Source organism: Maribacter sp. MS6 (assembly GCF_056839185.1).
On record NZ_CM166389.1, the window covers coordinates 3,420,687 to 3,536,029 of the forward strand.

Genomic DNA, 115,343 nt, shown 5'->3' on the forward strand with positions numbered 1-115,343 from the left:
CATTTGCGTTGTAGTTAGCCGTGTAAGTACAAAAGCTTTGTCCGTACTTTCCAATTCTACTATAGAGGCAGAATCAATTGAATTTGGGTTTTGACCAATTTTCACCTGCGCCTGTAGAGACAATGAAGCGAATATTATAAAAAGAACTAAAATTTTTCTTAAAACCATTGGGGTATAGCTAAGTAGGTTAATGTCCACAAAAATAGGGTAGGATTATGGGGCATCGTACTTTATGTTGTATAACCCTTAAAATCTGTTGGGAAGTGAGGGGTGTAATCTATTCAGCGGTTTTTTTTGCTTTTTAACTATCAGGAAATAGCGCGAATTGACCGTAAGGACAATTAAAGTGTGAAAATTAAGTCAAGATGGTTTAGACCTTTCCGAGAAAATGCGGACGAAAAGATTACCGTGCCAAATAGAGAAAGCCTTGGTAGTTTAAATTTGCCTCCACCATAAAAAGGGTATAAAAATAGACACCACTCGGGAGACCTATTTCTTTGTTAAAGGGCACATTGTTTAGGTTGGAAAAGCCACTGAATTCATTTGTATAGTTTTGCATTTCAAAAACTTTTAATCCATAACGGTCATAGATTTGCAGGAAGTTATTTGGAGATTCTTCTAATTCGGGGATAAATAAAAAGTCATTTACCCCATCTCCGTTCGGGGAGACAAAGTAATTTTCTAGACTTAGGACTTCTTTGGCCAAGGGTTCGAAAGGTATTTTTGACACGCCAAGGCCTATGATTTCATAGTCGTTGGGCACAAATGCAAGCGATGTCAAAAAACCTTCTTCCAAGTTGCCTACGACCGAACTTGCGCCTAAGTTCTCCCAACGATTGTTGGCCTTGCTCCAGCCGGCCAGCACAATGGTGGTGCTATCATCGGTTAAAATGCCCATGTTGCTCCTACCATTCCAGCTGAGATTTACGGTTGAAACCACATCGCTTTCCAATTCCCAAAACTCCACCGCACTTACACGCTCCAATTCACGTCCCAATTCGTTGGTGTCAAAGGAATCGTTAAAGGAAAGTGGGGAGCTAGGGTCCTCAAAGAAATAGGCGCATTTCGCAAAAAGGGTAGTGCTTTCGGAACTTAGGGTAACCGGTCTCAAATAGGTGTCATCTCCTACGGGAAAAACAAAATTCTGCTGGTTGGATATCGCTGCAAAGCCATTGACCTTGGTAAGGTCGCCTTCCCCAATATAAAAGCCGTCCGAATCTAAAAAGTTGTAGTAGATGTCGTCTTCATTTTTTGGTGTGATGATATCCCCTAGAATAAAGGTGGTGTTGTTCGTATTATCGATTCCTAGGCTTAAGTTTAGACCGTTTTCCAGCATAATTTCAACATCATAGAATAGGGGAACCACCGAGCCCGAAACGGTAAGTGCATCCATACTGTAGAACCCCGCCAAGCCCAAATTGGTATCGAAAGGAGCCTCGTTGATCAGATTGGTGTGAAAGCCCAAATTACCGTTTTCGTGAATGCTCAGGTTGCCGGTATTGTATAGGGCGGTTTGGGCAGCTGTACCGACTGCCAAAAGCATAAAAAGTATGTAGAGCAATTTTTGCATTAGTTTTTGTTGGTCGCTAGCACCATTTTTTTGATTTCTTCCAGTTGCGTTTTGAGCAGCTCTATTTCGGTAGCCATGGTTTCGTTAGTTTGCTTTAGCGCGCTAATTTTCTTTTCCTGTTCTATGGTATGTAGGAATAGTTCTTCTATTTTTTCGAGGTTGATTCTTGAGGCTTCGCCTAAATTCCAGTACCCCTGTTTTTTTATCGCAGCGGCAGATTGCACTCCCGGTAAATGTTGGTTTTGTTTTACGAATTGTTCGATTTCCTTTAGGCTTTGGAAATTATAGTTGTCATTTAGTGTTGAGGTTCCTGTAAAGTATTTTTGGAAGACGTAGTCGGGAATAAGCGCTATACCATTTAAATTTATCGCGCCAGTGCTATTTATACCTCCTGCAGCATTTATTATTCCTGCGGCATTGAAGATAGCGCCGGTTATATTTCCCGTAGTAATAATATCTTGAGCGACAAAATTTGGAATTATTTTTGAACCAGCTATTCCAAAGCCAATATCATCATTAAGTACCGTTCCATCTTCAATTTCATCAGAAGAAACAGCATCTGACTGAATTTCGCTGGGGCCAATAGCGCCGGGGCCAATATCTCCTTGCGTTAAGCTATTTGCTGCAATTAGACCAGAAGGTCCACCAGAAATCGTTCCTATAGAAATTGCAAAGTCATTGACTCCAGCAGGAGAAACGGTAATCGATCCATCTGGCGAAGTAATGGACTGTATTTCGTTGTTCGGGTCAAAATCGGCATCGTTAACGGACAGTGCTGTGAGTTCTGCATCGGTAGCGAATGTTGCGTCAAGGTCCACTGCGCCGTTGAACCCCCCGTTAGCTCCCGTTACGTCAAACCCTGTTGCCGAGGGTGTTATGGTAGAGACGACTCCGTCCGCAGCTCCTGCTGGAATTGTAACGTCGCCGCCGCCGTTCGAGAGTGAAATGGTGTTTCCTACGTTTGATAGTACTTGGATTTCGTTACCTGCGTCTTGGTCAAGATCGAGGGCAGCGGAAGCTGCGATTGCACCGGTTACCTGAAGGTCGGTAGCGAATGTTGCGTCAAGGTCCACTGCGCCGTTGAACCCCCCGTTAGCTCCCGTTACGTCAAACCCTGTTGCCGAGGGTGTTATGGTAGAGACGACTCCGTCCGCAGCTCCTGCTGGAATTGTAACGTCGCCGCCGCCGTTCGAGAGTGAAATGGTGTTTCCTACGTTTGATAGTACTTGGATTTCGTTACCTGCGTCTTGGTCAAGATCGAGGGCAGCGGAAGCTGCGATTGCACCGGTTACCTGAAGGTCGGTAGCGAATGTTGCGTCAAGGTCCACTGCGCCGTTGAACCCCCCGTTAGCTCCCGTTACGTCAAACCCTGTTGCCGAGGGTGTTATGGTAGAGACGACTCCGTCCGCAGCTCCTGCTGGAATTGTAACGTCGCCGCCGCCGTTCGAGAGTGAAATAGTGTTTCCTACGTTTGATAGTACTTGGATTTCGTTACCTGCGTCTTGGTCAAGATCGAGGGCAGCGGAAGCTGCGATTGCACCGGTTACCTGAAGGTCGGTAGCGAATGTTGCGTCAAGGTCCACTGCGCCGTTGAACCCCCCGTTAGCTCCCGTTACGTCAAACCCTGTTGCCGAGGGTGTTATGGTAGAGACGACTCCGTCCGCAGCTCCTGCTGGAATTGTAACGTCGCCGCCGCCGTTCGAGAGTGAAATGGTGTTTCCTACGTTTGATAGTACTTGGATTTCGTTACCTGCGTCTTGGTCAAGATCGAGGGCAGCGGAAGCTGCGATTGCACCGGTTACCTGAAGGTCGGTAGCGAATGTTGCGTCAAGGTCCACTGCGCCGTTGAACCCCCCGTTAGCTCCCGTTACGTCAAACCCTGTTGCCGAGGGTGTTATGGTAGAGACGACTCCGTCAACACCTCCCGAAGCTAAAATCGTTGCGATTCTCGTCTCTACGTAATTTTGGGTCGCTGCATCTTGAGGTAAGGTAGGATCTGCAACCTCATTGATTTGAAGATTTCCAGCGCTAGCACCTTCTGTTAATACGCTAATCAAGTTTTGAGTACCTGCTCCCACTAGCGGATTTAAATCAACAGTAGTTGAGTTTCCATTTTGGATGTCAATTTGTAGAATGTTTGTAGGGCTTAAAGTGGCACCAGTTAAATTCTGACTGTCCGTGCCAGCTGCAATTAGCGCGGATATATCAATTGTTCCAGAGACACCGTCTTCTATATCAATACGTAAATCGTTTCCAACAATGGCCCCTCCTAGAATACTTTGGTTATCGGTGCCGGTAACTGTTAATGAAGATATGTCGATTAATCCAGATGTGCCATCTTCTATGTCAATACGTAAATCGTTACCAACAACTGCTCCACCAGTAATACTTTGATTATCGGTGTCTACAGTACCCGCAGGTAAGTCCACAAAACCACCATCGGTTAAGGAAATTCTTGTTCCTGCTGGATTAATACTTAGTTGTTGATTATCTGTATTTACGGTGCCAGCAGGTAAATCTACAAATCCACCATTGGTCAACGAAATTCTAGTGCCTGCTGGGTTTATGCTTATAACTTGTTCATCTGTATTATCTAGATAACCTGCCAAATTCACATCGTTTCCTCCAGTGATAGCCAAGGTATTTCCAATTAAACCCAAGGTCTGATTATCCGTCCCCGCATTGTTCAATCCTCCTAAATCAACGGTAGTTCCTACATCTGATCTTGTAAGACTCAGCGTATTGGTTGCAGCATCATAGGACAAATCCGTAAGCTCATTCCTGTCATCGGTATCCATGTCGGTTCCAATATGTTCGGCAATGTTTAAAGCATTTACTGAAATAGCATTCTGCACCGCATCAGAAATGGCAAGTTCATCCCCGGCAATTCCGGTGCCCGTAATCGTGGTAACATCGGTAACTACGCCACTTATATCGCTTGCGTTTACCCAATTAACGAGTCCGGTTGCATCGGTCGTTAGCACCTGGTTTGGACCAGAATTGGCAATATCTGCCGGTGTAATACTTCCATCTATGACCTCGGTAGAACCTACAGAATTATCTCTAAGTTCATTCGCGCTAACGGAATCTGCCCCCAGCTTACTTTCCCCTATGGAGTTGTCCTGAATATCATCCCCATTAATGCCACCATCTACTATATTTTCGCTACGTATGCTATTTGGTGCAACCTCTAGGTTTATCGTGCCACCGTTATCTACGATGCTTATAGTACGTGTTATATTTTCAATAGGGTCATTGGTAAGGCTAAAACTAACCGCGTCGCAGAGGTTTATCCATTCCGTGCCATTATAATAATGGAGACACTGCGTATCGGTATTATATACCACGCCGCCTCTTAGTGGGGTAATCGACTCCATTGCTGCGTTGGTAACGCGGGTAATGACCAAGACCTTGTTCGTGCTTTCCAATTCCAGTACCGAAGAAGCATTGATATTCTGCGGGTTGTCTCCTATTTTTATTTGCCCAAATACAACAGTGGAACTCAAACTTAGGAGCAGTGCTAAAATGACTATTGGTTTCATAATGAGGTGTTTTAGCTTTAAAAATAGCAGGAAGACAAAAATAAGATTATCTCTATGCCAATTTAAGAATAGCCTTTAAAATATTATACCTTTAGGATAAAGTGAAGACAAAAATCGTTGAATGGAGTTCGTTTTTTCTGGTACTGTAAAATAGGACGCATTTTTTTAGCGATATTGAGTAACTATTCGGAAATTAACAAAAGTTTATTGTTGCCTGCTTTTAAAAGATCGTAACATAGCTTTTCTTTAGAGATTATTAAGCAAATAGTAATACTATTAGATGAAAACAACGAAAATCCTGCTCGCGTTCCTTTTGGTTATGTCCGCTTCCATTGTAAGAGCCCAAGACAATGACCGAAGGCTACTCATGGGTAAAGTAATTTACCAGAATATTCCTGTAGCCAATGAGTATGTTATTAACACGACATCCGAAAAAGCAACCATTACCAATGAACAAGGTGAATTTGCAATTGAAGTCAGGGTTGGAGACGAGTTGGCGTTTACGGCGGTAAACTACCAATATAAATTGGTAGGCATTACCCAAGAACTCCTTGATAAAAACCGGCTAGTGGTTACGGTAAATGAAAAGGTGACCGAGTTGGACGAAGTAGTGATTACACCTGATGATCCAGAAAGTTACTTAAAGGTTAAAAATGAGGAATTTAAAGGCTTCGAGTATGAAATTGACCGGGAAACGGAAGTAGAAAACGTAGCAATGTCCGATTTGGATAGGGGAATGCAGAACGGTCTTAATTTTGCAAATATTTTTAGGGCATTATTCAAATCAAAGGATATTTTACCGGAAGAAGGTCCAAAACTGAAGGTTAGTCAAGTACTTAGACAGGTATATGATGACCAATTTTTTGTAGTAGATCTAAAATTGCCACAAGATAAAATCGATGCTTTTTTGTTCTATTGTGACACCAAAATGCCGGCAACGACCCTACTTAAAAAAGAGAACGAATTTCAGTTAATAGATGCATTAGTTAACCACAGCAAAACTTTTCTAGCGGAGCTGAATGAGGAGTAGGTTGTTTTACGTCCTATGTTTTGTAGGAACTTATGGTTTTTCCCAAGTGGTACCTAATAAAACTTTGGAAGGAAAAGTAACTAGTTCGGACGGCGATGTGGCAGCTACCCATGTAATGAATATCACTTTGAACAAAGCCACGATTACCAATAACAACGGGTTTTTTGCAATTACTGTTACCCTTAATGATACCCTGGTATTTTCCGCTGTACAATTCAAGAAAAAAGTAATGGTAGTTACCCAGGAAATGCTGGAAAGTAATTTGGTGTCCGTTCCCTTGGAGGATGAGTTAACGGAGCTCGATGAGGTTGTAGTTACTCCCTACAACCTTACCGGAGATATTTCCAAAGACATTCTGATTATTAAAACGGACCCAGTGGTAAGCGCAGAATCATTAGGTCTTCCCAATGCCCATGTGCGTATTCCAACAAAATCTGAACGGGAGCTTTACGAGGCAACTTCCGGAGGTGGTTTGTTACCGGTTACACCACTGTTAAATGCAATTTCGGGCCGTACCAAGATGTTAAAAGAGCGGGTAGCACGCAATACATTATACGATAGAACGGAACGGGTTCGTGAGTTTTATGCCGATTCCCTATATAGCACCAAGCTTGGTATACCGGAGACAAAAATTGATGATTTCCTGTATTTCTGCGAAATAGATAGTGAGTTTCAGTCTTTGGTAGATGCCCACGACGTGTTACGGATATGGTCGTATATGGAAAAGCGAAGTAGGGCCTATAGGAAAAACAATAATTTGGAGTAATTCCTATCTTTGGTACACAGTTTGCTCTTTGAATGATATAGTTTTAAAGATGAAAATAAAAAAAATTCTCTTGTTGTTTTTACTGCCCTTGTTTGCCTTTGGAACGGTACACAAGTTTTATATCAGCGTTACCAATATAAAATACTCCCAAAAGGATAATGCATTACAAATAACCACTAGGGTTTTTGTGGATGACATGAATACGGTGTTAAAGGAGCGCTATGGTATTGATGCCGTACTTGGGACTGAAGACGAATCTACCGTGGATCAAGAATACCTTGAAAAGTATGTGCGTTCCAAGTTCCGCATTACGCGCAATGGTAAAACTGCGGATTACACCCTACTTGGTAAAAAGTACGAAACGGATGTTGTGATTCTCTACGTTGAAGTTCCTAACATTGACCTCCAAAATGTGATTTCGATAGGAGTAGAAAATGAAATTCTGACGGATCTGTTCGATGAGCAACAAAATGTAGTGCATTTTAACATAGACGGCAACAAGAAAAGTTTTGTACTGCTAAAATCCGATACTAAAGGAATGTTAAATTTGTAACAGATATTAAGAAATCCTTTGAAAAACTTTAATTTCCCAACATTAAATAATTACACATAAAATGAAAAAAATTCAATACGCTTTTGCGTCTATTTTATTCCTCTTCGCAGCGGTTGCCGTTGCACAAGAAGAAGGACAAAAAGAAAAAGAGCCTGGACATTACAACCAGAGCAAGTTCAAACAATTGTATGAGGAGTTCGCCACGCCAAACACCTATCGTTCCGCATCAGGAGCGCCTGGCCCAGATTATTACCAACAGCAGGCGGACTATGTAATGGATATTCGTTTGGATGATAAAGAAGCTAAAATTTATGGTGAAGAAACCATTACATACACGAACAATTCTCCTGACGAACTAGCCTATTTATGGGTGCAATTAGATCAAAATGTTCGGGCCAAGGATTCAAAAGCCCCGCTACGTAACGGCGGCGGCGTTCCTCTAGCGGAACAACCCGGAAGTTTTGCAGGAAAATATATGGGGGAACCTTTTGATGGTGGCTTTAATATTGACTATGTAAAGGATACAGCGGGCAAAGCTTTGCCGTATACTATTAATTTCACCATGATGCGGATAGATCTTCCCACTGGCTTAAAAAGTGGCGAAAAGTTTTCTTTTTCCATAAAATGGAATTATAATATTCCAGATCATACCGTAAATAGAGCAAGAAGCGGATTTGAATACTTTCCTAAAGATGGTAACCGTGCGTATGTTATTGCCCAATTTTTTCCAAGAATGGCTGTTTACAGTGATGTTGAAGGATGGCAAAACCATCAGTTTTGGGGAAGTGGCGAATTTGCACTGCCTTTTGGGAATTACGAAGTAAACATTACGGTACCCGCCGATCATATTTTAGATGGTACGGGCGTGCTTCAAAATAGAAAAGAAGTGTATACCAAGGAAATGATGAAGCGTTACGAGCAAGCGCAGAAGTCGTATGATAAACCAGTAATCATCGTTAGCCAAGAAGAGGTAGAGGCTTTGGAAAAAGGTTTTTCGAATAAAACAAAAACATGGAAGTTGAAGGCGCAAAATGTGCGCGATTTTGGTTTTGCTACCTCCCGTAAGTTTATCATGGACATGCAAGCGGTAAAAATTGGTTCAAAAGATGTAATGGCCATATCCATGTATCCCAAAGAAGGCAACCCTTTGTGGGAAGAGTATTCTACAAAGGCGGTAGCTGCCACCTTAAAGTCTTATTCGTCACATACGTTTGATTATCCATATCCAAAGGCGATATCTGTTCATGCTAAAAATCAAGGAATGGAATATCCAATGATTTGCTGGAATTACGGACGGCCTAACGAAGATGGTACGTACTCTGATCGTGTAAAATATGGGATGATCAGTGTGATTATTCATGAAGTAGGTCATAACTTTTTTCCAATGATCGTCAATTCCGATGAGCGTCAATGGGGTTGGATGGATGAAGGTTTGGATACCTTTATGCAGTATGTAGCAGAGCAGGAATTTGGTGAAGAATTTCCAGAGGCCGTTGCTCCTAACGATGCCTACCCTTCGAGAAGGGGTGCACCTGCCAAAATTGTACCTTATATGAGCGGTGATCAGAGTACGATATCACCGATAATGTCCAATCCCGAAAATGTATATCAATTAGGACCAAATGCCTACGGTAAACCAGCAACCGCATTGAATATTTTGAGAGAAACGGTCATGGGTAGGGAGCTTTTTGACCATGCCTTTAAAACATACGCCCAAAGATGGATGTTTAAGCATCCAACACCTGAAGATTTCTTTAGAACCATGGAAGATGCTTCTGCGGTGGATTTAGATTGGTTTTGGAGAGGATGGTTCTATACTACAGATTATGTAGATATAGGTGTAGAGGGTATCAAAAAATACTATGTAAGCGATAAACCTAGCAAAAAAATGCAAGAGTATTTGGCTGCACGAAACATGACCGAGGCAGATCTTCCCCCAATGGTATATTTGGCAGATGAAGAAAGCGAGGATTTTGATGTAAATTTAAAAGGAAAATCGCCCTCGGAAAGTTCACAATCGTTAAAAGAATTTATGATGGACAATATGACCGCAGCAGAACGAGCGGCGGTAAAAGAGCCAAAGTATTTTTATGAAGTTACGTACAACAAACCAGGAGGAATACCAATGCCTTTAATCGTAGAGTATACCTATGCTGATGGAACGGTGGAAAATATAACCTATCCTGCTGAAATTTGGAGAAAGAACGATAAGGAAGTTAAGGTTGTTATTTCTTCAGCAACCGAACTAAAAGGAGTCATTGTCGATCCTAAATTGGAAACAGCCGATATTGATACTACAAACAATTCTTGGCCCAAGAAGGAGGGTCAAAATGAATTTGATTCTTTCAAGGAAAAGATGAAGGGAAAATAGTAAATCTTAATTCTTTTAAAAAGCCTCGTTAATCAACGGGGCTTTTTTTATTCCGATAAGAAACTTGTTTATATTTGTAGTATGATGTCAACACATTTTTTATTCATAAGCGGGGGTGAGATATTTTTCATCATGTTTATAGTGGTGATGGTTTTCGGTGCCGATAAAATCCCAGGCATAGCAAAAGGCCTTGGTAAAGGCATGAGGCAGTTGCGCGATGCAACCGATGACATTAAACGTGAAATTCAGAAAAGTGCGGATAAACAAGGAATAGATACCAGTGTCATAACAGATATCCAGAAAGATATCGATGACGTAAAAAGTAGCATAGATACCGGAATTGCCAAAGATGTTAAAAAAGGTTTTGGTGATATTGGTAAAAGTATTGGTGATGCTGCGGGTTCTATTAAACGGAAGTAATCCATGGTCCAAAAGTTATTAGACTGGGACAGGGAAACGTTCATTTATTTAAATAGCCTTGGTATAGAGCAATACGACTTATTCTGGTCTACGGTTACTACCATATCCACTTGGATTCCCTTATTTCTTTTATTCGTTTTTTTATTCTTTAAAGCCTTTCCTAAAAAACAGGCATTGTACAGTATACTAGCTGTTCTCGTTTTATTCTTTTTTGTGCTTACCCTTACAGATTTAACAAAGGAAATTGTTGCGAGGTTAAGACCTAATAATGATTTGCAGATTAACAGTTTTATAAGAATATTACAAAGCTCTAAAGGCTATAGCTTTTTTTCTGGCCATGCATCCTCATCGTTTTCAATTACCACAATGGTAGTGCTACTGTTGAGGAACAAATTTAAATGGGTTCCTGTTTTTTACCTTTGGCCATTTTTGTTTGCTACAAGCAGAATTTATGTTGGCGTTCATTTTCCAATAGATTTAATCGTCGGAGCGTTGGTGGGTACGCTTTCCGCCTTTTTGTTTTATTGGTTGCACAATAGACTTATTTTACCCTACTTAGGGTTAAGCCATCACGAATAGGCAGTAGTACGGTATCCAGCAAAGAATGACTGGCAAGCGTTTCATTGTATTCTAATACTATTTTGGTCGTTTTGTCCTTAGCATCTAACGGCTCTATTACTTTCCCAGACCATAGCACATTATCCGAGAGGATTACGGTACCGGATTTCGTGTGGGGCAGTATCATGTCTAAATAGTTTAGGTAGTCCTTTTTTTCTGCATCGATAAAAATCAAATCAAACGTTTTGTTAAGTTTAGGCACTAGGTCTAGGGCGTTTCCTGTATGCTGAATTATGCGTTCACCATACCCGCTTTTATCAAAATACTTTCGCTGAATGTCCCACAGCTCTGCATTTACATCTATTGTATGCAGTTCTCCATTCTCCTGTAATCCTTCTGCTAAGCATAAAGCGGAATATCCTGTGTAGGTGCCTATTTCCAATATATACTTTGGATTGATGATTTTAGACAACAAGCTTAGCACCCTACCCTGAAAATGACCGGTAAGCATTCTGGGTTGTATTACTTTTAAATGCGTTTCGCGCACTAGCGCTGTCAGTAATTCGGGTTCGGACTGAGAATTATCTGTAATATAATCTTCTAGTAGGGTGGAGAGAAAATGCATGGGTTTCTTTTTGCAAAAGTACCGATTAATACATTATTTTATAGCTTTGGAAACCTTATGAATATACAGATTAGAAAAGCAACAACAGCCGATTTGGATGTTTTAAAAGGACTAGAGCAGGGTATTATTAAAGCAGAACGCCCGTTTGACGAGACATTGGCACAAGATCCTATTTCTTACTATGATTTAGGAGCTTTAATTAATAATACCAAAGCTGTGGTCTTGGTAGCGACGCACAACAATGAAATTGTGAGTTGCGGCTATGGTTTGGAAAAAACTGCAAAACCTTATCTGAACCATGCCAATTACGCCTATTTGGGCTATATGTTTACCCTACCAGAATATAGGGGTCACGGGCTAAATGGTAAAATACTATTTGCGCTTAAAGATTGGGCTACTACCAGAGGACTTTCGGAAATTAGACTTACGGTCTACGATGAAAACACTGCGGCCTTACGTGCTTATGAAAAGGTAGGATTTAAAAAGCACATTGTAGAAATGCGCTGGGTCAGTGGAGAATGAATCTTCATTATACCGACTTTGATGCTTCTTTGCGGCCAGATGACTATTTTTACATAAAAATTAGGCTATGACATTTGAAAATACACTTTCTTTTGCTCAAGAACTGGACAAAGAAGATCCGTTACATACGTATAGAAACGAATTTCATTTTCCAAAAATCAATGGGAAAGATGTCATCTATTTTACTGGAAACTCCTTGGGACTGCAGCCCAAGCGTACCAAAAAATATGTAGATGATGTCATGGACGACTGGGCTCAGTTGGCTGTTGAAGGCCATTTTTATGCCGAAAAACCTTGGTGGGACTACCATGAACGTTTGGCCGAGCCTTTAGCTAAAGTTGTAGGTGCCCTACCGGAAGAGGTGTCGGTAATGAATACCTTAACGGTAAACCTGCATCTACTGATGGTTTCTTTTTATACACCCACCGCCAAAAGATACAAGATAATTTGCGAAGAGAAAGCATTTCCCAGTGACCAGTATATGTTGCAAAGTCAGGCTCGCTTCCACGGATTAGACCCAAAAACCACCATTGTAGAAGTTAAAAAACAGGACGGGGAACATTCTTGGCGAACCCAAGATTTTTTGGACAAAATTGATGAGGTAGGGGATGAGTTGGCACTAGTGCTTGTGGGTGGTGTTAACTACTACAATGGGCAGGTCCTGGATATGGAAGCGATTACTAAAGCCGGTAAAGCTGTTGGTGCCAATGTAGGTTGGGATTTGGCCCATGGTGTAGGTAATGTTGAACTAAAACTACACGATTGGGGAGCAGATTTTGCCGCATGGTGCAGCTATAAATATATGAACAGTGGACCAGGTAATGCCTCAGGCATTTATATTCACCAACAATACTTGAACAGAAAAGATATTCCGCGTTTCGAGGGATGGTGGGGAACCAAAAAGGACACTCGGTTTTTAATGAAACCTGAGTTTGAACCTATGGAAAATGCAGATGCCTGGCAAGTTAGTAATGCCCCTATACTGTCAGTTGCACCATATTTGGCCTCGCTAGAATTATTTGAAGAGGTTGGAATGCCAAGGCTAATTGAAAAAAGAAATAAAATTACGGCATATCTTGAATTTATTTTGAAGGAAATAGATACCGAGGTAGATAGTTCATTTGAAATTATTACACCAACGGATAGAGGCTGCCAACTCTCTGTTTTTTTACATGGCGAAGGAAAAGCCTTGTTCAACTACCTAATGGAAAATGGCGTAATTACAGATTGGCGTGAGCCCAATGTTATTCGTTTGGCGCCCGCACCATTCTATTGCTCCTATGAGGATATGTATCGATTTGGACAAATTTTAAAACAAGGTATTTTATCCAAATAGCACTCTTCTGTATTACATTTGCGGATGAAAATTATTTAGGAGGCTAACTCCGGCCATAAATACATCCAAAGCTTTTTTAGCTAATGAAATCATTACGTTTAATACTAACCAACGCCAATTATTTTGGTCCTTCATGGGTCTTCGCGAGCCTTAATATTCTATTTGGCACATGGGCTATTTATATTCCTCAGGTAAAGGAATCCTTAGCTATTGACAAGTCGGAACTTGGTTTTGCCATCTTTTTCTTGTCGCTGGGCGTGTTTACCGTTTTTCCGTTTGCATCTGCTATTGTTAATAAGTTAGGCGTGGGCAAGGCCACCTTTTATGGGGTATTGTTGAGTTGTGCTGCGGCCATGTTGCCGTTATTGGCTCCTAACTATTACGCCTTAATGGGTGCTCTTTTCTTATTCGGAGCGTCTAACGGGTTTACGGATATTTCTATGAATACCTTAGTGACAGAGGTAGAAAAAAAGGATAGGGTAAAGTTCATGTCGGCCTCCCACGGGTTTTTTAGTTTGGGTGGTGTCCTTGCTGGAATTGGTAGTTTTTTGATAGGTCCGTTAGGTAATCCCGTATTACACATGGGCTTGGCGGTTGCTTTAGTTTTACTAGTCAATGTTATGTTCTATAAGCGATTTATTGATGTTTTGGCTGCCAAAGAAGAAACTGAAGGCTTTAGTCTAAAGTTGTTTAAACCTTTGTTTTTGTTGGGATTAATATCCTTTATTGCTATGGGAAGCGAAGGGGCTATCGTAGATTGGAGCGGCCTCTATTTAAAGGAAGTAAGTATTGCACCCGAAGCGCTATGGGGAGCTGGTTTTTTAGGTTTTCAGATTACCATGACCTTAGGACGTTTTCTGGGCGATGCGGTGAGTGAGAAACTAGGTTCCGTAAAGATGATTGCGCTAGGAACAATCCTATCCTTGATAGGATATGGATTGGTATTAACGGAAAATACCTATTTGGCCATCGCAGGATTTGCTCTTGGAGGCTTAGGATTTTCCGTAATGATACCGGAAGTTTTTAGAATTGGAGGTAATGTAAAAGGTGTGGATTCATCCCAAGGCATTGCCTTTATTGCTGGTACGGGTTACGCAGGATTTCTATGTGCCCCGCCTATTCTAGGGTTCTTGGCAGAAACTTCATCGTTAAAATCCAGTTTTGTGGCGCTACTAGGATGTGCGGTCATTATTTTAGGAATTACGGTGGCCCTAAAGAAGAAGCAAGCGAATCGTACTTAATCAGTTTTAAAAACTGTAAAAAGTTCAATCCAAATTTGTTCGGATTTTAAACTCGGTATTGTCATCATTTAATCTAGCAAGGAACTCCAACATTTCGTCCGTTAGCAACAATTGATTTTGCGCTTGCCAGTACGCCTCGTTATAAGGGATTTTTAGTTTGAAAATATCCTTGTGTTCGTTCACGTTGCTATTAACATTAGCAGAAGTAAAAGGATTTGTAGTGTGTAGGATAAGCTCTATTTCAAATACTGTTGCCTTTGAATGTTCTTTTCGCTTGGTACTTATTGTAGCTTTCTGTTTGGCATAATTAATATAATACCGGTCGGACGAGGTTTCTTTTTTAAAAAAGGTAGCACTCTCCAAACGTGTAGTGCGGTCATATTGAGTTTCGTTCTGTTTGGATTCAGGTAGGATCGGAACAACGGTTACATTAAACGATAATATCGCATTGTCATTTTCATTGATAAGGTATTCACCGTATTGTAGTCCTGTATTTTTTCCATCTCCATAGGTAAACGTTACATTGATGTCATTGGTGTTCTCCAGAGGATTTTCTGTTACTTCAAAATCTGGCCCCATGGCATTTATTCGTACGAACTCACTAAAAATCCTAAAGAAGGAGGGAAAAATAAAATAGACATTATTTTGGTCTTTTTTTATGCCAACTTGCCGCATTTGTAATACTTCTACCTCATAATCATTTTTATACAGTTCCAAGTCGCCGGTATAGAGGGATGTTTTTCGTTTTACCTTGCCTTGCATGTCCTGTAGGCGTACAATAGTATCGTTTCGCCTAAGCAAAGCCCTAATGAAAAAGGTTTCGGTGTGGGGAGTTAAAAGATAATTACGGTGTATAGAATCTTTTATCCGCTGAAGAATCGTTTTTGCATTGGTTACAACTACTTCATCTAGGTTAACGATGTTTTTTTGTAAGTAAATTGTATCCCGTAATGTGCTAAATGTAGTTTCTAATTTTTCATAACCCGGGCTATAAAAGAAAACGGAATCTAATTTCGAGGAAAAGTTAAACCGCCCGTCTTCATTAGTGGCCGTATCATCTGTACGGTTGAAAACAGATACGAATTCTAACGGTTCCTTACCATTTGCTGCAACCACAATACCAGAATGCGATTGTTGGCTGTAACCGCTAAATACACCGCAAATTAAAACCAATAGTAGATTTTTGGTCATAAGTAGTTTAAAAACACTAAAATTAAACCAAGATATATTCAACTATAATTATCCTACCCCAGCTCACGAATGTAAAATTGAAAAACACGAAACCTACTGAAGTATTAGTCCACCGTTATTTCTGTAAAGAAAAGTTTAAAATCTTCATCTGTTCTTTGGTGCATCGTTGCAATATTTAGCCCTTCGACATTTTTGTACCCTTCCCAAGTGGTCACCATATTTGGTTCTTCTTGATTTCCTTTTCTAAAGGCCCATTCTTTAAGTATTAAATCGTCTTCAAAATAAAAATCGTATGCGTCTCCTGGGGTATACCCACCTTCGTTGCCGTAAACAATCGTTAGTTTTTGCATAGGCCTTTGGGATATTGGTGCGGTTGATGTAGTTTCATGTTCATAGGTATATCCGTTTTCATCCCAAACAAGCTGATAGGGTGCTAATAACCAGAATTTATCATTGATAAACCCGGCATCTGTTTTGGCAAGAATGGTATCTACCGCTTTTCTGTTATAGGCAACAGTATCTTCCCGTGTCATAAAAATAACATCGTTTGTCTTCGGTGCCCAGGACCAAGTACGCTCAAAATGTGATGCGTTGCGGTCTACATTAAAGGTGAAAGTAATGTTATTTACTTTTGCCCAATTGGCAAAGCCATTGGCGTTGGCTACTTGGTAAGGAATATTCATTTCCTTCACCACGGGTTCAATATTCTCTTCAGGGGCTTTCTGTTGTTCTTTACAACCAAAAGCTAGGCTAAGTGTAGCCAAGCAAACAACTAAAATCTTTTTCATATCTATTTGTAATTTTACACAAATATATAGATTGCTGATTCTTTGACCTATTTTTGCGTAGTTCTAAAAAAGCCTGATAGTGACCTTCTTAAGAAAATTGTGTCTAATTATCATTAGTAACCAATTCAAAACCAAATTGGATTCTGATGACCCTTTTAAAGACATATCCGATGCGGAGCTTGTAAAAAAAATTGTTGAGAAAAAGGACTCTACTATGTTTGGTGTACTTTATGACAGGTACGCAAAAATGGTGTATAACAAATGTTATGGCTTTGCGAAATCCCAAAAAGAGGCCGAGGATTTAACTCAGGATATTTTCTTGATGTTGTTTGTAAAATTAGGTTCGTTCAAAGGAAAATCCAAGTTTTCTACATGGCTGTATTCGTTTACCTATAATTTTTGTGTTAATTATGTAAATAGGGATAAGGGAAGAAAAATAAGTGACAAAGCGAGTACTATTGAGGATACGGAGTATAAACTTTCGGTAGAGGTTACAGATGAAAGTTTACTGGACTTACAAGTAGAAAAATTAAAACGGGCCTTAGAGCTTATTGAACCAGAAGAGAAGACCTTGTTGCTGTTAAAGTATCAGGACGGTGTTTCTATAAAAGAGCTTGAGTCCATTATGGAATTAGGAAGTAGTGCTGTTAAAATGAGATTGAAACGTGCGAAAGCTAGAGTAATAGAAACCTATAATTCATTACCCTAAATGTCAGAAAGAAAAATAAATCCGTTTGAGAGGCTTCAGGGAGATCTAAAGGATGTTCCACCAGAATTACGTCAAAAAGTGATGAACGATGTGGCTATGGCGAAGCTGATTATGGAAATGGCTACTCTCTTCACTAAAGATTATGCCTCGTTGATTACTGGACTTTTGAAAACTACTACTAAAAATAAATAATCGTTACATGAAAACACTCAGTGAATTACAGGATACTTTAACCGATAGTTTTGGTGGGTTAATAGCATCTGCAACCCAGATGATACCACAAATAATACTTGGACTACTTGGTCTGCTTATTGCTTGGTTGCTTATAAAGCTAGTACTTTTTATATTGAAAAGGATGCTAAAGGCGGCTAAGATAGATGTGCTGTCCCAACGCGTAGCCGATACTAAACTCTTTGGTAATAAGCAATTGTCAATTGATTTGCTAAAGGTCATTTTGAATACGGTAAAAGTGTTACTGATATTAATATTTACTGTAGTATTGGCCCAATTATTAGGATTGCAAGCCATTTCTGATGCTATTTATTCTCTTTTTGGATACCTACCAACCTTAATAAGTGCATTATTAATTCTTATAGGAGGCCTCTATTTGGCAACGATTGTGAAAAAAGCCGTAATCAAGCTAATGGAGTCTCTTGGTGTTGGAGGAATAAAAATGGTTAGCGGTGCCATTTTTTACTTGATTACTTTTTTTGTATCCATTACGGCACTAAATCAAGCTGGTGTAGATACAGAAATCATTACCAGTAATTTTAGCCTTGTTTTAGGAGCTTTCCTTTTGGCTTTTTCCTTAGCCCTTGGATTAGGATCAAAAGAAATTGTTGGAGATTTGTTACGTACTTTTTACACTAGAAAGATTTATGAGGTTGGTGATACGATTAGATTTATGGATGTAGAGGGGAAAATCGAGGCTATTGACCATATCTCCATGGTAGTAAAAACCAAAAAGGGAAAAATTGTAGTACCGATTAAAAAGATAACCGATAATACCGTAGCGCTAGACGACTAATGTTTTTTCTTAAACCAAGTACAACTGATTATATCTTTATTAATTATTTCACTAATTTTGAAATTCAAAAATAAAATGAATTATGAGCTCTAAAAAAGGCAAGATACAAGAGACTATCGATGAAAAAATGTTAGAGGAAAGAAAGGTATTTCTTTGGGGCATGGTAGATGATGATTCTGCCAAACATGTGATAGATAGATTGTTGTATTTGGATTTGCAAAACAATAAGGAAATTCAATTATATATTAATAGCCCAGGCGGTTATGTAACCTCGGGTTTTGCGATGTACGATACCATAAAAGCATTAAAAAGTCCCGTTTCTACTATTTGTACCGGTTTAGCTGCGTCCATGGGGTCTATTCTATTGTCCGTAGGGAAAAAAGGGAGACGTTTTATACAGCCACACGCTCAGGTAATGATTCACCAACCAAGTGGGGGTGCTAGGGGCCAGGCATCCAATATAGAAATACAAGCGCGAGAAATTATTAAGACCAAAGAATTAAGTGCCCAGCTATTGGCTGATAATTGTGGTCAGAAATTTGAAAAAGTCTTAAAGGATTTTGATAGGGACTATTGGATGAATGCCGAAGAATCTATAGCATACGGTATTGTAGATGGTATATTAGAATAGAAATAACTAAAAGTTAGAACATAAAAAAAACCTTTGTTTACAAAGGTTTTTTTGTGTTTAATGAATACCAATATGTTTATTTTGTGTACCATAACTACTGGAGTCATTTTATACCGCTACATTTTCTTCCGGTAGGTTAACAAATCAATATTATTTCTTGAGATCCACTGGTACTAAGGCATATGGTAGCGGTTGGTACATCCTCAACATAATTTATGCGAAAATCTCTGGACACTTTATAATCAAACCGTCTGTATCTTAAACCATGTAGTAAACGTTTTAATAATAGCGTTAACGAATGGAGTTGGAAGAACTACTTTTCACCTAAAGTTCTAATATTGATCAGGGTTGGCTATGATTTGTTGAGCTCTATCCCTGAGCTCATGTAGTTCATTTTCATCCTTTTTCTTTAATAAATTCATCATCATGGCCATGCGGTTATTATTCTTGAAATGTTCTTTTTTTTCATCTAAAAAGTTCCAATAAAGCGCATTAAAGGGGCAGGCATTTTCTCCTAGTTTTTCGGTATGCTTATAGGCACAACCGCCACAATAATTACTCATTTTGTTGATGTAGTTTCCGCTGCTTACATAAGGTTTTGTGGCTACGATACCACCGTCTGCAAACTGGCTCATACCTCTCGTATTGGTAATTTCTACCCATTCTATGGCATCTATGTAGACACCTAGATACCAGGCATCTACTTCATTTGGATCAATTTGCGTCAATAGGGCGTAATTGCCAATAATCATAAGCCTTTGTATATGATGTGCATAAGCATCCGTAAGGCTCTGGCCAACGGCATGTTTAAGGCAGTTCATCTTGGTCTTTCCAGTCCAGAAAAAGTCGGGCAGGGAATTATGGTTTTCTAGCTTGTTCAAGTCGCCGTATTCAGGCATTTCTTTCCAATAGATACCACGCATGTACTCGCGCCATCCCAATATTTGTCGAACAAAACCTTCCACTTGTGATATGTGAATTTCATTCGTGTTCTCGTAGTAATGCTCCAATACAGCGTCAATTACTTCTTTTGGAGATAGAATTTTGGCATTCATAGCGAAAGATACACGTGAATGAAATAAGTATTTTTCGTTGGTATGCATCGCATCCTGGTAGTCTCCAAAATGGACTAACAATTCCTTACAGAAATAACGTAACACGGATAAACAATCTGCCCTACTTGTGGGCCAACTAAAGTTCTTGGCCTCTATTTCCCCAAAAGTTTCTACCCCGGCATCTTTAATCCCTTTCAGCACTTGTGAGACATCTTTTCTAAATCCGCGTTCATGCGGAATTTCTGGGGTGCCTTTCCATTTTTTTCTATTGCTTTGGTCGTAGTTCCATTTACCTCCATCCGGTTGACCATTAACCATCATAACATCGTGCTTCTTTCGCATCATGCGGTAAAAGGACTCCATGATGAGTTGCTTCTTTCCTTTAAAAAAGCTCTTGAGTTCGTACCGTTCCGTGTAAAAATGTTCTGTGTCAACCGTGCTTGTCTTCACTTCTAAATTTGAACAAATTTGCTTAAGCTGTTGGTCCAATCGGTATTCGTCCGGTAATTGATACTCAAATTTTTCAGCTTTGGTCTCGCTAATGTATTTTCTAATTATTTTTTCGAGGTCTTGGGGGTTATGTTTATCGGTAATATTTAGGTAAATAAATTGGTGTCCTTTGGAAGATAGATCATCAGAAAAACTACGCATCGCTGAAAAGAAGGCGACTACTTTTTGGATATGATGCTTTACATAATCTGTCTCCTGTCGCATTTCTGCCATAATATAGGTGATATCATCATCTACGGATTGAAACCAAGAATGTTTTTGATTGAGCTGATCTCCTAATATGAGTCGTAACGTTTTCATTTCTGATTATATTTTGGTTCTACGTTCTAGGCTAGGTTAAAATAATGTGTCCTGCAACCATAAACGTTGAAATTTACCCTGTGCGTCATACATATCCGCTTGACGCGCAATGTTGAATTTACGGTCTCTGGGGTCATTCCCTACACCGCTATTATACATCCAATTACCCCAATTACTGTGTACGTCATAATCTATAAGCATACTCTCAAAATAGGCAGCTCCGTAACGCCAATCTTGCTGCCATTCCTTGGACCAGAAACTAGCTACATTCTGTCTACCGCGATTACTCATCCAGCCTGTAGCTGCTATTTCCTTCATATTGGCATTCACGAATGGCTCTGGGGTAGTTCCATTGACCCATTTTTGCATATTGTCTTCGGAATATGTCCACTCATACTCTTTTTCCAATATTCCACCTTGTAGAAAAATAGCGTTCCCATGTTTAAGGGAGATGTATTTGAAGAAATCGCGCCAGATCAGTTCAAAAATAAGCCAGTAGGTATCTTGATTTTTAACTTCTTCCTGCTCGAATCGTTTTACCTCCCAATAAATAGTTCGTGGCGACACACTTCCGTTTGCCAACCAAGCGGATAGTTTGGAACTGTAGTCCGTACCAACCAGACCGTTTCTAGTTTTTTTATAATAGGCTAGTTTTTTGCTTTCCCAGAAATAGTGCTGTATACGCTTCAATGCCTGTTGTTCCCCACCCTTGAAAGGAAATGCTGATCGAGAATCTGATTCAAAGTCCTTGAACCCTAAAGTCTTTAAGGTAGGTGTTTTGGGAATGTTTGTTAGTAAGTTCTCTATTGGAAATATTTTGGGAATGGGCAAAAGAGGCCTAACCGCAGTGTATTTTTCACATTTCTTTCTAAAGCCCGTAAATACTTCCGGTATTTGACTATAGTTATGATATGGAATATCTTCTGGATGAAATAGGAACTGGTTGTAGGTTTCGTGTACTTCTACAGCAGCAGGAATATTTTTAACGACATGAAACAGCTCTAGATTTTCTTCTCGAGTCCATTCTTTTTGCAAGAAAATATGGCTTACGGATTCTGATTTTATAATATCTGGAAGTATATTCTCCGGTTTATCATGGAATACTAAAAGGCTAATGTTTAGTTTTTCTAAATTCGCTTTCAATTCAGCTACGGATTCCAGAAGAAAGGTGGCACGAAATTTTTCGGTTTTCTTAAAGCCATATTTTGTCGTTTCATAATGCTTTGGATTAAAAAAATATACAGCTATTACTTTAGTGCCTTCACTAGCTGCGGTAAGTGTTGGATTGTCCGCTACTCGTAAATCGTTCCTAAACCAAACTAAATTTGTCATCTCTTTGCTTTACGTATTGAAATTGTGTTCAATTCAAAAATCATTAAAGGCTGTTCGCTTTTTGCCAATTTTTCGTGGGGAAGACCTCATGTAAGCCTTGGCAAGATGCCTAATGGCTTAACTATTGGTGCATACCATGCGGCCAATAACAATTGCCTAACATTTACTTCTGCTTCCGCCCATTATTTATTTCTCCTACATTTTTCACTGCAATATTTGACCTCTTCCCAATTCTTTTCCCACTTTTTTCGCCAAGTAAACGGTAGTCCACAAACGCAACAAACCTTACGAGGTAGGTTTGGCTTTTTATGCGCCATCTAAAATAGATTTGCTAGGTTCCTCTGGCCTGGCATATGACAAACGCTCTACTATTTTTGGGAATGCATAACCGTCGATACCAACAGCGCTAATGGCATTTGTTTTCTCTAAATTCGCCCATCCGTCTTCCGTAATAATCTCCTCTGGAATATAGATATGTTCGATAGCACCTATAATCAACAAGCATCCATTTTCTTCTATTTCATATTCGTTACGATAGGTACAGCCTATTTTTATGGCACTTTCGGAGACATAAGGCGCTTCAAAACCATCTAAGAATTCTTCCGTAAGGCCACTTTTATCAAACTCCGAGACATTTTCCTCATATTTTGCCGAGGTATGGTGCGCTTGCTTTATAATAGACTCCGAAACTTGGTTTACCGTAAAATAGCCAGCTGTTTTAAAGTTGTTATAGGAATCGCGTTTTACGGTCAGGGGTCTAAGGATAAATCCCAACAAAGCAGGATTACTGCCAATATGTACGACCGAATTAAATATAGCGAGATTGGTATTTCCTGTTGGTGCAATGGTACCCAAAAGGTTACAGGACTTATAGCCCGTAACGCTGTTAATCAAATTTGCGCGGTACCGGCTAGGAAGCTCGGTAAGGGTGGAAGAATCGAAATGTTTCAAACTAAATATATTTTGTTTATCAAAAATATACAAAAGTTAAACAATACAAACAACAAAACTAATAAAATCTGTGCCATCTAGGTGGTTCTTTGGCGTTATCCGTCGCTTTATATTTGTTATTTTTGTAGCTCGTTACCTAACTTGTATTAATCCCGGACGTATGCCGCAACATAAAAAGGATATTGCCATTATTGGATCTGGTCTCGTAGGTTCGCTACTTGCTATATATCTACGTAAACATGGTCATGAGATTACCGTTTTTGATAGACGGCCCGATATTAGGAATATCGAATTTTCCGGTCGTTCTATAAACTTGGCCATGAGCAATAGGGGATGGAACGCTTTGCAGGAAGTTGGTATCGCTAGTGAAATACGAAAAATTGGTATTCCTTTGGATAAGCGGGCCATGCATGTGGTGGGGCAGCCAGAATACTACCAGAAATATGGGAAGGAGGGAGAGGCTATTTGGTCTATTTCCCGCGGTGTGCTCAATAAGAAGATGATTGATTTGGCCGAGGATGCCGGAGTTGCGTTTCGATTTAACGAAAAGGTGTGGGACGTAGATCTGCCCGATGCTAAAATATATACAGGGGAAACCGAGAAAGGCGAATGGCAAGAATACCAATACGATATGATTTTTGGCTGCGACGGTGCTTTTTCCAGGGTTCGGCATAAGATGCAACGGCGCAGTAGGTTCGATTATTCACAGGATTTTATTGACGTTGGCTACAAAGAATTGACCATACCGGCCAATGACGATGGAAGCTATAAGTTGGATAAAAATTCCTTTCATATTTGGCCAAGAGGCAAGTTCATGCTCATTGCCATGCCCAATTTGGACGGCAGCTTTACCTGTACTCTTTTTATGCCGTTTGAGGGCGAGGTCTCTTTTGAACATATTAAAACCAAGACACAGGCGCAGGAATTTTTTGTTACTTATTTTCCCAATGTGATGCAGGTCATGGAAGATCTGCTAGAAGATTTCTTTAAAAATCCTACCAGCGCCATGGTGACTATGAAATGTTATCCTTGGACCTACTGGGATAAAGTAGCCTTGGTAGGCGATTCTGCGCATGCTATTGTACCCTTTTATGGCCAGGGAATGAACGCTGGTTTTGAGGATATTTTTGTGTTAAATCAGCTCATTGAAAAACATTCGAATGATTGGGAGACGATATTTATGGAATACCAGCGTTCCAGAAAACCAAATGCTGATGCCATTGCAGAGTTAAGCTACCGTAATTTTATGGAAATGAGCAGTAAAACGGCAGACCCGAGCTTTTTGCTGCAAAAGAAAATAGAAAAGAATTTTGCAGCAAAATATCCAGATAAGTGGATTCCGGCTTACAGCAGGGTTACCTTTTCCGATCGGCCTTATTCTGAAGCTTTAGCTATTGGTGATGCCCAAGAGGAATTGATGCAAGAGGTTATGCAAATGCCCAATATTAAAGAGATTTGGGATAGCAAGGCCGTAGAGCAGAAGATACTATCCTTACTGGGTAATTAGGCTGTTCTTTCTAATTTTACGTTCCCTAAAGAATAAAAATAGAGGAAAGGTAAATGCGATGGCTATGAGAAAAGTTAACGGAATAAATAGCCACCAGTGTTTCATTTTTAGTTTTCTGGCTTCGTACACCATCCATATTAGAAAGGTGGTGGCTACAACACTAATATCCGCGCTTATAGACTTTGCTGGAAGCGTAGTTACCGTTTGAGCAATGAAATTAGTGATGGAGGTATCCGCTGTCTCCAAATAAAAAAGTGCATTAAAATACCATGTTGCTCCAACTCCAATGATGGCCATTGCCAAAAATATAAGTTCTATAGTCGTAAATTTAGGTTTCATCATTGAGTATTATTAGTTCTTTGGGATAATCGCAAGTTCTTTCTAATGTCGTGGGATTCTAGTATATAATTGGAAACATCTTTTGCCCATATTTGGTAGGTTATTTTGGAAGGATGGACACCGTCACTAAAGAACTCGGTAGGGGACATGTTGAGCTTGTACCGTTCAATAAAGTAGCTTGAACGAACTACTCGCGAGTAATAATAAACGTTTTCAAAATCTTTTACTACTTTTTCTAATTCTTCTCCAAGAATATCTACCAGATTACCAATCGTAAATTTTATGAGTGATGTAAAGGCCGGAAATTCTTTAATCGGAGGCATATTGATGAATAGGATAGGAACTGCTTTGAACTTCGCTTGAATACTTTTAATGAGTTCACGCACATCGGTATTCCATCTTTTAGGGGTGTTTAATTCAAACGCATCATTTCCCCCTATTCCGATTACAATTAAATCAATTAGATTTTCTGTAATACTGGATATAATAGAATCATTAATTTTTTTGGCTGTGTATCCGCTCTTAGCATACACTTTCCAGTCGATATTTATCTTAAGTTCTGTTGATAGTTCTTTTGCCAAAGTTCCTGTAAAGCCTTCTTCATGAGTTGTGACACCAACACCTGCAATAGTGCTTTCTCCAAGGGTAATCATTCTGAATGTTCTATTGGACGAGGCTAAACATGACCCCTTCCCTTCCCTTGCTTCTGGTAATTTTGGGACCTTTGCTTTTATTAATTTACCTTGAAAATAAAGTATTGGCAAAAGCGGTATGGATATAATCGCGCCTAAACTGTATTTTAAATTCATACCTATTATTAATTACTAGCGATAAAGGGATTAGATTTAGCTACCTTGATGCTTCCTAATTTCAGATTTCCGCATTGGCATACCATCGATTAAAGTAAAAATATCCGCTGTGGTTACTTCAAAGGGCTTTTTGAGTTTTATGCCACCATCTTTTCCAATAAGAAGGACACCTTTAAAATTTTTAGGAATGGATAGGGAACTATAAGCGTCATTTACAGAAAGCTCCGCATTTTCCCCGTTGGATAGAACTATCGTTTTAGGCGTTAATAGAAAAAGTAAAATATCCCGTCCAATAAGCTCATCGGGCTTGGATACAAAGGCTTTAAATTGAGATCGGATATCGTCTGTTTTTAATCCTTCATCCACTAGAATAACAAGTCTATTTTTCCACTGATAATCGCTTAAATTTTGTGCATGCAACATAGGGGCGACGGTAAATAAAAGAACTAGAACTATGGTTTTTGTTACGAACATGTAAGCCTAAACTACATAAAAAAAGCCATCTATCAAAGATAGACGGCTTTTGCTTATTATAGAATGTCGCTTATAGTTTAGCGAACATTTTTTGCATTTTTTCAGATTCCTCGTCGGCTAGGGTAGGGTCTACCAAAATTCTACCACTATGCTCATCTGTAATAATTTTTTTACGTGAAGCAATTTCCACTTGCACCTGCGGTGGAATCGTGAAGAAGGAACCACCTGAAGCTCCTCTTTCGATAGGAACAACAGCTAAACCATTCTTTACATTGTTGCGAATCCTTGCATAGGCCTTAACCAAACGCTCTTCTATTTTTCCTTGGTACTTTAAGGACTCTTCCAACAAAGCTTTTTCTTCTTTTTCGGTTTCTGCCAAAATTGCGTTCAATTCACTTTTTTTGTGTTTTAAGTGCGCCTCACGCTCAGAAAGTCGTTCTTTGGTTTCGGCAATTACCGCCTTTTTTTGATCTATCTGGGCTTTAAATTCCTTAATATTTTTTTCAGCTAGCTGTATCTCCAATTCTTGAAATTCCAATTCCTTGGTAATAGAGTTGAATTCTCTACTGTTGCGTACATTCTTTTGCTGCTCCGTGTATTTTTTAATCAATGCTTTAGCTTCCTCGATTAGATTTTTCTTGGCTCCAATTTCAAAATTGATATTTTCTAAATCGGTTTTAAGCTTATCCATTCTAGTTTTTAGGCCAAGAACATCATCTTCCAAATCTTCAACTTCCAACGGTAGTTCGCCACGGACATTGCGTATTTCATCAACTCGCGAGTCAATCAATTGCAAATCGTACAATGCTCTAAGCTTTGCTTCTACGGACGAATCTTCTTTTTTTGCCATATTTAAAAATACTTGATAGGATTTGTTATACTTTCCGATAAACGGATTGCAAAATTAGGAATTTTTTTTGTAAGATAATCAACTAAAAGGTTTTTTGTAAACTGCTCAGTTTCAAAGTGTCCTATATCTGCGACAACCAATTGCTTTTCTGCCTGATAAAACTCGTGGTATTTAACATCTGCGGTAACAAAAACATCTGCTCCAGCCGCTTTTGCGGCACCAATTGCAAAAGCACCGCTTCCACCAAGTACGGCTACTTTTTTAATCTCTTTGTTTCTAAGCTGTGAATGGCGTACCACAGTAGCGTTCATTTTATCTTTTAAATAGCTCAAAAAGTCGATTTCAGACATGCTAGTTTCGAATTCGCCAATCATACCCATGCCAATTTGCTGGTCTTTATTTTCAAGCGTGGTAATTTCATAGGCGACTTCTTCGTAAGGGTGATGCTCAAAAAGAGCTGAGAGTACCTGTTTTTCAACAGTTGTTGAATAAGTCACGCTAATTTGGATTTCTTTTTCGTAATGTATCGTACCAATGGTCCCCTTAGCCGGATTGGCATTCTCGTTGGCCTTATAACTTCCGGTTCCTTCCATGCTAAAGCTACAATTACTGTAATTGCCAATGGCGCCTGCACCAGCAACGAATAAGGCAGTTTTCACCTCATCACTATTTGCTAACGGAACATAGGTGACCAATTTTTTAATGGCCTCTTTTTTGGGAATTAAGATTCGTGTATTTGTTAACCCTAGAACATTACATATTTTGTCGTTCACCCCTGCGATACTATTATCGAGGGCAGTGTGTGTCGCATAAATGGCAATATCGTTCTTAATGGCCTTTAATACGGTTCTTTCAACATAGTTTCTTCCTGTAATTTTTTTAAGACCTTTAAAGATAATCGGATGGAAGCTAACGATAAGATTACAGTTCTTTTCTATCGCTTCATCAACGACGTTTTCCAAAGTGTCCAAAGTTACTAGTATCCCATGGACTTCCATTGCTGCCTCACCTACCAGTAGGCCTACATTATCAAAGTCCTCTGCGTATCCCAAAGGTGCTAGTTGTTCTAAAATAGTGGTTACTTCGTTTACTGTCATTTTCCATAAAATATAAGGTTATCAAAGATAAATTATTATAATTTCGTTCCGATGCAACTGCTAAGAAAACTTCTTTTTCCTTTTTCCCTTATTTATGCCGTAGTGGTTTCTGCTCGTAACTGGTGTTATGATAAAGGTATTTTTAAATCCGAAAGCTATTTGACCACCACGATATGTGTAGGCAACTTGTCCGTGGGTGGTACAGGAAAAACGCCGATGACAGAGTACCTAATACATTCTTTAATACCACGCTATAAAGTGGCGATGTTGAGTAGGGGGTATAAAAGAAAATCATCTGGATTTGTTTTGGCTAGCAGAACAACAACAGTTGAACAAATAGGAGATGAGCCTTTTCAGATATTTAGAAAATTTCCTACGATTACCGTTGCGGTAGATGCAGATAGAAGAAATGGCATCTCATACTTAGAACAGGAAATTAAGCCAGAAGTTATTGTATTGGACGATGCGTTTCAACATCGAAAGGTGAAACCAAGCTATTCCATTTTATTAACCACCTACGAAAACCTTTATGTACATGATTGGTATCTGCCAACAGGTAATTTAAGAGATGCAAAATACGCCGCCCAAAGAGCCAATTGTATTGTAGTGACCAAATGTCCCGAATCTCTTTCTAAGGAGGAACAGGCTCGCATAGTGAACAAATTAAAACCTAAGGCGCATCAAACGGTCTTGTTTGCCTATTTGTCTTATGACGACCACGTATTGGTGTCCGACAAGCAGGTTCCACTCAGTTTTTTTATGGAAAAAGAGCTTAGTTTGGTAACAGGCATTGCCGACCCAAAGCCTTTGGCTTCCTTTTTAAAGAGAAATGGCATTGACTTTGAGCATTTGGCTTATAATGATCATCACTTTTTTACGAAAAACGAAATCGCAATGCTTAGCAAAAAGAAATGTATCCTCACTACGGAAAAGGATTATGTTAGGTTAAAGAACGACTTGGATAACTTGTATTATATTCCTGTATCACATGCGTTTTTAAATAATGGAGCGATAGTATTGCAACAGGAACTAGAAAAACTTATGACTCGGTAATATTGGGCTTTTTGTCAAAGATATTTTCCCCTATTTTTTGGTAGAAAACTTCTGGTTTAAAAGGTTTGGTTACTACATCGTTGCAACCAGCCGCATAAAAGCTTTCCAAACTATCGTCAAGCGAAATGGCGGTAAGCGCTATTATGGGGGTGCGTTGATCAAATTCCCGTATTTGTATGGTAGCCTCCTCACCGCTAATACCTGGCATGTGTATATCCATTAAGATAGCATCGTAAACATTTTCTTTTGCCAAGATTACCGCATCTTCGCCATTGCTTGCAATATCACTGGTAATCTCTTTTTTAGTCAGCATTTTTTTCGTAATCACTTGGTTGATCTTATTGTCCTCTACAATCATAATATGCAGCCCTTTAAAATCGTAATCACGTTTAGTTACCTCAAACGTAACATCGTTCGGTAGGTCCTCTATACTTTTCATGTCGATTTCGAAGAAAAAGGAGCTTCCATTGCCAAGTTCGCTCTCTAATTGAATTTCACTATCGAAAAGACTTAGTAAACTTTTTACGATGGTAAGACCAAGTCCTGTTCCTCCATACTCTCTATTAATTTGAATGGAACCTTGCTCGAAACCATCAAAAATACTTTTTTGCTTTTCCTTGGATATGCCAATGCCGTTGTCCTTTACTTCAAAATAGATTTTTACATCTTCGTTTTCCTTAGAAAGTAATTTAGTGGTAACGGTAACTTGACCATCTTTGGTAAACTTGATAGAATTTCCGATGAGATTCATGAAAACCTGTGAAAGCTTTAGGGGATCACTCATCAAATGCCCTGGAATATTCTGGTCAAAGTCTAGCAAGAGTTTGGTGTTATTTGCCTTTGCACTTTGCTGCAGCGAGTCCATGACCTCGTTTATTATTTTCTTTAAATTGAAATCCATATGTAACGGTTCCAATTTATTGGCGTCTATTTTGTTTATGTGAAGAATATCATTAATGAAGTTTAGGAGATAATCCCCGGAGAATTTTAAGGCCTTTAAATGTTCCTTTTGATGTTCTTCCGGATCTTCTTCCAATAATAAATGCGTTAGCCCGGTTACCGCATATAAAGGTGTTCTTAGCTCATGGCTAACCGTAGATAAAAAATTGGTCTTTGCCTCCATAGCTTGTACCGCTCCATCCCTTGCTACTTGAAGCTCCTTGTTTTTTGTATGAAGAAGGTCGTTCGTCTTTACTTTAATTTGGTTGTTTCGGAATAAGGATACCGCCAACAAGGAGATGATAATTAAGAACGCTGAAGCCAGAATAGCTGTAATCTCCGACCTATTCTGAGACTCTGTAAGTTCATCTACTTTGGTTTCCAAGCTAATTATTTGATTCGTCTTTATGTCATCCCGTATTTTATCCGCTGTTTTTACCTCTACTTTCAGCTTTTCTACATTAAAAATGGAATCATTTATTTGTAGTAAATTTTGGCTTTTAGAATACGCATTTTCATATAACCCTAATTGTTCATAAATATTGGTAAGAAGGATATTCGCTTTTTTGGACTCCATAAAAAAACCATTGGTATTCGCTATTTTTAAGGCGTACTCCCCATTTTGGGCACTCTCGTTTAACTCTCCCTTTTTCAAATAAAGCTCCGCAAGACCTAAATATGCCTGGGTTGTCAAAAAATCCTTTTCGTAGATATCGGTATTCACTACGAGGGAATTTAGGTTTTTTGTAGCACTTTCATATTTTTCAAGATTCAGATAGACCTTCGCTTCTGCCAATAAGATGTTATTGAAAAAATTTCTATCGTTATTGAGTTGCTTCGCTTTCTCCAGCATGGATAGCGCCTGAAAATTCTGGTCGCTTCTGTATAATAAAATAGCCTCTATATACTTGTGGATAGCGTCGCCATAGGGGTAGGCCGTATCCTTTAAGAGAACGCTTGCCCTATCCCAATAGAACTGTGTGTCTCCTTCGCGGTCCAGTTTAAGGTAAAGAATGGCAAGTTCATGATAGGAGTCTATTAAGGCTTTAACATCTTCGTTTTTCTCTGCTTCCGCGGCAGCTTTGTCCAATGTCTCCAGCGCAAGGTCAATCTTGTTTTGATTTCTTAGGTTACGGGCCTCGTTGAGGTAGGGCGCAACATCTTTGTAGGGTGTAGTTTCTTGAGCAATAGTCAATCCTCCTAAGCCTAAAACCAGGAGTAATGCCATGAAGTACTTTGACTTTTTATATAAAAGTTGAGGATTCAAATAAACTGTTTAGTTCTCATAAAATTAATAAGGTCTATAATTCTGCTACAATATCCTGTTTCATTATCGTACCACCCAATAATTTTCACCATTTTTCCTATTACCGAGGTCATCTGAGAATCAAACGTACAAGAATGATAACTATTGTTTATATCAATGGATACAATAGGGTCTTCTGTGTAAAAAAGAATATTTTTTAGCTCATTTTCAGAAACACGCTTAAAAGTATCGTTAATTTCCTGGATACTTGTATGTTTTTTCACATTAAAGGTGATATCTGTTAAGGATCCATTTGGTACCGGTACCCGTATTCCGCACCCTCCAATCACTTCGGATAGGTCAGGAAATATCCTTGTTAACGCTTTTGCCGCACCCGTAGTGGTGGGGACAATAGATTGGGCTGCCGCTCTTGCACGTCTCAAATCCCTATGGGGCTGGTCGTGTAGACTTTGGTCGCTGGTATAGGAGTGTATGGTGGTAATATAGGCTTGCTCAATGCCACAAAGTTCTTGGATAACTTTGATCATTGGCGCAGCATTGTTTGTAGTGCAAGAAGCGTTTGAGATAATGGTATCTTCCCTGGTAAGGCTTTGCTCGTTAATCCCAAAAACAAGCATTTTAATATCATCTTCATCTGGAGGAACACATAATATTACTTTCTTCGCTCCATTTTTAAGATGGTAACTGAGCTGTTCACGCGTTTTGAATTTACCGGTGCACTCCACTACCACATCTACTGCTTGTTTACCCCAGTTTATGTCCTTTGGATGCGCTTCACTGGTAAGTCTTACCTTATGTTCATTAACGATAATGTGCTTCTCGTCATAGCCGATTTTGGTCGATAGTACACCGTGAATGCTATCATACTTTAGCAAATGCGATAAAGTCCGTGTGTCCGAAAGGTCGTTAACCGCAACAATATTAATAGTTGGATGTTGTTGTGCCAACCTAAAAAAGGTTCTGCCAATTCTCCCAAATCCATTGATTCCTATATTTACCTTTTTCATTGGTATGAATTTGGCTTTTTGTTCTCCAATAGCTGTTTAGAAAATGGTTCTTGTTTTTATTTGAAAAAGAGGTAAGTTACGGTTCACATACCGGTAGTGCAGACTAACTATAAGATATGTTTATGCGCCTTGTAGGATGATCTTACCAAAGCACCGCTTTCCACATGTCTAAAGCCCATTTCTAGTCCAATATCTTCGTATTTTTTAAACTGTTCGGGCGTAATGAATTCCTTTACAGGTAGATGCTTTTTGGAGGGCTGAAGATACTGTCCAATGGTAACTACATCTACATTTGCACTTCGCAAATCTTTCAAAGTCTGGATTACTTCTTCTTCCAATTCTCCAAGACCAAGCATAATACCCGATTTGGTTCTGTTAATACCTTTCTGCTTTAAGTATCTCAACACCTCTAAACTACGTTCGTATTTTGCTTGTATACGTACCTCACGTGTTAGTCTTTTAACGGTTTCCATATTATGGGAAACTACTTCTGGCGAAACTGCTATGATACGGTCCAAGTGTTTTGTTATCCCTTGAAAATCTGGCAGCAATGTTTCTAAGGTCGTTTCGGGATTCATTCTTCGTATCGCCTGTACGGTCTCCGCCCAGATAATGGATCCCATATCCTTGAGGTCGTCTCTATCGACCGAGGTGACTACAGCATGTTTAATACCCATAATCTTAATGGAGCGTGCTACCTTTTCTGGCTCTGCCCAGTCTACATTTTCAGGTCTTCCGGTCTTTACGCCACAAAAACCACAGGAGCGCGTACAGACATTTCCTAATATCATAAATGTTGCTGTACCTTCTCCCCAGCATTCTCCCATGTTAGGACAACTACCACTAGTGCAAATCGTATGTAAATCATACTTTTCTACCAGACCTCTTAACTGCGTATATTTTTTACCGGTAGGGAGTTTTACTCGTAACCATTTTGGTTTCCCTTTTGGTGGAGCCACGTTTTCTTTTATTGCTACGGACATGCTGCTTTTTTATGCAAATATACAAACTAAATCATGGATTTAAGAGCCGTCCGTTAGCTTGTGACGTCTTAAGTATTAATTCCTTTTAAGCGCGTTCTAGGTTTAATTCTCCGCGAGAAATTTATAAACAACTACATATGAGAAATGCACGGTACCCTTGGTTTTTAGAGGTTATTTGATTAATAACAATCAGTTCGTGCTTTGGAAGTTGGTTACGCTTTATTGGAAATAATCTCGGCCAAAAGTTTCTTTGCCCTTAACAATTTAACTTTAATATTGTTCATAGGTTCGTTCAGCTTTTCCGCTATCTCCGCATAACTAAGTTCATTAAAGTATCTTAGGTTTATTACCTCTTGGTAATGTGGTTTTAATTTTTTTATATCACGAAGTAAATCAGTAAGGTTCTGTTCTTGAATTAACCTATCTTCCATAGTTGGTGCATCATCCAACATTTTTTTTATCGCTTCTCCATTGCCTCTGGAATCCAGAATATTTCTTTTCCTTTTACGAACCAAGTCTATATGTATATTCTTGGAAATTGCAATGAGCCATGTTTTAAAAACGTACGCTTCCTTGTAGGTATTTATTTTATCAAATGCTTTGGAGAAGGTTTGTATGGTAATGTCTTCTGCGTCGTTTTCATTTTCTGTACGCTTTAGTTGAAAACCATAAACATCGTTCCAAAAAGTGTCGAGTAATCGGCTAAAAGCAATCTGATTGCCCAATTTGGCTTTGTTGATAGTCTCTGCTATAGCCTCTGTTTTATCCAAATTTTAATGTTATCTCGTAATTTTATTAATAGAAATAAAGTGGTTCAACTAAGTGATACTCTCGTTTTTGCAATCCTGTTCACTAGGAAGTTTACCGCACATACCGCATGCTTGGCCATCTTGGTTAAGGAATGGGCTTTGGCTCGCACAAGTTCCTGCAAATTTACCGTCTTTTTTGGCCCATATTTTAATGGCGATACCTAAGAAGGCAAGGCCTAAAAGTGCAATAGTAAGAAGTATAAGTTTCATTTGGGTAAAATTTCAAAAACCGATTAATAAAAGTCTATTCAGAACAATGATTATTACCAATATATTGGAAATCGCAATTAGCAATGTGTATTAAAATCAGTAACAAAGATATAAAAATAAAGCCCCATTTAGGGGCTTTAGCAATACTTTAATACTGAAGTTTAGTAGGAAATATTAGCGACTATGTTTTCCACCGTAGGATTTTGGTTACCTCCTTTTGGCTCAATAGTAATATATCCTACCGCGTTTTTTGCATAGGGCAATGCTAAGAGGTTATCGCTGTTTCTGGCCTCTTCGATAATACCAAGATTTAACATTTCTCCGTTTACCTCGGCCCACATTTGAAAACACTGATCTTCAGGGAGATTTGGTAATTTTTTTACGTTGATATAAGATAATTTTTTTATAGGATTGATGTATGCTACCGCTTTCAGTTCTTTAGCATTATTATTTCCTCTTACATTATATTTTTTGGTTTGTGGATTATTAAGCACAATAAATTGGTTTCTTACATCCTCCAATTGTTGCTTCATATCTTCTTCCAATAGTTTTATCTTGTTGCTTACCATCGTGTTTTCCTCTTGTAAGCTCTGGTTTTGTTCCCAGAAGAAAAAAGAGGCACTGGCGAACATACATGCAACAATACTCGCAGCCATGGCATACCTGAAGAATTTACGTCTGCCTGCCCGTTCTGATCGGATTCTTGCTAGGATTTTCTCTTTGAGCCCGTCCGGAGTTTGCACTGCATGAAGCTTTGCGTAGGTCTCCAAATTTTCCTGGAGTTCATTGTATACCTTTCTCACTTCTGGATACATGGCAATGTATCTTTCCGCTTGTAAGGTTTCCATTTCTGTGGTACTTCCTAAAAGGTATCGCTCTAGAATGTCCGAATCTAAAAATGTTTTTATTTTTTCTACCATCATAATAAGTTTAATAGCAGTGCTAAAGTTGCCGGGCCATATATTTTACGAAGTTCCCTAAGGCCAATTTTAAGTCTGGATTTTATCGTTCCTAAAGGAATATCCAATTCTTCACTAGCTTCTTGTTGGGTCATTCCTTGAAAAAATAGAGCGTCCAGTACTACTTGATACTTCTCCTCTATCTTATCCAAATGTTCTTGGATGTCCATAAGTTCCGGCTTGGTACTTTCTACACCTATACTATATACGTCCGAAACGTCTATTTGGATTTCTTTGTCCGTTTTTGTGTTGACACTTCTAAGCTTATCGATAGCGGTGTTGCGTGTAATTCTAAAAAGCCATGTAAATAGCTTTGCTTTTGAAGGGTCGTAAGAGTCAGACTTCTTCCAGATTTTAACAAAGCTTTCTTGGAGCACATCTTGAGCAAGGTCATCACTGCGCACCACTTTTTTAGCTACACCAAGCAAGGTGTCACCGTAATTGTCATACAGTAACGAAATAGCTTTATCATTCCGTTCCTGTAATAATTCGACAATATGTTTTTCAAGTAGTGTACTCATAAAAGTGAAGTCGGACTTATTGGTTTTAACATCCAAACGACTGTCTGCTCCGTATATCCTCTAAACGCTAATTTATAAAATTGATTGTAAAGACGACGTTACGTGAAAATATAAATCTTTTTAGGTATGCAGCTGGTAACTGCTACTTATTTTTTGGTTAGTTTGGTTTGGTATAGCCCTTGCAATATTAATTGTGAGGGCTATTTTATTAAATTCACTTCAGGTGTAATTCTAATTTTGAACTTGTTTTCTACGGCAGTGATAATCTTATCCGCTAGGGCAAGTATTTCTTTTCCAGTGGCATTTCCATAATTTACCAAAACCAACGCCTGGTTTTTATGGACCCCTGCGTCTCCAAAGCGTTTGCCCTTAAAACCGCATTGTTCAATGAGCCATCCGGCAGGTATTTTATAATGGGCGTCTGAAACCTTGTAAAAAGGAGCGTCTGGGTGGTCTTGGTTGAACCGCTCAAATGTTACGAGATCAACAACAGGGTTTTTAAAAAAGCTACCACTATTTCCTAGCTTCTTTGGATCAGGAAGTTTGCTGTTTCTTATGCTAATTACCGCATTGGAAACTTCTTTTATGGTAGGGTTCGTTATGTTTTTTTTTGCCAGTTCTTGTTCTATGGCACCGTAACTTGTATTGAGTTTGTGATTTTTCGTTGTAAGGGTAAACGTCACTGAAGTTATAATATATTGATCTTTACCTTCATTTTTAAAATAGGACTCTCGGTAGCCAAATTTGCATTCTTCTATTGAAAAGGTGTGTAGTTCCAGCGTAGTTCTATTCATAGCCTCACAACTAACGAAACAGTCTTTGAGCTCTGTTCCATAAGCACCTATGTTTTGGACTGGAGCGGTGCCGGTATTTCCTGGTATAAGTGACATATTTTCTAAACCACCGTATCCGTGTTCCAAGGTCCAGAGAACGGTTTCATGCCAGTTTTCACCAGCCATAACTTTTAATAGGACCTTCTTGTTATCAGAGGAAACTACGGAAATTCCTTTTATGGCAATGTGGATCACCAACGCTTCTATATTCCTCGTCAGTAGCATGTTGCTGCCGCCACCCAATATAAATTTGGTATGAAATTCATCACGACTTAAGATTTGCCTAAGTTCTTCAACACTGGTCACCGAAACAAAAAACTTAGCTTTTGCATCTATTCCGAAGGTGTTGTAGCTTTTAAGGGAAAAATCTTTTTTAATTTCCATTAGCCTATATAGCTTTTAAGCGCTTCGCCAAGGATATTCACGGCTCTTTTCAAACTATCCTGATCGAGTACATAAGCGATTCGTATCTGGTTTTTGCCAAGACCCGGAGTAGCGTAAAAGCCTCCCGCCGGAGCTACCATTACCGTTTCGTTGTCTACCCTAAAATCTTCTAACAACCACTGTGCAAAGTCATCCGCATCGATTATGGGTAGTTCTACGATACAATAAAATGCACCTTGTGGTTTGGCTACTTTTATGCCTTCTATTTTTTCAAGTTCGGCAATAAGCAGGTCTCTGCGCTGCAAGTATTCGGTTTTGACATCATCAAAATAGCTTTGCGGTGTATCCAAAGCAGCTTCCACAGCTATTTGTGCGTAGGTTGGCGGCGATAGCCTTGCCTGCCCAAATTTTAGGGCAGTAGCAATAACTTCCTTGTTTCTTGTGACCAGAAAGCCAATTCTGGCACCACACATACTATATCTTTTGGAAACGGAATCAATGATGATCGCGTGCTGCTCTAAACCTTGTTCCTGTAAAATCGAGTAATGTCCCTCTTCGTTGTAGGTGAATTCTCGGTAGACTTCATCGGCAATTAAATAGAGATCGTGTTTTTTAACGATTAAAGCTAATTTTTGAATTTCCTCTTTGCTATATAAATATCCCGTTGGATTCCCCGGATTGCAAATAAGTATTGCTTTGGTCTTGCTCGTAATTAATTTTTCAAAATCTTCTATTGGTGGCAGTGCAAAGTTATCCTCAAGCTTAGAAACAACAGGCACCACGTTAACCCCAGAAGCAGTGGCAAATCCGTTATAGTTGGCGTAAAAAGGTTCGGGTATAATTATTTCGTCCTCACTGTCTGCTATGGTACTCATGGCAAACGATAAGGCTTCGGAGCCTCCTGTAGTAACTATGATATCGCTAGATGTAACCTGAATTTGATGTTTAGCGTAATATCCGGCAACTTTGGCTCTCAAATCTTCAGAGCCTTCTGTACGGCTATATTCCAATACGCTGAGGTTGTTGTTCTTAACGGCATCCAAAGCTATTTGTGGTGTCTTAATATCTGGCTGTCCAATATTTAGATGGATAACCTTCGCCCCTTTTTTCTTAGCATTTTCTGCAAAAGGAACTAGTTTTCTTATTGGGGATTGGGGCATGGAAAGCCCTTTTTTAGATACAGTAGGCATACTATTTTATTTTACGCAAAAGTGATAAATCATAACCGATATTACAAAGGAAGTTACTTTTATTTATACCTATTGTTTATGTTAAAAACTCATTTTAAGACGAATAAATTCGTACCTTATAAATATTTAATGTGCTAATTATTAGAGATTTGAAAAGAATATGGATTTTATTAGTGGTACTATGTTGGGGCGGTCAACATATTCTTAGCGCGCAACAATACCATTTACCGGATGGTAAGAAAACGGAGAGAATTAAATTTGAGTTATTGAACAACCTAATTATTATTCCTTTGGAAGTGAATGGGGCCAAGCTTTCTTTTGTGTTGGACTCCGGGGTAAACAAGCCAATACTTTTTAACCTAGCCGATCAAGATTCTATTCAGTTGCATAATGTATCCGAAGTAACTATAAATGGGTTGGGAGAGGGTGAGGCCATCAATGCGCTTAGGTCTCATGGAAATCAGTTTAAATTAGGGACTATCGTAAATTCCTTACAAGAGTTATATGTGGTAATGGATTCTGATATAAATTTTTCATCTAGTTTAGGAATTCCCATCCATGGTATCATAGGGTTTGATTTGTTTAGAGACTTTGTAGTGGAAGTAAACTACGGGAAGCAGTATCTCAAATTCCATGAGCCTTATAATTACGTGTATAAGGAAAAAGCTAAAACGGAGGTTTTGGACATGTCCTTGGACGGCACAAAAGCATTTGTAAAAGCTAATGTAACTTTAGAAAACAGTAAAAAGCTAGCTGTAAAAATGTTATTGGATACCGGTAGCAGCGATGCGGTTTGGCTTTTTGAGAACGATAGTATTACACTACCACTTAAAAATTATGATGATTTTTTGGGCAAGGGACTTGCTGGAGATGTTTATGGTAAGCGTACCAAGCTATCACAAGTGCAGATTGGTAATTTTGTGCTAAACGATGCGAAAGCAGCTTTTCCGGACATGGCAGTTTATGATGTAGTAAAAGATATGGGAGATAGGAACGGTAGTTTTGGAGGTGGTGTGTTAAAACGGTTCAATATCATATTTGATTATCAAAACAAGAAGATTTCTTTTAAAAAGAACACAAATTTTAAGTTGCCTTTTCAATACAATATTAGTGGGATAGATTTACAACATGCCGGGGTACGCTATGTATCCGAAAGAATCACTCATAACAACGCGGTTATGCCGGATGACAAAACTACCTATGGTAGCATACAGATTATATTACAGGGTGCAACAAGACTGAGCTTGGTGCCAGAAATTGTTGTTTCTGGCATCCGTGCCGGTAGTCCGGCTTCTTTATCAGGATTAAAGGAGGGAGACGTAATTTTGGCGGTCAACGGTCAACGAGTACATAGATATAAGTTACAGGAAATCTTACAGATGCTTAATAAAAAGAAAGACAAGAAGGTGAAGGTTCTTGTTGATAGATCTAATCAAGACCTAATTTTTAGCTTTGTACTTAAAGACTTATTCAAATAAAAAAAGCCCAAATAAATGGGCTTTCTCGTATTTCTGTATTATAAAAATTTTATTTGGCCCCGGTTGCTTTAACTTCACCCTTAATCTTAAGAACCTTTGTTGGGGTATCGGCATTTGATATAACCGTAATTGCTTTTCTTATAGGGCCTACGCGGTTAGTGTCATATTTAACTTGAATTTCACCTGTTTTACCTGGCATAATAGGTGCATCCGGTTTTTTAGGAATTGTACACCCACAGCTTGATCTCACATCACTTATAATTAGTGGAGCTTTTCCGGTATTTGTGAATTCAAAAATGCGAATACCATCAGCACCTTTTGAAATTTCACCGTAATCTACCGTTTCGGTCTTGAATTCTATTTTGGCCGCAGCGTCTTGCGCGGTAAGGCCAAATCCTAACATTCCTACAAATAAGAATAGTACTAATTTTTTCATTTCTTTAGGTTTTTTGGAAATCAAAACTAATTCTTTTCAGAACAACCTCAAAATCCTTTTGTTATACTCTAACGTTACTTATTTTTGTTTCGTATTTAAATTAGGGAAGAAATAAGCTCGATTGGATGGTTTAATACATCTTTTCGGCTTTGTTTTTTAATCCCATATACTAATATCGACAAAAACTGTTCCAATTATGGAGATACCGTCTAAATATGATCCTAAAAGCGTTGAAGGCAAATGGTATGATTACTGGATGAAAAATGAGTATTTCCATTCCATACCAGATAACCGAGAGCCTTATACAATCGTAATTCCTCCTCCTAACGTTACCGGAATATTGCATATGGGACATATGCTCAATAATACGATACAAGATGTATTGATTAGAAGAGCTCGTTTGATGGGGAAAAATGCCTGTTGGGTGCCTGGTATGGACCATGCCTCAATCGCTACAGAAGCTAAGGTGGTTGCCAAATTAAAAAGTGATGGGATTAACAAGAAGGATTTAAGTAGGGAGGAATTTTTAAAACATGCTTGGGATTGGACGGACGAGTATGGAGGTGTAATTTTAGAACAACTTAAGAAGTTAGGCTGTTCTTGTGATTGGGATCGAACAAAGTTTACGATGGATGACGATATGTCAGCTTCAGTAATTAAAGTTTTTGTCAATCTTTTTGATAAAGGTCTTATTTATAGAGGTCATAGAATGGTAAATTGGGATCCAGAAGCAAAAACAACCCTTTCGGACGAGGAGGTGATTTACGAAGAAAAACAGGGCTTATTGTATTACATCGCTTATGGCATTGAAGGTTCGGATGAAAAAGTGACCATTGCTACTACCAGACCAGAAACTATTTTGGGAGATACTGCAATTTGCATTAATCCTAATGATGAGCGGTTTTTGCATCTCAAAGGAAAAAAGGTAGTTGTTCCAATTTGCGAAAGAATCATCCCAATAATTGAGGACGAATATGTAGATATGGAATTTGGAACAGGTTGCCTAAAAGTAACACCTGCCCATGATATAAACGATAAAACTCTTGGTGAAAAGCATCAGCTGGATACCATTGATATTTTTAATGATGACGCTACCCTTAATAGTTTTGGACTGCAGTATCAAGGTAAGGACAGGTTTGTAGTTCGTAAAGAGATTTCCAAGGAGTTGGAAGAAAAGGGATTTTTGGTAAAGACAGAAACGTATATTAATAAAGTAGGAACGTCTGAGCGGACCAAAGCAGTTATTGAGCCTAAACTTTCAGACCAGTGGTTTTTGAAGATGGAGGAGCTGGCCAAACCCGCTTTAGAATCTGTAATGACTATGGGCGATGTAAAACTATATCCTAAAAAGTTTGAGAATACCTATCGCCACTGGATGGAAAATGTTCGGGACTGGAATATTTCCCGTCAGTTATGGTGGGGACAACAAATTCCAGCGTATTACTATGGCGATGGAGAAAGTGATTTTGTGGTCGCCGAAACCAAAGCCGAGGCGTTATACAAAGCGCAAAACACTATTTTGGCAAAAGGTGAGGAACGCACCTTGACGTTAGAAGATTTAAGACAGGATGCAGATGTTCTGGATACTTGGTTTTCTTCGTGGTTATGGCCAATAAGCGTATTTGGTGGAATTTTGGAGCCTGAAAATGAGGAAGTAGGTTATTACTACCCTACCAATGACCTTGTTACCGGACCCGATATTCTTTTCTTTTGGGTAGCAAGGATGATCGTAGCAGGATATGAATTTAGAGGGGAACGTCCTTTTGAAAATGTTTACTTTACCGGTTTGGTTCGGGATAAGCAACGTAGAAAAATGTCCAAGTCGCTCGGTAATTCTCCAGATGCATTAAAGCTTATAGAGGACTATGGAGCTGATGGTGTTCGTGTTGGATTGCTTTTAAGCTCTGCAGCTGGTAACGACCTAATGTTCGATGAAGACTTATGCCAGCAGGGGAAGAACTTTGCCAATAAAATTTGGAACGGATTCCGGCTCTTAAAGGGTTGGGAGGTATCTGATTTGCCTCAGCCAGAGGCCTCTAAATTAGCTCTGGAATGGTATGATTCCAAGTTTAACGAGACCTTATTGGATATAGAGGATCATTTTAGTAAATACCGTATTTCAGATGCCCTGATGAGCATTTACAAATTGGTTTGGGACGATTATAGTTCTTGGTTACTAGAATTAGTAAAACCGGCGTACCAAAAACCTATTGATAAAACTACCTTTGATGCGGTACTTCGCGTATTCGAGAATAACTTAAAATTACTTCATCCTTTTATGCCGTTTTTAACCGAGGAAATTTGGCAGCATATAGCTCCAAGGAATGCTGCCGAGGCCCTCGTGGTTTCCCAGTGGCCTAAAGCTGGTAATGTAAATACGTCCATGATTAATGAGTTTGAATTTACGAAAGAGGTTATAGCGGGAGTTCGCACCATCCGAAAGGAAAAGAATATCCCAATGAAAGAGGAGTTAGAGTTATCTTTGTTAAACGAAGAGCAGGCAACAACCAAATGGGATGTCGTGATATCGAAGCTCACCAATCTCTCTCAAATTTCTTATGTGGTTGCTCCGCTAGAAGGAGCACTGACCTTTAGGGTCAAAAGCAATGAGTATTTTGTTCCCATTTCTGGCGCGATTGATATCGAAGCAGAAATTAGAAAGATCACAGAGGAACTTGGATACACCAAGGGTTTTTTAAAATCGGTACAAAAGAAGCTTTCTAACGATCGTTTTGTGAATAATGCTCCAGAACAGGTTGTGGCAATTGAAAAGAAAAAGGCCTCAGATGCGGAGGCAAAAATAGAGACTTTGGAAAAGAGTTTGGCCAGTTTGAAATAACACACTTTTTCGCACTACTTATTTCTTAAGTATTAGTTTTTTATTTCTGATAGCTTAAAAATAAAGCTCAAGGTTAGGAGATTTTAAAAAATATACTTTTCTTTGTTTAAAATCATTCTAAATAATGTCAAAGCAACGAGAAATCTCCAATAAAGTAAGGGTATACCATAGGTATTTAGGGTTCTTTTTAGCTGGAATAATGGCTATGTACGCTATAAGCGGTATTGTTCTTATCTTCCGGGATACCGATTTTTTAAAGAAAGAAACGGTCAACGAGAAAAAACTTGAACCGGGTTTAAATGCCGAAGCTGTTGGAAAAGAAATTAAGATTAAAAAGCTTGAATTTCAATCTGTAGAAGGCTCAATTGCCGAGTTTGAACAGGGTAATTATAACATGGAAACTGGTGAAGTGAGTTATACGACTAAAGCACTTCCCTTGGTGTTGGATAAAATGACGCATTTGCATAAAGCAAAATCTGCAGATCCACTCTATGTACTAAACATATTCTTTGGTGTTGGGTTATTGTTCTTTGTTCTATCTTCTTTTTGGATGTTTTTACCAGGAACATCTATCTTTAAAAAGGGAATGTATTTTTCGGTAGCAGGAATGGTGCTTGTACTCGTTTTGTTACTGTTCTAAATGCAACTTTGAATCTATAGAAACAACTGAAATGGGGAGGGTTTCTTCATATTGGTAACCTGCATGGGCTGGTTCGTTGTGTTAAGGTCTAATTTACTTCTGGGTGCAAATTTTCCGTTTAAATTAGTCTAGGTTGTTAACGTTGGTACATGTTTAAAGTTTATCCATGAATTGATTAAGTATAGGTTAATAAAGTTTACACTACTTATCTTTATCTATATAATTATAAGTGCTATTTTAATAAAATGCATAACTTACATAGTGTATTAAAATAGAAGCCATGAAAAAAATACTATTCTTAAGTCTGTTGGGCATAAGTGTCTTAGCTACCGCCCAAGAAATGTCCATATCCATTATGCCAGAGGCAATTCAAATAAAAACCGCAGTATTGCCTGCCCCAGAATCGGACAAAGACGGGGCTATGGTGTATGGGTATAATCAACAAGGTGATTTTATAGTTTTAAGGGAAGGAAGTAACAATCTCATCTGTTTGGCAGATGACCCTAAAAAGAAGGGTATTAGCGTCTCTTGTTATTCGAAGAAATTAGAACCCTTTATGAAACGGGGTAGGGAATTAAGTGCCGAAGGAAAAGACTTTAAAGAAAAGCGGAAAATAAGAGGAATGGAAGTTGCACAGGGGACATTAGAAATGCCCAAAGAACCGAGCATGACCTATATATATTACGGAACGGATGAAGGGTATAATCCCGAGACTGGTGAATTGGCAGATGGGCAGTTCAGGTATGTAATATACACTCCTTTTGCTACTACCGAATCTACGGGTTTACCAGACAAGCCTCATGCCAAGGGAATGCCTTGGCTCATGGATCCCGGAACATTTCGTGCGCATATCATGGTAGGACCTTTTAACTAAAGTTGCACTGAATGGAGACTTATGCAACGGCATTACTATATGCGATTCCTTTTTTTATGTTGCTTTTGGTTTTTGAAATTACCTACGGGTATATCGTAAAGAATCAAAAGCATAAACTAATGGACTCTGTGTCTAGTATTAGTTCAGGGCTTACTAATATAATTAAGGATTCTCTAGGAATTGTTTTGGTGTTGGTGTCTTACCCATATCTGTTGGAACATTTGGCGCTACTTCAGATTCAGACTACCTTGATAGTTTGGTTGTTGGCCTTTTTAGCTATAGATTTTGCAGGTTATTGGAACCATAGGTTAAGTCATAGGGTAAATATTTTTTGGAATCAACACGTTATTCACCATAGTAGCGAGGAGTTTAATTTGGCCTGTGCGTTACGGCAACCTATTTCTAATCTGTTTGGGTATTTTGCGTTTCTTTTGCTTCCTGCCGCCCTGTTAGGTGTTCCTAATGAAGTAATAGCAATTTTAGCTCCTGTTCATTTATTCGCGCAGTTCTGGTACCATACGCAGCATATTGGTAAATTGGGCTGGTTGGAATACATTATTGTAACACCCTCCCAACACCGGGTTCATCATGCAATAAATCCTGAGTATATTGATAAAAATTTGGGTCAGCTTCTCTGTATTTGGGATCGATGGTTCGGTACCTTTCAGGAAGAGTTGGACGATGTTCCCCCACAATATGGGGTATTGAAACCTGCTAGCACTTGGAATCCGGTTCATATCAATTTTCAACACTTTTGGAGACTGTTAAAAGATGCGTGGCGTACAACTAGTTATTGGGACAAGCTCCGTATTTGGTTTATGCCAACAGGCTGGAGACCTGCCGATGTTGCTGCTGAATATCCGCTTGAAGGCGTTATTACAGATGTATATTCGTTTAAGAAATACGAAACGCCTACCTCAAAATGGTTCAATACGTATATAGTTTTTCAACTATTAAGTACTACATTTCTATTACTTTCATTATTCTATAACTTTAGTGCTATAGATACCGTAGCATTACTCTTCTATGGCGGATTCATTTTTTTGGGAATCTATGGATATACCAGTTTTATGGATGGTGTTGCCTACGGTTTTTGGATAGAAGTCTTTAGAAGTGTATTTGGAATGCTATTCCTACTTTTTTATCGTGATTTATTGGTGACCAGCGGCTTTATGATATGGGGGAGAGTAGTTATTTTTATTTATTTTTCAATTACCTTGATTGCTGTACTCTATTTCAATAATAAGAGATCTCTAAATGTTACATCCCAGCATGTAGCCTAATTAATGAAAATGATAAGACCTTACATATTAGCGGACACGAATTGGAAGCATTTAAAGGAGGAAAAATTTGATTTGGCAATACTTCCTTGGGGAGCAACTGAGGCTCACAATTATCACTTGCCCTATGCAACCGATAATTATCAAGCGGAGGCAATGGCTGCGGAGGCGGCTAAAATTGCTTGGGAAAAGGGAAGTAAAGTGGTGGTGTTGCCCACAATTCCTTTTGGGGTAAATACCGGTCAGAAAGATATTTATTTGGATATCAATTTAAATCCAAGCACACAGTTGGCTATTTTAAGGGATGTCGTTACGGTACTTAATTCTCAAGGCATACATAAACTCTTAATTTTTAACGGCCATGGTGGTAATAATTTCAAACCTTTGGTTAGGGAGTTGGGTTTACAATTTCCAGAGATGTTTATTAGTTTTTGCTTTTTTCCTCAAATTTTTGATAAGTCGGACTATTTTGATGAAGCAGGAGATCATGCTGATGAAATGGAAACAAGCTTAATGTTATATCTTAGGCCAGAATTGGTTCTGGCTAAAAATGAATGGGGTAGTGGGATTTCTAAAAAGTTTAGAATAAAGTCATATTCAGAAGGTTGGGTATGGGCAGAACGCCAATGGTCCAAGGTTAGTAGTGATACTGGTATCGGAAACCCTGAGTACGCTACAGCACAAAAAGGAGAACGTTTTTTTAAAGCTGTTTGTAACAAGGTAGCTTCCCTTTTCTCAGAGCTCTGTGATGCTGATATTGAAAATTTATACGAATAAGCTGCTGCTCTATCTTAACTCAGAATTCACTAGCTTAATATAGGATTTCATTGCCTCTTCGCCATCGATATTTTGTGCCTGTATGAGCGCATTGGCCTTAAATGCATTAATTAAGGGAGTCTTACTGCCAGGATTGTCAAAATTTTCATTGGCAATTCTGTAGTAAGCATATAGTTTTAGAAGTACATCTGCGGGTATGGGGCTGGTATATCCGTTTACAAATGCTACTGCACTTTCAAAATTAGTATGTAGCTTCTTCTTTTTCATTTGGATTTACAAAAGTTGCAATGCAGGTATGCGCTCCTTTTACTTTTTGATTTAAACTAACATTGATATCGCAATCCAAAGGTAAGAAAAGGTCTACCCTAGATCCAAATTTTATAAATCCGGAGTCATCGCCCTGTTGCACAGGTTCTCCTTCCTCGGCGTAATTTACGATCCGGCGTGCCAAGGCTCCTGCAACTTGGCGAAATAGAACATCACCAAACTTAGGTGTACGAACAACGACAGTAGTCCTTTCGTTTTCTTCGCTAGATTTAGGATGCCAGGCAACAAGGTATTTTCCAGGATGATATTTAGAATACTTTATAGTTCCACTAGCTGGGTATCTAGTAACATGAACGTTGATTGGAGACATAAAAATAGACACTTGCTTTCGCATTTCGTTAAAGTATTCTGTTTCCATAACCTCTTCAATAACCACTACTTTGCCGTCTACAGGAGAAAGTATTTCATCAAAACTTTTATTCGCCCTTCTCGTCGGGTTTCTAAAAAATTGTAGAATCATTATCAATATGAAAAGCAAAATCAATTGAACACACCATTTTAGCCAGAGGGTGTCAATAAAAAATGAGCCAAAAGAGCTCCTATACCCACTACGAAAAAGGTTGTCAAGATAATATACTGCCCCTCTCTATGAAACATAAGTAAATATATTTAAGGTTAAATATGCAAATGGCGCAGCGAATACCAAACTGTCCAACCTATCTAGCATTCCTCCATGACCAGGTAATATGGCGCCGCTATCTTTAACGCCGGCTGCCCTTTTTAGCTTAGATTCTATCAGGTCTCCAAGGCTTCCGGCTATTACAATTACACAGGCAAGTGTCATCCATTGCCAAGGAGTGATTAATTTTTCTTGTGTACTCATAATGTAGGCGGCTCCTAGGGCAAAGATAAAGCCTCCCAATGTTCCTTCAATGGTTTTTTTGGGAGAAACCGCAGAAAATAGTTTTGTTCTGCCTATGCTTTTACCTACAAGATAGGCAAACGAGTCATTTACCCAAATTAAAATAAAAATACCCATAATCAAAAGTTTGGCGAACGCGTCATTCTTGTAGGGGATCATGGTGAGAAAAATGCATCCTCCGCCTATATAAAAAAGGCCTATAATAAATTTTTCAAAAGTCTTGAAGTTTTTGTTCTTTTAGAAAAAAGATAAAAAGAAGATAACAGTCAACAGCAATAGTGATGAGCATTAATATGTTAATAAGTATTTGGTCGTTTACCAAATAAATATAAGCCCACCATAAAGCCAAATATGCCGCAAAAATGTGATATCCTTTTAATTGAACTAGTTTCTTGTATTCGTAGAGGCAGGCTAGCCCAAAGGTCATAAAAAGAAAATCAAAAGCATCTGAGTTTAAAAAACAGCAGACAGCAGTAGGATAATGTAGACCGCTCCAGTTAATGCCCTTCGTAAAATTTCGCTCATACTATAAATCTTCCAGAAGTAAAAGATAGAGATTTTTAGTACTACTTCCGTAAGTTAGAAAGTCATCTGAATTTTCTTGAGTGGCTTTAAAGTGTTTTAAAGTGGTAATATTAGTGGGTATTTTTGGGCCATATTTTTCTTGATGGCCTTTAAACCCTCTCCTATTGATTCTACCAATTGGCTTGTTGTAGCAAAGACAACAACATTACTTGGAAGTTCACTTACCTTTTTCTCATGGAGCTGATTTGAACAAACGAGAATGCTGCCATTTTGCGCTATTAGATGTTCGCATGTTGTGAAAAATACTTCACTATTTTTGCCTTGTCTGTAAAAACAATAGATTCTTTTTCGAATTTTGAAATCAACCGGTCATCCATTGCAAAGAAAGGAACATCTGTCCAATTATTCTCCGCTACGATATTTTCAATTGCTGATGATATCTCATCTAACGAGACACAGTAAAGAAATTTACCACCATTTTGTTTAAAATGAATGGTAAATTTCTCGTCTACTGGAAGGTTTAAATCGGGCATATGTTGGCCGCGTGTTTCAGCAGTTTCCTTTGAAACTTTCTTCTTGCCACCGCCAAATAAAATATCTAAGAGCCCCATTTAATCCTTTAAAACTTATATCTATACCAATTTTAAGCTATTCCTTTCCTTCTACCTCTTTTTCTTCTGCTTCCTGTTCTCTATCTGCTTTGGCCTTTTCCTCTCTAGCTACATCTTCGGCATCTCTCTCTTTTTGAGCTAGTAAGTCCTTTTCAAAAGGTCTTTTTCCAAATATTTTTTCCAAGTCCTCTTTGAAGATAACTTCTTTTTCCAACAGCCTTTCCGCTAAGGTAGTAAGTTTGTCCTTATTATCCGTAAGTACTTTTATAGCACGGTGGTATTGTTCTTCTATAATTTTCGAAATCTCCTCGTCTATGGTCTTAGCCGTTTCTTCGCTATAAGGTTTGGAAAATCCGTAGGAATCCTGACCAGAAGAATCATAATAAGTGATATTTCCTATTTTGTCATTTAAACCATAGATGGTAACCATGGCACGCGCTTGTTTCGTTACTTTCTCTAAGTCACTTAACGCTCCCGTTGATATTTTATTGAAAATAACTTTTTCGGCTGCGCGACCGCCCATAGTGGCACACATTTCGTCAACATTTGTTCCGGCCTAACTATCAATCGTTCTTCCGGTAAATACCAAGCGGCACCTAAGGATTGCCCCCTTGGAACAATAGTAACCTTAACCAAAGGTGCCGCATGTTCCAACATCCAACTGGTGGTTGCATGGCCAGCTTCGTGGTATGCAATGGTTTCTTTCTCTCCTGGAGTAATGATTTTATTCTTTTTTTCCAACCCACCAACGATTCTGTCAACGGCATCCAAGAAATCTTGCTTGCCTACTGCCTTTTGCTCTTTCCTTGCTGCAATTAAGGCCGCCTCGTTACAAACGTTTGCAATGTCTGCACCTGAGAACCCCGGTGTTTGTCTTGCCAAGAAATCCAAATCTAGTGTTTCTAAGGTTTTGATAGGTCTCAAATGAACTTCAAATATTTCTTTACGTTCCCTAATATCCGGTAAGTCTACATAAATCTGCTATCAAATCTACCGGCACGCATAAGTGCTTTATCCAGCACGTCAGCGCGGTTTGTTGCGGCTAGGACAATTACATTGGTGTTAGTTCCAAAACCGTCCATTTCGGTCAACAATTGGTTCAATGTGTTTTCTCTTTCATCATTTGAACCTGTAAAATTGTTTTTTCCTCTTGCTCTACCAATGGCATCTATTTCATCAATAAAAATAATAGCTGGCGATTTATCTTTTGCTTGTTTAAAAGGTCACGTACCCTAGACGCTCCCACACCTACGAACATTTCAACAAAATCAGACCCTGAAAGCGAGAAGAAAGGAACTTTTGCTTCTCCTGCTACTGCTTTGGCCAAAAGGGTTTTTCCTGTTCCTGGAGGTCCTACTAGTAATGCTCCTTTAGGAATTTTACCTCCAAGTGATGTTGGATGGTTTAATACATCTTTTCGGCTTTGTTTTTTAATCCCATATACTAATATCGACAAAAACTGTTCCAATTATGGAGATACCGTCTAAATATGATCCTAAAAGCGTTGAAGGCAAATGGTATGATTACTGGATGAAAATGAGTATTTCCATTCCATACCAGATAACCGAGAGCCTTATACAATCGTAATTCCTCCTCCTAACGTTACCGGAATATTGCATATGGACATATGCTCAATAATACGATACAAGATGTATTGATTAGAAGAGCTCGTTTGATGGGGAAAAATGCCTGTTGGGTGCCTGGTATGGACCATGCCTCAATCGCTACAGAAGCTAAGGTGGTTGCCAAATTAAAAAGTGATGGGATTAACAAGAAGGATTTAAGTAGGGAGGAATTTTTAAAACATGCTTGGGATTGGACGGACGAGTATGGAGGTGTAATTTTAGAACAACTTAAGAAGTTAGGCTGTTCTTGTGATTGGGATCGAACAAAGTTTACGATGGATGACGATATGTCAGCTTCAGTAATTAAAGTTTTTGTCAATCTTTTTGATAAAGGTCTTATTTATAGAGGTCATAGAATGGTAAATTGGGATCCAGAAGCAAAAACAACCCTTTCGGACGAGGAGGTGATTTACGAAGAAAAACAGGGCTTATTGTATTACATCGCTTATGGCATTGAAGGTTCGGATGAAAAAGTGACCATTGCTACTACCAGACCAGAAACTATTTTGGGAGATACTGCAATTTGCATTAATCCTAATGATGAGCGGTTTTTGCATCTCAAAGGAAAAAAGGTAGTTGTTCCAATTGCGAAAGAATCATCCCAATAATTGAGGACGAATATGTAGATATGGAATTTGGAACAGGTTGCCTAAAAGTAACACCTGCCCATGATATAAACGATAAAACTCTTGGTGAAAAGCATCAGCTGGATACCATTGATATTTTTAATGATGACGCTACCTTAATAGTTTTGGACTGCAGTATCAAGGTAAGGACAGGTTTGTAGTTCGTAAAGAGATTTCCAAGGAGTTGGAAGAAAAGGGATTTTGGTAAAGACAGAAACGTATATTAATAAAGTAGGAACGTCTGAGCGGACCAAAGCAGTTATTGAGCCTAAACTTTCAGACCAGTGGTTTTTGAAGATGGAGGAGCTGGCCAAACCCGCTTAGAATCTGTAATGACTATGGGCGATGTAAAACTATATCCTAAAAAGTTTGAGAATACCTATCGCCACTGGATGGAAAATGTTCGGGACTGGAATATTTCCCGTCAGTTATGGTGGGGACAACAAATTCCAGCGTATTACTATGGCGATGGAGAAAGTGATTTTGTGGTCGCCGAAACCAAAGCCGAGGCGTTATACAAAGCGCAAAACACTATTTTGGCAAAAGGTGAGGAACGCACCTTGACGTTAGAAGATTTAAGACAGGATGCAGATGTTCTGGATACTTGGTTTTCTTCGTGGTTATGGCCAATAAGCGTATTTGGTGGAATTTTGGAGCCTGAAAATGAGGAAGTAGGTTATTACTACCCTACCAATGACCTTGTTACCGGACCCGATATTCTTTTCTTTTGGGTAGCAAGGATGATCGTAGCAGGATATGAATTTAGAGGGGAACGTCCTTTTGAAAATGTTTACTTTACCGGTTTGGTTCGGGATAAGCAACGTAGAAAAATGTCCAAGTCGCTCGGTAATTCTCCAGATGCATTAAAGCTTATAGAGGACTATGGAGCTGATGGTGTTCGTGTTGGATTGCTTTTAAGCTCTGCAGCTGGTAACGACCTAATGTTCGATGAAGACTTATGCCAGCAGGGGAAGAACTTTGCCAATAAAATTTGGAACGGATTCCGGCTCTTAAAGGGTTGGGAGGTATCTGATTTGCCTCAGCCAGAGGCCTCTAAATTAGCTCTGGAATGGTATGATTCCAAGTTTAACGAGACCTTATTGGATATAGAGGATCATTTTAGTAAATACCGTATTTCAGATGCCCTGATGAGCATTTACAAATTGGTTTGGGACGATTATAGTTCTTGGTTACTAGAATTAGTAAAACCGGCGTACCAAAAACCTATTGATAAAACTACCTTTGATGCGGTACTTCGCGTATTCGAGAATAACTTAAAATTACTTCATCCTTTTATGCCGTTTTTAACCGAGGAAATTTGGCAGCATATAGCTCCAAGGAATGCTGCCGAGGCCCTCGTGGTTTCCCAGTGGCCTAAAGCTGGTAATGTAAATACGTCCATGATTAATGAGTTTGAATTTACGAAAGAGGTTATAGCGGGAGTTCGCACCATCCGAAAGGAAAAGAATATCCCAATGAAAGAGGAGTTAGAGTTATCTTTGTTAAACGAAGAGCAGGCAACAACCAAATGGGATGTCGTGATATCGAAGCTCACCAATCTCTCTCAAATTTCTTATGTGGTTGCTCCGCTAGAAGGAGCACTGACCTTTAGGGTCAAAAGCAATGAGTATTTTGTTCCCATTTCTGGCGCGATTGATATCGAAGCAGAAATTAGAAAGATCACAGAGGAACTTGGATACACCAAGGGTTTTTTAAAATCGGTACAAAAGAAGCTTTCTAACGATCGTTTTGTGAATAATGCTCCAGAACAGGTTGTGGCAATTGAAAAGAAAAAGGCCTCAGATGCGGAGGCAAAAATAGAGACTTTGGAAAAGAGTTTGGCCAGTTTGAAATAACACACTTTTTCGCACTACTTATTTCTTAAGTATTAGTTTTTTATTTCTGATAGCTTAAAAATAAAGCTCAAGGTTAGGAGATTTTAAAAAATATACTTTTCTTTGTTTAAAATCATTCTAAATAATGTCAAAGCAACGAGAAATCTCCAATAAAGTAAGGGTATACCATAGGTATTTAGGGTTCTTTTTAGCTGGAATAATGGCTATGTACGCTATAAGCGGTATTGTTCTTATCTTCCGGGATACCGATTTTTTAAAGAAAGAAACGGTCAACGAGAAAAAACTTGAACCGGGTTTAAATGCCGAAGCTGTTGGAAAAGAAATTAAGATTAAAAAGCTTGAATTTCAATCTGTAGAAGGCTCAATTGCCGAGTTTGAACAGGGTAATTATAACATGGAAACTGGTGAAGTGAGTTATACGACTAAAGCACTTCCCTTGGTGTTGGATAAAATGACGCATTTGCATAAAGCAAAATCTGCAGATCCACTCTATGTACTAAACATATTCTTTGGTGTTGGGTTATTGTTCTTTGTTCTATCTTCTTTTTGGATGTTTTTACCAGGAACATCTATCTTTAAAAAGGGAATGTATTTTTCGGTAGCAGGAATGGTGCTTGTACTCGTTTTGTTACTGTTCTAAATGCAACTTTGAATCTATAGAAACAACTGAAATGGGGAGGGTTTCTTCATATTGGTAACCTGCATGGGCTGGTTCGTTGTGTTAAGGTCTAATTTACTTCTGGGTGCAAATTTTCCGTTTAAATTAGTCTAGGTTGTTAACGTTGGTACATGTTTAAAGTTTATCCATGAATTGATTAAGTATAGGTTAATAAAGTTTACACTACTTATCTTTATCTATATAATTATAAGTGCTATTTTAATAAAATGCATAACTTACATAGTGTATTAAAATAGAAGCCATGAAAAAAATACTATTCTTAAGTCTGTTGGGCATAAGTGTCTTAGCTACCGCCCAAGAAATGTCCATATCCATTATGCCAGAGGCAATTCAAATAAAAACCGCAGTATTGCCTGCCCCAGAATCGGACAAAGACGGGGCTATGGTGTATGGGTATAATCAACAAGGTGATTTTATAGTTTTAAGGGAAGGAAGTAACAATCTCATCTGTTTGGCAGATGACCCTAAAAAGAAGGGTATTAGCGTCTCTTGTTATTCGAAGAAATTAGAACCCTTTATGAAACGGGGTAGGGAATTAAGTGCCGAAGGAAAAGACTTTAAAGAAAAGCGGAAAATAAGAGGAATGGAAGTTGCACAGGGGACATTAGAAATGCCCAAAGAACCGAGCATGACCTATATATATTACGGAACGGATGAAGGGTATAATCCCGAGACTGGTGAATTGGCAGATGGGCAGTTCAGGTATGTAATATACACTCCTTTTGCTACTACCGAATCTACGGGTTTACCAGACAAGCCTCATGCCAAGGGAATGCCTTGGCTCATGGATCCCGGAACATTTCGTGCGCATATCATGGTAGGACCTTTTAACTAAAGTTGCACTGAATGGAGACTTATGCAACGGCATTACTATATGCGATTCCTTTTTTTATGTTGCTTTTGGTTTTTGAAATTACCTACGGGTATATCGTAAAGAATCAAAAGCATAAACTAATGGACTCTGTGTCTAGTATTAGTTCAGGCTTACTAATATAATTAAGGATTCTCTAGGAATTGTTTTGGTGTTGGTGTCTTACCCATATCTGTTGGAACATTTGGCGCTACTTCAGATTCAGACTACCTTGATAGTTTGGTTGTTGGCCTTTTTAGCTATAGATTTTGCAGGTTATTGGAACCATAGGTTAAGTCATAGGGTAAATATTTTTGGAATCAACACGTTATTCACCATAGTAGCGAGGAGTTTAATTTGGCCTGTGCGTTACGGCAACCTATTTCTAATCTGTTTGGGTATTTTGCGTTTCTTTTGCTTCCTGCCGCCCTGTTAGGTGTTCCTAATGAAGTAATAGCAATTTTAGCTCCTGTTCATTTATTCGCGCAGTTCTGGTACCATACGCAGCATATTGGTAAATTGGGCTGGTTGGAATACATTATTGTAACACCCTCCCAACACCGGGTTCATCATGCAATAAATCCTGAGTATATTGATAAAAATTTGGGTCAGCTTCTCTGTATTTGGGATCGATGGTTCGGTACCTTTCAGGAAGAGTTGGACGATGTTCCCCCACAATATGGGGTATTGAAACCTGCTAGCACTTGGAATCCGGTTCATATCAATTTTCAACACTTTTGGAGACTGTTAAAAGATGCGTGGCGTACAACTAGTTATTGGGACAAGCTCCGTATTTGGTTTATGCCAACAGGCTGGAGACCTGCCGATGTTGCTGCTGAATATCCGCTTGAAGGCGTTATTACAGATGTATATTCGTTTAAGAAATACGAAACGCCTACCTCAAAATGGTTCAATACGTATATAGTTTTTCAACTATTAAGTACTACATTTCTATTACTTTCATTATTCTATAACTTTAGTGCTATAGATACCGTAGCATTACTCTTCTATGGCGGATTCATTTTTTTGGGAATCTATGGATATACCAGTTTTATGGATGGTGTTGCCTACGGTTTTTGGATAGAAGTCTTTAGAAGTGTATTTGGAATGCTATTCCTACTTTTTTATCGTGATTTATTGGTGACCAGCGGCTTTATGATATGGGGGAGAGTAGTTATTTTTATTTATTTTTCAATTACCTTGATTGCTGTACTCTATTTCAATAATAAGAGATCTCTAAATGTTACATCCCAGCATGTAGCCTAATTAATGAAAATGATAAGACCTTACATATTAGCGGACACGAATTGGAAGCATTTAAAGGAGGAAAAATTTGATTTGGCAATACTTCCTTGGGGAGCAACTGAGGCTCACAATTATCACTTGCCCTATGCAACCGATAATTATCAAGCGGAGGCAATGGCTGCGGAGGCGGCTAAAATTGCTTGGGAAAAGGGAAGTAAAGTGGTGGTGTTGCCCACAATTCCTTTTGGGGTAAATACCGGTCAGAAAGATATTTATTTGGATATCAATTTAAATCCAAGCACACAGTTGGCTATTTTAAGGGATGTCGTTACGGTACTTAATTCTCAAGGCATACATAAACTCTTAATTTTTAACGGCCATGGTGGTAATAATTTCAAACCTTTGGTTAGGGAGTTGGGTTTACAATTTCCAGAGATGTTTATTAGTTTTTGCTTTTTTCCTCAAATTTTTGATAAGTCGGACTATTTTGATGAAGCAGGAGATCATGCTGATGAAATGGAAACAAGCTTAATGTTATATCTTAGGCCAGAATTGGTTCTGGCTAAAAATGAATGGGGTAGTGGGATTTCTAAAAAGTTTAGAATAAAGTCATATTCAGAAGGTTGGGTATGGGCAGAACGCCAATGGTCCAAGGTTAGTAGTGATACTGGTATCGGAAACCCTGAGTACGCTACAGCACAAAAAGGAGAACGTTTTTTTAAAGCTGTTTGTAACAAGGTAGCTTCCCTTTTCTCAGAGCTCTGTGATGCTGATATTGAAAATTTATACGAATAAGCTGCTGCTCTATCTTAACTCAGAATTCACTAGCTTAATATAGGATTTCATTGCCTCTTCGCCATCGATATTTTGTGCCTGTATGAGCGCATTGGCCTTAAATGCATTAATTAAGGGAGTCTTACTGCCAGGATTGTCAAAATTTTCATTGGCAATTCTGTAGTAAGCATATAGTTTTAGAAGTACATCTGCGGGTATGGGGCTGGTATATCCGTTTACAAATGCTACTGCACTTTCAAAATTAGTATGTAGCTTCTTCTTTTTCATTTGGATTTACAAAAGTTGCAATGCAGGTATGCGCTCCTTTTACTTTTTGATTTAAACTAACATTGATATCGCAATCCAAAGGTAAGAAAAGGTCTACCCTAGATCCAAATTTTATAAATCCGGAGTCATCGCCCTGTTGCACAGGTTCTCCTTCCTCGGCGTAATTTACGATCCGGCGTGCCAAGGCTCCTGCAACTTGGCGAAATAGAACATCACCAAACTTAGGTGTACGAACAACGACAGTAGTCCTTTCGTTTTCTTCGCTAGATTTAGGATGCCAGGCAACAAGGTATTTTCCAGGATGATATTTAGAATACTTTATAGTTCCACTAGCTGGGTATCTAGTAACATGAACGTTGATTGGAGACATAAAAATAGACACTTGCTTTCGCATTTCGTTAAAGTATTCTGTTTCCATAACCTCTTCAATAACCACTACTTTGCCGTCTACAGGAGAAAGTATTTCATCAAAACTTTTATTCGCCCTTCTCGTCGGGTTTCTAAAAAATTGTAGAATCATTATCAATATGAAAAGCAAAATCAATTGAACACACCATTTTAGCCAGAGGGTGTCAATAAAAAAATGAGCCAAAAGAGCTCCTATACCCACTACGAAAAAGGTTGTCAAGATAATATACTGCCCCTCTCTATGAAACATAAGTAAATATATTTAAGGTTAAATATGCAAATGGCGCAGCGAATACCAAACTGTCCAACCTATCTAGCATTCCTCCATGACCAGGTAATATGGCGCCGCTATCTTTAACGCCGGCTGCCCTTTTTAGCTTAGATTCTATCAGGTCTCCAAGGCTTCCGGCTATTACAATTACACAGGCAAGTGTCATCCATTGCCAAGGAGTGATTAATTTTTCTTGTGTACTCATAATGTAGGCGGCTCCTAGGGCAAAGATAAAGCCTCCCAATGTTCCTTCAATGGTTTTTTTGGGAGAAACCGCAGAAAATAGTTTTGTTCTGCCTATGCTTTTACCTACAAGATAGGCAAACGAGTCATTTACCCAAATTAAAATAAAAATACCCATAATCAAAAGTTTGGCGAACGCGTCATTCTTGTAGGGGATCATGGTGAGAAAAATGCATCCTCCGCCTATATAAAAAAGGCCTATAATAAATTTTTCAAAAGTCTTGAAGTTTTTGTTCTTTTTAGAAAAAAGATAAAAAAGAAGATAACAGTCAACAGCAATAGTGATGAGCATTAATATGTTAATAAGTATTTGGTCGTTTACCAAATAAATATAAGCCCACCATAAAGCCAAATATGCCGCAAAAATGTGATATCCTTTTAATTGAACTAGTTTCTTGTATTCGTAGAGGCAGGCTAGCCCAAAGGTCATAAAAAGAAAATCAAAAGCATCTGAGTTTAAAAAAACAGCAGACAGCAGTAGGATAATGTAGACCGCTCCAGTTAATGCCCTTCGTAAAATTTCGCTCATACTATAAATCTTCCAGAAGTAAAAGATAGAGATTTTTAGTACTACTTCCGTAAGTTAGAAAGTCATCTGAATTTTCTTGAGTGGCTTTAAAGTGTTTTAAAGTGGTAATATTAGTGGGTATTTTTGGGCCATATTTTTTCTTGATGGCCTTTAAACCCTCTCCTATTGATTCTACCAATTGGCTTGTTGTAGCAAAGACAACAACATTACTTGGAAGTTCACTTACCTTTTTCTCATGGAGCTGATTTGAACAAACGAGAATGCTGCCATTTTGCGCTATTAGATGTTCGCATGTTGTGAAAAATACTTCACTATTTTTTGCCTTGTCTGTAAAAACAATAGATTCTTTTTCGAATTTTGAAATCAACCGGTCATCCATTGCAAAGAAAGGAACATCTGTCCAATTATTCTCCGCTACGATATTTTCAATTGCTGATGATATCTCATCTAACGAGACACAGTAAAGAAATTTACCACCATTTTGTTTAAAATGAATGGTAAATTTCTCGTCTACTGGAAGGTTTAAATCGGGCATATGTTGGCCGCGTGTTTCAGCAGTTTCCTTTGAAACTTTCTTCTTGCCACCGCCAAATAAAATATCTAAGAGCCCCATTTAATCCTTTAAAACTTATATCTATACCAATTTTAAGCTATTCCTTTCCTTCTACCTCTTTTTCTTCTGCTTCCTGTTCTCTATCTGCTTTGGCCTTTTCCTCTCTAGCTACATCTTCGGCATCTCTCTCTTTTTGAGCTAGTAAGTCCTTTTCAAAAGGTCTTTTTCCAAATATTTTTTCCAAGTCCTCTTTGAAGATAACTTCTTTTTCCAACAGCCTTTCCGCTAAGGTAGTAAGTTTGTCCTTATTATCCGTAAGTACTTTTATAGCACGGTGGTATTGTTCTTCTATAATTTTCGAAATCTCCTCGTCTATGGTCTTAGCCGTTTCTTCGCTATAAGGTTTGGAAAATCCGTAGGAATCCTGACCAGAAGAATCATAATAAGTGATATTTCCTATTTTGTCATTTAAACCATAGATGGTAACCATGGCACGCGCTTGTTTCGTTACTTTCTCTAAGTCACTTAACGCTCCCGTTGATATTTTATTGAAAATAACTTTTTCGGCTGCGCGACCGCCCATAGTGGCACACATTTCGTCCAACATTTGTTCCGGCCTAACTATCAATCGTTCTTCCGGTAAATACCAAGCGGCACCTAAGGATTGCCCCCTTGGAACAATAGTAACCTTAACCAAAGGTGCCGCATGTTCCAACATCCAACTGGTGGTTGCATGGCCAGCTTCGTGGTATGCAATGGTTTCTTTCTCTCCTGGAGTAATGATTTTATTCTTTTTTTCCAACCCACCAACGATTCTGTCAACGGCATCCAAGAAATCTTGCTTGCCTACTGCCTTTTGCTCTTTCCTTGCTGCAATTAAGGCCGCCTCGTTACAAACGTTTGCAATGTCTGCACCTGAGAACCCCGGTGTTTGTCTTGCCAAGAAATCCAAATCTAGTGTTTCTAAGGTTTTGATAGGTCTCAAATGAACTTCAAATATTTCTTTACGTTCCCTAATATCCGGTAAGTCTACATAAATCTGCCTATCAAATCTACCGGCACGCATAAGTGCTTTATCCAGCACGTCAGCGCGGTTTGTTGCGGCTAGGACAATTACATTGGTGTTAGTTCCAAAACCGTCCATTTCGGTCAACAATTGGTTCAATGTGTTTTCTCTTTCATCATTTGAACCTGTAAAATTGTTTTTTCCTCTTGCTCTACCAATGGCATCTATTTCATCAATAAAAATAATAGCTGGCGATTTATCTTTTGCTTGTTTAAAAAGGTCACGTACCCTAGACGCTCCCACACCTACGAACATTTCAACAAAATCAGACCCTGAAAGCGAGAAGAAAGGAACTTTTGCTTCTCCTGCTACTGCTTTGGCCAAAAGGGTTTTTCCTGTTCCTGGAGGTCCTACTAGTAATGCTCCTTTAGGAATTTTACCTCCAAGTGATGTGTATTTATCAGGATTCCGGAGAAATTCAACAATTTCCTCTACTTCCTCTTTTGCTCCTTCTAAACCTGCTACATCTTTAAACGATGTTCTTGTATCCGTTTTTTCGTCAAAAAGTTTTGCTTTGGATTTTCCAATATTGAAAATTTGACCACCGGCGCCGCCTCCGCCGCCTCCGGACATTCTCCGCATGAGATAAATCCAAATTCCTATAATAAGCACAAAAGGCAATAAGGATAACAGAAAATCCAAGATTGCAGTAGATTCTTTACCAAACTCTACTATAGTTTCTAAATTATTTTCCTTTTTGATTTCGGTTATTTCATTTTGAAATATTTGAAGATCGCCATAATCCAAGGTATACTGAGGTACTTGTCCAGAAGAAGGTAAGAATGGTTTCTCGGTTACATTTTTATGAACAGCTTTTGTTAGTGCTTCTTCGGTAAGAAAGACTTTTGCCTGGTTAGTATTTGTAATTATCAGTATTTTGTCGATATCGCCGTTACGTAAGTACTCCTGTAGTTCAGAAGTAGTCGTTTTTTCGATACTCGCTAGATTGTCACTGTTCAGAAATTGGAAACCGATAAGCAATACTGCTACCAATCCATAGACCCACCAAGTACTGAATTTTGGTTTTTTAGGATTTGTACTATTTTCTTTAGCCATTTTATTTTTTTAATTATTAATGCTACTATCTATCGTTGTAAATTTCGCGTCGCCCCATAGGCCTTCTATATCATAAAACTCACGAATCTGCTTTTGAAATACGTGAACCACAACATTAATATAGTCCATAAGTACCCACTCGGCATTAGCTTCACCTTCTACGTGCCAAGGTTTGTCATGTATTGCTTTACTAACTGTTTTTTGGATAGAACCTACGATTGCATTTACATGCGTGTTGGAAGTACCGTTACATACGATAAAATAGTCACAAACGGTGTTTTCTATATTTCTAAGGTCGAGTAAATTTATCTGTTGTCCTTTTACTTCTTCTATTCCTTGTAAAATTAATGCAATTAACTCGTCTGCACCATTTTTCCTATTCTGCATTCAAAAATTTATTTTTACAAAGTTATTATTTTTTTGTTCTTTTAGCCCTAGTTTTTAACAATAGATTATAGATTGCTAAAAGCGTCCGGAAATGAAAATAATCAAACTTAGTGCCACGGAATCTACAAACACCTATCTTAAGGAGCTAATGACCATGGCCAGCCCTTCTGATTTTACCGTGGTAACGGCAAATGCCCAAACTAAGGGGAGGGGGCAAGTAAGCGCCTCCTGGGAGTCGGAGCCTGGTAAGAACCTGACGTTTAGTGTCTTAAAGCGGTATAATACATTGTCCTTGGATGACCATTTTTTAATAAGCTTGTGTGTTTCGTGCGCAGTTTATGAAGTGCTTTCAGATTTAAGTCTACCTCGACTACGCCTGAAATGGCCTAACGACATTCTGTCAGGGACCTCTAAGATTTGTGGCATATTAATAGAAAATAGTGTTGCGGGCAGCCAAATCAAAACTTCTGTGATTGGAATTGGTCTCAACGTAAACCAAATTTTGTTTTCCAATCAGGCAAAAGTTTCATCATTAAAGTTGCTGTTGGGCAGAGAAATTGATCTGGACCTACTTTTACAGAACATTCTAACTAATTTACATCGCTATCTGAACAAAATAGGTTCGTTGCATTGGGATACCATAATTGCTCAGTACGAAAGAGTGCTTTTTAAAAAAGATAGTCCAGCGACATTTCAAGAGCCAACCGGTCCACTGTTTACGGCTATCATTAAAGGAATCACAAAAGAGGGTAAGCTAAAACTTATTCTAGAAGACGATACCGTTAAGGAATATGGATTAAAAGAGATTAAGCTACACTATTAAATCTTAGCCAGATTGGTAGAAAGTGTATTCATGAAGTTAGTGATTGGATTTTTGATCATCATGGCCATCATAGCATTAAACTCTCCTGAAAAACTCAATAATACTTCGCTTTGGCTTTCATTGATCCCCGTGATATCCGCGGAAAGCGTAAATGGGAGTTTTTCACTTGCAGCACCCAATACCATTTTGTTTGGTGGTGTTTGTTCTTTTTTCTCCAAAACTATTTCTGGCATTCCTTTCAACGCAAAAAGAAATCTATTTTCGTTCAATACTTGAAATTTATCAATATTGTCCGGCATTAATTTTTCAAAATTTGCAAGGTCGTTTAGGAATTCAAAAGTTTCTTTATCACTTCTAGATATTGTAGTCTTTGGTGTTTCTATAAACATATGCTATTGTTGTTTCCATTTAGAAGGAGCGACCCTCCATTCCGTTAATGCTTTTAGTTGATTGTCTTTAATATAGCCCGTTTCGGAAGCTTGTTCTATTAGATATTCGTAGCTGCTAAGAGTGTTTAGTTTTACATCTCTTTCCTGAAAGTTTTTCGTGGCCGTTTCAAAACCATAGGTGAAAACTGCTAACATTCCCTTCACTTTTGCTCCCTCTTCCCTTAGCGCCTCAACTGCATTAAGACTGCTTTTGCCGGTACTGATTAGGTCCTCTATGACCACAACGGTATGGTTTTTTTCCAAATGGCCTTCTACTTGGTTTTTTCTTCCATGCGATTTCGGCTCTGGCCTCACATAAATGAATGGCAAGCCTAGCGCATCTGCTACCAGAGCTCCAATACCAATCGCCCCGGTTGCTACACCGGCAATAATATCTGGTTTGCCGTAAAGTGTTTCTACCTGCTTCGCCATTTCATCCCTTACGAAGTTTCGTATAGATGGGTAGGATAACAGAATTCTATTGTCGCAATAAATGGGAGATTTCCATCCAGAAGCCCATGTGAAAGGATTTTCCGGTTTCAATTTTATTGCATTAATTTGCAATAGAAGCTCTGCTGTTTTTTTTGCGGTATTCTTATCTAAAACCATAACGCAAATGTATAAAGTTTTTGTTAATGAACTGCCTTTGATTTTAACAAATAAACTGTCGGAAACTGCCAACGGGGAGTATTTTCCGTTGAATAAGGAGGCCATATTAGGAGCTATAAAAGCTTTGAGAAAAAAAAAGTTGGCAGAGGCCTATATTTATCATCCGAATCACGAGGAAATTCTAAAGAAATTTACAAAAGAAATACCTTTGATAGTTGCAGCGGGTGGTGTAGTAACAAACGACGCAGGAAAAGTGTTGTTCATTTATAGAAATGATAAATGGGATTTGCCCAAAGGAAAGCTTGATAAAGGGGAATCCATTGAGGATTGTGCTATCCGTGAAGTAATGGAGGAAACCGGTGTTGCCGGATTACGTATCGAAAATTTTTTAAGGACAACCTATCATGTTTTTAATAATAATGGTATGCCCACCCTAAAACAGGTGCATTGGTACGCCATGAAAACCGAATATGATGGTAAACTAAAACCCGAAAAAAAGGAAGGTATCGTAAAGGTGAAGTGGAAAGGGCCCGACAAGATTAGGATTGCACTTCAGAATTCCTACGCCAATATTAAGATTTTATTTGAAGGAGATTAGTTTTATCTTATCATTTCAGCAAACGATAAACAGGATAGTTCATGTGTGCTTGCTCGTAATGTTTAGAACGTTTAAAAAGCCAGCTAAGTTGAGCATACCAATTTTCCGAAAATTCTTTTTCTGTTTGTTTTTTTAAGGTGAATTCGTTTCTAAGAACCGAATCTTTTTCTAGCATAAGTGCTGCTGTATCTTCAAACACATAAGGAGAAAAACCTTCTTTTTGCTGTAAAATTGTGTCAAAGAAATTCCAATTAAAAAAGGAATCTACCGCCGTTGGCTCAAGAACTTCCAATATATACCGAATACTGGGCTGGTTTGTTAAAATTAAAATATCACCTGAGTATACTTTTTGTTTACTCATGGCGGTATTGATATTCGTATTGTAATGCAAATAATGGCCTTCATAAGGCTTGTTTGCAGTTTCGTATGAATCTATTCTGTAAGTCTCCACCTCAATTAGCGTATCTTTTTTAATAGTAGTAAATGCTATTTTATTCCTTTTGAGCAAGTCTAGTACCCTAGTCCACTGTTTTCCAATGATGTATGCCTTAGGCACTTTTACCGAGTCTGACGGGATGAAATAATCTTGATAAACCACCTTTTTTGTAAAAGGCATATTCCGATTATATTTTAACCTGTTAGAGCCCGTGATTTCACTTAGAATTGTATCCGCTTCATATCCTTTAAAATTAAGTTCCGAGTTTTTTGTAGTGTCTACTTGCCAACCGATTGGATAATAATCTCGATTTAATTGCTTAACAAGGGTATTCGCTCTAATTTCTTTAATGCGTTTTCCGTCTTTTTCGGCGATGCCTATCATCTTCTTCATAAGCATATAGGTTCCGTCCACACGTTGCTTGTACGGTTTTAACATGTGCGTTTCTACCATCATGCCAAGGGTGTTCCAAAGAGTGGTGTAGCCAGTGGAGTATCTTGGGTGATCCATAAACTGCTGAAAACCTGTTTCTGGTGTTCTGTTAAATACATTTACATAGGGCGTTATTTCCCAGTTGGCATTTGAAAGGGAATCTTGTAATGCCGGCATAAGTACATCATGCACGTAGTTGCCCGCTTCACCACCCAGTTTATTGTGTTGGGTAAATAGGTGCGTAAGGGTGTACTGGTAATCTGCTCCGTTGCTTACATGATTATCTATGAAAAGGTCTGGTTGTACCATATGAAATATTTCCGCAAAGGACTCGGCGTTCTTGGTATCGCTTTTAATAAAATCCCTATTCAGATCAAAATTTCGTGCATTTCCCCTAAAACCATAAGAAGAAGGGCCATTTTGATTTGCCCTTGTTGCCGTATTTCTGTTTAGGGAGCCGCCTACGTTGTAAATGGGTATAGTCACCAAAACCGTGTTTTTTGGTGTTTTTATTTTCACATTGGCCAAGTCCCTATATAGTAACATAGTGGCATCTATCCCGTCGCTTTCACCAGGGTGAATGCCGTTATTTATTAGAATTACGGTCTTTTCTTTCCTAATATTTTTAAAGTTAAAATCACTATCGGGGTTATAGGTTACCATGTGCAAAGGCTTACCGCTATCAGTGCTGCCAATGGTTTGGATGTTAATTTCTGGAAATTCTTTCGCCAATTCTATATAGAATGCGATGACCTGTTCGTAGGTTGCCGTTTCCATACCCTTTGATGTTTCAAAAGGTGTTACAAGTTCAACTTTCTTATCTCCTGTTTGTTCATCACAGGAGATGAAAAAAACGGTAATCAGTGCTAAAAATAATCGAAGGTTGCATGGTTTCATGTTCGCTTGTTCAAAATATCAAACGTAAAAGTAAATAAAACCAGAATAGTGTGATTAGGATTATGCCACTTTGGTAATTTCGGCCATTTCCATTCTTTTTATAGGTTTGTTATTAAAGGTAATGACATGGTCGGTTTTATTCTTGAAAAAATTCCATTGCTCAAGATCGTAAGGGTCTATGGAGGAGGTTACGATGTTTATCTTCACTATTGTAGTGATGGGTAGGGTAATGAATTCCGTTAAAAATTGCCATCCGTCCATAATGGGCATATTAATGTCCAAAAATATAATTTCCGGCAGGGGCTCGTTTTTTGCTAGACTCTCTTTTATGCTTTCTAAAGCTAGTTTTCCATTTTTGTGAGATTCTACCACGTTACATTTCACCGTAGAATTCAGCATTTTCTTAATGCCGAATACGGTGATGGGGTCATCATCCACTATACTAATGAAGTTTATTTTTCTCATTTAAAAAACACCTTAAATTTGGTTCCTTCGCCAAGCTTGCTTTCTACTTCAATCTTACCGTGCATGGCTTCTACTTGGTTTTTTGTGATGTAGAGTCCTATTCCTCTAGCATCCTTGTTCGTATGAAAAGTTTTATACATTCCAAACAGTTTGCTTCCATATTTTTCTAAATCTATCCCTATTCCATTGTCCTTTATATAAAGTAGATTATACCCATCTTTTTTCTCTGTGGTGAATTCAAGGACAGGTTCCCTATCCGGATGTTTATATTTAACGCCGTTGGTTATAAAGTTCATTAGAATACTATCCAAATAAGCTGGCACTATTCTAATGTTGATGTCTCTTGATACGTTGTTGATGATACTTAATTTTTTATTTTCAGTGATATTGGCTAGGTTTTGCTGAATCTCGGATATTTTCTTATTTAAGTTTATTGTCTCTTTTTTTGCTTGTGTATTGGTGCTTAGGGTAACTACCTCATTAAGATTTTCTAAAGTCTCCAGTAGATTGTCCGATGCGTCTGTAAGCATATCCACAATCTTGTCTTTTTCTTCCTCATTTTTCTCATGTACCAAAAAGTCTAGTAACATGGAAAAGTTAGCGCTATGGGACCTTAGATTGTGCGAAACAATATGAGCGAAATTTATAAGCTTTTTATTCTGTAAAGACGTTACATTGATGAGGTTTCTTAATTCCTGCTCCTTTTCTTTTAAGTTCGTAATATCCAGACTGATTCCTACAAGGCCAGTAGCAAGACCATTTTCATCAAGGAGAGGAATCTTTGAACTTAGAAAAACGGTTTCCGTACCGTCGTTTTTAATATTAATAGTCTCTTTACTAAGTATTGGTGTTAATGTTTCCATTACACTCAAATCCTCGTCTCTGGATATTTTTGCGGTGTCAAAGGGATAAAGGTCAAAATCTGTTTTGCCCAGTAAATCGTTAGCGTCCGCAACACCTAGGTAGTCGCATTCCGATTTGTTTACAAGTATTTTTCGAGATTCCCTATCTTTAATAAAAACATTTAAAGGAAGGTGGTCGATCAAGGTTTTTAAAAGCTTTGCATCCTCTTTCATTTTTATCTCAGAAACAACTTGGTCGTTTATATCTTGGAACGTACCCATTATTCTCGCTATTTTTCCTTTTTCAAATATGGGTTTTCCTGCGGCCATCACCCATTTTTCGTTTCCTTTTGCGGTAACCACTTGTAGTTTTAGGCTCCATGGTTTTCCTTTAGCGGTAGCTTCAAAGACGGCCATAGAAATAGCATTTCTGCAATGTCCTTTCTTGTAAAATTCTATTGCCGTATTTATATCGGGTATGTAGTCCAACGGTACTTCATGTATGGCTTTGGTCATGGTACACCAGTGCACTGTTTGTTTTTGTAGGTCGTATTCCCAAATACCTGTTTTAGAAAGTTCAGATTGTTGTTTCAACAAAATATTGGCTTTTTCCAAAGCAAAATCACTTTCTATCGCTGCGCTAATATTGTCTATTTGTATTATAACGCCTATAATATTTTCATCGGTATCATACCAACAGGCGTTTGACCATTGGTAAAACTTTTCATTGCCTTCGGCGTCCATAAAACTTTGAACCCCCATGGGATTCGATTTGCCTTTAAGACAGTCAAGTAAAACAGTGTTCCATTTAGAGTTGAGGTTTGGGAAAATAGTGCTTAGACGTTGTCCAACGATATTCACCTTTTCTTCCCAAAATAAGGAAATTAAGGTATCGGATGCGTAAACTACGTGCAGCCTCATATCCAAAAATAGGGTAGCGGTTGGTAATTGTTTAATCAAGAATGAAGTGGATAGCGTCTCTTTGTCCGTCAACATTTTGTGGTATTTTCTTACAAGATTGCGCGGATTTCTCAATAATATAAATTTTTGTTGTGAACTATCTTATACTTGTGGTGATTATTCGAAAATCAATACTTTTTGTCCAAATAGTAACAACTTAGACTCTAAAAATATATACGTTTGAGCATATACTTATAGTATCTCAGTTATTGTTTTAGGGTCTTTAAATCTCCTATAATTTACTATTTTATGATGTTTTGGCGAGGGTAACCAGATTATAGAGGAAGACGCTTGTTATCTTCCGTTCATACTTTAATAGCGGATTATTAAATTTAAACCAACTAAGTAGGCTGTGTGTGAAAAATATCTGAAAATTTGGGAAAATAATAATGATCAAAAATTCTTACAACGTATTTTCTTACTTTGTAGTAGAATAATGGAGTTGAACTTGTAAGTAAATTGATTTGCGTTTAGGATTGGCAGTTTGCTGCAGCTAACCTGTTATATTGACTGTAGCAATTATTTTGTTACCCGAACAGACTCAGGAACTAATCCGGTATAATCTCCTCCGTTCCTTATTACATCTCTAACGATGGAAGAACTAATGTACGATTTGCCCGAGGAAGTCAGTAAAAAGACCGTTTCTATTTCAGACAGTTTACGATTGGTGTGTGCTATGGCCTTTTCAAATTCAAAATCACCAGGGTTGCGAAGTCCCCTTAAAATGTATTGGGCATCTACTTTTTTGCAAAAGTCTACCGTAAGCCCTTCATAGGTTAAGACTTTAATTTGCTTTTCCTCTTTGAACGCTTCGCTGATAAAGTGCATTCGTTCTTCTAGCGAAAACATATAATTTTTATCGGCATTTTTACCGATTGCGATGATTAGCTCATCGAACACGGTAATGCCGCGCATGATTATATCGTAATGGCCTAGGGTCAATGGATCAAACGATCCTGGAAAAATTGCACGTCTCATACTACCATGAAGTAAGTTTAAATATAACTAATTTTAGGATAACACCTCATTTATGGAACTCTCAAACAACGTAGGCAAATCTATACCTGCTACTTCTGCCTGTTGGGGCAATATACTTTTTGTGGTAAGCCCAGGTGTAGAATTTACCTCCAGTAAATAGGGTTCATCTTTAATGAAAATGAATTCACTTCGAGAAAACCCTCTCATCTTTAGCACATCATAAATGGTTCTGGCCCAATAGCGCACGTTTTTTTCCTGTACTTTGGTAATTCTTGCCGGTGTTATTTCTTTCGATTTTCCTTCGTATTTAGCCGCATAATCAAAAAAATCATTTTCCGATACAATTTCTGTTATAGGTAAGACAGTGGTTTTCCCTTTTAGTTTTAAAACACCCACAGATACCTCGGTTCCTGTTAAACAAGCTTCTATAATAATTTCGTCGTCTTCTTTGTAAGCCACTTCTATGGCATATTGTAAGTCCTCTTTTTTATGAACCTTAGAAATACCGTAACTGCTGCCAGATTTATTAGCCTTTACAAAGCAGGGAAGTTGCACTTTTTCAATTATGGCATCTTCATCAATGGCATCCCCTTTGTTCATATAGTATGATGAAGCCGATTTAACTCCATATGGTTTTAAGACGCTTAACAGATCCCTTTTGTTAAAAGTAAGCGCAGCTTGGTAAAAACCACATGATGTTTGTGGTATTTTCAGCAATTCAAAATAGGCTTGTAGTAAACCGTCTTCTCCCGGGGTGCCATGAATGGCATTAAATACACAATCGAAGTGTATGGTCCGTTCGCCAATATCTATGGAGAAATCCGCTCTATTTACAGGATGTTCAGCCTCGGTGTCATCCACATACATCCATTTCTCCTTGAAAATATGAATTCGGAACAAATCAAATTTGTCTTTGTTAAGATAGTTGTACACTACATTTCCGCTTTGTAAGGAGATTTTGTATTCGTTGGAATAGCCTCCCATGATGATAGCTATCTTTTTCTTCATTTTAAAAACTAAAGGAATTACCGGTTACACAAAGATGTACTATTCCGCAGAAAGAAAAAAGGGTAGTGCGGTCAAAAATTAATTTCAAATAAGTATGTACATCTATGAAGAAATAAAAAGTAATGATTTTAGTACACGAGCATTTATTATCTTTGAACGTTTATTTATACACATGAGAAATTTTTTTAATTTTTTAAAAAGCAAATCATTTTTGATTCAGTTAGGTCTAGCCATACTGTTCACCGTGGTTTTGGTTTTTGTAACCTTAGGTTGGTTAAAGAGTACGACCAATCATGGTGAATTTGTAGAAGTTCCCGATTTTGCAAAGCTTTCTGTGATGGAAATGCGCAAATCTGTTGAGGATGCGGGGCTTAGGTACGAGGTATTGGATTCCGCTAATTTTAATCCAGATTATCCCAGATTTTCTATCATAGAACAAGATCCTTTAGCAGGAACCAAGGTAAAAACGAATCGGAAAATTTATTTCACTGTAAATCCTTCTGGCTACAAGAAAGTTACGGTTCCCAATATTAAACAAGTGACCAAAAGAAATGCCACCTCTATGTTAAAAGCTGTGGGACTGGATGTGCAGCGTGCCACCTATATTGACGAATTGGGCAAGGATATGGTGTATGAAATAAAGTATAAGGGAAAGTATGTAAAACCAGGTGATAAGCTTCCTAAAACTTCTAAAGTGGAACTCATTTGCGGCAACGGTTCTATTACCAGTAGGGCCGTCATAAAGGCAGATTCCGAATAAGTATGGAAACTACCGTAGATCAAGAACCTGAGGACAACGAGCTTTTTGAACATCATCGGGTACTAGCTTCAAAAGGCCAAGAGCCGTTGAGGGTAGATAAGTTTTTAATGAATTTTATTGAAAACGCCACACGTAATAAAATTCAGCAAGCTGCAAAAGACGGTCATGTATGGGTCAATGGTGCAATCGTAAAATCGAATTATAAAGTAAAGGCCGGAGATGAAATCCGAATCATGTTCGAGCATCCTCCCCACGAATTTTTATTGGTTGCCGAAGATATACCGCTAGATATTGTTTATGAAGATGACGTGTTGTTAGTTGTGAACAAACCTGCCGGGATGGTAGTGCACCCTGGTCATGGAAACTATTCCGGAACACTTATAAACGCCTTAATCTATCATGTAGATAATTTACCGGCCAATAGTAGCGAGCGCCCTGGCCTGGTGCACAGAATAGATAAAGATACTTCCGGATTATTGGTAATTGCCAAGACCGAGGCGGCTATGACTCATCTGTCCAAGCAATTTTTTGACAAAACATCGGAACGGGAATATGTTGCCTTGGTGTGGGGAAATATAGAAGAGGACGAAGGCACCGTTACTGGCCATGTAGGTAGGCATCCAAAAAACCGACTTCAAATGCATGTTTTTCCAGATGGAGAAGAAGGTAAGGAAGCCGTTACGCATTTTAAGGTTTTGGAACGATTGGGCTACGTTACCTTAATCTCTTGTCAATTGGAAACCGGAAGAACACATCAAATCAGGGTACATATGAAACACATTGGCCACACCCTGTTCAATGATGAGCGTTACGGAGGCGAACGCATTCTTAAGGGAACCACTTTCACCAAATACAAACAGTTTGTAGAAAATGCATTTAAGGTATTACCGCGACAGGCCTTGCATGCCAAAACCTTAGGATTTATGCATCCGGTCACGGGAAAATCCATGCGATTTGATTCTGAGATTCCGGACGATATGCAGCAATGCATAGAAAAATGGCGTAATTACAGCCAAAATAGTGCTGAAAGATAGTTTCAGACAATAGTGGTATCAAAACTCTTTTTGTACAGCAATAGGTAATGTCTCCGTTCCTTTTTATTTTTATACTGCGATTAAAACACTAGTGCTATGAAAATTGTAATATCACCTGCGAAATCTTTGGATTATGAAGCGCCGTTACCCACTTCAAAATATACAGAACCACTTTTTCTTGACGCTGCCCAGAAGTTGAACAAGGTTTTAGCAAAGAAAAAACCAAAGGACTTATCCAGTCTTATGTCTATTTCCGATAATTTAGCGCAGCTAAATTGGGAACGCAACCAAAATTTTAGCATACCGTTTACAACGGAAAATGCCAGGCCCGCCGTTTATGCCTTTAATGGCGATGTATATCAAGGCTTGGATGCCTATACGATAGGGGATGAAAAATTGGATACACTTCAAAACACCCTACGAATACTTTCTGGACTTTATGGTATATTACGCCCGTTGGACCTTATACAACCTTATCGATTAGAAATGGGAACCGCCTTACCGGTTGCAAGGAACAAGAACCTATACGAGTTTTGGAAGAAAAAGATCACTGATCACTTAAATTCCGAATTGCAGGACGATGAATTGTTCGTAAACTTGGCCAGCAACGAATATTTTAGCGCAGTCGATACCAAAAGCCTTAAAGTTCCTGTAATTTCTCCTGTTTTTAAAGATTGGAAAAACGATAAATTAAAAATCATTAGCTTCTTTGCTAAAAAAGCAAGGGGTTCAATGGTGCGTTACATTATAGATTCCAATGCGCAGACTTTGGACGATATTAGGGGCTTTAATTTAGACGAGTATCAGTACAGCAAGGAACATACCCTAAAAGAAAACGAGCCGGTCTTTATTCGGTAAAATATTCTTTTGTGATTACCGTTCTATAGATAGTACGAACGGTAATACACAAATGGGTATGAGAAAATATTATATTCTGGTGGTTGCAGCAATAGTGGTTCTTGCGGCTTGCACAGATAGGGATGATGACGTAACTACGGTAAACATTCGAATACAAAATAGCACTAAATCTTTTTTTCAGGAAGTTCGGATTAGCGGTAAGGATACTATTTATGAAAATATTGCTGCCGGCGAGTATTCCGAATATTTGGAGTATGCAACAGGGTTTAAAGATATGCCCCTGACCGTAGTTGCGGATTCTACTAATTTTAACTATAGCCCCAATTCGGTTTTTACGGATTCTTTGCCCATAGGATTTTATACCTACCAATTGTCGCTGGACGAGACTAATCAGTTAGAATTAAACTTTAAGATCGATTAAGGCTTACTTCTTTTTAGCCACTTTTATCTTTTCCTCTGCCGTAGGACGTTTTTTAATTTTTCTAGGCCTTCTGGCACCATAGCTATTGTTGGCTATTTTTCCTTTTTTAGATTTTTTGTCTCCCTTGCCCATTTCATCTTGTTTTAGATTTTTACGTTGTTCCTGTCCTGTATGTTCTGGATATCTCTTTAAAGTTAGTAAATTCGATTTTGAATTTAGGACGATAGTTCGGTAATCGCCGTTATTAATAAAATTTCATTTGTTTCTTCATACCCATCCATACAAACCTTTTTTGTTTAAAGAGGCTACAAAGCTCATTGTTGGGACACTTCCGCCTCCGAGATTCACCCAAGGTTTATTAAAAGAAGGCGATGTGAATTTTTCCTATGGTAGTAAAGACGGACAGCTTTGGCCCATTTTAGACCACATATTTGATTTGAACCTAAAATTTGAAACGACACCGGATGCGGTTGTTCAACGTAAGAATTTTCTAAAAAGCAGAAATATTGGTATTTGTGACATTGTAGCGTCGGCCCAAAGGGAGAAAATAGATGCTTCCGATGTAGGAATGCAGCACATACAGCTCAGAAATTTAGTGGGATATTTGGAGGAATATACCAAGGTAGATACCTTGTTATTTACAGGTGGAAATAGTAAAAACGGACCAGAGTTTTTTTTTAGAAAACATCTTAAAGAGCACCAGCTAAGCTTAACCCTTGTTTCTGATGTGGTTCCAAGAATTCATCAATTTGAATTACCTGCCAGTCTAAGTACGGTCGAAAACAGGGGTAACGAAAAAGGCAGAACCATCAAGACCGTGTCTTTAACAGCGCCATCGGGTGCCGCGAACCGCGCAGTTGGAAGTCTAGAAACCTACAAACAAATGAAGGCAGCGAACCCTTCGTTTACTACCATGGATTTTAGGGTGATGCAGTATCGGGAGTTTTTTTAGGTGTAGTCAGGATCTAAAATACTTGCAGTTTTACTGATGATACGCCTGATTATGCGCTAGTGCATCTCCACAAGTAGTACAATTACCGGCCGTTCCGGAACCGCCAGTACATCCTTTTGCACAGGAAAAATGCCATATGCCAGCTGCATTTTGACTTGGGGCAGTTGCAGGCTGCGCCGTTAAGTTTGGCGTAGGGTTGGCCTGGGCATGATAACTTGTGTTATGGGCTAGAAGACCACCACAAGTAGCACAATTAGTTGCTGTTCCTGCACCCCCAGCGCAGCCTTGGCTACATGTATAATGCCAAACACCTAGGGCATTTTGAGGCGGGTCCATAGCAGCTGGATTCTGAACCGTAGTGGCTGATGGCGTGGCTAAATCTTCAATAGTAAACTCTTTTTGGGGTTCTTTTTCGGGTGCTTTGGTAGCCTCCTTACAAGAGGATAAAGAAAGGACCGAGGCTATTACTACTGCTAAAAACAACTTAAGGTATTTCATCAACGTTTGCTTTATATCATTGGTTTGCGCTGCTTTATAAATAGCCGCTTAAAGGACTAACGCACCATTAAATAGTTTATTATTTAAGTCTGTACGCAATATGATGGGTTTACTAGCCATAGAGGTTACTTTCGCTTCAACGTCGCGATTAAGTTAGCAGTAGAAGGTGTGTAAGGTGATGAAGCTACGGGTGATTTGTTTAACCAAACATTTCCGTGTTTTTCTTCTAATGTAGCTAGGTATATAGGTTATACTGGTTAGTGGCTTCATCATAATTATGCTCTACGTTTAGTGTAAAACCAGTTTTAATGCTTTGTTACACCTTGCTGTTTGTGTTGATATTTAATCTGTTTTATTGTTTTGAATACGCCAAGGTGGATTCAGTCTATTTTCTCCTCCATAAAATAATATCAGTTGATTTCCGTCAAGATCTCTTAATCTTGCTTCTCTCCATAACCACTTTTGGTCAGTTGGTTCTAGGTCGAATTCAATTCCTTTTCTTTTTATGATTTCAACTTGTTCATCAAGATTTTCGCATTCAAAATACACATAAATCCCCTCTCCCTTTGGTAACTCCTCAGTTTGATGGATCGAGAAAGTTGCGTTACCATTTGGGCATTCAAAACGCGCATAATGGGGTAGAGATTCGACAATCAATTTTAGTCCAAATTTTTCGTAAAAAGGGATTGATTTGGTCAAATCCAAAGATGGAACTGTTATTTGATTTAAGTTCATAATTCTAGGTTGGTTAACAATAAACAGATCGATCGGTCTTGGGTATGAGTACTTGCTTGCTTTAGCAGTAAAATCAGCAAGTACATACCAATTTGGAAATTACGTAGGAATTTCCAAAGTAGGCAAGAACAAACATTTAGGTATAGCCATTGTGAAGCTTTCGTTATTTATTTTTTAGTTTTTCATTAATTTCAGATTGCATTCCATATGCTATTATATGATTTGGATCAATAGTCACAATTTTGTCAATAAGCGCTTTGGCTTTTTGTAAACTATCGTTAGCCATATAGATTTGTACTTTGAGGGTCATATAGCTTGTGTACGTTGAGTCTATCATCAATTTTTTCAATTTTTTGGAAAGGACTTTGGCTTTCTCAACATTGCCTAACTCTAATTCTAAACTTGCAGAGTAGCCAATATAAAAACCCAATTTCATTTGTCTTTCAGTAGCCAAATGTTTTAGGGAATCCAGGGCTGCTTTAGGGCCATGAATACTATGTATCCATTCTATATATTCTGCTTTTACATAATCATCGTGTGGATATTTTTGTACGAATTCCCGAAAGTTTGATACTATTAATTGTTTTCTTTTCGATTTATATTCAGGTGTTCTTTTAATACCTTTCTCTCTGTTATTGTATGCTTCCATGCTGCTTAAATACACTTCTAAAAGTAAGCGCTCATCTTCGCTTGTTTCATGTTTAGCGGCTACTAGTTCTTTAAGTAAATGCTCGCGCTCGTCCAAATCTCTGGTTATACGCCCAACTAAACTTTTACCAAGTGTATAATCCGGATCAAATTCGACTGCTTTTCTATAGGATTTTTCGGATTCAGTCCATCTCCCATTGTCCAAAATTTCGTGAAATCCATTTAGGTAATAGTATCTGGCTGAATCACTTTTTGTTCCATAATCAAAAGAATTCGATTTTTTTTTAGAGCTACATGCAAAAATTGTCGTCAAAAACAAAGCTAAAAAAGCAAGTATTGAGAGATTAAAGGAGAGAATGATTTTAACTTTCATCTTAATAGTATTGTTAGTTGGGTATAATGAAACACAACGTAGCTCCATGTGCGTCATCTGCGATATTAGCGGGCGAATTGTAGCTATGGAAATCGATGTTAATGGAAATATAGTGAAATCCTTTTTTGGATTTCGACTGTATCTGAAATAAACCCGTTCGGTTCTTCCGAGCGTAGCGAATACATGAATATTCTAATAAAATAAAAATGATATGAACTAATGCTACACCAGTGGTTTTAAATCCGATTAGTTGCGTATTTCAAGTACCTAATTTAGCAAATACAAAACGAATAGAAAATTCGATAGGATTTTCGTAGGTAAACTATGACTGGTAATAAATTATACACATCTTAAGTTTGATTCTCATTTTTTAAATTGGTTTATTTTATTCTACAAGAACATTCGTAATTCTCGTTAATATATTTAATCGATTCTATACAGAGTTCTTTTAAAGCTGAAATATTGATGTCGGAAAGTCTCTTAACATAAATACACGCTTTCCCCATTTTGAATTTACCTAGTTCAGCTAATAATAGCTTACTTTTTTCCGTATCAGAATAAACATAGAGCGAAAATGCAGCTTTTCTGGGTGAAAATCCAAGAACTGGAGCATCGCCTTCATGTCCGCTGGCATATTTGTAGTGATAGTTGTCGAATCCTATAATTGTAGGTCCCCACATTTTAGGTTCGGCACTGGACCATTCTTGCATCAATTCGATCAAACGAAAACTGTCCGCTTTTTTCTGTTCGTTATCAACGTATGTGTTTATGAAATCTGTTACGTTTTCTCCTGTGAAAGATGTCTTTGTTTTTGCCATAATTCCGATTTTTGATTATTGCCTTAAAATCTTTTCCATCTTTCTTCCTCTTGCCAATTCATCAATTAACTTTTCCATACGTCTACATTGTTTATACAATTCAAATTCATCCTCTATTTCTTCAATTCGATAACCACAAACGACTCCTTTAATCAAGTGTGCGTTAGGATGTATTCTAGCTTTTTGGAAAAATGTTCTAAACGTTATTTTCTCTTCAATAAGTGCTTGTAATTTATCTTCATCAAATCCAGTAAACCATTCTATTACTTGGTTTAGTTCTTCTTTGGTTCTTCCATTTTTCAACAATCTATTTAAGTAAAGTGGATAAATAGATGCAAATATCATTGTTGCAACTTTTTCATTTTTCTCAGCTGTTACTTTCATCTTTATTGGATTTTGACTTATTTGGTGCCAACGCAGCACTATGTACGGTATCTGCTATAGCAGTCGGTGGGTTGTAGTGATGGCAGGTATTGTTTATGGGAATATAGTGAAATCCTTTTTTGAATTTGGTCTGTAACGGGAATAAAATCCTGCAGTCTTTCCGATCGGAGCGAAAACATGAGTACCTAGAAAAATCAATGAAAATACTATGAACTAATGCTACATCACTGGTTTTTATAAGAGCAGTAGTGGACAAAAAATAACTTTTACTCTTTTTTCATTTTACATACTTAAAACAAAATAGCAATTCGAGTTAGGACTCAAGCCGCTATTGCTTTTATACTTTGTTGATATTGGTATTTAGATAAAGCTAATACCATGTTTCGCGCAAATTTCAGATACTTTTTCAAAATCTGGCGGACCAGCTGGAAGTTTTGCTAATTCTTTGAACATGTTTTCTATACCAGCTGGGAAAGCAGATGTAATCATTTTAGCTTTTTCTGTTCCAACAACTTTCCAGGAGTGCGGTATTTCTTTTGGTGCAAAAGCTATGTCTCCTTCGTTTAAAATAGTTGTTTTTCCATCGACCATTAGTTCTATTTGCCCTTTTATAACTCTAAATATTTCATCTTCTTTGGTGTGAGTATGAGGCGGAATTCCAACACCCGGCTCAACATTATCAACCCATTCAACTATTTGGTTTCCAGTATCACTCCCTACCAGTTTGTGGGTTTGTATGTCACCTATTACGTTCAAAACATCACCTTCGGAATCTTTAATTATTTTAGAATCGGTTTTGACTGTGTGATTCTTTTTTGCAACCACAGATTGGCCTTGAATCATTCCAGGAATTAAGACAAGACCTAATCCAAATCCCGAACTTTGTATAAATTTTTTTCTGTCCATGATTAAATTTTCCCGCAATTTATATTGATAATATTAGTGTGGCAATGTGAAAATCACGGTAAATCCATAGATTTTAGGAGTAATTAATTTTTTCGTAGGGCTGAGGGAGTAATTCCTGTATGGGTTTTGAAAAAGTAGCTAAAATAATCAGGGGACGAAAAACCTAGTTCAAAGCTAATTTCTTTAATGGTTTTGTTCGAAAATTTTAATGCATGCCTGGATCTCATTAGCAATTGTTCAATGATGATGCTTTTTGAACTTACACTCAGAACTTCTTTTACACATTCATTTAAGTATTTTGGCGAAAGGTTAAGATGGTTGGCGTAATCGGTTACTTCATGATATTCTGCAATATACTTATCAACTAGCTTTTTAAAGTTATAGACTACACTTGTCTTGGCGTTATTGTTTGAAACGATGGATTTAATGTTGCATTGTCCATCACAGTATACAAAAAAGGTGTTTAATAGAGATAGTATAGCATCATCTTTATGGTTGAGGTGGGAACCTAAAAGTTCATCAATCATTTCCAGAATTGCCTGTGTTCTTTTTTCAATTCCCGGGCTTAATTTAAATAATGGAATTTCACCTGAATTGAAAAGCCTTATTTTATTAATGTGAAGGTTACTTAGAATAGGATTATTTAAAACCTCAGTAGCCAAGTACAAAACATAACCAGAAGAAGTAGAACTATCTTTTTTCAATATCTTCCATTGATATTTAGGATCGAGGAAAAAAATGGAATTCGAAATATTTTTATATAAAACATCGTCTATTTCAATACCCTTCACCTCATTTTTAATCCAACAAACAGCAAAATCATCACTGTGATGTTTTAAGGTAGTCTCTTTAATTATTTGCGTTATGTTAATAGAATCTGGCTTCATTCAACATTAATATCAACGAAGTGCTATGTTTAGTCTGCGTTAGTTTATGGAAATATAGTAAAAACCTTTTTCGATTTTCTACAGTATCGGGAATAAAATAATGGCTTCCTTCCGAGCGCATCGAATACATGAATTCCTTATTAAACTAAACAGGGCATGAATAAATTACATAGAGTATCTTGATATGTTGGGTTGTTTTCTTCCGTTAAGCGTTGTATTTAGTATAAGTTCCCTTATCCTACGGTCTTGTGTAATATGTCATAATGCGTCGATTATATTGCATTTCCCTATGTGCGGGCGAGTCGGTGCGTTGGCAAAACGAGGTGTAGCACATGGGGTTGACGTAAGAGAATGCAACATCATAGTTTTAATAGGTGCAATTGATGACATTATCCAACAATTTACGACATCTTCGCTAAAGATAGGAAGAGTGGACTGTAGTAAAGTTTAAGGGAATTTTTCATTTATATTTTAAATTCATATCCTTTAAACTTGCTATACTAAATGAACGTGTATATGTTGAAGAAAGAGCGATACGTACTATATTAAAATTGACCAATACCATGGTAGATAAACCAAAAAGAGCCCAGCCTTTTGGACTGGACTCTTTTACGAGAACACTATATGAAAATGAAAAAATTATGTAGCTAATTACATGGTAAATATAGTGCCCGTTTTGAGGTTTGCGCAGTTATTGTTGTCAATGCTGTTGTTTTTGTGGTGTGTTGCTGCATTTTTGTTATTTACCGTTATTTAAACTCCAAGATTCTGCCAGAATAGCGATATTTATCGCTGAATTTTGGTATATTAAATCCAAAGCGTAATAGTAGTATCCTAAACGATAATTGTCCATGAAGCAGACAGAAAGACTGGCCGAGTTTAAGAAATCGGTAAATAATAAATTCAATGTATATAATAGCTTGTTTCTAAATCTACCCTATAGAAACATAGACAACGTGGGAATGCTTATTCCTTTGCTCATGGATCAATCGCAAAAGGGTTTAAAGGCGGGTTTAAATCCTAAAGAAATCCTAGAGGCTTTTTTTGAAAATTTTGCCAATTTGGACACCGAGAAAGAGCGCATAGCTTTTATGTTTAGGATTATACAGTATGTAGAGCGCCAAGTGGTCCTCTACGACAGCGTTGAGGATGCGGCTTTTCCCAAATTACACAAACACAGTAGCTCCTTATCTTTAAAGGACTATTTTCAGTTCATAGACAACAACAATGATTGGGATTCTATTTTGGACAAGCTCAATAGTTTTAGTGCCCGTATTGTCCTAACAGCCCACCCAACACAATTCTATACCCCGGCGGTATTGGATATTATTACCAATTTAAGAACCTTGATCCTTGAGGATAGGATAGACGAGATAGATGTGGTATTACAGCAATTGGGTCTTACCTCCTTGGTCAATGCCAAAAAGCCTACTCCGCTAGATGAGGCCAAGAATATTATATACACTTTACGGCATGTGTATTACGATGCTATCGGCGACATGTACGCTTATATTAAAGCAAGTGCCGGCAACGATAAATTTGAGAATCACGATATCGTGAAACTTGGTTTTTGGCCCGGAGGGGACAGGGATGGGAATCCGTTCGTAACTGCCGATATCACCAAAGATGTGATGAACGAGCTGCGTATTACGCTAATGAAGTGCTATTATAACGATTTAAAAAGGCTGCAGAATAAACTAACGTTTAAGGAAGTACAGGAACCCATTAATAAATTACGGGGCAACCTGTATATCGCCATGTTCGACCCCAGTAAAGATGTTGGTTATAAAGATATTATGGGACCCTTGAACCAAATACGGGAACTGTTGGTCAACAAATATCACCATCTGTATTTAAATGAGCTGGAATTGTTCATGGATAAGGCGAAAATCTTTAAAACCCATTTTGCTACAATCGATATCCGTCAGGACCACAGTATGCATACCAAAGTAATGAATGCCGTACTGCAAAAAAATGGATTTATAAAGGCCGATGTAAGCGAATTGACCGAAGAAAAGCTGATAGATATCCTGTTGCACCAAAAGCTACATCTTGTACCCGATGATTATACGGAAGATATTGTAAGAGATACAATCAAAAACGTATCGCAACTAGCAGATATTCAGGCAAAAAACGGCGAGCAAGGCTGCAACAGGTACATCATAAGTAATTCTGAGGATGTGTTCAGTATACTTTATGTTTATGCCTTGTTTAAGTGGTGCGGATGGGCAGATAAGGAAATCACCTTTGATATTGTTCCATTGTTTGAAACCATGAAAGGAATGGATGATGCCAGGGCTACCATGCAGCGACTGTTCAGTTTAAAAGAGTATAGAAATCATTTGGAACAAAGGGGAAACAAACAAACCATTATGCTCGGGTTTTCCGATGGTACCAAGGACGGTGGTTATCTAAAAGCAAACTGGTCCATTTTAAAGACCAAGGAAGAACTCTCCGACGTTTGCGCTTCCAACGCTATTTCCGCAATTTTCTTTGACGGTAGGGGAGGACCACCGGCAAGGGGCGGTGGTAAAACACATCGTTTTTACGCTGCGCAGACTAGCAAGGTGGCTAACAATGAAATTCAGCTAACCATTCAAGGACAGACCATTACCAGTACCTACGGTACTAAGGAGCAGTTTATGTACAATAGTGAACAACTGCTTACAGCAGGACTTTCAAATACCATTTTAGGTAAGGAGATTACCATCACCGATGATGCAAGAAGGTTAATTGAGGAAATGTCCGAACTAAGTTTTGCCAAGTATGATGCGTTAAAGCACCACGATAAGTTTATGCCCTATTTGGAAAACATGAGTACACTAAAATACTATACCAAGGCCAATATTGGAAGTAGACCGGGAAAACGGGGCAACAAGGCAAAGTTAGATTTATCTGACCTTAGAGCTATTTCTTTTGTGGGGTCTTGGAGCCAGTTGAAGCAAAACGTGCCCGGTTATTTTGGCATTGGAACCGCACTAAAAACCTTGGCCGATGACGGAAGATTCGAGGAAGCCAAAAAACTGTATCAAGAGGTGCCCTTTTTCCAAGCTCTGATGATGAACAGTATGATGAGCCTCTCCAAGTGTTATTTTGAGCTTACCAGCTATATGAGGGAGAACGAAGAGTACGGTGCATTTTGGGAAATATTGCATGCAGAATACCAGCTTTCTAAAAAGATGCTTTTAGAACTTTCCGGCATGGAAATATTGATGGAAAAGGAAGCAATTTCGCGGGAGTCCATAAAAATACGGGAGAATATTGTGCTGCCTTTATTGGTTATACAACAATATGCCTTACAGAAAATAGGTGAGGGCAATACTCATAAAGACTTATATGAGAAAATTGTAACTCGGTCTTTATATGGGAATATTAATGCAAGCAGGAATTCCGCTTAATTCGGAAGATTATAGATGATTCACTAGTCTTAAAAAGATAACATTGTAAAAAAAGGTCCAAGTTTTAAACGAGGACCTTTTTTCATGGAGAATTACTTTGCTAGCTACGGCTTGTTTGTTAATGGACTACTTAGTACACTATAAAATGCCTGTATCCCGTAAGCAATCTGCCCTATTTTTAGATTTTCGTTGGGACTATGCTGATTATTGTCGGCGTTTACCATGGGTACGATAAATGCTGGAATCTGTAATTCATTAATGAAAGGAGAAATGGGAACCGTACCGCCCATTATTCTGATTTGAACCACATCCTCCGTAAACGTATTCGCCATGGTGTTGACCAAAAATTGACCATAGGGATTATCTAAATCAGTTCTAAAGGCATTGGTGACCGGACCTTCCATCACCATCATTATTTTATCATGTGCCATACGTTCCTCTTTGGTTGGCACTTTATCCGTGATATAAAAACCTTGGTTTTGTATGTGTTTTTTAACTAGGTTTTTTAATCGTGTTCCGTCGCTTTCAGGTACCAAACGTAAATCCAGTTCAGCGGTAGCCGTTGCGGGTACAATGGTTCTTGCTTTTTCACCTACCCAACCAGAGCCTAATCCCCTAATATTTAGACTAGGGTATTGGAGTGCTTCTTGATAAAAAGCACCTACTTTTTCAGCCGTTCTAAACTGGAGCTTTTTTGATATCTCCGTGTCGCTATCCGGCACACTTTTTAACACTTCCTTCGTAGCTTCATTAATTGTAATACCATCATAGTATCCTGGAATAGTTACTTTTCCGTCCATATCTTTCATACTGGACAATACCTGTGCCAACTGAAACCCCGGGTTTGGAGCGTAATTACCATAGTGACCGCTGTGTTGCGGTTTTAAAGGGCCAAATGTGGTTAACGATAAGGTAGTAATACCTCGGCAACCATAGATAACTGTAGCTTTACCGGAAGGATGCACAGGCCCGTCATTTATGACTAGAAAATCTGCCATTAAAAGTTCTTTATAGGTGCGTACCGCTTTCGGTAATGGCTTACTGCTTTTTTCTTCCTCACTATCTAAAATGACCTTAACGTTGAAAGCGAGTTCTTTTCCATCTTTTTTCAAAAGGTCTATTGCATTTAAAAACATGACAATAGGTCCCTTATCATCTGAGGTAGATCGCCCGAACAAGCGCCAGTCATAATTGATATCTGCATCTATTGCTGTGAAATCCTCAGTTTTCCATCCGTCACCATCTTTAGATTTCAAAATGGTTTCGTAAGGATCGGGTTGGTCCCATTTAGAAGGGTCTACAGATTGGCCGTCCAGATGCATGTAAAACAATACCGTTGGCTTGGTATCGTCCATAGGTAATGCAGCGAAGAAAAGAGGGAGATTCTCGGTTTCCAAAATAGAGGTATTGAAGCCTCTTTGATTGAATTTATCACCCAACCACTTTAGATTATCATCAATGTCATTTGCATTGAGCGCATCGTTCGGTAGTGCTACAAACTGTCTTAATTCGTCGATACTATGGCGTACGTGCGATTTTATATCTTCGGGTGTTTGTGCGCTGGCAACGTTTGATATAACTAGAAGAAATAGAATAAACCAGTAGTTTTTCATGAAAATGGTTTTTGAGTACGGAAAAGTAAGGATAAAAGATAGAACCCCATGTCCCAATCTATTTTTTAAAAACGGATAGGATTATTTTTCTGGTTAATAGCAAAAAGGGAAACCCATGAAACACTAGATCAAACCAATCCATAGCTCCCATACCAACTGCACCGCCTGCCACCCATTTTAGTTTGCCCCACAAATGCGGTTCTGGAAAAAAAGGGGCCATGCCCAGGGTTAGACATAAAAGGATAATTAGTTTCCAATTGTTTAGAAAGTCGGTCATTATGGTTTTATACGCTTTATAAAAGATGCTATTTCATCCACTCCGTGTTGCGTAAGATATTTAATAAAAGCAGAACCTATGATGGCGCCTTTTGCATTTTTGGTCGCTGTCTCAAAAGTTTCTTCATCTTTAATTCCAAAACCTACGATTTGAGGATTTTTTAAATTCATGTTAGCAATCCGTTCGAAATATGCTTCCTGTTCGTCCCCAAAGCCAGATTTGGAACCTGTTACACTCGCAGAACTCACCATATAGATAAATGCGTTGGAAGCGGCATCAATCTGTCTAATACGCGCGTCGCTGGTTTGTGGTGTTATCAAAAAGATATTGATGAGTCCGTGTTTTTTGAAGGTTTCCTCATATTCGTCTTGATACACATCCAAAGGCAAATCTGGCATGATGATACCATCAACACCTATTTCCTGACATTTTTTACAAAAAGCTTCAACGCCATATTGTAACATAGGGTTAAAATAACCCATGGCGATCAAGGGAATTGAAACGGTTTTCCTAATGTCCTTCAATTGAGTGAACAGGGTTTCTGTGGTCATTCCGTTTCGCAGCGCCGCGGTAGAACTTTCCTGTATCGTGGGTCCGTCTGCAAGCGGGTCGCTAAAAGGCAAGCCTATTTCTATCATATCTACACCGTTTTTTTCCAAATCCTGAATAATTTGTACGGTATTGTTCAGAGCAGGATAACCCGCCGTGAAATATATGGAGAGTAGTTTTTTATCTTCCTGTAGTTTGGTGTTGATCCTATTGGTCATTATGTTAACTTAAAGTAGTCAATATAGGTGTTCAAATCTTTATCTCCGCGCCCAGATAGGCTAATTACAACGATATCATCCGGTTTGAATTTTTTATGGGAAAAAATCGCAAACGCATGTCCTGTTTCTATCGCCGGAATGATACCCTCTAGTTGTGAAAGTTCTAACCCTGCGGTCATCGCCTCATCGTCTGTTGCCGAATAGAATTCCGCCCTTCCTGATTTATGTAAATGAGAATGCATTGGTCCAACGCCTGGATAATCCAATCCTGCGGAAATAGAATAGGGCTCTGTTATTTGTCCATCTAAAGTTTGCATTAACATGGTCTTACAGCCATGGATGATACCCACTTTGCCTAATGCCGAGGTAGCTGCACTTTCACCCGAATTTATACCTTTACCAGCAGCTTCAACGGCAATGATACCAACTTCAGGCTCGTCTAGGAAGTGATAATAGGTTCCGGCAGCGTTACTGCCTCCGCCAATACACGCTACGACATAGTCAGGGTTTTCACGCCCTTCCTTTTCTTTTAACTGCCATTTGATCTCTTCAGATATAACCGACTGAAATCGGGTTACCATATCCGGGTAGGGGTGTGGTCCAATGGCAGAGCCAATAATGTAATGCGTGTCTACTGGGTTATTGATCCAATCGCGAATGGCCTCGTTAGTAGCGTCTTTTAACGTACGACTTCCTGAAAGTGCCGGTCTCACTGCTGCACCTAGCATCTTCATACGTGCTACATTGGGTGCTTGGCGGGCAATATCAATTTCGCCCATATATACAATGCATTCCATTCCCATAAGGGCACAGACGGTAGCTGTGGCAACTCCATGTTGGCCAGCACCGGTCTCTGCAATAATTCTAGTTTTACCTAGTTTTTTGGCCATTAAAATCTGACCTATGGTATTGTTGATTTTATGTGCTCCAGTATGGTTCAGGTCCTCGCGTTTCAGATACACTTTACAACCTTGCTTTTCCGAAAGTCGTTTAGCAAAATACAAAGGAGAAGGTCTGCCTACATAGTCTTTTAATAGTTGGTGGAATTCTTCTTGAAAAGATTCCTCGTTCATAAGCGCTATATATTTGGAACGTAATTCCTCTACGTTTGGATACAACATTTCTGGAATAAATGCTCCCCCAAACTCTCCATAATATCCCTTTTCATCGGCATGGTAACCTCCTACGTAGCTTTTTGTCATTTCTTTTTCCATTTTTTTTCTTTTGCGAGCAAAGCGAAGTAATCCCTTAGCCCCTTAGCACACATTGGATCGCTGGTATCTGCTCAATTATTATTTCAATTTTCTTTTTTCAATTTACTTAGCACTAAAATAAACTCCTTTAATTCATCAATTTTTTTCATCCCCGGTTCAGATTCAAAACTACTATTTACATCAATAGCATGACAGTATTTTGACTCTGGTCTTTCTAAAAAAGCGGAAATTTGTTCTTTGTTTTCCAATCCAATGCCACCGCTTAAAAAGTAAGGCTTGGTAGATGGGTAGTTTTCTAAAACGCTCCAATCAAAAGTGTACCCGTTTCCTCCGGGAAGTTTTCCTTTGGTATCGAATAAAAAATAATCACAGACCTCTTCGTACTCCGCCAATACCGAAAAATCAAAAGTGTCTTTTATAGAGAACACCTTAATAATATCAACAGATTTCATAGGTTTTGAAAACCTATGGGATCTTAGTTTTTGACAATATTCTACACTTTCCTTTCCGTGCAATTGTACCCCGTCTAAATCGTATTTTTCAATCGTTGCGAAAACTTCGATAATTTCAGCATCGACAAAGACCCCAATTTTTTTAATCGCTTTTGGTAATTGGGGCATTTCCTTATTGAAAAACCGGGAAGAAGGTTCCCAGAATATAAAACCTAGGTAATCGGGTTGCAAGGCTGCAACCTCCCCGGGATTATATTTCATACCGCAAACTTTAAGCCCTACCCCAGCCTTACCCAAAGGAGAGGGTTTTAAATCTAGCTTGTTGTCGGTTGTTTTTTTCATTTTAGTAAATCAATAAAATAAGCTGCACTTTTCCCTGGATTAGCGGCCTTCATAAAGCTCTCACCAATTAAAAAACCTTGGTACCCGTATGTTTTTAAATCGTTTATCGCTTCAACAGTGCTTATGCCACTTTCGGAAACTTTAACGAATTCATCTGGAATTAGTTTTGATAGGGTTTTGCTCGTCTCCAAACTCACTGTAAATGTTTTTAGATCACGGTTGTTAACGCCCAGCATATCTAAACTGGGCATGATCGATTTGTGCAGTTCTTTTTCGTTATGCACTTCCAATAGCACATCCAAACCTAACCTTTTGGCAAATTCGGAAAGGCTTTTAATTTCGGAACGGGTCAATACTGCGGCAATCAACAAAACAACATCAGCACCATAGGCTTTAGCCTCTAAGATTTGATATTCGTCAATAATAAATTCTTTTCTGAGCAATGGCATTGTTACCGAGGCTCTCGCCAGCAATAAATCTTCTAATGAGCCTCCAAAATACTTAATATCGGTGAGGACACTCATTCCACATACGCCCGCATTTTCATAACCTCTGGCAACCTGACCAACATTGGTATTTTGATTGATGGTTTCTTTTGATGGTGAACGACGTTTGTGTTCTGCAATAATTCCGGTTTTACTATTCCTCAATGCTGTTGCTAAAGACAATCCATTTCGATTAAAAAGCACGGATGATTCTAACTGAGAAGACGGAATTAAGCTCTTTTTTAATTCAATTTCTTTGTATTTATCAGCAATAATTTTATCTAATATATTCATATTTTCAAATTGAATCCCAAATTTATGACAGGTGATGCTACAGGCTTAATTCCTGTAACTTTTTTAATGCAACTAATCCTTTTCCACTTAACAGCGATTCTTTTGCCTTATCAAAACCTTCTTTTGGTGTTGTATTCTCAACTGTTGATATGGCAACACCTGCATTTGCACATACTACGTTATTCTGCGCTTCTGTTCCTTTTCCGTTTAGCACATTTATAAAAATTTGAGCAGAATTTGGTACGTTGTCACCTCCTGCAATTTCGTTAGCTTTTATAGCCGATAATCCAAAATCTGAAGGTTTGATAATACCTTCTGAGCCATTTGAAATTGTTTTGGTATCGCCCGTTAGGCTAATTTCATCATAGCCATCCAATGCATGTAAGACTGTAAAGTTTTTATCTGTATTTTGATAGAGGTAGCCATACATCCGAGCTAGTTCCAAATTAAAAACGCCTACCATTTGGTTCTTTGGAAAAGCAGGATTTACCATGGGCCCTAACATGTTAAAAAAGGTTTTTACAGCTAATTCTTTACGAATGGGTGCTACGTTTTTCATGGCAGGGTGGAACAAAGGCGCGTGTAATACGCAAATTCCAGCCTCCTCTATACATCGAGTTAAAAAATCGGCTTCATTACTGAATTTAATACCCAAGAATTCCATCACATTACTACTTCCGCATTTGGATGAAACACCATAATTTCCATGTTTAGTGACTTTTACGCCAGCTCCTGCTGTGACAAAAGATGCTAACGTAGAAATATTAAAAGTGTCTTTTCCATCACCACCTGTACCACATAAATCTATAGGATTATAGGCGGATAAATCTGTAGCTAGGCATAATTCTAACAAAGCATCCCTAAAACCCTCTAATTCTTCTATGGTAACACTACGCATCATGTAAACCGTCAAAAATGCCGCAATCTGACTGGTGTTGTAATCACCCTTGGCGATGTTGACCAATATCTTTTTGGCATCCTCTTTTTCCAGGATTTCGTGATTGATTAATCTATTTAATGTTTCTTTCATTTTATCTTGATTCTACTATCTTTTTACCCAATTCTTCAAGAGCTGTTTCCCATCTGGGGTCAATACTGACTCTGGATGAAACTGTACCGCTCGTATATCAAAATCCCTATGCCGTAACGACATAATTTGACCATTTTTATCGAATGAAGTAGCTTCCAAACAAGCTGGTAAATCTGTATGAACTACCCATGAATGATACCTTCCCACTTCAATAGTAGTTGGTAACCCTTTGAAGATATAATCCTCTTTTACAATATCAATCTTTGTTGCTATCCCGTGGTAGACTTGGTCAAGGTTCACTAAACTACCGCCAAATACCTCACCAATGGCCTGTTGCCCTAAGCATACTCCAAAAATTCGTTTGCTACCGGCATATGTTCTAATAATTGACTTGAGTAAACCCGCCTCATCAGGAATTCCTGGGCCAGGAGATAGCACTATATGTTCAAAAGCAGCTACTTCTTCTAAACTTAACTGGTCATTACGTTTTACAGTCACTTCGCAATCCAAATCTTCTAGATAGTGTACCAAATTGTAAGTGAAACTATCATAATTGTCGATCATTAGTATCCTCTGTCCCATTTAGATTGTTTCAGCGATTTCTAGTGCTTTATTTAAAGCACCAAGTTTATTATAGGTTTCCTGCAGTTCATCGTCTGCTTTAGAGGCAGCCACTAAGCCGGCACCAGCTTGAAAATGCAATTCATGATTTTTACTCAAAAAGGTTCTGATCATTATGGCATGATTAAAATTGCCCTTAAAATCCATAAATCCTATGGCACCGCCATAATATCCTCGACTCGTTTTTTCATATTCCTCAATTAACTGCATAGCCCTGTGTTTTGGAGCACCACTTAAAGTTCCTGCGGGAAAGGTATCTGCTACAATCTTCAGCGTAGATATATCCGGTTTTTTCATTCCGGTTACTTTGGACACTAAGTGAATAACATGAGAGAAATATTGAACTTCACGGTAGGTTTCTACATCTACCAGATTTCCGTTTCTACTGAGGTCGTTTCTTGCTAAATCAACCAACATTACATGCTCGCTGTTTTCTTTATCGTCCTGAGCTAATTGTTTTGCTAGCTCCGCATCTTGCTCATCGTTACCCGTGCGTTTGTACGTTCCTGCAATGGGGTGTATTTCTGCTTTACCGTCTTTAACAATGATTTGTGCCTCTGGGGAACTGCCAAAGATTTTAAAATCGCCATAATCAAAAAAGAAGAGATATGGAGAAGGATTAATGGAGCGTAATGCCCGATATACATTAAATTCATCCCCTTTAAACCCTTGTGAAAATCGTCTAGAGAGTACCAACTGAAATACATCTCCACGTTGACAGTGTTTTTTAGCAAGGGCAACTTGCTCCTTAAACGCATTGTCCTCCAAATTAGTACTTACTTCTCCTTCTTTAGAGAAATTATACGAGGCAAAATTACGCACTTTCAAAACTTGTTCCAGTTCTGGTATGTTGTTTTCAGTTTCATAGCAATGGGCAAAAAGATAGGCCTCATTTTTAAAGTGATTGATGGCTATGATATTTTGATAAACTGCATAATATATATCTGGTATCGTAACCGAGTTATCTTTTTTGGAAATTTCAACAGCCTCGAAATAACGCACAGCATCATAAGCCATGAAACCAAAGAGTCCGTTTGTGATGAATTTGAAATCCTGGTCCTCTACGGTGAATAATTGGCTAAAAGCATCAATTTCTTGAGTTACGGATGCTTTGTCGGTAATAGGGGTTTCAAGTTTTGTGCCATCAGGGAACTCTTTGGTAATGATTTCATTTTCAACCTTTATTGAAGCAATAGGGTTGCAGCAGATATAGGAAAAACTATTATCGTTTGCATGATAATCACTACTTTCTAAAAGAATGCTATTTGGGAATTTATCCCTAATTTTTAAATAAACACTAACAGGTGTAATCGTATCTGCAAGTATTTTTTTGAAGTGCGTCTGTAGTTTAAATGACATAGTAAAAGCTATAAATTAAAAAAGGCCTGTCGTGATGACAAGCCTTTATATATTTTTCAATAGGGACTAGTTCACGATGTTTGTCGTAAGCTGTTCCACCACCAAATGTTGTTCATTATTTTCATTACGTCAAAGATAGAAAGGAAATTTAAAGCCACAAATTTTATATGCTTAAAAAATAAAAATCCCTTTGAATTATTTTCAAAGGGATTTCTAAACACCTTAATTTGACAAGGGTAGTATTTATTCCTGTTAAAGAGCCAAATCTACCACTAAGTCAAACTCGTCATAAATGGTTTTATCTCCTAAGTCGTCAAAAAAGCTACCGGATCCATAACGTACATCAAACTTTGAGCGATCTACTTTCATCGTTGCAGTCGCCTTATTTTCAAACATAGATATTACTAGGGTAACAGGTTTTGTAATTCCTTTTATGGTTAAATCTCCTTTTACGGTATAGGAATTTTTGTTAAATGTCTCCGATGAATTGATGACCAACTTGGCGGTAGGATGATTTTCTACTCCAAAAAAATCATCTGACTTAAGATGGCCTTCCAACTTCTCCTTACCGTTTCCGGATGTCATATCCGTGTTGGTAATACTTGTCATGTCTATAACAAATTCTCCTCCAGTCAATTTGTTGCCATCCATCAGTAAGAAACCTGATTTTAGGTCAATGGTTCCATCGTGTGAACCTGTAACTTTATAACCTTTCCAGGTCACCTTACTTTCGCTAACGTTTACTTCTTTTTTTTCATTATCAATAGTGGTATTTGCTGTTGCAGAAAAGCTGAATACTAACGCTAAAAAGATACTTGATACTGTTTTTTTCATGGTTCTTGTTTTAATTGTGTAAAATTCTAAGTTATATATGGGTAAATAATTCTTGTTTTGATTTGCGTACTTTAGGTAAGTGCTGTGTGGTATCATCTGCCGATCGGTATCCTAAAGGCAGTACTACTGATACTGTTAAGTTTTTGCCCCGAAGTCCTAAAATGTTATCATAAGCGTCGGCGTTAAAACCTTCCATAGGACAGGTGTCAATTTTTAACTCCGCCGCTGCCTGCATTAGATTGCCGAGTGCTATGTATACTTGCTTTGCGGTCCATTCTTCCTTTGTTTTTTGTGGAAGGTCTATCAATTTTGATTTTGCAAAATCACTATAGCCTTTTAAGCTTTCGCCAGGAATATTTCTGGTCTCGGCAATATTATTAATATAATCGTCTACCAACTCCTCACCAAAATCTGTTTGATGCGCAAATACAATGAGGTGAGATGCATCTGTAACCTGCGATTGTCCCCAAGATACTGGCTTTAACTGTTCCCTAATCGCTGCATCTGTAATAACAAAGACATGATAAGGTTGTAGACCATAGGAAGAGGCGCTTAGACGTGTTGCCTCTAATAATAACTCTAATTCTTCTTTGGATATTTTTTTAGTACTATCAAATTTTTTGGTTGCGTAGCGCCAATTTCTGTTTTCTAAAATTGTAGTCATTCTTGCTTTAAAATTTATCTAATAATGTATTCAATTGCTCCAATTCTTGGTTGGTAAAATCTCGGAGAATCTCTTCTTCCTTGGCAAATAGCATGCCATCTATTTCATTAAGAAATTCTAAACCTTTGTTTGTAATATTTATTTCTACTTTTCTTCTGTTGTGCTTACATATCGTTCGATGAACATAATCTTTAGTTATGAGCTTGTCTACCAACCTCGTCGTATTACTCATTTTAGTTACCATTCTTTCGTTAATGGTCGATAGATTTGCCGGTTTCCCTTGTTGTCCCCTCAAAATTCGAAGCACGTTAAACTGTTGCACAGAAAGTTCAAATGGTTTCAGTGTTAATGCCACCTGTTCATTCACCTTATTGTAGACCAAGGACAAATGAATAATCGTCCTTTTTTTTAAAGGGATTTTAAAATTTGTTTTTATGGCTTCTTCAACATTCATGTAGAAACAATTATTGTCTATACAAATGTAGTATTGTTTCCATGATACTAAACTTATTTTTTGATTAATTTTTTGTTAAAAAAAATAGGATTTAAGTATTTTTTTATTTTCAGTTGGTCAGCTTACTAATATGATGTTGGATTCAACTGTTGTTTGACGTGTTGCTTGCACTGGGAAAGTTAAATGCGCAAACGATTCCGCTTTAGGTCTATTGGTTGCTCCATTCTTTTTAGATAACCATGGGGTAACATCAAAAGTACCTTCAAGGTAGTTCTTATATATGATACATTGTAGTAGGCATAGTTTTCCAGAATCACTTATTTTTGACTTCAAATATTAATATTATAGTACTATGGCAGATTTATCACAAGAAGAATGGGTAGAAAAATTAAACCAAGATGACAATGCGTTTATCCTTGATGTACGTACCGAAGAAGAACTGGAAGAGGGTCGTATTCCTAAAGCAAAGAATATAGATATTTATCAAGGTCAGGGTTTTATTGATGAACTTGAGAAACTGGACAAGACAAAAAACTACTATGTGTACTGTAGGTCTGGAAACCGAAGTGGCCAAGCTTGTGCGATAATGAATAGTATCGGTTTTGAAAATGCTTTTAATTTGGCCGGAGGTTTTATGAACTGGGAAGGTGAAGTTGCCGAGTAATTTTTAATTTTATTAAATAAATAGCCCGCTATTGAGCGGGTTTTTTATTTTTATAGCATGAAGGAAGACCTTTTACATTACATATGGAAGTACAAAAAATATCCGATTACCTTGATTAGGACAACCAAAGGTGATGGAATTTCGGTAGCGTCCTCTGGAACACATAATCATTTAACTGGCCCCGATTTTTTTAATGCCAAACTTACAATAGATATGCAGTTGTGGGCAGGGAATGTAGAAATCCATACTAAATCGTCTGATTGGTATGCCCATGGCCACGAAACAGATTCTAATTACGATACCGTTATACTCCATGTGGTGTGGGAACATGACGTTGCCGTTTTTAGGTCGGATGGTTCCGAAATCCCTACTTTGGAACTTAAAAATTACATAAGCGATAACGTATTGTCAAACTATAAAAAACTATTTCAGGAGCGAGCTAACCCATTTGTAAATTGCGGAAAAGATATAACTTCCATCACTAGTTTTAAGTTTGATAATTGGAAAGAACGCTTGTATATTGAGCGATTGGAAAGAAAATCCAATGTAGTTTTTAACCTTTTGGAAAACTCCAATAACGATTGGGAAAAGGTATTGTTCGTAATGTTGCTCAAAAGCTTCGGGTCTAAGATAAATGGCGAGTTCTTTTATGAGCTGGGGCTATCAATAGACTTCTCCATAATCAGAAAATTACAAAATAAACCATTGGAATTAGAAGCGTTACTTTTTGGTTTGTCAGGGCTATTGGAAGATGATGATCAGTCGAACAGCTATAGAACAGAACTTCGTCATGCTTACGATTATTTATGTCATAAATATGAATTGGATTCAAGGATATTGTCCAAACCGCAATTTTTTAAGTTGCGACCAACCAATTTCCCAACGATAAGGCTGTCTCAATTCGCACAGTTATACACTTCGGAATATGCTTTGTTCAACAAGGCGATACAAAAAAAGGAAACAGACCTTTATGACTTGTTTATGGTAAAAACCAGTCCTTTTTGGGAAACGCACTTTACGTTTACTACATCGTCTGAAAAGAGTATAAAAAAAACGACTAAAAAGTTTATCGATTTATTGGTCATCAACACCATTTTACCCTTAAGATTCTGTTATCTAAAACATCAAGGTATTGAGTTGGATGAAACTTTTGCAAAGCCGATAACCGACATGGCTTCCGAGAAGAATAGCATACTTAATAAGTACCAAGAGCTAGGCGTAAAGATGAACAATGCAAAGGATAGTCAGGCTTTATTAGAGCTCTACACTAATTATTGTACAAAAAACAAGTGTCTACAATGTGCCGTTGGTATGGAATTATTAACTTTAGAGTCTTAATTTTAGCGCATGAACAGTTTTTACGTCTTGTTGCACTATTTGCAAAAGCGGGGTTTTGAGGTTTGTCGTAGAATTGCAGAACGAATGGGTATTCGTGCCAGAGTTGTACGTACTTCCTTCATTTATTTAACTTTTGTAACGTTGGGCTTTGGATTTGCACTCTATCTATTTCTAGCCTTTTGGTTAAAAATTAAAGATTTGGTGCATACAAAAAGAACCTCCGTTTTTGATTTATAGCAATGATTAAATTTTTTAGGTCCAAGATTTATTTGGCGTTGGCCTTAATTGTGGTCGTACTTTCGATTGGTGTGTTTGGGTACCGTTATATATCTGATTATTCCTGGATTGATGCGCTTTACATGACCATTATTACGGTAACTACGGTGGGTTTCTCAGAAGTGAGGCCAATGGGTGCCGAAGGTAAAATGTTTACCGTATTGCTAATTGTTACCAGTGTATTTATTGGTGGTTTTGCTATTTCGGTGGTAACCGAGTATTTATTAAGTAGAAATTCGTTACAAATATTAAAAAAAAGAGAGTGAAAAAAGCCATAGATAGTTTATCCAACCACGTTGTACTTTGTGGTTTTGGTAGAAATGGGATGCAGGCCGCGGAGCGGCTCAGGGCATATAACAAGCCATTTGTAATTATAGAGCGAGACAAGGATATCATAGATAAGGATAGTACAAATTTCTTTTTTGTTGAAGGAGATGCCAATGATGATGACGTGTTGTTAAGCGCCGGTGTAGATCGGGCTCAGTTTCTTATTACCGCCCTTCCTGACGATTCCACAAATTTATTCGTTGTTTTGTCTGCAAGACAATTGAATACGAATCTTTTCATTATTAGCAGGGCTTCCTTGGTAAATTCCCAGAAAAAATTACTTCTGGCCGGCGCAAACAAGGTAATTATGCCGGATAAAATCGGAGGCGACCATATGGCATCATTGGTAGTAATGCCAGATTTAATTACGTTTATGGACAAACTTTCTGTAGAGGGCGAACATACAACCAATTTGGAAGAGGTAGCCATTGAGGACTTTGCAGATCAGATGGAGTGCAATTCATTACGAGATCTGGATTTACGCAGAAAGACAGGATGTACGATTATAGGTTATATAAGTCCCGATGGCGAGTACATAATAAATCCAGAGGCAGATTTAAAATTACAGTTAAAGAGTAAAGTGATTGTACTAGGGCGTCCGGAACAAATTAAAAAACTGAATGAAATGTTTCATATAGCTTAAGAATCTTTTAGTATATATTTGATTCCCCACATATTTTTTAGGATATTGCCACGTAGTGATGAAAAAACCAACTAAAATTAAAATAGATACATGGTCCACATAAAAAGATTACTTTATTTTTTTTCCTTTTTTATTTTTTTGTCAACATCGGCACAAGAGCTTGAGGTAAAAGGGAAAACACTAAACGCTTCAACTACCATTAATGATGGGGTGATAACGCTTGATGTAACCGGCGGTACTCCTCCGTACACATACAAGTGGAGTAATCAGAGTACACCATTAAAGTCCAACAAAGCCAGTGGTCTGGTTGAAGGAGTTTCATATAATGTTGTTGTTACCGACGCCAATGGCGGGTCGGTAACAAAAGCATTTACGGTAAAATCTGAAGCAATAACAGAGGTTTTTAATGGTGTTATGACTCCAGCGGTAAGCGCTTTGGGTTCTGTACTCTTTTGGGATCCGTTCGCGGCAGTGGGTGTATACGATCCTATAGCTTATGCGGATTTAAAAAGAATAGCCATTCCAGGTTGGTCTCCGGATGTAAACGAAAAGTACACGCTTAAGACATGGCTTAAAGCGGATGGTGAAAAAGTGAAAAAAGGAGAAGCGGTTGCGGTTATTTCCAAGACCAGTGGCGAAGACGAGACGATTATTTCTAATGCGACAGGTACATTGAAACACTTGACAGCAGAGGGAAAGGTAATTTATAATTCGGAAAACCAAGAACATGTAATTGAACAAGGGGCACATTTTTTGGCAGAGGTCAAATATGATGAGCCCATGGTAATGTCACATCCCAATGGAGACCCGATTACCAAACCAATTCCATTTATTGTAATGTGGTTGGTGCTAGGAGCGTTATTCTTTACCATTCGAATGGGCTTTATAAACATCCGTGGATTTAAACATTCATTGGATCTCGCGCGAGGTAAATATGATGATCCCGATGCGCCTGGCCAAGTTACTCATTTTCAAGCACTGGCAACCGCAGTTTCCGGAACTGTTGGCCTTGGTAATATTGCCGGGGTGGCGGTTGCGGTATCGCTAGGTGGAGCAGGAGCAACGTTTTGGATGATTGTTTGCGGATTGTTGGGTATGTCCTCAAAATTTGTGGAGTGTACCTTGGGTGTCAAATACCGAGATATACTGCCTGATGGAAGAGTATTCGGAGGTCCAATGAACTATCTCAGATATGGACTTGAGAAAAGAAATATGAAAGGTTTTGGTAAGGTGTTGGCGGGCTTGTTCGCAGTGCTTGGTGTTGGCGCATCATTTGGCGGCGGAAACATGTTTCAGGCCAACCAGTCTTTTGAACAACTTGCGGGTCAGTTTCCAGCGCTTGTTGGAAATGGCTTTTGGTTCGGCATCGTTACCGCAATTCTAGTAGGTGTCGTTATCATTGGAGGTATTAATAGTATCGCTAAGGTTACGGGACGTGTGGTGCCAGTTATGGCTTCCATTTATATTTTGGCGGCCTTAGCCGTAATTATCATGAACATTCAAAATATTGGCCCTGCATTTTCTGCAATTTGGGATGGTGCATTTAGTCCTTCCGCGTTAAAAGGAGGTGTTATTGGAGTGCTGGTTATAGGATTTCAAAGGGCGGCGTTTTCCAATGAAGCAGGGGTCGGTTCCGCTGCGATTGCGCACAGTACGGCAAAGACAAACCATCCGCCATCGGAGGGTTTCGTTGCCTTGCTCGAGCCATTTATAGACACCGTAGTGGTATGTACATTAACGGCCTTGGTACTTATTTTTACTGGTATGCATGAAGTTGAAGGTTTGGCAGGTGCCCAGTTGACATCGGACGCTTTTGGAAGCCAGATATCTTGGTTTCCTTATGTATTGGCTTTGGCGGTATTTTTATTTGCTTTTTCTACCATGATTTCTTGGTCCTATTACGGAATGCGCTCGTGGACCTATTTATTTGGAAAGAGTAAAAAGTCTGAAATGATTTACAAAATGTTCTTCCTAATTTTTGTAGTTGTAGGAGCTTCGGTAAGCCTTGGTGCTGTTCTCGATTTCTCTGATATGATGATTCTCGCCATGTCGTTCCCTAATATTATCGGACTTTATATTCTATCTGGTGAGGTGAAAACCGATTTGGGAGAGTACTGGGCAAAATTAAAATCGAATCAGCTTTTTAAAAGACAAATAGAAACGAAATAGAGTATATTTTTAATACGGATGAAACAGGTAAAATCCCACTTCAAGTTCACTAAACAAGAACGAAGTGGGGTTTTCTTTTTGCTTTTGTTGCTCGTTCTGGTACAAATTGTTTATTTCTTTTTTATGGATGGTGGTGGCGCGTCATCTGCCAAAATGGTTCTAGATCAAGATACCCAGCAAGAAATCAATCTCTTGAAGCAAAAAGCCGTGTCTGCCGATTCGGTTTCTATGTATCCTTTTAACCCTAATTTTATTACCGATTATAAAGGGTATGCGCTTGGACTTTCCTTGGATGAAATCGATAGGTTACACCAGTATAGAAATAAAGGAAAATTTGTAAATACAGTCGCAGAATTTCAAAGGGTAACCCAAGTATCGGATTCGCTTTTGAATAACATATCTCCTTATTTTAAGTTTCCGGAGTGGGTATCCGCTAGGTCAACGTCCTCTTTCGAACGATATGATGGGCCTAAAACTAATCAGAAAAAGGTAGAGATTGCCCTCATCGATCTAAATACGGCATCAGAAGAACAACTCAAGGATATCTATGGTATTGGAGATAAGCTTGCAGCGCGCATAATTAAGTTTAGGAATAGGCTAGGTGGTTTTCTTGTAGATGAGCAGCTTTCAGATGTGTATGGTTTAAAACCGGAAGTGGTAGAACGGGTCTTGAAGCGATTTCGTGTGATGAAGATTCCCGATGTAGAAAAGCTGGATATTAATACAGCAACTGCCGAAGAATTGGCACAATTGGTCTATATTAAAAAAAGCCTTGCGTACGATATAGTAGCTTTTAGAGATCATAACGGCGGTATCAGTTCTTTTGACGAATTGTTGGAAATAGAAGCTTTTCCCGCCGACCGAATTAACAGAATTGCCTTATATTTGTACCTAAAAAAATAATGCTATGAACGGAATGTACTTCACTGAAGAACATCAATTATTTAGGCAAAGTTTAAAGGATTTTTTACAAAAGGAGATTGTTCCTAATATAGACCAATGGGAGGAATCGGGAGCAATTGATGCTACGGTTTGGCGAAAATTCGGTGAAATGGGTTTTCTAGGATTGGCCACTCCAGAACAGGATGGTGGTATGGGACTGGATTTGTTCTATACTATTGTACTGTTAGAAGAACTACAAAAAATTAACTCTGGAGGATTTGCAGCTGCTATTTGGGCGCATGTTTATCTTGCTATGACGCATTTGAACAAGAATGGAAATGCCTATCAAAAAGATAAATACCTAAAGCCTTCGGTTAGTGGGGATTTAATTGGTTGTTTAGGAGTTTCGGAACCTTTTGGCGGCAGTGACGTTGCCGGTATGCGAACTACCGCGATCAAGGACGGTGACAATTATGTTGTAAATGGTTCAAAGACATTTATTACGAACGGGGTATATGCCGACTATGTAATTTTAGCGGCTAAGACTTCACCGGAATTGGGCAATAAAGGAATTAGTATTCTTATCGTTGATTTAAAGAGTGAAGGAGTGTCTGCCAACAAGTTGAATAAATTGGGTTGGAAAGCGTCCGATACCGCAGAGCTGGCTTTTGATAATGTTGTTGTTCCCGCAAAGAACCTAATGGGTGTAGAAGGAATGGGGTTCACCTATATAATGGAAGCTTTTGCCTTGGAGCGATTGATCATGGGTGTTAACGCACACGCTAGAGCAGAATCTGCTTTGGAATATGCGCGCAAATACATGTCCGAGAGGGAAACGTTCGGAAAAACAATAAATCAATACCAGGCTTTACGACATCGTTTTGTAGACCTCTATGCGGATATGGAAATGTGCAGACAGTACAATTATTACGTAGTGGACAGAATGGATAAAGGCGAGTATGTGGTTAAAGAAGCAACTATTTCTAAGTTGAAGTCTACTAAAATGGCAGACGAAGTTATCTATTCTTGTTTACAGTTTTTAGGCGGCTATGGGTATATGGAAGACTATCCTATGGCAAGAATGTTCCGTGATAGCAGACTTGGTCCTATAGGTGGCGGTACTTCTGAAATTTTACGCGAAATTATAGCGAAGATTGTAATAGATAAAAAGGAATACAAAGTGCCAAAAGAGTAGTTTTTATGCGTTCAATAGAATAATTGCTTAAATAATCTTTTGAATCATAAAAATAGTTCTATATTTGCGCTCTTAATCACTAAAGAAAGGAGGTTGTAGCCCATGTTAATAATACCAATAAAAGAAGGAGAAAACATAGACAGAGCTTTAAAGCGCTTCAAGCGAAAGTTCGATAAAACAGGTACAATGAGACAGTTGAGAAAACGTCAGCAGTTTAATAAGCCTTCAGTAGTGCGTAGAGCACAATTGCAAAAAGCACAGTATATCCAAGGATTACGAGATGCAGAAGAAATTTAAAACCTTCTGATAGAATATTTAAATCCCGCAAATTGCGGGATTTTTTTTGTCAAAAATTATAAATTCAACTACGGTTTGGTAACTTTGGCCTATGATGGTAAAGGAGTTTATAGCGTATCTAGAATTGGAAAAGAACTATTCTAGGCATACTATTATTGCTTATGAAAAAGACCTTGCCGAGTTTTTGACATTTTGTATTACTCATTTTGATATCTCAGGCCTAAATCAAGTACAATATGTTGTAATCAGGAGTTGGGTCGTCTCCCTATCCGAAAATGGGCTTTCAAATAGATCTATAAATAGGAAAATAGCTTCGCTTAAGTCGTATTATCGTTTTCTTCAGAAAATAGGAGAAATAGTTGCAAGCCCTTTAAGCAAGCACAAGGCATTGAAAATCTCAAAAAAAGTAGAGATTCCATTTTCTGAAATAGAAATGGATGCTGTACTTTCTTCGTTTGGTTATACCAATGATTTTCAAGGTAAGCGTGATCAACTCATGATTCAACTACTTTATGCTACTGGAATACGTAGGGCAGAGCTTATCAATTTGAAGTTGAGCGATGTAGATTTAGAGACAAAAAATATAAAGGTCTTGGGAAAAAGAAACAAAGAACGAATTATTCCCATGCTTATAAGTTTAGAGGATTATTTTTTAGATTATTATAGGGAGCGGGATAAGATCGATAGCATTGAAAAAAGTGTATATGTCTTCGTTTCCAAAAGCGGTAATAAAATATATGAGACGCTCGTTTACAGAACGATAAACAAGTATTTTAATGAAGTATCCAGTAAGTTAAAAAAAAGCCCACATATTTTAAGGCATACCTTTGCCACACACCTCTTAAATAAAGGAGCGGATTTAAATTCTGTTAAGGAACTGCTAGGTCATTCTAGTTTGGCGTCTACACAGGTATATACCCATAATAGTATTGCTGAGCTAAAAAAAGTACATGCTTTGGCACACCCTAGGGCAAAAAAGTAGCATTGTGTAAGGATACATCTTTTGAATTAGGCGTTTTAAACGAAGTCATTAATTATCAAATATCTAATCTATTGATTTAATATATGAATGTTTTTTACATCGAAATGGAAATAAGCTAGAAACGTTTTATAATAAGGTGTTTTTTATTTATACTTAAAGGTTATCAGTACAAGTTGTCCCTTACTGAAATAGTTGAAATTAAAGTAATATTATTTAAAGAATACTATAAGGTAAGAATGCAGGGCAAATGCGTTAACGAGGCAGCAAATTCAGTAGGTTTTTCTAAGCAAGGAATAGGTATTAAAAGAAAAGAGAAATTAAGCTTGGTTGCCAAAGCAAATTATTTCAAATTTTGTTTTGAATAAACAAATAAATCTATACATTTGCAGTCCGTTAGAAATAGCGGGCTTTTTTATGCTGAAAAGCGTAACAAAAGTGCCGATGTAGCTCAGCTGGCTAGAGCAGCTGATTTGTAATCAGCAGGTCGTGGGTTCGAGTCCCTCCATCGGCTCATAAGTTCTTTAAATACTGGTTAAAAGGGGAGATACTCAAGCGGCCAACGAGGGCAGACTGTAAATCTGCTGACTACGTCTTCGCAGGTTCGAATCCTGCTCTCCCCACTTTTAACTTTCAGGTATTTGTTTTAAATTTTGAAATTAATAAGCGGGAGTAGCTCAGTTGGTAGAGCGTCAGCCTTCCAAGCTGAATGTCGCCGGTTCGAACCCGGTCTCCCGCTCTAATTTTCTTTCGTAACATGTAGTTTGTGTTGTGGTTAGAAAATGGCTTTTGAAGCCGAATGGGGTTGCAATGGGATTTCCCAAGTGCATGCTCTGTTTTGTTTGGCATTATGGTCATCCCTGCGAAGGCAGGAATTTATTCTGATTCAGAGTAGATTCGACACTTTACGCCGGTGTAGCTCAGGGGTAGAGCGTTTCCTTGGTAAGGAAGAGGTCACGAGTTCGAATCTCGTCATTGGCTCAATTAAGCAATAAAATTGTACACTAATATAAACTAAGATTAAAATTCATTAAACATGGCAAAGGAAAAATTCGATCGTTCCAAACCGCATTTAAATATTGGTACCATTGGACACGTAGATCACGGTAAAACTACATTAACTGCAGCGATTACAACTGTTTTGGCTAATGCAGGTCTTTCTGAAATGAGAAGCTTCGATTCTATCGACAACGCTCCTGAGGAGAAAGAAAGAGGTATTACCATTAATACATCGCACGTAGAGTACTCTACGGCAAATCGTCATTACGCACACGTTGACTGTCCTGGTCACGCGGATTACGTAAAGAACATGGTTACTGGTGCTGCACAAATGGACGGTGCTATTTTGGTAGTTGCTGCTACTGATGGACCAATGCCACAAACTCGTGAGCATATCCTTTTAGGACGCCAAGTTGGTATTCCTAGAATTGTTGTTTTTATGAACAAAGTGGATATGGTTGATGATGAGGAATTAATCGAGCTTGTTGAAATGGAAGTAAGAGAATTGCTTTCGTTTTATGAGTATGATGGTGATAATGGTCCTGTAATTGCTGGTTCTGCATTAGGTGCATTGAACGGAGAGCAAAAATGGGTAGATACAGTAATGGAATTAATGACCGCTGTTGACGAATGGATCGAGCTTCCAAAAAGAGATGTTGATAAGGATTTCTTAATGCCTGTTGAAGATGTATTCACGATTACTGGTCGTGGTACTGTTGCAACTGGTCGTATTGAAACTGGAGTTGCAAATACAGGTGATGCAGTAGATATCATCGGTATGGGCGCCGAAAAATTATCTTCCACGATTACTGGGGTTGAAATGTTCCGTAAGATTTTGGATAGGGGTGAGGCAGGAGATAACGTAGGTATCCTATTAAGAGGTATCGAGAAGTCTCAAATTAGCCGTGGAATGGTAATCTGTAAGCCAGGTTCTGTTAAGCCACATGATAAATTTGAAGCTGAGGTTTATATCCTTAAAAAAGAAGAAGGTGGTCGTCATACACCATTTCATAATAACTACCGTCCTCAGTTCTACGTAAGAACTACAGATGTTACCGGTAATATTTCACTTCCAAGTGGAGTTGAAATGGTTATGCCTGGTGATAACTTGACTATTACGGTTGAGTTGATTCAGCCAATCGCGTTGAGCGAAGGTCTTCGTTTTGCTATTCGTGAGGGTGGTAGAACAGTAGGAGCTGGTCAGGTTACTAAGATTCTTTAATCTCAGAACAATAGTTTAAAATAGTGTTACATCATAAGGGTGTCCCGACATTACGTCGGGATACCTTTCGGTGTAAATACGAACGAGTATGCCACGGATAGGATTTTTCCAGGTGTGCTTATTGTATACGGGTGTAGCTCAGTTGGTAGAGCACTGGTCTCCAAAACCAGGTGTCGGGAGTTCGAGTCTCTCCTCCCGTGCAGAATTTTAGAAGGAATAGAACGTTTTTAGAAGCTAAAAATTTAGTTGAAATGATAACATACATTAAAGAGGCTGTAGAGGAATTAAGAAATAACGTAACGCTACCTACGAGGGCAGATTCGTCTAACCTTATGGTTGTAGTTGCCGTTTTTTCTATTCTTTTTGCATTAGCTACATGGGGCGTCGATACGGTTTTTAGTAAGATTATTAAATTATATTTCAATAACGTTCTAAATTAAGGGAAGTACTATGTCAGAAGTATTGGAAAAGAAATGGTACGTAGTAAGAGCTGTAAGTGGCCAAGAGAATAAAATCAAAGGCTATATTGAGAGCGAAGTAGAGCGACATGGTTTTGCAGATTATTTGGAAGACGTGTTGGTTCCTACCGAAAAGGTTGTTCAGGTAAGAAACGGGAAAAAAATAAATAAGGAGAGAGTGTATTTTCCAGGCTACATTATGGTGAAAGCCAATTTGGGCGGGGAAATGGTCCATATAATAAGATCTATAACAAACGTAATAGGCTTTTTGGGTGAAACCAAAGGCGGTGACCCTGTTCCTTTAAGAAAATCCGAGGTCAATAGAATGTTAGGTAAAGTTGATGAGTTGACGGTGAATACGGACAGCGTTGCCATACCTTTCGTTTTTGGCGAGACGGTCAAGGTTATCGATGGTCCTTTTAATGGATTCAACGGTACTGTGGAAAAAATAAATGAAGAGAAGCGTAAGTTGGAGGTAATGGTGAAGATTTTCGGAAGAAAAACTCCATTGGAGCTCAGCTATATGCAAGTAGAAAAAATTTAAGATAATTGTTACATATTTAAGAGTTGTGTCGCTTCCATTGACACACTTTCAATTTAATTTTAAACAATGGCAAAAGAAATAGGTAAAGTAGTTAAACTACAAGTTAGGGGAGGTGCAGCGAATCCATCGCCACCGGTTGGACCCGCCTTAGGTGCTGCCGGTGTTAACATCATGGAATTCTGTAAGCAATTTAATGCTAGAACGCAGGATAAACCAGGTAAGGTTTTACCAGTTGTAATCACCGTTTATAAGGATAAGTCGTTTGACTTCCTTGTTAAAACACCACCAGCGGCAGTTCAGCTATTGGAAGCGGCTAAGATTAAAAAAGGATCTGGCGAACCTAACAGAGTAAAATTAGGGAATGTAACCTGGGACCAAGTTAAGGCAATAGCCGAAGACAAAATGGTAGACCTTAACGCATTTACCGTAGAATCTGCAATGAGTATGATTGCAGGTACAGCGCGGTCTATGGGTATGAAGGTTTCAGGAAAAAGACCTTTTTAAATTTTAAAAAGCAATTAAATGGCAAAGTTAACAAAGAAGCTTAAGGAAGCACATTCCAAAATAGAGAAGGATAAATTATACTCTGTAGACGAGGCTTCAGCTTTAATTAAAGAAATAACCAATACAAAATTTGATGCATCAATTGATTTGGCCGTAAGACTGGGTGTAGATCCAAGAAAAGCGAATCAAATGGTACGTGGTGTAGTTACACTACCTCATGGTACCGGAAAGGATGTGAAGGTTTTGGCTTTGGTAACACCGGACAAGGAGGCAGAAGCGCAAGAGGCTGGAGCTGATTATGTTGGGTTGGACGAATATTTGGATAAAATTAAAGGCGGTTGGACAGATGTAGATGTTATCATCACCATGCCAAGCGTTATGGGAAAATTAGGACCTTTGGGCCGAGTCTTAGGACCAAGAGGCCTAATGCCAAATCCAAAAACGGGTACAGTAACTATGGATGTTGCTAAAGCGGTTTCAGAAGTAAAAGCTGGTAAGATTGATTTTAAAGTAGATAAGACAGGTATAGTGCATGCTGCTGTGGGGAAAGCTTCCTTTACAGCGGATAAGATTGCAGATAATGCTAAAGAATTATTGGATACTTTAAACAAGCTAAAGCCAACCGCTTCTAAAGGTGTTTACATGAAAAGTATTTTTATGTCCAGTACCATGAGTCCTAGTGTTCAATTAGACCCAAAGTCAGTTTAAGCGCTGCTGGTTAAAAATTTCAATTATGACAAGAGAAGAAAAGGCAACGGTTATACAAGATTTAACGGCTCAGCTTGGAGATAATTCCATTATTTATTTAGCGGATATCTCAGGTATGGATGCTGTGACTACCTCAGATTTAAGAAGAGCCTGTTTTAAGGCTAATATTAAGTTGGCAGTAGTTAAGAATACATTGCTTGCAAAGGCAATGGAGGCCTCGGATAGAGAGTTTGGCGAACTTCCAAGTGTATTAAAGGGAAACACCTCTTTAATGTTCTCAGAAGTTGGTAATGCTCCGGCAAAGCTAATTAAGAATTTCAGAAAGAAATCTGAAAAGCCTTTATTAAAAGGAGCTTTCGTTGAAGAGGCAGTTTACATAGGTGATGAGAATTTGGATGCTCTAGTGAGCATTAAGTCTAAGGAAGAGATGATTGGCGAAATTATTGGATTGTTACAATCCCCGGCCAAAAATGTTATTTCCGGACTTAAATCTGGTGGTGGTAAACTGGCAGGTATCCTTAAAACATTATCTGAAAAATAAGTACGCACTATAAACTAAGTATATTTTAAAATTTTATTAAACGATAGACAATGGCAGATTTAAAAGATTTCGCAGAACAATTAGTTAACCTTACGGTAAAAGAAGTAAACGAGTTAGCTGGTATATTAAAAGATGAGTATGGTATTGAGCCTGCTGCTGCTGCAGTAGCTGTTGCTGCTGGTGGCGGTGCTGCCGAAGGTGGTGAAGCTGCAGAAGCACAATCAGAATTCGACGTTATTTTGAAAGCAGCTGGTGCTTCTAAATTAGCAGTGGTTAAATTGGTTAAGGAATTAACCGGTTTAGGTTTGAAAGATGCAAAAGACATCGTAGATAGCGCACCAAAAGCGGTGAAAGAAGGTATTTCTAAAGATGAAGCAGAAGGTATCAAAAAATCATTAGAAGAAGCAGGAGCTGAAGTTGAGCTTAAGTAATAGCAATAACTATATCAGTTTTGGTTTAGGTCTTTTTCCGCCCCGGCGGAGTCAGACCTAAGCCATTTTATAGAATTAGGTATATAAAGATGTATACTACCCCATTAGTACTCACGATCAAAACACTGTCCGTAGATGTTCACAAATCAGACTGAAAGAATAAATTTTGCATCCGCTAAGAAGACACCGGAATATCCGGATTTTCTTGATATTCAGATCAAATCTTTTCAAGACTTTTTCCAACTTGAAACAAAATCTGACCAAAGAGGTGACGAAGGTTTGTACAATACCTTCATGGAAAATTTTCCAATTACCGATACTAGAAATCAGTTCGTGTTGGAATTTTTGGATTACTTCATCGACCCGCCCAGATATTCAATCCAAGAATGTATAGAGCGCGGTCTTACATATAGTGTTCCGCTTAAGGCTAGGTTAAAATTATATTGTACCGACCCTGAGCATGAGGATTTTGAAACTATAGTGCAAGACGTGTACTTAGGAACTATTCCTTACATGACACCAAGTGGTACGTTTGTCATAAATGGTGCTGAGCGTGTAGTGGTGTCTCAGTTGCACCGTTCTCCAGGGGTTTTCTTTGGACAATCTTTCCATGCAAATGGAACTAAATTATATTCTGCCAGAGTTATTCCTTTTAAGGGTTCTTGGATAGAATTTGCTACCGATATTAATGGCGTTATGTATGCCTATATCGATAGAAAGAAAAAATTACCGGTTACAACCTTGTTCAGAGCTATCGGTTTTGAGCGTGATAAGGATATTTTAGAAATATTTGACCTTTCAGAAGAAATAAAAGTTTCTAACGCCGGCCTTAAAAAAGTGCTTGGCCGTAAGTTGGCCGCGAGAGTTCTAAATACTTGGCACGAGGATTTTGTAGATGAGGATACAGGTGAAGTGGTGTCTATAGAAAGAAACGAGATTGTATTAGATCGTGATACAATTCTAGATAAGGACAACATTGCCGAAATTATCGAAGCTGATGTAAAGACAGTATTACTGCACAAGGAGAATAATGCACAATCGGATTATGCTATTATTCATAATACTTTGCAGAAGGATCCAACGAATTCTGAAAAAGAAGCTGTAGAACATATTTACCGACAACTACGAAATGCAGAGCCGCCAGATGAAGAGACTGCACGTGGTATTATTGATAAATTATTCTTCTCTGATCAACGGTACAACTTAGGTGAAGTTGGGCGTTACAGAATGAATAAAAAATTAGGACTTGATATTGGAATGGACAAGCAGGTCTTGACCAAAGAGGATATCATTACCATTATTAAATATTTGATAGAGCTTATCAACTCTAAAGCGGAAATAGATGATATTGATCACCTTTCTAACAGGCGAGTAAGAACTGTTGGAGAGCAGTTGTCTTCTCAGTTTGGTGTAGGTTTGGCTAGGATGGCACGTACTATTCGAGAAAGGATGAACGTTCGTGACAATGAAGTGTTCACACCTATAGACTTAATTAATGCAAAGACCTTGTCTTCTGTAATTAACTCATTCTTTGGTACAAATCAGTTATCTCAGTTTATGGACCAAACGAATCCATTGGCAGAAATAACACACAAAAGAAGGTTATCTGCGCTAGGACCAGGCGGACTTTCCAGAGAAAGAGCTGGTTTCGAGGTTCGTGACGTTCATTACACACACTATGGTAGATTATGTCCTATTGAAACTCCTGAAGGACCTAACATTGGTCTAATTTCTTCACTTTCTGTTTTTGCTAAAGTGAATTCAATGGGCTTTTTGGAGACGCCCTATAGAAAAGTAGATAAATCCAAGGTTGATATAGATAATTTTGTTTACCTAAGTGCGGAGGAAGAAGAGGGAATGAAAATTGCGCAGGCTAACATTCCAATGAAAGCAAACGGACAGATTGACGCCGATAAGATTATTGCAAGGGAAGAAGGAGATTTCCCGGTAGTAGATCCAGCGGAAATCAATTATACCGATGTTGCCCCAAATCAAATAGCGTCAATATCAGCATCTTTGATTCCGTTCTTGGAGCATGATGATGCAAACCGTGCTTTGATGGGATCAAACATGATGCGTCAGGCAGTTCCATTGTTAAAACCACAGTCTCCAATTGTAGGAACAGGTTTGGAAAGACAGGTTGCTTCTGATTCTAGGGTGTTGATCAACGCAGAAGGTGATGGTGTTATTGAATACGTAGATTCTCAGAAAATAACGATTAAATACGATAGAACGGAAGCTGAAAGGCTTATAAGTTTTGACGAGGATGATAAAACGTATTTTCTGGTTAAATTCAGAAAAACGAATCAGGGTACCAGCATTAATCTAAAACCGATAGTTAAGAAAGGTGATAGAGTTAAAAAGGGACAAGTTCTTTGTGAAGGTTATGCTACTGAAAAAGGAGAATTAGCGTTGGGTAGAAATCTTACAGTTGCATTTATGCCTTGGAAGGGATACAACTTTGAGGATGCTATTGTAATCTCGGAGAAAGTGGTACGTGAGGATATATTTACATCGATCCACGTAGACGAGTACTCTTTGGAGGTAAGGGATACAAAATTGGGTGCAGAGGAATTAACTCATGACATTCCAAACGTTTCCGAGGAAGCTACCAAGGATTTGGATGAAAATGGAATGATCCGTATTGGTGCAGAAGTGAAACCAGGAGATATACTTATTGGTAAGATTACGCCAAAAGGTGAATCTGACCCAACTCCGGAGGAAAAATTATTACGCGCTATATTTGGTGATAAAGCGGGTGATGTGAAAGATGCATCATTAAAGGCGTCTCCTTCTTTAAGAGGCGTTGTGATAGAGAAAAAATTGTTCTCTAGGTCCGTGAAGGATAAGCGTAAACGTTCAGAAGACAAGGAAGAGCTTGGTAAGCTGGAGTTAGAATACGAAGTAAAGTTCCAAGAACTTAAGGATGTTCTAGTAGAGAAATTATTCACCCTGGTAAACGGGAAAACCTCTCAAGGGGTATTGAATGATTTAGGTGAAGAAGTACTTCCTAAAGGTAAGAAGTATACCATGAAAATGTTAAATTCAGTTGACGATTTTGCACATTTGGTTGGTGGAAGTTGGACGACGGATAGCGACAACAATGCCTTGGTATTAGATTTATTGCATAACTATAAAATAAAGCTTAATGATCTTCAAGGGAATCTAAGAAGAGATAAGTTTACAATTTCGGTTGGGGACGAATTGCCAGCTGGTATCATGAAGTTGGCGAAGGTTTACGTAGCTAAGAAACGTAAACTTAAGGTAGGTGATAAAATGGCGGGACGTCATGGAAACAAAGGTATTGTCTCCAGAATCGTACGTCAAGAAGATATGCCGTTCTTGGAAGACGGAACACCGGTAGATATCGTATTAAATCCTTTAGGCGTACCATCACGTATGAATATTGGTCAGATTTACGAGACAGTTCTAGGTTGGGCCGGTCTTAAACTAGGCAAGAAATTTGGAACTCCAATTTTTGATGGTGCTACCCTTGACGAAATTAATGCATATACAGATGAAGCGGGAATTCCAAGATTTGGACATACCTATTTATATGATGGTGGTACGGGTCAACGTTTTGATCAGCCTGCTACCGTTGGTGTAATCTATATGTTGAAATTAGGACATATGGTAGATGATAAGATGCATGCACGTTCTATAGGACCGTATTCGCTTATTACACAGCAACCATTGGGTGGTAAAGCACAATTTGGTGGCCAACGTTTTGGAGAGATGGAAGTATGGGCTTTGGAAGCTTATGGAGCATCTGCAACGCTACGTGAAATATTGACCGTTAAATCGGATGATGTGATTGGTAGAGCCAAGACGTACGAGTCTATTGTAAAAGGTGAAACGATGCCGGAACCTGGTTTACCAGAATCTTTCAATGTCTTAATGCACGAACTTAAGGGATTAGGTTTGGATATTAGGCTTGAGGAATAAGTTTATAGTTTTAGAGACTATTTAAAAACACAATTAAAATCATTATCAGCACGCTATTATGGCTAGAATAAAAGATAATAACCCAATAAAAAGGTTTAATAAAATTTCTATCGGATTAGCTTCGCCCGAAGCAATTTTGGCAGAATCTAGAGGAGAAGTTTTAAAACCTGAAACCATTAACTATAGAACGCACAAACCAGAACGTGATGGTCTTTTTTGCGAGCGTATTTTTGGCCCTGTAAAGGACTATGAATGTGCTTGCGGAAAGTATAAGCGGATCCGTTACCGCGGTATTGTGTGTGATCGTTGTGGTGTGGAGGTAACAGAAAAGAAAGTACGTAGAGACAGGGTAGGACATATTAATTTAGTTGTTCCTGTAGCTCATATTTGGTATTTCCGTTCGCTTCCTAACAAAATAGGATATCTTCTTGGATTACCCTCCAAGAAATTGGATATGATTATTTACTACGAAAGATACGTAGTAATTCAAGCGGGTATTGCGAAAGGAGCAGAAGGTGAAGAAATCAATAAAATGGATTTCTTGACTGAGGAAGAGTACTTGAATATAATGGAATCTATTCCGCCAGAAAATCAGTATTTGGAAGATTCGGACCCTAACAAGTTTATCGCTAAGATGGGTGCGGAATGTTTAATCGACCTTTTGGGAAGAATAGATTTAAAAGAATTGTCTTTTAGCTTAAGACATAAAGCAAATACGGAAACTTCAAAGCAGCGAAAAACAGAAGCCTTAAAAAGACTTCAAGTGGTCGAGGCGCTTAGGGAGTCACAAGAAAATAGGGAGAACGAACCAGAGTGGATGATCATGAAGGTTATTCCGGTGATACCGCCAGAATTGCGTCCTTTGGTGCCCTTGGATGGTGGCCGTTTCGCGACATCTGATTTGAACGATTTATACAGAAGAGTAATTATCCGTAACAATCGTCTTAAGCGATTGGTAGAGATAAAAGCTCCTGAGGTGATTTTGCGTAACGAGAAGCGTATGCTTCAGGAATCAGTAGATTCACTTTTCGACAACACAAGAAAAGCTTCTGCCGTTAAAACAGAGTCCAACAGGCCGTTAAAATCACTTTCAGATTCATTAAAAGGTAAGCAAGGGCGTTTCCGTCAAAACTTACTTGGTAAACGTGTGGATTATTCGGCACGTTCTGTTATCGTTGTGGGTCCAGAATTGAAACTATTTGAATGTGGACTTCCAAAGGATATGGCTGCTGAATTATACAAGCCATTTGTTATCCGTAAGTTGATAGAAAGAGGTATTGTAAAGACCGTAAAGTCTGCCAAAAAGATTATAGACAAAAAGGAGCCTGTAGTTTGGGATATCCTAGAGAATGTATTGAAAGGGCATCCAGTTTTATTGAATCGTGCGCCAACGCTTCACCGTTTGGGAATCCAAGCATTTCAGCCAAAACTAATCGAAGGAAAAGCGATTCGTTTACATCCTTTGGTCTGTACTGCATTTAATGCGGATTTTGATGGGGATCAAATGGCGGTACACCTACCGTTAGGACCAGAGGCAATTTTAGAGGCACAGCTTTTAATGTTGGCTTCACATAATATTTTGAACCCTGCAAATGGTTCTCCTATTACCGTTCCTTCTCAGGATATGGTTTTGGGTCTATACTATATGACCAAAGAAAGAAAGTCTACACCTGAAGTACCTATAAAAGGTGAAGGATTGACCTTTTATTCTTATGAAGAGGTTGAAATCGCTTTTAATGAAGGGATGGTCAACTTAAACGCGGGAATAAAGGTAAGAGCAAAAGATTTTAATGAAGCAGGCGAGCTGGTCAACCAAATTATACCTACAACGGTAGGTAGGGTTTTGTTCAACATGGAAGTTCCAGAAGCTGCTGGGTATATTAATGATGTTTTGAACAAAAAATCTTTAAGAGATATCATTGGGGGTATATTGGCGGTTACCGATGTGCCAACAACGGCAGATTTCTTGGATAAGATTAAAACTATGGGTTATGATTTCGCCTTTAAAGGAGGACTTTCCTTTAGTTTAGGTGATATTATTATCCCGAAAGAGAAGCCTGAAATGATTGCAGATGCCAATGAACAGGTAGATGGTATTATGGCCAATTATAACATGGGTCTTATTACCAATAATGAACGTTACAATCAGGTAATTGATGTGTGGACTTCAACGAACGCTATGCTAACCGAGTTAGCAATGAAGCGTATTCGCGAAGACCAACAGGGGTTCAACTCTGTGTATATGATGCTTGATTCTGGTGCAAGGGGTTCTAAGGAGCAAATTCGTCAGTTAACAGGTATGCGTGGATTAATGGCGAAGCCTAAAAAATCTACAGCAGGTGGTGGTGAGATTATTGAGAATCCAATTCTTTCTAACTTTAAGGAAGGCTTATCTATTTTGGAATACTTTATCTCAACGCACGGTGCGCGAAAAGGGTTGGCGGATACAGCACTTAAAACCGCAGATGCAGGTTATTTGACGAGAAGATTGGTTGATGTTTCACAGGATGTAATTATTAATATTGAAGATTGTGAGACCCTAAGAGGTGTTGAAGTTGAAGCACTGAAAAAGAATGAAGAAATTGTTGAGACACTTGGAGAACGTATTGTTGGCCGTGTTTCTTTGCATGATGTTTATGATCCTTTGACCCAAGAACTTTTATTGAGTGCAGATCAGGAGATTATGGAGGTTGATGTTAAGAGGGTAGAAGCTTCTCCAATCGAAAGAATTGAGGTGCGTTCGGCATTAACATGTGAAGCCCAAAAAGGAATTTGTGCAAAATGTTATGGTAGAAACCTTTCTACTAATAAAATGGTACAAAGAGGAGAAGCTGTTGGGGTCGTTGCTGCGCAATCTATTGGAGAGCCCGGTACACAGTTAACGCTCCGTACATTCCATGTGGGTGGTATTGCAGGTAACATTTCGGAGGACAATAAACTGGAAGTTAAGTTTTCTGGTATTGCCGAGATAGAGGATATGAGAACGGTTACAAGTGTGGATTCCGAAGGGAAACCCGCTCTTATCGTAATTTCAAGAACTTCGGAAATAAAAGTAGTTGATGCAAAAACAGGTATTACGTTAAGTACAAATAATATTCCCTATGGTTCACAACTGTTCATAGAAAATGGTGCTAAAGTAGCTAAAGGTGATGTCATCTGTTCATGGGATCCTTACAATGGTGTCATCGTTTCAGAGTTTCCAGGTAAAATTGCCTATGAGAATATTGATCAAGGTGTAACATATCAGGTAGAGATTGATGAGCAAACTGGATTCCAAGAAAAGGTAATTTCTGAATCAAGGAACAAAAAGTTGATTCCAACTTTACTTATCCAAGATGGTAAAGGTGAAACATTACGCTCTTATAATTTACCTGTTGGTTCGCACATTATGGTGGACGATGGAGATAAGATTAAGGAAGGTAAGATTTTGGTGAAGATTCCGCGTAAATCAGCAAAAGCTGGTGATATTACGGGTGGTCTTCCTAGGGTAACCGAGCTATTTGAGGCACGTAATCCTTCCAACCCTGCGGTCGTTTCCGAGATTGACGGTGTTGTATCTTTTGGTAAGATTAAGAGAGGTAATAGAGAAATCATAATCGAATCCAAGTTGGGTGAAATAAAGAAATACCTCGTAAAGCTTTCCAATCAGATTCTTGTTCAAGAAAACGATTATGTACGAGCAGGTATGCCTTTATCTGATGGTTCTATTACTCCAGAAGATATTTTAAAAATTAAAGGACCATCAGCCGTACAACAATATCTAGTGAACGAAGTTCAGGAGGTATATAGGTTACAAGGTGTAAAAATCAATGACAAACACTTTGAGGTTGTTGTTAGACAAATGATGCGTAAAGTAAGGATTGTAGATCCAGGAGATACGATTTTCTTAGAGAACCAATTAATACATAAAGACGATTTTATCACAGAGAACGATGAGATTTTCGGTAAAAAAGTGGTTATGGAAGCTGGAGAGTCCGAGAATTTAAAAGCTGGTCAGATAGTTACACCAAGAGAACTTAGGGATGAAAATTCTTTGTTGAAGCGAAATGACAAAGCTTTAGTAGAAGCTAGAGATGCCGTTGCAGCAACTGCAACTCCAATATTACAGGGTATAACAAGAGCTTCCCTACAAACAAAATCGTTTATATCTGCAGCTTCGTTCCAAGAGACGACTAAAGTATTGAATGAGGCCGCTGTAAGTGGTAAGGTAGATACCTTGGAAGGACTTAAAGAAAATGTAATCGTAGGACATAGAATTCCAGCTGGTACAGGAATGCGGGACTATGAGAGCATTATAGTAGGT

At 38.4% G+C, this 115,343-nt stretch carries 109 protein-coding genes, 5 tRNA genes and 6 pseudogenes (2 of these 120 cut by a window edge); 57 read left to right on the plus strand and 63 right to left on the minus strand.

Annotated elements, in window-relative coordinates:
- The 3 genes from MS6x_RS14935 to MS6x_RS14945 all read right to left on the minus strand — a co-directional run.
- Positions 1 to 168, minus strand: the 5' portion of a protein-coding gene (locus tag MS6x_RS14935; RefSeq protein ID WP_482603264.1) for a hypothetical protein. 4,224 nt of this gene lie to the left of the window's left edge; 168 of the gene's 4,392 nt are visible here — the first part of the coding sequence; the start codon lies at positions 166 to 168; the stop codon falls past the left edge of the window.
- Positions 169 to 403: 235 nt separating this feature from the next.
- Complete coding sequence (locus MS6x_RS14940) at positions 404 to 1,570, minus strand: T9SS type B sorting domain-containing protein (protein ID WP_482603265.1); 1,167 nt, start codon at positions 1,568 to 1,570, stop codon at positions 404 to 406.
- A complete protein-coding gene (locus MS6x_RS14945; protein ID WP_482603266.1) occupies positions 1,570 to 5,112 on the minus strand; it encodes a hypothetical protein in 3,543 nt (1,180 codons plus the stop codon). Before MS6x_RS14945 ends, MS6x_RS14940 begins: the two co-directional genes overlap by 1 nt.
- A 280-nt stretch (positions 5,113 to 5,392) precedes the next feature.
- Here MS6x_RS14945 and MS6x_RS14950 point away from each other — a divergent pair, with 280 nt between their 5' ends.
- The 6 genes from MS6x_RS14950 to MS6x_RS14975 all read left to right on the plus strand — a co-directional run bounded on the left by MS6x_RS14950 (position 5,393) and on the right by MS6x_RS14975 (position 10,831).
- The gene (locus MS6x_RS14950; protein ID WP_482603267.1) at positions 5,393 to 6,142 is read left to right on the plus strand and encodes a peptidase associated/transthyretin-like domain-containing protein; all 750 of its coding nucleotides are present in this window, start codon (positions 5,393 to 5,395) and stop codon (positions 6,140 to 6,142) included.
- A 64-nt stretch (positions 6,143 to 6,206) separates the two neighbouring features.
- Complete coding sequence (locus MS6x_RS14955) at positions 6,207 to 6,908, plus strand: carboxypeptidase-like regulatory domain-containing protein (RefSeq protein ID WP_482603268.1); 702 nt, start codon at positions 6,207 to 6,209, stop codon at positions 6,906 to 6,908.
- 49 nt (positions 6,909 to 6,957) lie between these two features.
- Positions 6,958 to 7,461, plus strand: a complete 504-nt coding sequence (locus tag MS6x_RS14960) for a DUF6702 family protein (RefSeq protein WP_482603269.1) — start codon at positions 6,958 to 6,960, stop codon at positions 7,459 to 7,461.
- Positions 7,462 to 7,522: 61 nt separating this feature from the next.
- Positions 7,523 to 9,832, plus strand: coding sequence for a M1 family metallopeptidase (locus MS6x_RS14965; protein ID WP_482603270.1), 2,310 nt, complete (start codon positions 7,523 to 7,525; stop codon positions 9,830 to 9,832).
- A gap of 81 nt (positions 9,833 to 9,913) precedes the next feature.
- The gene (locus tag MS6x_RS14970; RefSeq protein ID WP_482603271.1) at positions 9,914 to 10,252 is read left to right on the plus strand and encodes a Sec-independent protein translocase subunit TatA/TatB; all 339 of its coding nucleotides are present in this window, start codon (positions 9,914 to 9,916) and stop codon (positions 10,250 to 10,252) included.
- 3 nt (positions 10,253 to 10,255) lie between these two features.
- Positions 10,256 to 10,831, plus strand: coding sequence for a phosphatase PAP2 family protein (locus tag MS6x_RS14975; protein WP_482603272.1), 576 nt, complete (start codon positions 10,256 to 10,258; stop codon positions 10,829 to 10,831).
- On the opposite strand, the gene MS6x_RS14980 is transcribed toward MS6x_RS14975, so the two are convergent.
- Positions 10,794 to 11,435, minus strand: coding sequence for an O-methyltransferase (locus MS6x_RS14980; RefSeq protein WP_482603273.1), 642 nt, complete (start codon positions 11,433 to 11,435; stop codon positions 10,794 to 10,796). The two genes, MS6x_RS14975 and MS6x_RS14980, sit on opposite strands and share 38 nt — an antisense overlap.
- Positions 11,436 to 11,492: 57 nt before the next feature.
- Between MS6x_RS14980 and MS6x_RS14985 the strand changes: the two genes are divergently transcribed.
- The 3 genes from MS6x_RS14985 (at position 11,493) to MS6x_RS14995 (ending at position 14,534) form a co-directional block, all read left to right on the plus strand.
- The gene (locus tag MS6x_RS14985) at positions 11,493 to 11,957 is read left to right on the plus strand and encodes a GNAT family N-acetyltransferase (protein ID WP_482603274.1); all 465 of its coding nucleotides are present in this window, start codon (positions 11,493 to 11,495) and stop codon (positions 11,955 to 11,957) included.
- Between the two features lie 67 nt (positions 11,958 to 12,024).
- The gene (kynU, locus tag MS6x_RS14990; protein WP_482603275.1) at positions 12,025 to 13,293 is read left to right on the plus strand and encodes a kynureninase; all 1,269 of its coding nucleotides are present in this window, start codon (positions 12,025 to 12,027) and stop codon (positions 13,291 to 13,293) included.
- 83 nt (positions 13,294 to 13,376) lie between these two features.
- Positions 13,377 to 14,534: an MFS transporter gene (locus MS6x_RS14995; protein ID WP_482603276.1), complete on the plus strand. Its 1,158-nt coding sequence runs from the start codon at positions 13,377 to 13,379 to the stop codon at positions 14,532 to 14,534.
- Between the two features lie 24 nt (positions 14,535 to 14,558).
- Here the strand turns inward: MS6x_RS14995 and MS6x_RS15000 are convergent, their stop codons facing one another.
- Together MS6x_RS15000 and MS6x_RS15005 are read right to left on the minus strand one after the other, a co-directional pair.
- Entirely contained in the window at positions 14,559 to 15,725 is a 1,167-nt protein-coding gene (locus MS6x_RS15000; protein ID WP_482603277.1) for a peptidase associated/transthyretin-like domain-containing protein, read from the minus strand.
- A 104-nt stretch (positions 15,726 to 15,829) separates the two neighbouring features.
- A complete protein-coding gene (locus tag MS6x_RS15005) occupies positions 15,830 to 16,513 on the minus strand; it encodes a hypothetical protein (protein WP_482603278.1) in 684 nt (227 codons plus the stop codon).
- Between the two features lie 79 nt (positions 16,514 to 16,592).
- Between MS6x_RS15005 and MS6x_RS15010 the strand changes: the two genes are divergently transcribed.
- From MS6x_RS15010 to MS6x_RS15025, 4 genes are all read left to right on the plus strand, one after another.
- Positions 16,593 to 17,222: an RNA polymerase sigma factor gene (locus tag MS6x_RS15010; protein WP_482603279.1), complete on the plus strand. Its 630-nt coding sequence runs from the start codon at positions 16,593 to 16,595 to the stop codon at positions 17,220 to 17,222.
- Positions 17,223 to 17,414: a hypothetical protein gene (locus MS6x_RS15015; RefSeq protein ID WP_482603280.1), complete on the plus strand. Its 192-nt coding sequence runs from the start codon at positions 17,223 to 17,225 to the stop codon at positions 17,412 to 17,414. It abuts the gene before it with no gap.
- 7 nt (positions 17,415 to 17,421) lie between these two features.
- The gene (locus MS6x_RS15020) at positions 17,422 to 18,249 is read left to right on the plus strand and encodes a mechanosensitive ion channel family protein (protein ID WP_482603281.1); all 828 of its coding nucleotides are present in this window, start codon (positions 17,422 to 17,424) and stop codon (positions 18,247 to 18,249) included.
- 82 nt (positions 18,250 to 18,331) lie between these two features.
- On the plus strand, positions 18,332 to 18,880 hold the full coding sequence (locus MS6x_RS15025) for a ClpP family protease (RefSeq protein ID WP_482603282.1): 549 nt from the start codon (positions 18,332 to 18,334) through the stop codon (positions 18,878 to 18,880).
- A gap of 332 nt (positions 18,881 to 19,212) precedes the next feature.
- Here the strand turns inward: MS6x_RS15025 and MS6x_RS15030 are convergent, their stop codons facing one another.
- From MS6x_RS15030 to MS6x_RS15045, 4 genes are all read right to left on the minus strand, one after another.
- Positions 19,213 to 20,745 (minus strand): cryptochrome/photolyase family protein, encoded by a 1,533-nt coding sequence (locus tag MS6x_RS15030; protein WP_482603283.1) that lies wholly within the window; start codon positions 20,743 to 20,745, stop codon positions 19,213 to 19,215.
- A gap of 36 nt (positions 20,746 to 20,781) precedes the next feature.
- Entirely contained in the window at positions 20,782 to 22,077 is a 1,296-nt protein-coding gene (locus tag MS6x_RS15035) for a DASH family cryptochrome (protein WP_482603284.1), read from the minus strand.
- Between the two features lie 182 nt (positions 22,078 to 22,259).
- Positions 22,260 to 22,394 carry a DUF2256 domain-containing protein gene (locus MS6x_RS15040; protein ID WP_482603285.1) on the minus strand — a complete coding sequence of 45 codons (135 nt, stop codon included), beginning with the start codon at positions 22,392 to 22,394 and terminating at the stop codon, positions 22,260 to 22,262.
- Positions 22,384 to 23,028, minus strand: a complete 645-nt coding sequence (locus MS6x_RS15045) for a flavin reductase family protein (protein WP_482603286.1) — start codon at positions 23,026 to 23,028, stop codon at positions 22,384 to 22,386. The genes MS6x_RS15040 and MS6x_RS15045 overlap by 11 nt, the downstream gene beginning before the upstream one ends.
- A gap of 160 nt (positions 23,029 to 23,188) precedes the next feature.
- Here MS6x_RS15045 and MS6x_RS15050 point away from each other — a divergent pair, with 160 nt between their 5' ends.
- A complete protein-coding gene (locus tag MS6x_RS15050; protein ID WP_482603287.1) occupies positions 23,189 to 24,535 on the plus strand; it encodes an FAD-dependent oxidoreductase in 1,347 nt (448 codons plus the stop codon).
- Here the strand turns inward: MS6x_RS15050 and MS6x_RS15055 are convergent.
- The 5 genes from MS6x_RS15055 to MS6x_RS15075 form a co-directional block, all read right to left on the minus strand.
- Positions 24,521 to 24,877, minus strand: a complete 357-nt coding sequence (locus tag MS6x_RS15055) for a DUF2834 domain-containing protein (protein WP_482603288.1) — start codon at positions 24,875 to 24,877, stop codon at positions 24,521 to 24,523. The genes MS6x_RS15050 and MS6x_RS15055 overlap by 15 nt on opposite strands.
- Positions 24,874 to 25,683 (minus strand): SGNH/GDSL hydrolase family protein, encoded by an 810-nt coding sequence (locus MS6x_RS15060; RefSeq protein WP_482603289.1) that lies wholly within the window; start codon positions 25,681 to 25,683, stop codon positions 24,874 to 24,876. The genes MS6x_RS15055 and MS6x_RS15060 overlap by 4 nt, the downstream gene beginning before the upstream one ends.
- Positions 25,684 to 25,719: 36 nt before the next feature.
- On the minus strand, positions 25,720 to 26,157 hold the full coding sequence (locus MS6x_RS15065; protein ID WP_482603290.1) for a DUF4174 domain-containing protein: 438 nt from the start codon (positions 26,155 to 26,157) through the stop codon (positions 25,720 to 25,722).
- Between the two features lie 70 nt (positions 26,158 to 26,227).
- Positions 26,228 to 27,007 carry a zinc ribbon domain-containing protein gene (locus MS6x_RS15070; protein WP_482603291.1) on the minus strand — a complete coding sequence of 260 codons (780 nt, stop codon included), beginning with the start codon at positions 27,005 to 27,007 and terminating at the stop codon, positions 26,228 to 26,230.
- A 2-nt stretch (positions 27,008 to 27,009) separates the two neighbouring features.
- Positions 27,010 to 28,104 carry a Nif3-like dinuclear metal center hexameric protein gene (locus tag MS6x_RS15075; protein WP_482603292.1) on the minus strand — a complete coding sequence of 365 codons (1,095 nt, stop codon included), beginning with the start codon at positions 28,102 to 28,104 and terminating at the stop codon, positions 27,010 to 27,012.
- Between the two features lie 51 nt (positions 28,105 to 28,155).
- Here MS6x_RS15075 and lpxK point away from each other — a divergent pair, with 51 nt between their 5' ends.
- A complete protein-coding gene (gene lpxK / locus MS6x_RS15080; protein ID WP_482603293.1) occupies positions 28,156 to 29,157 on the plus strand; it encodes a tetraacyldisaccharide 4'-kinase in 1,002 nt (333 codons plus the stop codon).
- Here lpxK and MS6x_RS15085 read toward each other — a convergent pair.
- The 9 genes from MS6x_RS15085 to MS6x_RS15125 form a co-directional block, all read right to left on the minus strand.
- On the minus strand, positions 29,144 to 31,324 hold the full coding sequence (locus MS6x_RS15085; protein WP_482603294.1) for a tetratricopeptide repeat-containing hybrid sensor histidine kinase/response regulator: 2,181 nt from the start codon (positions 31,322 to 31,324) through the stop codon (positions 29,144 to 29,146). The two genes, lpxK and MS6x_RS15085, sit on opposite strands and share 14 nt — an antisense overlap.
- Positions 31,325 to 31,359: 35 nt before the next feature.
- Complete coding sequence (gene gap / locus MS6x_RS15090) at positions 31,360 to 32,370, minus strand: type I glyceraldehyde-3-phosphate dehydrogenase (protein ID WP_482603295.1); 1,011 nt, start codon at positions 32,368 to 32,370, stop codon at positions 31,360 to 31,362.
- 107 nt (positions 32,371 to 32,477) lie between these two features.
- A complete protein-coding gene (gene lipA / locus MS6x_RS15095; protein ID WP_482603296.1) occupies positions 32,478 to 33,353 on the minus strand; it encodes a lipoyl synthase in 876 nt (291 codons plus the stop codon).
- Between the two features lie 212 nt (positions 33,354 to 33,565).
- Positions 33,566 to 34,123, minus strand: coding sequence for an RNA polymerase sigma factor (locus MS6x_RS15100; RefSeq protein ID WP_482603297.1), 558 nt, complete (start codon positions 34,121 to 34,123; stop codon positions 33,566 to 33,568).
- Positions 34,124 to 34,171: 48 nt separating this feature from the next.
- Positions 34,172 to 34,372, minus strand: a complete 201-nt coding sequence (locus MS6x_RS15105; RefSeq protein ID WP_482603298.1) for a membrane or secreted protein — start codon at positions 34,370 to 34,372, stop codon at positions 34,172 to 34,174.
- A 161-nt stretch (positions 34,373 to 34,533) separates the two neighbouring features.
- Positions 34,534 to 35,292, minus strand: a complete 759-nt coding sequence (locus tag MS6x_RS15110; protein ID WP_482607179.1) for an anti-sigma factor — start codon at positions 35,290 to 35,292, stop codon at positions 34,534 to 34,536.
- Complete coding sequence (locus MS6x_RS15115) at positions 35,292 to 35,852, minus strand: RNA polymerase sigma factor (RefSeq protein ID WP_482603299.1); 561 nt, start codon at positions 35,850 to 35,852, stop codon at positions 35,292 to 35,294. The genes MS6x_RS15110 and MS6x_RS15115 overlap by 1 nt, the downstream gene beginning before the upstream one ends.
- Before the next feature lie 200 nt (positions 35,853 to 36,052).
- Entirely contained in the window at positions 36,053 to 37,069 is a 1,017-nt protein-coding gene (gene murB, locus MS6x_RS15120; RefSeq protein WP_482603300.1) for a UDP-N-acetylmuramate dehydrogenase, read from the minus strand.
- The gene (locus tag MS6x_RS15125) at positions 37,069 to 38,259 is read right to left on the minus strand and encodes a pyridoxal phosphate-dependent aminotransferase (RefSeq protein WP_482603301.1); all 1,191 of its coding nucleotides are present in this window, start codon (positions 38,257 to 38,259) and stop codon (positions 37,069 to 37,071) included. The genes murB and MS6x_RS15125 overlap by 1 nt, the downstream gene beginning before the upstream one ends.
- A 149-nt stretch (positions 38,260 to 38,408) precedes the next feature.
- On the opposite strand from MS6x_RS15125, the gene MS6x_RS15130 reads away from it, so the two are divergent.
- Positions 38,409 to 39,737: an aspartyl protease family protein gene (locus MS6x_RS15130; protein ID WP_482603302.1), complete on the plus strand. Its 1,329-nt coding sequence runs from the start codon at positions 38,409 to 38,411 to the stop codon at positions 39,735 to 39,737.
- A 49-nt stretch (positions 39,738 to 39,786) separates the two neighbouring features.
- Here MS6x_RS15130 and MS6x_RS15135 read toward each other — a convergent pair whose 3' ends face one another.
- Positions 39,787 to 40,173 carry a DUF1573 domain-containing protein gene (locus MS6x_RS15135; protein ID WP_482603303.1) on the minus strand — a complete coding sequence of 129 codons (387 nt, stop codon included), beginning with the start codon at positions 40,171 to 40,173 and terminating at the stop codon, positions 39,787 to 39,789.
- A gap of 196 nt (positions 40,174 to 40,369) precedes the next feature.
- Here MS6x_RS15135 and MS6x_RS15140 point away from each other — a divergent pair, with 196 nt between their 5' ends.
- The 5 genes from MS6x_RS15140 to MS6x_RS15160 all read left to right on the plus strand — a co-directional run bounded on the left by MS6x_RS15140 (position 40,370) and on the right by MS6x_RS15160 (position 46,583).
- A complete protein-coding gene (locus MS6x_RS15140) occupies positions 40,370 to 43,012 on the plus strand; it encodes a valine--tRNA ligase (protein ID WP_482603304.1) in 2,643 nt (880 codons plus the stop codon).
- Positions 43,013 to 43,136: 124 nt separating this feature from the next.
- Positions 43,137 to 43,652 carry a hypothetical protein gene (locus MS6x_RS15145; protein ID WP_482603305.1) on the plus strand — a complete coding sequence of 172 codons (516 nt, stop codon included), beginning with the start codon at positions 43,137 to 43,139 and terminating at the stop codon, positions 43,650 to 43,652.
- Positions 43,653 to 43,932: 280 nt separating this feature from the next.
- The gene (locus MS6x_RS15150) at positions 43,933 to 44,526 is read left to right on the plus strand and encodes a hypothetical protein (protein WP_482603306.1); all 594 of its coding nucleotides are present in this window, start codon (positions 43,933 to 43,935) and stop codon (positions 44,524 to 44,526) included.
- A gap of 11 nt (positions 44,527 to 44,537) precedes the next feature.
- Positions 44,538 to 45,809, plus strand: a complete 1,272-nt coding sequence (locus tag MS6x_RS15155) for a sterol desaturase family protein (protein WP_482603307.1) — start codon at positions 44,538 to 44,540, stop codon at positions 45,807 to 45,809.
- Positions 45,810 to 45,818: 9 nt separating this feature from the next.
- Positions 45,819 to 46,583 carry a creatininase family protein gene (locus tag MS6x_RS15160; protein WP_482603308.1) on the plus strand — a complete coding sequence of 255 codons (765 nt, stop codon included), beginning with the start codon at positions 45,819 to 45,821 and terminating at the stop codon, positions 46,581 to 46,583.
- A gap of 9 nt (positions 46,584 to 46,592) precedes the next feature.
- On the opposite strand, the gene MS6x_RS15165 is transcribed toward MS6x_RS15160, so the two are convergent.
- From MS6x_RS15165 to ftsH (MS6x_RS15185), 5 genes and pseudogenes are all read right to left on the minus strand, one after another.
- Positions 46,593 to 46,850: an acyl-CoA-binding protein gene (locus tag MS6x_RS15165; RefSeq protein WP_482603309.1), complete on the minus strand. Its 258-nt coding sequence runs from the start codon at positions 46,848 to 46,850 to the stop codon at positions 46,593 to 46,595.
- Positions 46,825 to 47,507: pseudogene (locus MS6x_RS15170) on the minus strand (phosphatidylserine decarboxylase family protein). The gene MS6x_RS15165 and the pseudogene MS6x_RS15170 overlap by 26 nt, the downstream one beginning before the upstream one ends.
- Positions 47,497 to 48,297, minus strand: a pseudogene (locus tag MS6x_RS15175) (phosphatidate cytidylyltransferase). Before MS6x_RS15175 ends, MS6x_RS15170 begins: the two co-directional pseudogenes overlap by 11 nt.
- Before the next feature lies 1 nt (position 48,298).
- Positions 48,299 to 48,908: pseudogene (locus tag MS6x_RS15180) on the minus strand (LUD domain-containing protein).
- A gap of 37 nt (positions 48,909 to 48,945) precedes the next feature.
- A pseudogene (gene ftsH, locus MS6x_RS15185) lies at positions 48,946 to 50,304 on the minus strand (ATP-dependent zinc metalloprotease FtsH); the annotation flags it as partial.
- 74 nt (positions 50,305 to 50,378) lie between these two features.
- Here ftsH (MS6x_RS15185) and MS6x_RS15190 point away from each other — a divergent pair.
- From MS6x_RS15190 to MS6x_RS15210, 5 genes and pseudogenes are all read left to right on the plus strand, one after another.
- Positions 50,379 to 53,015, plus strand: a pseudogene (locus tag MS6x_RS15190) (valine--tRNA ligase).
- 124 nt (positions 53,016 to 53,139) lie between these two features.
- Entirely contained in the window at positions 53,140 to 53,655 is a 516-nt protein-coding gene (locus MS6x_RS15195) for a hypothetical protein (RefSeq protein WP_482603305.1), read from the plus strand.
- A gap of 280 nt (positions 53,656 to 53,935) precedes the next feature.
- The gene (locus tag MS6x_RS15200; RefSeq protein WP_482603306.1) at positions 53,936 to 54,529 is read left to right on the plus strand and encodes a hypothetical protein; all 594 of its coding nucleotides are present in this window, start codon (positions 53,936 to 53,938) and stop codon (positions 54,527 to 54,529) included.
- 372 nt (positions 54,530 to 54,901) lie between these two features.
- Positions 54,902 to 55,810 (plus strand): sterol desaturase family protein, encoded by a 909-nt coding sequence (locus tag MS6x_RS15205; RefSeq protein ID WP_482603310.1) that lies wholly within the window; start codon positions 54,902 to 54,904, stop codon positions 55,808 to 55,810.
- 9 nt (positions 55,811 to 55,819) lie between these two features.
- Positions 55,820 to 56,584, plus strand: a complete 765-nt coding sequence (locus MS6x_RS15210) for a creatininase family protein (protein ID WP_482603308.1) — start codon at positions 55,820 to 55,822, stop codon at positions 56,582 to 56,584.
- Positions 56,585 to 56,593: 9 nt separating this feature from the next.
- On the opposite strand, the gene MS6x_RS15215 is transcribed toward MS6x_RS15210, so the two are convergent.
- Genes MS6x_RS15215 through rsfS form a run of 6 tightly spaced genes read right to left on the minus strand, consistent with a single transcriptional unit; the run spans position 56,594 to position 61,364 of the window.
- The gene (locus MS6x_RS15215; protein ID WP_482603309.1) at positions 56,594 to 56,851 is read right to left on the minus strand and encodes an acyl-CoA-binding protein; all 258 of its coding nucleotides are present in this window, start codon (positions 56,849 to 56,851) and stop codon (positions 56,594 to 56,596) included.
- The gene (locus MS6x_RS15220) at positions 56,826 to 57,509 is read right to left on the minus strand and encodes a phosphatidylserine decarboxylase family protein (protein ID WP_482603311.1); all 684 of its coding nucleotides are present in this window, start codon (positions 57,507 to 57,509) and stop codon (positions 56,826 to 56,828) included. The genes MS6x_RS15215 and MS6x_RS15220 overlap by 26 nt, the downstream gene beginning before the upstream one ends.
- On the minus strand, positions 57,499 to 58,302 hold the full coding sequence (locus MS6x_RS15225; RefSeq protein ID WP_482603312.1) for a phosphatidate cytidylyltransferase: 804 nt from the start codon (positions 58,300 to 58,302) through the stop codon (positions 57,499 to 57,501). The genes MS6x_RS15220 and MS6x_RS15225 overlap by 11 nt, the downstream gene beginning before the upstream one ends.
- Before the next feature lies 1 nt (position 58,303).
- A complete protein-coding gene (locus MS6x_RS15230) occupies positions 58,304 to 58,915 on the minus strand; it encodes an LUD domain-containing protein (protein ID WP_482603313.1) in 612 nt (203 codons plus the stop codon).
- Positions 58,916 to 58,952: 37 nt separating this feature from the next.
- Positions 58,953 to 60,977, minus strand: a complete 2,025-nt coding sequence (gene ftsH / locus MS6x_RS15235) for an ATP-dependent zinc metalloprotease FtsH (RefSeq protein WP_482603314.1) — start codon at positions 60,975 to 60,977, stop codon at positions 58,953 to 58,955.
- A gap of 9 nt (positions 60,978 to 60,986) precedes the next feature.
- The gene (gene rsfS, locus MS6x_RS15240) at positions 60,987 to 61,364 is read right to left on the minus strand and encodes a ribosome silencing factor (protein WP_482603315.1); all 378 of its coding nucleotides are present in this window, start codon (positions 61,362 to 61,364) and stop codon (positions 60,987 to 60,989) included.
- A gap of 91 nt (positions 61,365 to 61,455) precedes the next feature.
- Here rsfS and MS6x_RS15245 point away from each other — a divergent pair, with 91 nt between their 5' ends.
- Complete coding sequence (locus tag MS6x_RS15245; protein ID WP_482603316.1) at positions 61,456 to 62,187, plus strand: biotin--[acetyl-CoA-carboxylase] ligase; 732 nt, start codon at positions 61,456 to 61,458, stop codon at positions 62,185 to 62,187.
- On the opposite strand, the gene MS6x_RS15250 is transcribed toward MS6x_RS15245, so the two are convergent.
- Together MS6x_RS15250 and pyrE are read right to left on the minus strand one after the other, a co-directional pair.
- The gene (locus tag MS6x_RS15250) at positions 62,184 to 62,576 is read right to left on the minus strand and encodes an SRPBCC family protein (protein WP_482603317.1); all 393 of its coding nucleotides are present in this window, start codon (positions 62,574 to 62,576) and stop codon (positions 62,184 to 62,186) included. The two genes, MS6x_RS15245 and MS6x_RS15250, sit on opposite strands and share 4 nt — an antisense overlap.
- Positions 62,577 to 62,579: 3 nt before the next feature.
- Positions 62,580 to 63,224 carry an orotate phosphoribosyltransferase gene (gene pyrE / locus MS6x_RS15255; protein WP_482603318.1) on the minus strand — a complete coding sequence of 215 codons (645 nt, stop codon included), beginning with the start codon at positions 63,222 to 63,224 and terminating at the stop codon, positions 62,580 to 62,582.
- Positions 63,225 to 63,231: 7 nt separating this feature from the next.
- Between pyrE and MS6x_RS15260 the strand changes: the two genes are divergently transcribed.
- Positions 63,232 to 63,822, plus strand: coding sequence for an NUDIX hydrolase (locus MS6x_RS15260; protein WP_482603319.1), 591 nt, complete (start codon positions 63,232 to 63,234; stop codon positions 63,820 to 63,822).
- Between the two features lie 10 nt (positions 63,823 to 63,832).
- On the opposite strand, the gene MS6x_RS15265 is transcribed toward MS6x_RS15260, so the two are convergent.
- From MS6x_RS15265 to MS6x_RS15285, 5 genes are all read right to left on the minus strand, one after another.
- A complete protein-coding gene (locus MS6x_RS15265) occupies positions 63,833 to 65,587 on the minus strand; it encodes a M14 family metallopeptidase (RefSeq protein WP_482603320.1) in 1,755 nt (584 codons plus the stop codon).
- A 60-nt stretch (positions 65,588 to 65,647) separates the two neighbouring features.
- Complete coding sequence (locus MS6x_RS15270) at positions 65,648 to 66,052, minus strand: response regulator (protein ID WP_482603321.1); 405 nt, start codon at positions 66,050 to 66,052, stop codon at positions 65,648 to 65,650.
- A complete protein-coding gene (locus tag MS6x_RS15275) occupies positions 66,049 to 67,890 on the minus strand; it encodes a PAS domain-containing sensor histidine kinase (protein ID WP_482603322.1) in 1,842 nt (613 codons plus the stop codon). The genes MS6x_RS15270 and MS6x_RS15275 overlap by 4 nt, the downstream gene beginning before the upstream one ends.
- A gap of 483 nt (positions 67,891 to 68,373) precedes the next feature.
- On the minus strand, positions 68,374 to 68,832 hold the full coding sequence (gene coaD, locus MS6x_RS15280; RefSeq protein ID WP_482603323.1) for a pantetheine-phosphate adenylyltransferase: 459 nt from the start codon (positions 68,830 to 68,832) through the stop codon (positions 68,374 to 68,376).
- A 33-nt stretch (positions 68,833 to 68,865) separates the two neighbouring features.
- On the minus strand, positions 68,866 to 69,840 hold the full coding sequence (locus MS6x_RS15285; protein ID WP_482603324.1) for a D-alanine--D-alanine ligase: 975 nt from the start codon (positions 69,838 to 69,840) through the stop codon (positions 68,866 to 68,868).
- Between the two features lie 172 nt (positions 69,841 to 70,012).
- Here MS6x_RS15285 and MS6x_RS15290 point away from each other — a divergent pair, with 172 nt between their 5' ends.
- The 4 genes from MS6x_RS15290 to MS6x_RS15305 all read left to right on the plus strand — a co-directional run bounded on the left by MS6x_RS15290 (position 70,013) and on the right by MS6x_RS15305 (position 72,913).
- Complete coding sequence (locus MS6x_RS15290; RefSeq protein ID WP_482603325.1) at positions 70,013 to 70,600, plus strand: PASTA domain-containing protein; 588 nt, start codon at positions 70,013 to 70,015, stop codon at positions 70,598 to 70,600.
- 2 nt (positions 70,601 to 70,602) lie between these two features.
- Entirely contained in the window at positions 70,603 to 71,634 is a 1,032-nt protein-coding gene (locus tag MS6x_RS15295; protein ID WP_482603326.1) for an RluA family pseudouridine synthase, read from the plus strand.
- A 96-nt stretch (positions 71,635 to 71,730) separates the two neighbouring features.
- The gene (gene yaaA / locus MS6x_RS15300; RefSeq protein WP_482603327.1) at positions 71,731 to 72,492 is read left to right on the plus strand and encodes a peroxide stress protein YaaA; all 762 of its coding nucleotides are present in this window, start codon (positions 71,731 to 71,733) and stop codon (positions 72,490 to 72,492) included.
- Between the two features lie 58 nt (positions 72,493 to 72,550).
- Complete coding sequence (locus MS6x_RS15305; protein WP_482603328.1) at positions 72,551 to 72,913, plus strand: hypothetical protein; 363 nt, start codon at positions 72,551 to 72,553, stop codon at positions 72,911 to 72,913.
- Positions 72,914 to 72,916: 3 nt separating this feature from the next.
- Here the strand turns inward: MS6x_RS15305 and MS6x_RS15310 are convergent, their stop codons facing one another.
- Positions 72,917 to 73,045, minus strand: coding sequence for a 30S ribosomal protein THX (locus MS6x_RS15310; protein WP_482603329.1), 129 nt, complete (start codon positions 73,043 to 73,045; stop codon positions 72,917 to 72,919).
- 127 nt (positions 73,046 to 73,172) lie between these two features.
- Between MS6x_RS15310 and MS6x_RS15315 the strand changes: the two genes are divergently transcribed.
- The gene (locus MS6x_RS15315; RefSeq protein ID WP_482603330.1) at positions 73,173 to 73,865 is read left to right on the plus strand and encodes a uracil-DNA glycosylase family protein; all 693 of its coding nucleotides are present in this window, start codon (positions 73,173 to 73,175) and stop codon (positions 73,863 to 73,865) included.
- A gap of 30 nt (positions 73,866 to 73,895) precedes the next feature.
- On the opposite strand, the gene MS6x_RS15320 is transcribed toward MS6x_RS15315, so the two are convergent.
- From MS6x_RS15320 to MS6x_RS15350, 7 genes are all read right to left on the minus strand, one after another.
- Positions 73,896 to 74,363 carry a hypothetical protein gene (locus MS6x_RS15320; protein WP_482603331.1) on the minus strand — a complete coding sequence of 156 codons (468 nt, stop codon included), beginning with the start codon at positions 74,361 to 74,363 and terminating at the stop codon, positions 73,896 to 73,898.
- 342 nt (positions 74,364 to 74,705) lie between these two features.
- Positions 74,706 to 75,098: a VOC family protein gene (locus MS6x_RS15325; protein WP_482603332.1), complete on the minus strand. Its 393-nt coding sequence runs from the start codon at positions 75,096 to 75,098 to the stop codon at positions 74,706 to 74,708.
- Between the two features lie 163 nt (positions 75,099 to 75,261).
- A complete protein-coding gene (locus MS6x_RS15330; protein WP_482603333.1) occupies positions 75,262 to 76,119 on the minus strand; it encodes a hypothetical protein in 858 nt (285 codons plus the stop codon).
- A 380-nt stretch (positions 76,120 to 76,499) separates the two neighbouring features.
- Complete coding sequence (locus MS6x_RS15335; protein ID WP_482603334.1) at positions 76,500 to 76,937, minus strand: DUF1801 domain-containing protein; 438 nt, start codon at positions 76,935 to 76,937, stop codon at positions 76,500 to 76,502.
- A 15-nt stretch (positions 76,938 to 76,952) separates the two neighbouring features.
- On the minus strand, positions 76,953 to 77,321 hold the full coding sequence (locus tag MS6x_RS15340) for a DUF2200 domain-containing protein (RefSeq protein ID WP_482603335.1): 369 nt from the start codon (positions 77,319 to 77,321) through the stop codon (positions 76,953 to 76,955).
- 360 nt (positions 77,322 to 77,681) lie between these two features.
- Complete coding sequence (locus tag MS6x_RS15345) at positions 77,682 to 78,227, minus strand: cupin domain-containing protein (protein ID WP_482603336.1); 546 nt, start codon at positions 78,225 to 78,227, stop codon at positions 77,682 to 77,684.
- An 83-nt stretch (positions 78,228 to 78,310) separates the two neighbouring features.
- Positions 78,311 to 79,114, minus strand: coding sequence for a helix-turn-helix domain-containing protein (locus tag MS6x_RS15350; RefSeq protein ID WP_482603337.1), 804 nt, complete (start codon positions 79,112 to 79,114; stop codon positions 78,311 to 78,313).
- An 851-nt stretch (positions 79,115 to 79,965) separates the two neighbouring features.
- Between MS6x_RS15350 and MS6x_RS15355 the strand changes: the two genes are divergently transcribed.
- The gene (locus MS6x_RS15355) at positions 79,966 to 82,512 is read left to right on the plus strand and encodes a phosphoenolpyruvate carboxylase (protein ID WP_482603338.1); all 2,547 of its coding nucleotides are present in this window, start codon (positions 79,966 to 79,968) and stop codon (positions 82,510 to 82,512) included.
- A 104-nt stretch (positions 82,513 to 82,616) separates the two neighbouring features.
- Here MS6x_RS15355 and MS6x_RS15360 read toward each other — a convergent pair whose 3' ends face one another.
- From MS6x_RS15360 to MS6x_RS15415, 12 genes are all read right to left on the minus strand, one after another.
- Positions 82,617 to 84,125: a M20/M25/M40 family metallo-hydrolase gene (locus MS6x_RS15360; protein ID WP_482603339.1), complete on the minus strand. Its 1,509-nt coding sequence runs from the start codon at positions 84,123 to 84,125 to the stop codon at positions 82,617 to 82,619.
- A gap of 58 nt (positions 84,126 to 84,183) precedes the next feature.
- The gene (locus MS6x_RS15365) at positions 84,184 to 84,402 is read right to left on the minus strand and encodes a hypothetical protein (protein ID WP_482603340.1); all 219 of its coding nucleotides are present in this window, start codon (positions 84,400 to 84,402) and stop codon (positions 84,184 to 84,186) included.
- The gene (gene trpA, locus MS6x_RS15370) at positions 84,402 to 85,169 is read right to left on the minus strand and encodes a tryptophan synthase subunit alpha (RefSeq protein ID WP_482603341.1); all 768 of its coding nucleotides are present in this window, start codon (positions 85,167 to 85,169) and stop codon (positions 84,402 to 84,404) included. The genes MS6x_RS15365 and trpA overlap by 1 nt, the downstream gene beginning before the upstream one ends.
- On the minus strand, positions 85,169 to 86,383 hold the full coding sequence (gene trpB, locus MS6x_RS15375) for a tryptophan synthase subunit beta (protein ID WP_482603342.1): 1,215 nt from the start codon (positions 86,381 to 86,383) through the stop codon (positions 85,169 to 85,171). The genes trpA and trpB overlap by 1 nt, the downstream gene beginning before the upstream one ends.
- A gap of 83 nt (positions 86,384 to 86,466) precedes the next feature.
- Positions 86,467 to 87,177 carry a phosphoribosylanthranilate isomerase gene (locus MS6x_RS15380; protein ID WP_482603343.1) on the minus strand — a complete coding sequence of 237 codons (711 nt, stop codon included), beginning with the start codon at positions 87,175 to 87,177 and terminating at the stop codon, positions 86,467 to 86,469.
- Positions 87,174 to 87,956, minus strand: a complete 783-nt coding sequence (gene trpC, locus MS6x_RS15385; protein ID WP_482603344.1) for an indole-3-glycerol phosphate synthase TrpC — start codon at positions 87,954 to 87,956, stop codon at positions 87,174 to 87,176. The genes MS6x_RS15380 and trpC overlap by 4 nt, the downstream gene beginning before the upstream one ends.
- A 37-nt stretch (positions 87,957 to 87,993) precedes the next feature.
- Complete coding sequence (gene trpD, locus MS6x_RS15390; RefSeq protein WP_482603345.1) at positions 87,994 to 88,986, minus strand: anthranilate phosphoribosyltransferase; 993 nt, start codon at positions 88,984 to 88,986, stop codon at positions 87,994 to 87,996.
- Between the two features lie 15 nt (positions 88,987 to 89,001).
- A complete protein-coding gene (locus tag MS6x_RS15395; protein ID WP_482603346.1) occupies positions 89,002 to 89,568 on the minus strand; it encodes an anthranilate synthase component II in 567 nt (188 codons plus the stop codon).
- Positions 89,569 to 90,966 (minus strand): anthranilate synthase component I family protein, encoded by a 1,398-nt coding sequence (locus MS6x_RS15400; RefSeq protein ID WP_482603347.1) that lies wholly within the window; start codon positions 90,964 to 90,966, stop codon positions 89,569 to 89,571.
- A 252-nt stretch (positions 90,967 to 91,218) separates the two neighbouring features.
- Positions 91,219 to 91,800, minus strand: coding sequence for a YceI family protein (locus MS6x_RS15405; protein ID WP_482603348.1), 582 nt, complete (start codon positions 91,798 to 91,800; stop codon positions 91,219 to 91,221).
- A gap of 31 nt (positions 91,801 to 91,831) precedes the next feature.
- The gene (locus MS6x_RS15410) at positions 91,832 to 92,464 is read right to left on the minus strand and encodes an NAD(P)H-dependent oxidoreductase (RefSeq protein ID WP_482603349.1); all 633 of its coding nucleotides are present in this window, start codon (positions 92,462 to 92,464) and stop codon (positions 91,832 to 91,834) included.
- A 7-nt stretch (positions 92,465 to 92,471) separates the two neighbouring features.
- Positions 92,472 to 92,918, minus strand: a complete 447-nt coding sequence (locus MS6x_RS15415) for a MarR family winged helix-turn-helix transcriptional regulator (RefSeq protein ID WP_482603350.1) — start codon at positions 92,916 to 92,918, stop codon at positions 92,472 to 92,474.
- 352 nt (positions 92,919 to 93,270) lie between these two features.
- Here MS6x_RS15415 and MS6x_RS15420 point away from each other — a divergent pair, with 352 nt between their 5' ends.
- The 23 genes and pseudogenes from MS6x_RS15420 to rpoC all read left to right on the plus strand — a co-directional run.
- Positions 93,271 to 93,582: a rhodanese-like domain-containing protein gene (locus MS6x_RS15420; protein ID WP_482603351.1), complete on the plus strand. Its 312-nt coding sequence runs from the start codon at positions 93,271 to 93,273 to the stop codon at positions 93,580 to 93,582.
- 57 nt (positions 93,583 to 93,639) lie between these two features.
- Positions 93,640 to 94,920, plus strand: a complete 1,281-nt coding sequence (locus MS6x_RS15425) for a DUF2851 family protein (RefSeq protein ID WP_482603352.1) — start codon at positions 93,640 to 93,642, stop codon at positions 94,918 to 94,920.
- A gap of 9 nt (positions 94,921 to 94,929) precedes the next feature.
- The gene (locus MS6x_RS15430) at positions 94,930 to 95,157 is read left to right on the plus strand and encodes a PspC domain-containing protein (RefSeq protein ID WP_482603353.1); all 228 of its coding nucleotides are present in this window, start codon (positions 94,930 to 94,932) and stop codon (positions 95,155 to 95,157) included.
- Positions 95,158 to 95,159: 2 nt separating this feature from the next.
- Positions 95,160 to 96,166, plus strand: a pseudogene (locus tag MS6x_RS15435) (potassium channel family protein).
- Positions 96,167 to 96,256: 90 nt separating this feature from the next.
- Positions 96,257 to 98,335: an amino acid carrier protein gene (locus MS6x_RS15440; protein ID WP_482603354.1), complete on the plus strand. Its 2,079-nt coding sequence runs from the start codon at positions 96,257 to 96,259 to the stop codon at positions 98,333 to 98,335.
- 18 nt (positions 98,336 to 98,353) lie between these two features.
- Entirely contained in the window at positions 98,354 to 99,238 is an 885-nt protein-coding gene (locus MS6x_RS15445) for a ComEA family DNA-binding protein (RefSeq protein ID WP_482603355.1), read from the plus strand.
- A 4-nt stretch (positions 99,239 to 99,242) separates the two neighbouring features.
- Positions 99,243 to 100,412: an acyl-CoA dehydrogenase family protein gene (locus MS6x_RS15450; RefSeq protein WP_482603356.1), complete on the plus strand. Its 1,170-nt coding sequence runs from the start codon at positions 99,243 to 99,245 to the stop codon at positions 100,410 to 100,412.
- Positions 100,413 to 100,514: 102 nt separating this feature from the next.
- Positions 100,515 to 100,709: a 30S ribosomal protein S21 gene (gene rpsU / locus MS6x_RS15455; RefSeq protein WP_379934676.1), complete on the plus strand. Its 195-nt coding sequence runs from the start codon at positions 100,515 to 100,517 to the stop codon at positions 100,707 to 100,709.
- A 91-nt stretch (positions 100,710 to 100,800) separates the two neighbouring features.
- Positions 100,801 to 101,691, plus strand: a complete 891-nt coding sequence (locus tag MS6x_RS15460; protein WP_482603357.1) for a tyrosine-type recombinase/integrase — start codon at positions 100,801 to 100,803, stop codon at positions 101,689 to 101,691.
- A gap of 437 nt (positions 101,692 to 102,128) precedes the next feature.
- A tRNA-Thr gene (locus MS6x_RS15465) sits at positions 102,129 to 102,202 on the plus strand.
- A gap of 27 nt (positions 102,203 to 102,229) precedes the next feature.
- Positions 102,230 to 102,311 (plus strand) — tRNA-Tyr (locus MS6x_RS15470).
- 43 nt (positions 102,312 to 102,354) lie between these two features.
- Positions 102,355 to 102,427, plus strand: a tRNA-Gly gene (locus MS6x_RS15475).
- Between the two features lie 170 nt (positions 102,428 to 102,597).
- A tRNA-Thr gene (locus tag MS6x_RS15480) sits at positions 102,598 to 102,669 on the plus strand.
- A gap of 55 nt (positions 102,670 to 102,724) precedes the next feature.
- Positions 102,725 to 103,909, plus strand: a complete 1,185-nt coding sequence (gene tuf / locus MS6x_RS15485) for an elongation factor Tu (protein WP_482603358.1) — start codon at positions 102,725 to 102,727, stop codon at positions 103,907 to 103,909.
- Between the two features lie 127 nt (positions 103,910 to 104,036).
- Positions 104,037 to 104,109 (plus strand) — tRNA-Trp (locus MS6x_RS15490).
- A 51-nt stretch (positions 104,110 to 104,160) separates the two neighbouring features.
- On the plus strand, positions 104,161 to 104,349 hold the full coding sequence (gene secE / locus MS6x_RS15495) for a preprotein translocase subunit SecE (protein WP_482603359.1): 189 nt from the start codon (positions 104,161 to 104,163) through the stop codon (positions 104,347 to 104,349).
- Between the two features lie 10 nt (positions 104,350 to 104,359).
- Complete coding sequence (gene nusG / locus MS6x_RS15500; RefSeq protein ID WP_379934667.1) at positions 104,360 to 104,911, plus strand: transcription termination/antitermination protein NusG; 552 nt, start codon at positions 104,360 to 104,362, stop codon at positions 104,909 to 104,911.
- A 66-nt stretch (positions 104,912 to 104,977) separates the two neighbouring features.
- Positions 104,978 to 105,415, plus strand: a complete 438-nt coding sequence (gene rplK, locus MS6x_RS15505; RefSeq protein WP_379934665.1) for a 50S ribosomal protein L11 — start codon at positions 104,978 to 104,980, stop codon at positions 105,413 to 105,415.
- Between the two features lie 18 nt (positions 105,416 to 105,433).
- Positions 105,434 to 106,123 (plus strand): 50S ribosomal protein L1, encoded by a 690-nt coding sequence (gene rplA / locus MS6x_RS15510; RefSeq protein WP_482603360.1) that lies wholly within the window; start codon positions 105,434 to 105,436, stop codon positions 106,121 to 106,123.
- A 25-nt stretch (positions 106,124 to 106,148) separates the two neighbouring features.
- A complete protein-coding gene (gene rplJ, locus MS6x_RS15515; protein ID WP_482603361.1) occupies positions 106,149 to 106,664 on the plus strand; it encodes a 50S ribosomal protein L10 in 516 nt (171 codons plus the stop codon).
- Positions 106,665 to 106,714: 50 nt separating this feature from the next.
- Positions 106,715 to 107,095 carry a 50S ribosomal protein L7/L12 gene (gene rplL / locus MS6x_RS15520; RefSeq protein WP_482603362.1) on the plus strand — a complete coding sequence of 127 codons (381 nt, stop codon included), beginning with the start codon at positions 106,715 to 106,717 and terminating at the stop codon, positions 107,093 to 107,095.
- A 135-nt stretch (positions 107,096 to 107,230) separates the two neighbouring features.
- Positions 107,231 to 111,040: a DNA-directed RNA polymerase subunit beta gene (rpoB, locus tag MS6x_RS15525; protein WP_482603363.1), complete on the plus strand. Its 3,810-nt coding sequence runs from the start codon at positions 107,231 to 107,233 to the stop codon at positions 111,038 to 111,040.
- 58 nt (positions 111,041 to 111,098) lie between these two features.
- Positions 111,099 to 115,343, plus strand: partial view of a DNA-directed RNA polymerase subunit beta' gene (gene rpoC / locus MS6x_RS15530; protein ID WP_482603364.1) — the 5' portion only. The gene runs 54 nt beyond the window's last position; the window shows 4,245 of its 4,299 coding nt (coding positions 1–4,245); it begins with the start codon at positions 111,099 to 111,101; its stop codon lies off the right edge, out of view.

Bases quoted from the DNA above. Each gene is read 5' to 3' on its own strand.
- MS6x_RS14940 (WP_482603265.1), bottom strand. From the start codon at position 1,570: ATGCAAAAATTGCTCTACATACTTTTTATGCTTTTGGCAGTCGGTACA.
- MS6x_RS14945 (WP_482603266.1), bottom strand. From the start codon at position 5,112: ATGAAACCAATAGTCATTTTAGCACTGCTCCTAAGTTTGAGTTCCACT.
- MS6x_RS14950 (WP_482603267.1), top strand. From the start codon at position 5,393: ATGAAAACAACGAAAATCCTGCTCGCGTTCCTTTTGGTTATGTCCGCT.
- MS6x_RS14960 (WP_482603269.1), top strand. From the start codon at position 6,958: ATGAAAATAAAAAAAATTCTCTTGTTGTTTTTACTGCCCTTGTTTGCC.
- MS6x_RS14965 (WP_482603270.1), top strand. From the start codon at position 7,523: ATGAAAAAAATTCAATACGCTTTTGCGTCTATTTTATTCCTCTTCGCA.
- MS6x_RS14970 (WP_482603271.1), top strand. From the start codon at position 9,914: ATGATGTCAACACATTTTTTATTCATAAGCGGGGGTGAGATATTTTTC.
- MS6x_RS14975 (WP_482603272.1), top strand. From the start codon at position 10,256: ATGGTCCAAAAGTTATTAGACTGGGACAGGGAAACGTTCATTTATTTA.
- MS6x_RS14980 (WP_482603273.1), bottom strand. From the start codon at position 11,435: ATGCATTTTCTCTCCACCCTACTAGAAGATTATATTACAGATAATTCT.
- MS6x_RS14985 (WP_482603274.1), top strand. From the start codon at position 11,493: ATGAATATACAGATTAGAAAAGCAACAACAGCCGATTTGGATGTTTTA.
- kynU (WP_482603275.1), top strand. From the start codon at position 12,025: ATGACATTTGAAAATACACTTTCTTTTGCTCAAGAACTGGACAAAGAA.
- MS6x_RS14995 (WP_482603276.1), top strand. From the start codon at position 13,377: ATGAAATCATTACGTTTAATACTAACCAACGCCAATTATTTTGGTCCT.
- MS6x_RS15000 (WP_482603277.1), bottom strand. From the start codon at position 15,725: ATGACCAAAAATCTACTATTGGTTTTAATTTGCGGTGTATTTAGCGGT.
- MS6x_RS15005 (WP_482603278.1), bottom strand. From the start codon at position 16,513: ATGAAAAAGATTTTAGTTGTTTGCTTGGCTACACTTAGCCTAGCTTTT.
- MS6x_RS15015 (WP_482603280.1), top strand. From the start codon at position 17,223: ATGTCAGAAAGAAAAATAAATCCGTTTGAGAGGCTTCAGGGAGATCTA.
- MS6x_RS15020 (WP_482603281.1), top strand. From the start codon at position 17,422: ATGAAAACACTCAGTGAATTACAGGATACTTTAACCGATAGTTTTGGT.
- MS6x_RS15025 (WP_482603282.1), top strand. From the start codon at position 18,332: ATGAGCTCTAAAAAAGGCAAGATACAAGAGACTATCGATGAAAAAATG.
- MS6x_RS15030 (WP_482603283.1), bottom strand. From the start codon at position 20,745: ATGAAAACGTTACGACTCATATTAGGAGATCAGCTCAATCAAAAACAT.
- MS6x_RS15035 (WP_482603284.1), bottom strand. From the start codon at position 22,077: ATGACAAATTTAGTTTGGTTTAGGAACGATTTACGAGTAGCGGACAAT.
- MS6x_RS15040 (WP_482603285.1), bottom strand. From the start codon at position 22,394: ATGGCGCATAAAAAGCCAAACCTACCTCGTAAGGTTTGTTGCGTTTGT.
- MS6x_RS15050 (WP_482603287.1), top strand. From the start codon at position 23,189: ATGCCGCAACATAAAAAGGATATTGCCATTATTGGATCTGGTCTCGTA.
- MS6x_RS15055 (WP_482603288.1), bottom strand. From the start codon at position 24,877: ATGATGAAACCTAAATTTACGACTATAGAACTTATATTTTTGGCAATG.
- MS6x_RS15060 (WP_482603289.1), bottom strand. From the start codon at position 25,683: ATGAATTTAAAATACAGTTTAGGCGCGATTATATCCATACCGCTTTTG.
- MS6x_RS15065 (WP_482603290.1), bottom strand. From the start codon at position 26,157: ATGTTCGTAACAAAAACCATAGTTCTAGTTCTTTTATTTACCGTCGCC.
- MS6x_RS15070 (WP_482603291.1), bottom strand. From the start codon at position 27,007: ATGGCAAAAAAAGAAGATTCGTCCGTAGAAGCAAAGCTTAGAGCATTG.
- MS6x_RS15075 (WP_482603292.1), bottom strand. From the start codon at position 28,104: ATGACAGTAAACGAAGTAACCACTATTTTAGAACAACTAGCACCTTTG.
- lpxK (WP_482603293.1), top strand. From the start codon at position 28,156: ATGCAACTGCTAAGAAAACTTCTTTTTCCTTTTTCCCTTATTTATGCC.
- MS6x_RS15085 (WP_482603294.1), bottom strand. From the start codon at position 31,324: ATGGCATTACTCCTGGTTTTAGGCTTAGGAGGATTGACTATTGCTCAA.
- gap (WP_482603295.1), bottom strand. From the start codon at position 32,370: ATGAAAAAGGTAAATATAGGAATCAATGGATTTGGGAGAATTGGCAGA.
- lipA (WP_482603296.1), bottom strand. From the start codon at position 33,353: ATGTCCGTAGCAATAAAAGAAAACGTGGCTCCACCAAAAGGGAAACCA.
- MS6x_RS15105 (WP_482603298.1), bottom strand. From the start codon at position 34,372: ATGAAACTTATACTTCTTACTATTGCACTTTTAGGCCTTGCCTTCTTA.
- MS6x_RS15110 (WP_482607179.1), bottom strand. From the start codon at position 35,292: ATGGTAGAAAAAATAAAAACATTTTTAGATTCGGACATTCTAGAGCGA.
- MS6x_RS15115 (WP_482603299.1), bottom strand. From the start codon at position 35,852: ATGAGTACACTACTTGAAAAACATATTGTCGAATTATTACAGGAACGG.
- murB (WP_482603300.1), bottom strand. From the start codon at position 37,069: ATGGAAATTAAAAAAGATTTTTCCCTTAAAAGCTACAACACCTTCGGA.
- MS6x_RS15125 (WP_482603301.1), bottom strand. From the start codon at position 38,259: ATGCCTACTGTATCTAAAAAAGGGCTTTCCATGCCCCAATCCCCAATA.
- MS6x_RS15135 (WP_482603303.1), bottom strand. From the start codon at position 40,173: ATGAAAAAATTAGTACTATTCTTATTTGTAGGAATGTTAGGATTTGGC.
- MS6x_RS15140 (WP_482603304.1), top strand. From the start codon at position 40,370: ATGGAGATACCGTCTAAATATGATCCTAAAAGCGTTGAAGGCAAATGG.
- MS6x_RS15145 (WP_482603305.1), top strand. From the start codon at position 43,137: ATGTCAAAGCAACGAGAAATCTCCAATAAAGTAAGGGTATACCATAGG.
- MS6x_RS15150 (WP_482603306.1), top strand. From the start codon at position 43,933: ATGAAAAAAATACTATTCTTAAGTCTGTTGGGCATAAGTGTCTTAGCT.
- MS6x_RS15155 (WP_482603307.1), top strand. From the start codon at position 44,538: ATGGAGACTTATGCAACGGCATTACTATATGCGATTCCTTTTTTTATG.
- MS6x_RS15160 (WP_482603308.1), top strand. From the start codon at position 45,819: ATGATAAGACCTTACATATTAGCGGACACGAATTGGAAGCATTTAAAG.
- MS6x_RS15165 (WP_482603309.1), bottom strand. From the start codon at position 46,850: ATGAAAAAGAAGAAGCTACATACTAATTTTGAAAGTGCAGTAGCATTT.
- MS6x_RS15195 (WP_482603305.1), top strand. From the start codon at position 53,140: ATGTCAAAGCAACGAGAAATCTCCAATAAAGTAAGGGTATACCATAGG.
- MS6x_RS15200 (WP_482603306.1), top strand. From the start codon at position 53,936: ATGAAAAAAATACTATTCTTAAGTCTGTTGGGCATAAGTGTCTTAGCT.
- MS6x_RS15210 (WP_482603308.1), top strand. From the start codon at position 55,820: ATGATAAGACCTTACATATTAGCGGACACGAATTGGAAGCATTTAAAG.
- MS6x_RS15215 (WP_482603309.1), bottom strand. From the start codon at position 56,851: ATGAAAAAGAAGAAGCTACATACTAATTTTGAAAGTGCAGTAGCATTT.
- MS6x_RS15220 (WP_482603311.1), bottom strand. From the start codon at position 57,509: ATGTTTCATAGAGAGGGGCAGTATATTATCTTGACAACCTTTTTCGTA.
- MS6x_RS15225 (WP_482603312.1), bottom strand. From the start codon at position 58,302: ATGAGCGAAATTTTACGAAGGGCATTAACTGGAGCGGTCTACATTATC.
- MS6x_RS15230 (WP_482603313.1), bottom strand. From the start codon at position 58,915: ATGGGGCTCTTAGATATTTTATTTGGCGGTGGCAAGAAGAAAGTTTCA.
- ftsH (WP_482603314.1), bottom strand. From the start codon at position 60,977: ATGGCTAAAGAAAATAGTACAAATCCTAAAAAACCAAAATTCAGTACT.
- rsfS (WP_482603315.1), bottom strand. From the start codon at position 61,364: ATGCAGAATAGGAAAAATGGTGCAGACGAGTTAATTGCATTAATTTTA.
- MS6x_RS15245 (WP_482603316.1), top strand. From the start codon at position 61,456: ATGAAAATAATCAAACTTAGTGCCACGGAATCTACAAACACCTATCTT.
- MS6x_RS15250 (WP_482603317.1), bottom strand. From the start codon at position 62,576: ATGTTTATAGAAACACCAAAGACTACAATATCTAGAAGTGATAAAGAA.
- pyrE (WP_482603318.1), bottom strand. From the start codon at position 63,224: ATGGTTTTAGATAAGAATACCGCAAAAAAAACAGCAGAGCTTCTATTG.
- MS6x_RS15260 (WP_482603319.1), top strand. From the start codon at position 63,232: ATGTATAAAGTTTTTGTTAATGAACTGCCTTTGATTTTAACAAATAAA.
- MS6x_RS15265 (WP_482603320.1), bottom strand. From the start codon at position 65,587: ATGAAACCATGCAACCTTCGATTATTTTTAGCACTGATTACCGTTTTT.
- MS6x_RS15270 (WP_482603321.1), bottom strand. From the start codon at position 66,052: ATGAGAAAAATAAACTTCATTAGTATAGTGGATGATGACCCCATCACC.
- MS6x_RS15275 (WP_482603322.1), bottom strand. From the start codon at position 67,890: ATGTTGACGGACAAAGAGACGCTATCCACTTCATTCTTGATTAAACAA.
- coaD (WP_482603323.1), bottom strand. From the start codon at position 68,832: ATGAGACGTGCAATTTTTCCAGGATCGTTTGATCCATTGACCCTAGGC.
- MS6x_RS15285 (WP_482603324.1), bottom strand. From the start codon at position 69,840: ATGAAGAAAAAGATAGCTATCATCATGGGAGGCTATTCCAACGAATAC.
- MS6x_RS15290 (WP_482603325.1), top strand. From the start codon at position 70,013: ATGAGAAATTTTTTTAATTTTTTAAAAAGCAAATCATTTTTGATTCAG.
- MS6x_RS15295 (WP_482603326.1), top strand. From the start codon at position 70,603: ATGGAAACTACCGTAGATCAAGAACCTGAGGACAACGAGCTTTTTGAA.
- yaaA (WP_482603327.1), top strand. From the start codon at position 71,731: ATGAAAATTGTAATATCACCTGCGAAATCTTTGGATTATGAAGCGCCG.
- MS6x_RS15305 (WP_482603328.1), top strand. From the start codon at position 72,551: ATGAGAAAATATTATATTCTGGTGGTTGCAGCAATAGTGGTTCTTGCG.
- MS6x_RS15310 (WP_482603329.1), bottom strand. From the start codon at position 73,045: ATGGGCAAGGGAGACAAAAAATCTAAAAAAGGAAAAATAGCCAACAAT.
- MS6x_RS15320 (WP_482603331.1), bottom strand. From the start codon at position 74,363: ATGAAATACCTTAAGTTGTTTTTAGCAGTAGTAATAGCCTCGGTCCTT.
- MS6x_RS15325 (WP_482603332.1), bottom strand. From the start codon at position 75,098: ATGAACTTAAATCAAATAACAGTTCCATCTTTGGATTTGACCAAATCA.
- MS6x_RS15330 (WP_482603333.1), bottom strand. From the start codon at position 76,119: ATGAAAGTTAAAATCATTCTCTCCTTTAATCTCTCAATACTTGCTTTT.
- MS6x_RS15335 (WP_482603334.1), bottom strand. From the start codon at position 76,937: ATGGCAAAAACAAAGACATCTTTCACAGGAGAAAACGTAACAGATTTC.
- MS6x_RS15340 (WP_482603335.1), bottom strand. From the start codon at position 77,321: ATGAAAGTAACAGCTGAGAAAAATGAAAAAGTTGCAACAATGATATTT.
- MS6x_RS15345 (WP_482603336.1), bottom strand. From the start codon at position 78,227: ATGGACAGAAAAAAATTTATACAAAGTTCGGGATTTGGATTAGGTCTT.
- MS6x_RS15350 (WP_482603337.1), bottom strand. From the start codon at position 79,114: ATGAAGCCAGATTCTATTAACATAACGCAAATAATTAAAGAGACTACC.
- MS6x_RS15355 (WP_482603338.1), top strand. From the start codon at position 79,966: ATGAAGCAGACAGAAAGACTGGCCGAGTTTAAGAAATCGGTAAATAAT.
- MS6x_RS15360 (WP_482603339.1), bottom strand. From the start codon at position 84,125: ATGAAAAACTACTGGTTTATTCTATTTCTTCTAGTTATATCAAACGTT.
- MS6x_RS15365 (WP_482603340.1), bottom strand. From the start codon at position 84,402: ATGACCGACTTTCTAAACAATTGGAAACTAATTATCCTTTTATGTCTA.
- trpA (WP_482603341.1), bottom strand. From the start codon at position 85,169: ATGACCAATAGGATCAACACCAAACTACAGGAAGATAAAAAACTACTC.
- trpB (WP_482603342.1), bottom strand. From the start codon at position 86,383: ATGGAAAAAGAAATGACAAAAAGCTACGTAGGAGGTTACCATGCCGAT.
- MS6x_RS15380 (WP_482603343.1), bottom strand. From the start codon at position 87,177: ATGAAAAAAACAACCGACAACAAGCTAGATTTAAAACCCTCTCCTTTG.
- trpC (WP_482603344.1), bottom strand. From the start codon at position 87,956: ATGAATATATTAGATAAAATTATTGCTGATAAATACAAAGAAATTGAA.
- trpD (WP_482603345.1), bottom strand. From the start codon at position 88,986: ATGAAAGAAACATTAAATAGATTAATCAATCACGAAATCCTGGAAAAA.
- MS6x_RS15395 (WP_482603346.1), bottom strand. From the start codon at position 89,568: ATGGGACAGAGGATACTAATGATCGACAATTATGATAGTTTCACTTAC.
- MS6x_RS15400 (WP_482603347.1), bottom strand. From the start codon at position 90,966: ATGTCATTTAAACTACAGACGCACTTCAAAAAAATACTTGCAGATACG.
- MS6x_RS15405 (WP_482603348.1), bottom strand. From the start codon at position 91,800: ATGAAAAAAACAGTATCAAGTATCTTTTTAGCGTTAGTATTCAGCTTT.
- MS6x_RS15410 (WP_482603349.1), bottom strand. From the start codon at position 92,464: ATGACTACAATTTTAGAAAACAGAAATTGGCGCTACGCAACCAAAAAA.
- MS6x_RS15415 (WP_482603350.1), bottom strand. From the start codon at position 92,918: ATGAATGTTGAAGAAGCCATAAAAACAAATTTTAAAATCCCTTTAAAA.
- MS6x_RS15420 (WP_482603351.1), top strand. From the start codon at position 93,271: ATGGCAGATTTATCACAAGAAGAATGGGTAGAAAAATTAAACCAAGAT.
- MS6x_RS15425 (WP_482603352.1), top strand. From the start codon at position 93,640: ATGAAGGAAGACCTTTTACATTACATATGGAAGTACAAAAAATATCCG.
- MS6x_RS15430 (WP_482603353.1), top strand. From the start codon at position 94,930: ATGAACAGTTTTTACGTCTTGTTGCACTATTTGCAAAAGCGGGGTTTT.
- MS6x_RS15440 (WP_482603354.1), top strand. From the start codon at position 96,257: ATGGTCCACATAAAAAGATTACTTTATTTTTTTTCCTTTTTTATTTTT.
- MS6x_RS15445 (WP_482603355.1), top strand. From the start codon at position 98,354: ATGAAACAGGTAAAATCCCACTTCAAGTTCACTAAACAAGAACGAAGT.
- MS6x_RS15450 (WP_482603356.1), top strand. From the start codon at position 99,243: ATGAACGGAATGTACTTCACTGAAGAACATCAATTATTTAGGCAAAGT.
- rpsU (WP_379934676.1), top strand. From the start codon at position 100,515: ATGTTAATAATACCAATAAAAGAAGGAGAAAACATAGACAGAGCTTTA.
- MS6x_RS15460 (WP_482603357.1), top strand. From the start codon at position 100,801: ATGATGGTAAAGGAGTTTATAGCGTATCTAGAATTGGAAAAGAACTAT.
- tuf (WP_482603358.1), top strand. From the start codon at position 102,725: ATGGCAAAGGAAAAATTCGATCGTTCCAAACCGCATTTAAATATTGGT.
- secE (WP_482603359.1), top strand. From the start codon at position 104,161: ATGATAACATACATTAAAGAGGCTGTAGAGGAATTAAGAAATAACGTA.
- nusG (WP_379934667.1), top strand. From the start codon at position 104,360: ATGTCAGAAGTATTGGAAAAGAAATGGTACGTAGTAAGAGCTGTAAGT.
- rplK (WP_379934665.1), top strand. From the start codon at position 104,978: ATGGCAAAAGAAATAGGTAAAGTAGTTAAACTACAAGTTAGGGGAGGT.
- rplA (WP_482603360.1), top strand. From the start codon at position 105,434: ATGGCAAAGTTAACAAAGAAGCTTAAGGAAGCACATTCCAAAATAGAG.
- rplJ (WP_482603361.1), top strand. From the start codon at position 106,149: ATGACAAGAGAAGAAAAGGCAACGGTTATACAAGATTTAACGGCTCAG.
- rplL (WP_482603362.1), top strand. From the start codon at position 106,715: ATGGCAGATTTAAAAGATTTCGCAGAACAATTAGTTAACCTTACGGTA.
- rpoB (WP_482603363.1), top strand. From the start codon at position 107,231: ATGTTCACAAATCAGACTGAAAGAATAAATTTTGCATCCGCTAAGAAG.